The sequence below is a fragment of the Pedobacter sp. PLR genome (assembly GCF_026239675.1).
Lineage (GTDB): Bacteria > Bacteroidota > Bacteroidia > Sphingobacteriales > Sphingobacteriaceae > Pedobacter.
The window spans coordinates 1-115,343 of record NZ_JAPIVQ010000002.1 but is presented as its reverse complement, the minus strand read 5'-3'; the positions used below and the strand labels follow the sequence as shown (position 1 = coordinate 115,343).

Genomic DNA, 115,343 nt, shown 5'->3' with positions numbered 1-115,343 from the left:
GGCCGCTGTAGAAGCATCCTTCAAAACGGAGATATTTTCCACATCATTCGGGTCAATATCATCAAATGAATTTACAGGAATTCCATCCACAAGAATCAAAGCTGATGCACTCGCACCGAAAGAGCCTACTCCCCTTACCTGAATGGCCGTACTGGTTAAACCAGGTTGCCCGCTGCGTTGAATGATACTCACCCCCGGCAACATACCCGTCAGCGCATTCGACAAAGAACTCACCGGACGGTCATTGATCTCTTTTGCAGAAACCTGAGCAACAGATCCGATTAAATTCGCTTTCTTTTGGGTACCGAAACCCACTACCACCAGCTCTCCCAGTTCCGAAGGTTGTGGTACTAGCTTAATCACTAAGTTGGCAGATTTGGAGACTTTCAGCTCCTGGGTTACATAGCCCACATAAGATACTTGTAAAAGATCATCGTCTTTAAGATTCTTTAAAGCGAACATCCCGTTTGCATCGGTAACAGCAGTTTGATTTTGCCCTTTTACCTTTACACTTGCACCTGGAAGTGCCTGTCCGGTTTCATCCAATACCTTTCCCTTAAGGTCAATGGCATTGATATAATCCAGAATCCGATCAATAACTGAAGTTTCTTTAAGACTAAGCAAGACGATTTTATTTTCAATAGAAAAGGTAATTTCCTGTCCTACTAAACAGGCTTTCATTGCCTCCTCTATCGTCGCGCCCTGCAAGTTTACAGTGACCGTTTCTGCCTTCTTCAACAGCTTGCTGTCGATCATAAAGTCATAGCCCGTTTGCACTCTTATTTTCTCGATAACCTTTCCAAGGGATATATTTTTTTCAGAAAGGGTAACTCTTTGTGCAAAACCAGCTGCCGTCACTTGTAGCAAACAAGTGGTAATAATTATCATGGTGAGCTTCATAATTCGCAGGATAGTTTTAGAAGGTCCGGCTAATTTGCCACTTCTAAACAGATGGTAAAATTTCATACATTTGGTTTGGTTTACGCGTAGCTTCCCTCTCCTCCAAAAGATCAGGGAAGCAGAGCAGGTGTTAAATTGATAATTTGTTCAGCAAAGCATTGAAGTAGCCCGGAATACCCCGGGAGTGTCACGAGCACTCCCGATTTTCCAAAACAGGGCAATGCGCATCCTTAAGGAGGTGTGTTTCTATTCATACTTGGTTTGATTTGGTTATAGGTTTATTAATACTATTGTAAAACGGTTACTACTTTTCCTGCTACTTTAAAATGAACTTTTCCTGTTTTATCCAATGCGTTTAACATGGCAGAGATATTTTTAGACCTGGAAACTACGCCGGTAAAAGTCAGGTCGCCGGGGCTCCCCTCATACTTCACTTCCACATCATACCATCGTGCTACTTTTCTCATGATGCTTTCCAGCGGCTCTTCCTGAAAAATGAAGTTCCCGTTCTTCCAGTCGATGATTTCATCGGTGTTCACTTTCAATATTTTTAATCCCTGATTGCTGACAACCGCCTGCTGACCGGGGCTAAGGACGATTGGCTGGCTCCATGATTTAGAGTTGATGCGCACAGCCCCCTCGAGTAAAGTCGTTTTTCTTGCGGCTTCGTCGGTGTAGCTATTGATGTTGAAATGCGTACCCAACACCTGTAATTCCTCAGTCCCGGTTTTAACTTTAAAGGGTCTGGCTGGATCTTTAGCCACCTCAAAATAACCTTCTCCTGTTAATTCTACCAGACGTTGCCTGGCAGAAAACCGGACTGGATATTTCAAAGAAGAGGCGGCATTCAGCCATACCTTCGTACCATCAGGCAGGTTCAGCTGATACTGCCCTCCTCTTGGCGTGGCAATCGTATTCATAGCATCAGCCTCAATGACGTCCTTCTTTCCGGCAACTTCAGTGACTGAATAGACCAGTTGACCATCTGCTGTCTTGCTGATACTTATTCCAGCTTGCTCGGCAATTTTTCCATTCACCACTCCATCCAATACGATCTTCTGACCATTACCAAGGGTAAGTGTGGCTTGCTCTGAACCAGGAAGAATATCGTTGATGATCTCAGTCTTTGGAAACCCAGGGCGCAATTCGTTAGGATTAGGATTAAATGTATAGAATGCCAGCCCTGAAATCAGCAAAATGGAAGCCGCAATGCTGATACTTTTCCATAATTTATAAGGTTTTGCAACCGGTTTTTGATGGATCTCCAGCAGAATTCCTGTTAAAATATCCTGCTCCAGCTGAGCTTTGTTCCCCATCAGCGGCTCCTCCCGGGAAGCACCTTTTTCCTGCACTACAGTAATCCAGAAATTATATTGCATAATCTCCTGATCTGTGGCAGAACCATCAGCAACCCGCTCCAATATTTTTACGTAATCCGCTCTTTCTATCTGTGGCATATATCTATAAGGCACTTGCCAAAGCACCATCCCTTAGTCGCATGAAAAAAAATAATAGCGAAAACAAGATCCTTAACTTAAAAAGAACAGCCAGGCAGAAGTTCTGCCCATTTTCTTCCTTAGCTTGTTTAATGCGGTTGTCAGATGAGTTTCTACGGTCTTTTCAGAGATATTTAACCGGTTTGCAATTTCTTTATTGCTGAGATACTCTGTACGGCTCATCTGAAAAACCGTCCGGCATTTGTCGGGGAGCTCTAAAGTAAAGTCCCGGATAAACGCGATGAGTTCTTTTACTTCTAAAGAAGAATCAACGAAAGCTTCGTCTACATTTTGCAGCTTAATCCTTTCATAGAAAACGTTTCTGGTATGGTCCTTTCTGATATAGTTGGCCACCTTATGTTTTACGGCTACGAACAAATAATTACGAACCGCATATACCTTTAACTCGGCACGGTGTGTCCAGAACCACACAAAAACCTCTTGTAAAACATCTTTCGCAGCATCCTGATCCTGAAGAATCTGAAAGCACAATTTGTACAAACCTTCCCAATAACGCTTATAAAGCTCAACAAAAGCCGCCTCATTATTGGTTTTGATAAAATCAACCAATTCTTCATCAGAAAGTTTGCTGTAGTTCCCCATAAATTAATGTTGAGGGCTAAGGTAATAAATAGTTCAGCCCGAATCACATCCCAAAGAAAACGCAAAAAAAAGGGATAAACAAGCGCATCAGATAGCTCGTGTAGATTATAAATATCCAACAATAAATAATCTTTAACATAATTTAACAAATTTCATGGTTTATTAATGCCTATCACTAAATATTTAGTTATAACTTAGGTTAATCCAAATAACCAAAAATGAAACTTAAAGTATTCCTACTATTTTTAGTCTGCTATTACCCTTTTTTAGTGTTCTCGCAAAGTAATTATGAAGTTAAGGGTGTAATCACTGACACCGCAGCGACTTACAAAATGGTCAACACCACAGTCACCATTTTAAACGCCAAAGACTCAACGCTCGTCAAATATGTCCGCGCAGGCACAGACGGAGCCTTTAAACTCCATCCGCCGAAAGCCGGAAAATTTATCATCCTCGTTACCTACCCCGGCTATGCCGATTATGTGGAGGAATTCAATTTAGACGATGTCAAAAAGGTGCACGATTTTGGCCGCTTAAACCTGATGTTAAAATCAACCCTTTTAGAGGGTGTTATCATCAAAGGAAACATCAGTGCGATCAAAATGAAGGGAGATACCACCGAATTTAATGCCGCAGCTTATGTGATTCAACCCAATTCTAAGGTCGAAGACCTGTTGAAACAACTGCCCGGCATCACCATCGATAAAGATGGAAAAATCACGGCTCAGGGCCAGGCCGTTAATAAAGTACTTGTAGACGGGGAAGAATTTTTCGGTGATGACCCAACCCTGGTCACTAAAAACCTACGTGGCGACATGGTAGATAAAGTACAGCTGTTCGACAAGACCAGCGATCAGGCTGCATTTACCGGTATCGACGACGGACAAAAAGCAAAAACCATCAACATCAAATTGAAAGAAGATAAGAAGCAAGGCTATTTCGGAAAAGTAGATATTGGCGGAGGTACTGATGATTTCTATTCGGGACAAGCCATGATCAATGCCTTCAAAGGAAAGAAGAAATTTGCTGCTTTCGGAAACCTGGCAAATAACGGAAAAACCGGTTTATCCTGGAGTGATAATGACAAATTCGGCAGTAGTAACTTCCAGATGAGTGACGATGGAATGTATATGTATTCTGGTGGTGGTCGTGATGACGGATTAGATTCCTACGACGGTCAGTACAGTGGAGAAGGTATGCCAAAAACTAAAAGTGGCGGTGCTCAGTTCTCCAATAAGTGGAACAAAGACAAAGAAAGCATCAATGCCAATTATAAAATTGGTGAAATTAATGTAGCCGGTGTTAACAGTACCCTGACGCAGAATAACCTGCCTGCAGGATCGGAAACCCCGGTGATTTTTAGTACTTCAGAAGAAAGATCGGACAAGCGATTGTTCCGTCAAAAAGCAAATATCGCCTATACCATTGCGCTGGATAGTTCGGCGACCATCAAGGTAGGTGTAGATGGATTGCTAAAGAACAACAATTCAGATTCAGAAGGTCATTCCAACAGTGAACGTTTAGACGGCACCGCCATCAACAACAGCAGCACCATCAATGACAATAAAGGAGACCAGAGAGACCTGAATGCCAATATCCTGTACACCCAAAAGCTAAAGAAAAAAGGCCGTACCTTATCTTTAGCCCTGGCACAAAACACCAGCGAAAAAAATAATAAAGGGAATATCTACTCCTTAACCCAGTATTTCGAATTAAACGGAGATTTCAAAAGAGACTCCTTACTGAATCAATACAAAACCTCGCATAACAGCACCTCTAAATTCAGCTCCAATGCTACTTATACCGAACCACTTTCTAAATCATGGTCGGTATTGCTGAGTTATGGACTGAGCCTGAGCAGTGGAACTTCCGACAGAAGCTCTTTCAACCAGGATGCCAATGGCGATTATACGATCCTGGATAGGGAATTCAGTAATGACTTTAAACTAGACCAGGTGTCTAATCAGGGGGGAGCCACCTTTAATTACAAGCAAGGGAAGACCGTTTTCAACTTCGGTGGTAAGGTTGCTGATGTGAGCTTCAAACAAATCGACGGGCTTACACAAGCGCGTTTCAACAGAAAATTCACCAACTGGAATCCTCAGGCCTCCTACACGTATAATTTTACGCAGCAGAAATCCCTGAGATTCTATTACTATGGAAACACCACACAGCCAAGCATCACTCAGTTGCAACCGGTAAGAGTGAACAATGACCAGTTAAATATTTATGATGGAAATCCTGATCTGAGACCTTCGTTCAACAATGGCATGAGCATGAATTTTGGCAATTACAAAGTGATGAGTGGTGAGTCCGTTTGGTTTAATGCCAGTGTAAACTTTACATCCAATGCCATCGCCAACTCTACCACCACCAATGCCGAAGGTAAAAACACCTACAAACCGATCAATATTGACGGAAAGATGCCAACCAGTTACCGGGCTAATGTTAATTACGACAGAAAGATTAAGGTGCTGGATTTACGTGCAGGCATCAATGGCGGGATATCCGGAAACACCAGTTACAGCATGGTGAACAATGAGTTCAATACCACCAACAACAATAATTATGAATTTGGCCTGAGACTTTCTCAATACAAAGAGAAAAAGTATAACTTCTATGTTTCCGGAGGGCCTGCCTATACCGTTAGCGGATCATCCTTACAGAAAAACCTGAATGACAACGGCTGGAAAGCCAATGGAAGCATGGGCTTCAACATTTATCTGCCGGGGAAAATTGAAATTGCTTCAGATGGAGAATATGAATACAGGGCGAAAACAAAATCCTTTAACCAGGTATTTGAGCGTTTCATCTGGAATGCCTACATCAGCAAAAAGTTCTTCAAAGCAGAAGACCTGAAACTTTCGCTTTCCGGCAATGACCTCTTAAATCAGAACACTGGTTTTAGCAGAAGTGCCAGCAGCAATTTAATTACCGAAAGAAGATACAATACCATCACAAGATACTTTTTGCTATCACTGATCTGGGATTTCAATAAAATGGGCGGAGGCGCTCCAAAACAATAATCAAATGAAGAAGACACTAATAACCCTGACCATACTGCTCGGATCTATGAGCAGCTACGCACAAAATGTACGCTTTACTACGGATGGTGTGATTGAGTTTGAACGCAAAACAAATATGTATGCGACCCTTAAAAAGCGCATTAACAAGGACAATGAAACCTATTTACAACCCGCTTATGATTCCTACCGGAAAAATCAGCCACAATTCAAAATCCTGAAAAGCACCCTGACATTTTCAAATGACAAGTCGCTCTTCACACCGCTTCCGGATACCGGAAAAGATGCGGGTGGATTTTGGGGATCTGATCCGAACAGCACGCAGAATAACACCATTTTCAGCGACCTGGCGAACAGCAGCTTCATTACACAGAAGAAAGTATTTGAAGAAACATTTTTGATAAGAGACAGTTTGAGAAAGATCAACTGGAAGCTGACTTCGGAGACCAGAGAAATTGCAGGATATGAGTGCAGAAGAGCCAATGCAATCATGATGGACTCGATCTATGTGGTGGCCTTTTACACGGATAAGATCCCTGTTTCGGGCGGACCGGAATCATTTTCCGGCTTACCGGGCATGATCCTGGGTGTAGCCTTACCACATGAAAACGTGAGCTGGTTTGCCACCTCTGTTAAAGACAAACCTGTTACCGCAGCAGAATTGAAAGCGCCGGTAAAAGGGAAAGCGGTCAATACAAAAGGACTAAACGATACCCTGAACGGGGTAATAAAAGATTGGGGCTCTTATGCACAGACTGTGCTAAAAGCCCTGACGATTTAGTTGACTAATAATTTATAGCCTTTTCCATGTACGTTGAGGATTTCTACCTTAGGGTCTTCCCTAAGGTACTTCCTTAACTTACTCAGGAAAACATCCATACTACGACCGTTAAAATAATTGTCGTCATGCCAGATGCTTAACAAAGCCTCTTCTCTGGTCAACACCGCATTCTTCTTTAAGCATAACAACTGCAACAACTCGGCTTCTTTAGTACTGAGCTTTTGTTGCTGTCCTTTATAGTGAATCAGCTGCGTGGTATAATCAAAGGTATAGTCGCCGATCTGGAACTGCGTTTCAACCGGAGCCACTTCTGCGGTCTCTTTTGCAGACACCCGTTTCAACAGTGCATTGATGCGCAGCAATAATTCTTCTATACGAAAAGGTTTGGTGATGTAATCGTCTCCCCCCAGATCGTATGCTGAAGCTTTATCTTCCATCATGGCCTTTGCCGTAGCAAAAATAATGGGCACCTGCTGGTTGATCTTTCTAATCTCTTTCCCCAGGGTGAAACCATCTTTCTTAGGCATCATGACGTCCAGAATGCAAAGGTCAAATTCCTGTTTTGAAAAAGCCTTGATGCCTTCTTCTCCATCCACACAAAGTACCACCTCAAATTTCCCTTTCAATTGCAGGTAATCTTGCAAAAGCAAACCCAGGTTCGGATCATCTTCTACCAATAGAATTTTTTTCATTATTTACGGTTTAGGGGTAAGATTATTTCAAATACAGTGCCTTTATCTTTTTCACTATACACCTTAATTTTCCCTTCCATCTGCTGGACGATGTCCTGGACGTAGTTCAGGCCAAGGCCAAATCCTTTGACATCATGCAAATTTCCGGTGGGTACTCTGTAGAACTGATCAAAAATACGTTTTGTTTCTTCTGTTGTCATGCCAATACCAGCATCCGACACTTCAATCACCAGGTGTTTATTGATATTCCTGGTGCCGATCTTAATTTCCGGCGTTCCGGTACTGTATTTATTGGCGTTATCAATCAGGTTATAAATGACATTGGAAAAATGCAGCTCGTCCGCTAAAATCAGCGGTTGTGTGGCAGCAAGGTCCAGTTTCAATACTGTTCCTTTCTTTTTCAGCTGCAAGTCCATACTGTCTACCACAACGAGGATCAGCTCGTTGACATTCACAATGGTTTCTTCCAGTTTCAATTCTTTCTTTTCCAGTCGGGCGATACTCAAAACCCTTTCAATATGATTTCCCAGACGCACGTTTTCATCATAGATGATCCCTGCCAGTCTTTTCACTCTGCTCTTGTCTTCTGCGATCTCGGGATCCTTCAGCGCCTCACTGGCAATCATAATGGTAGCCACCGGAGTTTTAAACTCATGGGTCATGTTGTTGATGAAATCAGTTTTCATCTCCGAGATTTTCTTCTGCTTTAAAATCGTATATATCGTATAGGAAAAAATAAAGACGAGCACGAGCAATAAGGCGGCCGAAGAGGCCATCGTGACGCTCAGGTTGCTAAATATCAAAGAATCTTCTTTAGGGAACGTGACGTATAACAACCCTGGATCTCTAAAGATATCGTCGCTAAACAAGGTTACCGTATGTAAATTTGCCTGGGTAGGTATCACGCTTTCCTTAGACACCTTACGGTAAACCACAGAGTCTTTACTTGCCAGTTTCACCCAGAAATCATAGTCGAGCTTGATATTCCTGTTCAGGAGTTCCGTTTTGATCAGTGTATCCAGCACATCTCTGGGCACCCGTTCATCCATCGGCACACTTTCCTGACGCATCTCCTTGGCGACATCCTCCAGGTAACTCAGGCTATTGGTTTTAATGATTACCGTATCCTTTAACAAGTCTTTAAAAGCCCTTGAAAATTTCTGATTTTCGATCTCATCTTCACTTTTAAACTTCGACACCATATCCGGAGAAACACGTGGCAGCGTAATCAGCAGAGGTTTTTTAGTAAAAGGATTAAAAGCCAGATATCGGATACTATCCGGAAGCTTGTCGGTAGAGACGCTAAAAGTTTGCGATTTCTCAGGGATATAGACCTGATTGACATTGGCGGTGACCACATTCCCGGCCTTATCGACTCCAAAATTCATATCTACCTGTAAAGGAGATTTCTTGTCATCCTCCCCATTCGACATTGACAGGTATTCTGTCTCGGGAATGATCGTTGGGTTCAGATAGTTGCTGCGGATCACACTGTCCTGCATATTCAGATCCGCAATAATTTTCTTTTGCTGTTCCAGTTTCCGGCGTTCCTCTTTTGCCTTATGCTGTTCCTTAAATTCTACCAGAATCTGCGCTTTATCCCTCAGCTCTGCTTCTCTTTCTTCTTTCAGCTGATCTTCTTTTTTGTACAGATGCGTAGCCGCATATCTCTTCTGCACTTTGTTGACTACAGCATTTAAAGCCTGGCTCACATCCTGTTCAAAAAGTTGAGATTTTAGGGCATACGCCTCCCTGATGTAATACAATTGCATTACAAAGACACCAAGCAAAGCTATGGTCATTAGAGCGGTGATTAACCAAAGACTTCTTTTTTTCATTATGTGATAGCTCAAAAATAGCTAAGGTCGGGCACAAACCCGCTTATTTAACACTTTTTAACACGCTGATTGCGCCTAAATTACGATGCCTAAAGTCTGTTTATTGCTTTTAATGTGGAATATGATTTTGAGACTAAATAACGTAATCAGAGAAACAGGAGGAAACCCGGAGAAAATGTACGGGAATAGTATCGTGTAGCAGGTTGCCGAAGGATTGTCGGAGAATTACTCAGGAGTAAGGGAGGCTTGCCGGAGGCAAACCCTTCTTCAGGTCTTCAGCACCTCTCCGACAATCCTTCGGCAACCTGCTACTGCATAGCAGACTGAGGGATTCCGAAGATAGATTAAAGAAAACCTGAGGGCCATTGAAAGGGAACCGGGAGTCCGCTAAAAAAACGGCAAAAAAATAAAGCCTGTCCGAATGATCGGACAGGCTCGTGGTCAATTTGTCTATCGTTTAAAAAAGATCTTTAGAAAGGAAGATCGTCTTCCTCACCTGGAGCATTGTTCAAATCTGCTGGCGGAGCGTAAGCTGGTGTTGCTGCTGCTGCTCCCGGAGTCAAGGCATTGATACGCCATACGACCAGACTATTGAAATATGATGTTTTCCCTGTTTTATCAGTCCATGGACGACCGCGTAAGTTAAAAGAAACTTCCACATCATCACCAGTTTTCAGGCTATCGAATAAAGCTGTTTTATCTTGTAAAGCTTCAAATCTGATGTACTCTGGATAAGTAGGATTTTCTGCGTATTCTATAATCAGGTCACGTTTCTTAAAAGTCTCACTCACCTGTTGTAATGCACCAATTTCATGCACTTTTCCTTTTATTTCCATAACAATTACTATTTTATTCTCGTACAAAGTTCAAATCTCTATATTTTTATTGATAACTTCGCACAATATATTATGCAAGTTTTCCACACAAAAAGCAAGGTTATCTTAACCTGCAACAAGCGATTATCGCCATATCTACAGGAAGAGGTTAAAGCCCTGGGCTACACTATTGTTAGGGATTTCCCTACAGGGGTGGAGTTAAATATAACCCTTACTGAATGCATCAAGTTGAATTTAAACCTGAGGTGTGCCAGTCAGATTTTATATTGCTTAAAAAGCTTCAAAGCCAATAACCCGGAAGAATTGTACCGGGAGCTGGTGGATATGGAGTGGGAATCGCTGATTGATTTCTCGGGATACTTCTCGGTGACCTCAAATGTGGATAACCCAACCATTACGACGCCACTTTTTGCCAATCTAAAAGTAAAAGATGCGATTGTAGACAGAATTAAAGACAAAAAAGGAATTCGTCCGAATTCAGGATCAGATGCCAATAAAGCAGTGGTGCACCTTTACTGGAAAGACAGTGAGGCGGACATCTTTATGGACACTTCCGGAGAAACGCTGGCCAAACACGGTTACCGTAAAATCCCTGGAAAAGCACCGATGTTAGAAGCATTGGCCGCGGGTGTGATCATGAGTACGCAATGGGATCAAAAATCACCATTCGTTAACCCGATGTGTGGTTCCGGAACCCTGGCTATTGAGGCAGCTTTGCTGGCCACAAACCGCCGCCCTGGATTGTTCCGCATGAACTACGGTTTTATGCACATCCTTGGTTATGATGAAGAAGTGTTCTTCGCGGAACGCCGTATTCTGAAAGAACAGGTGATTAAAAATGTAGACCTGACGATTATTGCAACAGATCTTTCCGAAGATGCCGTTGACATCAGTCGCAAGAATGCACAAACTGCCGGTGTTGATACCCTGATTACTTTTGAAGTTTGCGATTTCGCAGAAACAAAAGTCCCTGAAGGCGGAAAAGGTGTGGTAGTTTTCAATCCGGAATACGGAGAACGCTTAGGTGTACACTCGGTTTTAGAAGCGACCTATAAAAGAGTAGGTGATTTTATGAAACAGGAATGTAAAGGTTATTTCGGATACATTTTTACCGGAAATCCTGACCTTGCGAAGAAAATCGGCCTTAAAGCCACCAAGAAAATAGAATTTTACAATGGGAAGCTAGATTGTCGTATGCTCGAATATGAGTTGTATGATGGAACAAGAAGACCAGATCCTAAGGAGATAGTGGAATAGTTTAGAGAAAATACGATTTATTTTCTTTTTTTAAATCTATTCCTGTTTAGTTTACGTTTATACATTTATATATTAGCTTATATATTAGAATAAATGTAAACTAAACTTCCCAAATTATGAATGACCAAATCGAAATTAACGTTAGAGAGATTCCCTCTACCATCAAAAAAATCAGGAAAATCAAATCCCTGACTCAGGAGTATCTTGCCGCAAAACTCCACATCTCTCAAAATGCGTACAGCAAAATCGAACTCGGCCACAGTAAACTAACTGTAGAGCGCTTATGCCAGATCGCAAGCATCCTTGATGTCAAGCCTAATCAATTACTTTATTTTAAACCCGCAGAATTTGTTGAAGCCTTAAGAGCTTCCGGATAATTCTCCACATCATTTTTTTTCCGGTTGATTTCAGATACTTTTGCTGCAAAGCAAGATTATTATGGAAGCGTTACTGGAAAAGACCATCGCATTTGTTAAAAAAACTTTAGCAGGAGCGGAAGCCGGGCATGATTGGTTTCACATTGAGCGTGTGTACAAGAATGCCCTGCACATTAACCTGACTGAAAAAGGCGACGAGCTGATTGTGGCCATGGCCGCGCTGTTGCATGACATCGCCGACCCGAAGTTTAATGATGGCGATGAAGAAATCGGTCCCCAAATGGCCGGAGATTTCTTAACCGAACTGGGACTAGCCCCGGAACAAATCGACCATGTCCAAAAAATCATCAGAAATTTAAGTTATAAAGCAAGTCTGGGTACGGTAACTTTCCAGTCCGAAGAACTGGACATTGTGCAGGATGCTGACCGCCTGGATGCCATTGGCGCTATTGGCATCGCCCGTGCTTTTACTTATGGCGGGTATAAGAACAGGGTATTATACGACCCTGAAATTGCACCGGATATGAACATGAGCAAGGAAGTCTATAAAAATTCTACTGCCCCAACGATCAATCATTTTTATGAGAAACTTCTGAGACTAAAAGACCTTATGAAAACAAATACCGGAAAAGAAATTGCCACTCAGCGTCATGATTTTATGCTCATTTATCTGGATCATTTCTATAAAGAGTGGGAAGGAAAGATTTAACGTGTAATTTAAATCTAAATTGTAAATTGCCTGCATGAAGTTAAGCGTCCTTGTTCTCATTGCTGCCTTTGCAGTAGGCCTATCGATAGGTTTGGTCAATTTCTATTTTCAAAAAGACTGGTATTTTATGGCAGTTTCTTTTGGAGCGGCCTTTATCACCAGTTTCATTGTATTCTACTACCTGCTGGAAAAATACATCTATTCTAAAATCGTGCTGATTTATAAGATGATTCACAATTTAAAATTGGGAAAAGACTTAAAAGATGCATTGGGAGAATATGTGAGTAGCGACCCCATCAATGATGTGGAGCAGGAAGTAAAGGAATGGGCAGGTGCAAAAAAACGTGAAATCGATATCCTGAAAAAACAGGAACAGTTCAGAAGAGAGTTTTTATCGAACGTATCTCATGAATTTAAAACGCCTTTATTTGCCGTACAAGGTTATATAGAGACTTTGCAGGACTGCCTGATTGATGATCCGGAGATGGCGCAGAAGTTTCTAAAAAAAGCGGAAAACAATGTAGAACGCTTAAGTTACCTGATTAACGACCTGGATTCTATCTCTAAATTAGAAACCGGAGAAATTCCGATCAATTATACCAAGTTCGACTTTGTGCTCCTGGCTAAAGAGGTGATGGAAGGCCTGGAAGACAAGGCAAAGAAAAAGAACATTACGATATCCTTCAAGGATAAATACACGCACCCTGCGTATGTAAATGCCGATAGGGAGAAGATTCGTCAGGTGATGATCAATCTGATTCAGAATTCTATCAAGTATGGCAGGGAAAATGGCTCTACTGCCATCAAGATTTTCGAACTTCATGACCAGTATCTGATCGAAGTGACCGACGATGGGATCGGAATTGAAGAAAAACACCTCCCTCGCCTGTTCGAACGTTTCTATAGAATAGATTCTCACAGATCCAGACAGGAAGGTGGTACCGGACTCGGCCTTGCCATCGTTAAACATATTTTGGAGGCACACCAACAGATTATTTCGGTAAGAAGCACTTTACAAATCGGGACCACTTTTGCCTTTACCCTGCAAAAGATTGGTTAACAATGACAAAGCTTTTTCAAAATATCTTAACACTTAACATTAACTTAACATTACACTCATACTTTTGTACCATATTTTATAAGTAGGATGGTCAAGGCATTATGCGGGTTTTCATCTGACAATTAAAACAAAATATAATATAACAGATGAATAGCATTTTTAAGTTCTTCACGCCAAAAGACAAAAAATTCCAGCCATTATTCGAGCAGGCAGGTAGCAATGTATTGAAAATTTCTGAGGCACTATTACTAGCGTTAAGTTCAACAGATCTTGAAAAAAGAAAAGAATACATTAAAGAGGTAGAACGTTTAGAGCATGTTGGAGACGACATTACCCATTCGATCTTCTTAGAATTAAGCAAAAACTTCATTACGCCATTCGACAGGGAAGATATCCATGCATTGGCTAGTGCTGTGGATGATATTGCGGATTATATTCATGCTTCTGCAAGTAATATTGAGCTTTATAATATTGTTCATATTGGTGATGCGATGATCAAACTAGCAGAATTGTTAGTAGAAATGTGTACTGATTTGAACAATGCGATTAAAGAATTGAGAAGTTTCAAAAACATTCGCGTGATTGCTGATGCTTGTGTGAGAATCAATAGTGGAGAGAATCAAGCTGACTATGTGACGAACCTTGCGATTGCACGTTTATTCGAATTTGAAACCAATGCAATAGAGCTGATCAAACAAAAAGAGGTATTACAGACCTTAGAAATGGCTACAGATAAATGTGAGGATGCAGCAAATGTGTTGGAATCTATTTTGGTAAAGAACGCTTAAACCTTCAATAAAATGGTAACTACCTTATTGGTCGTTGTAATTGTCCTGGCAATTGCCTTCGATTATATCAATGGCTTTCATGATGCAGCAAATTCTATTGCAACCATTGTATCCACGAAAGTATTAACACCTTTTCAGGCAGTAGCCTGGGCTGCGATATTTAATTTCGCTGCCTATTTTTATTTCACCGACCATAAAGTAGCCAATACAATTGCGAAAACGGTAGTGGAAAACTTCATTACCCTGGAGGTAATCCTGGCCGGCCTTCTGGCAGCCATCACCTGGAATCTTTTTACCTGGTGGTTCGGAATTCCTTCCAGCTCTTCACACACCCTGATTGGTGGTTTTGCTGGTGCCGGTATGGCGAAAGCATTTACCTTAGGTGTGGGTGTTATGGAAGCAATTAACCTTGCTCCTATCCTGAAAGTAGTGGCCTTTATTGTGCTTGCTCCGGTAATCGGGATGGTGATCTCCGTGATTATATCTATTATCATCCTTCATATTTCCAAGAATGCACGCCCTTCGGTTGCAGAAAAATGGTTCAAAAGATTACAATTGATCTCTTCTGCTGCCCTGAGTTTTACGCATGGTGGTAATGATGCTCAAAAGGTAATGGGTATCATTTATGTAGCGATGGTGGCGGCAAATGTCCTTAAGACCGGTGACACTATGCCGGAATGGATTCCAATCTCTTGTTACGCGGCAATCGCTTTAGGAACAATGAGTGGTGGCTGGAAAATTGTGAAAACAATGGGTTCTAAAATCACTAAAGTGAATGCTTTTGAAGGCGTAGCCGCAGAAACTGCCGGTGCCGTAACCTTAGGTATCACAGAACATTTTGGTATCCCGGTATCTACAACGCATACGATCACAGGATCAATTGTTGGGGTAGGTTTACTGAAAAGAGTATCCGCAGTACGCTGGGGTGTTACCGTAAGTTTGCTATGGGCATGGGTATTAACCATTCCGGTATCAGCTACGCTTGCAGCTCTTGTTTACAGTGTGATTCACCTTTTCTTTTAGTACATCGGATTTGTATTGGTGCTGATCAGCAGCATCGCAAAAATCATATCGGGAGTTTATCCCATAAAAAAAACCGAAACGCTTGTTTCGGTTTTTTTTATGCCTGTTATTTTTCAGGTCTCATTAGAACTTAACCCCTACCTGCACTCTTCCTTCCGGATTAACAGGCTGCTCCCATCCAGGTCCTGCTGAAATCAGTCTGATGGCTTCTTTATCATACTTCTCTCCAGGAGTTCTCAGGATTTTGAAATCATAAGGCTTGCCGTCTTTTCCAATCAGAAAACTGACCTGTACTGTGGCACCAAGCGTATGCTCTTTGGTCAGGCGATTATTTTCCTCAAGATACTGGTTGTACTTCTGCCAGCCACCAACCGGGATAAAAGCCGATCCGATCATCATTTGCTTATTTAACAGCACTTCTACCGGGGCATTTAAACGGGCAACAAGCCTATTGGGGGCAAAGCCCGGATGACTAACCGCAATGGTGTAATCTTTCATTAAGCTATCTGCGGGAATTTTAAATTGACCATTACTATCAGTGACGGCCACAATTCCAGGGCTTGCCTGAACAATTCTTACTTCCGCACCAGCTAAAGGCTGCCCATCAGTCCTGGAAACTACTTTCCCCGTTATTGCCGGAACCTGTACTCCCCTTAAACGGACAGATTTTGCCATCGGACTGGCATAAGCGTTTTGCTCAGCTGTCATTACCGCTGCTGCTGCGGGACTTTGCGTTGGGCCTATGACCACAACGCTATTTGTCACTGCTCTTTTCCTGGCATTTGTAGCATAGCTGTTGGTCTTTGCTGCCTCCAATGCTTTTTCTACAGTCGCATCCTTAGCGACCACATCTGCTGCTATAACCGATGATGACGCTAATACCGGCCCTGCTAAAGCTACTGCAGCTGCTGATGCAGGGGATTCAGGACTTACTGCTTTTTTGGCCTTAGCTGAAGGTTTAGCCTGATTATGCCTGTTCTTCGCCAGCGCAGCGCCTGCAACCGCTGCATCAGCGACTGATCCTTTGACTGCCGTTGATCCTGCCGCTGTTGGAGCTGAAGGTCCTGCAAGCACCGGATTTTCAGGCTTAATACTGATATCAATTTCTTTTCCTTGTTTTGCCAGTTGATTTTCCCTTGCCACTTCTTTCATCCAGAAAATGATACTCACCGAGATAAACAATACTGCTGCTGTTGCCGCAATACTTAGCCGTTGCCAGGTAATTACCTTTGTTTTCTTAGCCACATGATGTTCTGCAACGCGCTCCTTCAACTGCTTTTGCAGTAAGGAAATCGACGCCAAAGAGCGCTTAGGCGAGGCACTTAGTCCGGCCAAAGCTTCGGCCACGAAGGGATCTTCCAGTGCTTCCCGCTCCACCTTGTTCATGGTTTTTGCGTCGAGCTTACCGTCAAGATAATCTTCTAAAACTCCTATATCTAACCAATCGTTATTCACCACTATTTTTTTCTATACAAATTTTCAAGTTCCGCTTTCCATTTTGGATATAGCTCTTTACCTTCAACATTTCATATCCGGTAAGATCTGCAACTTCTTTATAACACTTCTCTTCCAGATAGAACAATTGCACACTGATGCGCTGCTCTTCCGGCAATTTCTCCATACACCGTTCCATCACTGTCAGCGATTCTTCTTTTGTATCATCAATATCAAGATGCACAAATTCCGTGTTTTCCACAAAACTCTCTTCCATAGAGACGGTTGTATGCCTGGAATTTTTACGGATGGCCATTAAACAGTAGTTCCTGGATAGCACATGAAGCCAGCTTTTGAAGTTTTGTACTTCATGGATCTTCAGTTTCACTACCAGTTCTTCGAAGATCTGCATGACGGCATCCTTACTCTGCTCTTCATCTTTCAGGTAATTGAGGCAAACCCCAAAAACCAGGTGCATGTATTTACTGTAAAGCAGCCCCAATGACTCCAGATCGCCGCTGATTTTATATCGGGCAATCAAAGCAGCATCGTCCTGCTCCTGAATTCTGGTATTATTTTTAATAAACTTCAATTGCGGTCTGGAACATAATTCGATCAAGTATAAAAATATTTTCTGATAAAGGTGTGGAAATTCGTCAAAGCTTACATCATTCTGTAAACCAACGAAATTATGAAAAAGTTTTTCTTCCCCCTTTTCCTTGTTCTTGTGCTACTAGGATTTAATGCCTCCGCAATAAAAAAAATACAGGGTACGGTAACCGAATCTGGCCTTAAAAGGCCTATTTCCGGCGTACAGGTTAGCAACCTATCCGGAAGCAAACAAGCATGGACGGATAAAAATGGTCATTATGTGATCCTTTTAGAAAACGGCGATCAGGAGCTAAGCTTCAGGAAGTCTGGTTATATATCTCAACGACTTAATATTGTTAAAAAAACGATTTTGAATGTTCAGATGACCATTGGAATTGAAAAACCGGAACCCATCATGAACGAAGTCAGCGTGATCACCTCAGATAAAGCAATGAGTCAGAGTCAAAAGGCGATGAGCCAGGCAGTGGTGATGACAAAAGGCAAACAACAGGCCATCAGAATCCGCGGCATTGCCAGTCCTAACCGGGCACAGAAAACATATAGTGGTGATCCATCCATGAGCATGAATGTAGCAGCCCCGATTGGAAAAGCACAGCCTGCCCCGGGTATCACTGGCATACTCTATAGTAGCACTACCATTGGCCCGTACGGAAATACTGAAAGCTATGCGCCTATTGTGGAGAACACTTTTCTGGCGCCCGATAAAAACCCACTTTCTACTTTTTCAATTGATGTAGATGCTGCTGGTTACAGCAATGTACGCCGTTACCTGAACAATGGTGGTTTACCTCCAAAAGATGCGGTCAGGATTGAGGAAATGGTCAATTATTTTGATTACAACTATCCGCAGCCTACGGGAAATGACCCGGTAAATATCCTGACGGAAATCGCCACAGCACCATGGAACCCACAACATAAACTCGTAAAAATAGCCTTGCAGGCCAGGAAAATAAAAACAGCACATTTGCCGGCTGCCAATCTGGTATTCCTGATCGATGTGTCCGGATCTATGAATCAACCAAATAAATTGCCTTTACTGATTTCTTCTTTCAAATTATTAACGGATCAATTACGTCCTGAGGACCGCGTGGCGATTGTGGTCTATGCCGGAAGATCGGCTTTGGTACTCCCTTCTACCCCAGGTTCTGCGACCACTACCATTAAAGATGCGCTGAATAAATTAGAGGCTGGCGGCTCAACTGCCGGCGGACAAGGTTTAGAAATGGCCTATAAAGTAGCGGCAGAAAATTTTATCAAAAAGGGCAATAACAGGGTGATTCTTGCCACAGACGGGGATTTCAATGTGGGTCTTTCCAGTGATAAGGAAATGGAAACACTGATTGAAGAAAAAAGAAAAAGCGGCATCTTCTTAACCGTACTTGGTTATGGTATGGGTAACACCAAGGACAGTAAAATGGAGACACTTGCTGATAAAGGCAATGGCAACTATGCTTATATCGACAATATCACGGAGGCCAGAAAGGTCTTGATCAATGAGTTTGGAGGCACTTTATTTACGGTTGCAAAAGATGTGAAACTACAGGTAGAATTCAATCCTTCGAAAGTTCAGGCTTACCGTTTAATTGGTTATGAAAACCGTTTGCTGGAAGATAAAGACTTTAATGACGACCGTAAAGATGCGGGTGAAATGGGTGCAGGACATACAGTAACCGCTTTTTATGAAATCATTCCTTATGGCGTTAACAGCAGCTTTACCCCTTCCGTTGATCCTTTAAAATATCAGGAAAACAAGGTTTTGGGCAATAAAAGCAATAGTCCGGAAATGCTGACGGTTAAGCTTCGTTACAAACAACCTGATGGTGATAAAAGCAAGTTGTTGCAGAAAGCGGTACTGGATACGACCTTCCCCTTTAGCGGTGCCAGTGAGAATTTCCGCTTTGCTGCCGCTGTGGCAGAGTTTGGTCTGCTATTGCGCCAGTCGGACTTTAAACAAGGAGCTAACTTTGCACAGGTAATCAGCCTTGCAGAAGCCGCACAGGGTAAAGATACAGAGGGTTACCGCTCCGAGTTTTTAAAATTAGTAAAGTCGACCGCTTTATTGGCCAAAGATTTGCTTAGTATTGAAAACACAAACAAAGTCAATGAAAAAAACTAGCATTTATTTGATCGCCACCTGCTTGATTAGTCTGAGCAGTATTGAAGCGCAAAGTCAAACAAAACTCGGTAATATTTTAAAAAAAGTAAGCGCTGCTACAAAACCAGCAACCAGCAACACCAGCAATAGCGTGACCGGTGCAACGGGCACACCAAGTACTTCCGAAATCGGATTTGGGATAAAAGAAGCTTTAGAATTAGGTATCGGCAGAGGCGCAGATTTACTGTCTGCAAAAGACGGGTTTATGGGCAATGCAGCCGTAAAAATACTTTTCCCACCGGAAGCACAGAAGGTAGAAAAAACCTTACGTAGCGTTGGTTTAGGTTCTTTAGCCGACAATGTGGTATTGAGCTTAAACAGAGCCGCAGAAGATGCAGCAAAAGAGGCCAAACCAATCTTTGTTTCGGCGATTAAGCAGATGACAATTGCTGATGCAACAAATATTTTATTGGGTCAGCAGGATGCAGCAACCAACTATTTCAAAAGAGTAACTACTTCGCAGCTGATGGAGAAATTCCAGCCGGTGATCACGAGTAGCTTAAGTAAAGTTGGCGCAGCAAAATACTGGGGTGATGCCACCAAACAATACAATAAAATTCCTATGGTGAAGCCGGTAAACACTGACTTGTCCAACTATGTAGCTCAAAAAGCGATCGAAGGAATGTTTATACAGGTGGCTCAGGAAGAGCTTAAAATCAGAGACAATCTGGGTGCAAGGTCTACCCCGCTTTTACAAAAAGTATTTGGCTACGCCGACCAGAAAAAATAATCAGCATGGGCTTATAAATTAATAATCAAGCCCATGCAAGTACTAAACGGGAGAAAAAACATTAGACATCTTATAAATAAAAGGTTACTTTTATAGGATAATACTAACAACATAGAAGTATATTGGATTTCAAAGATTTTAATTTTAACCCTGATTTATTAGAGGGTTTATTAGCCATGGGTTTTCGCAATGCGACACCTATTCAAACAGCCGCTATTCCGCTAATTCTAGATAAAAAAGATTTAATTGCCTGCGCACAAACGGGTACCGGGAAGACTGGTGCTTACCTCTTGCCGATCATGAATATGATCAGCATGACGGAAAACCGCCATAACAATACCTTAATATTGGCCCCGACACGTGAGCTTGCACAGCAAATAGATTTACAGGTAGAAGCACTTTCCTATTTCACCAACATCAGCTCTTTAACCGTTTATGGTGGTGGAGATGGTATCGCTTATGAGCAACAAAAACGCTCTATGCGCGAAGGTGTTGATATCATTATTGCCACTCCGGGACGTTTAATCTCCCATCTTTCTTCTGGATTGCTGAAACTGGATCAGTTGCAGCACCTGGTATTAGATGAGGCAGACAGGATGCTCGACATGGGCTTTTATGATGACATCATGCGCATCGTAAGCTTCCTTCCAAAGAAAAGACAAACGGTATTGTTCTCCGCAACGATGCCTCCAAAAATAAGAACCCTTGCCGGCAGATTACTTCATGAGCCTGAACAAATCAGTATCGCGATTTCAAAACCAGCAGCAGGAATTAACCAGCAGGCTTACCTTGTTCATGACTCGCAGAAAGTTAAATTACTGACCGAGCTGATGAAAAATGTAGACTTCCCAAGCATTCTGATTTTCGCTTCTACGAAGGAAAAAGTGAAGAACCTGGGTAAGGTATTCCGTGGATTAGGATTTAAAGCAGAAGCTTTCCATTCGGATCTTGGGCAAAAAGAACGTGAGGCGATCTTGTCAGAGTTCAAGAATAAACGTGTTCCGGTATTGATTGGAACAGATGTTTTATCTAGAGGAATTGATGTGGAAGGGATCAGTCTGGTGATCAATTTTGATGTGCCTCATGATCCGGAAGATTATATCCACAGGATCGGAAGAACGGCCAGAGCCGCAACTACCGGTACTGCAATCACCCTGGTGAATGAAAAAGACAAGCGTAAATTTGCGAATATTGAAAAGCTGATTGACAAGACGATTGACAGAATGCCACTTCCTGAACATTTTGGAGAAGTTCCGGCTGATGCACCAGATGGTTTTGCAGGAGAAAAGAAATATGACCGCAAAAAGCCACAGCAACGTAAAGTATGGGGCAAAAAACCTAAAGGAAAAAGTTCAGGTACAGGTGCTGCAAGAGGTTCAGAAAGTGCTGCTGCAACTCCAGGTACTGCTACTACAGGAGGTTCAGAAACTTCAGGTACTGCTAACAGCGCTACTACTACTGCAAGCAATGGTACAGCGACTGCTGGTTCAAGCATTCCTTCCAGCGCAAACACTTCTGCTGCAAATAACCCTGTTAAGGAAACTTCAGCTAAAACAAATACAAGAGTAAAAACTAAATCAACTAGTGCGGCCGGTACTGCAAGTCCTGATTCAGGTACTGCAAGTCCGACAAAAGAATAGGAATAAAATTTACTGATTATGCAAAACCTACCTCCTTTAGCAGAGCGTATGCGCCCTCAAAATCTGGATGAATATGTGGGTCAGCAGCACTTAGTAGGTCCTGATGCCGTATTGCGTAAAGCCATTCAAAGCGGGCAACTCCCATCAATGATTTTTTGGGGCCCGCCGGGTGTTGGGAAAACTACACTTGCTTACATTATATCTCAAACCTTAGACCGTCCCTTTTTTAACCTTAGCGCCATCAATTCCGGCGTAAAAGACATCAGGGACGTGATCGACCGGGCCGCAGCGCTCCAAAACAGTTTCATGGGTCTTCCGATTCTTTTTATCGATGAGATCCACCGTTTCAGCAAATCACAACAAGATAGTTTACTGGGTGCCGTAGAAAGGGGGCTGGTCACTTTAATCGGTGCAACCACCGAAAACCCTTCTTTTGAGGTGATCTCCGCTTTACTTTCCCGCTCACAGGTGTATATTTTAAAATCCCTGGACGAGGAAGAGCTTTCCGGTTTATTGCAAACTGCAATCAAACAGGATAAGGTGCTGAAACAGAAAAACATTACGATCAAAGAACATGAGGCCCTGATCCGCTTATCCGGTGGTGATGCCCGTAAATTATTGAACGTGCTGGAAATCGCCATCAATGGCATCGGTGGAGATAAGATTGTGCTGACCAATGAGAATGTTTTAAAACATGCGCAGCAGAACCTGGCTTTATACGATAAAGCAGGTGAACAGCATTATGACATCATATCTGCTTTTATAAAAAGTATCCGGGGCAGTGATCCCAATGCCGCCGTGTATTGGCTGGCCAGAATGATTGAAGGTGGTGAAGATCCTTCTTTTATTGCCAGAAGGTTATTGATCCTCGCTTCCGAAGATATCGGCAATGCCAATCCCAATGCACTTTTAATGGCCAACAACTGTTTTCAGGCGGTCAATGTAATTGGCTTTCCGGAATCGAGAATCATTCTTTCTCAGGCAGTGACCTATATGGCTTCTTCGGCAAAAAGCAATGCAGCTTATATGGCCATAAATAAAGCCCAGGCTTTGGTGAAACAAACCGGAAATTTGCCAGTCCCATTACATATCCGCAACGCGCCAACCAAGCTGATGAAAAATATTGGATATGGTAAAGATTACGAATATGCACACGGCTTTGAAGGGAATTTTTCGGAACAGGAGTATTTCCCTGATACCTTAAGCGGCACAAAATTATATGACCCTGGAAAGAATCCTGCGGAAGATAAGCTGAGGGAGAAATTACGACAAAACTGGAAAAATAAATACAATTATTAACTATGCTTTCAACCTTTCTGGACCATCAATGGAAAGCCTTCTGGCGCTCAAAAAATAAAGGTGGAACAATTGCTACGCAGTTGCTCATCGGATTTATAGTCTTATATCTGCTGGGGGTCGCGTTTTTCCTTGGCATAGGTTTAGAAGGATTTATTGCGCAGGTTTTCCCAAAAAAGGATGTCTTTGAAGTTTACAATGGCTTCATTCTTTACTATTTCGCAATTGATTTCATGATGCGGATACAGTTGCAGGACTTGCCAACCCTGGCCATTGTTCCCTATTTACACTTGAAAATCCCAAAAAGGAAGATCGTTAACTTTTTAAATGTAAGCGCGTTGTTTTCTGCATTTAATGTATTGCCGTTATTTTTATTGCTACCATTTTGCGCAACTGCAATATCAGAGATATCTGGCCCATTAGCCTCAGTGATGTATGTGATCGCCATCTTTTCGCTGATGATCTTTAACAATTATGCCGCTTTATATATCAAACGACTGAGCATCCAAAACCTGAAACTGGTACCGATTGTATTGTTGATTATCGTTGGATTCGGATTACTCGAGTACTTCAAAGTGTTTTCTATTGCCGCGATTTCAAACACGGTCTTTAGCTTTGTTGCCGACCATCCTTTCAGCGCCTTAGGATTTACCATTATAGCGGTGCTGATGTTTATTGCAAATTCCAGGTATTTGCGAAGTAACCTATATGTAGAGGAACTGAGTAGTAATAAAGTGGAAAAAGCCAGTACAGACTATCCTTTCCTGGATCGTTTTGGTAAGGTGGGTACCCTGGTCGCGCTCGAAATTAAGCTCATCCTGAGGAATAAAAGAAGTCGCTCTGCCGTAACCATGAGTTCCCTCTTATTATTTTATGGCTTCCTTTTTTATAAAAAAGAGGCCTTAGATAAAGACCAGTTCAACCTCATGGTTTTTGCCGCGGTGTTCATGACGGGTAATACCATTAGTATCTACGGACAGTTCATGTTTGGCTGGCAGGCAGCACATTTTGATGGCCTGATGGCTAATAAAATTGATATCAAAGACTTTATCAGGGCGAAATTTCTGTTATTCACATTATTTTCCACATTGATTACGCTGTTGACCTGTTTATATGGATTCATCAGCTGGAAAATATTATTGATTCAGTTTGCCGCATACTTTTATAATATCGGGATAGGAACAATTATCGTGTTGTTCTTTGCCACACGAAATTGTAAAGCCATTGACGTTAGTAAAAGTGCCACTTTCAATTACCAGGGTGTAGGTGCCAGTCAGTGGATACTGGGTATCCCTTATTTTTTATGCCCATTCCTGATTTTCCTACCCTTTTCTCTGAGCGGCCACCCTTACCCGGGACTGCTGGCCTTAGGATTGTGTGGCCTTGCCGCCTTCCTGACCCGTGGGTTCTGGGTAGATTTTTTAGTTAAAGAGTTTTATAAGAGAAAATACAAAATTGCAGCAGGCTTTAGAGAAAAATCATGATTTTAGAAATTTCGAACTTAAAAAAGATTTACGGCGATAGAACCGTTGTCCATATTGAATCCCTGGAGATCAATTCCGGGGAAACTGTGGGAATTGTGGGTAACAATGGTGCAGGAAAAACCACGATGTTTAGAATGGTACTGGACCTGATCCGCCCTAGCGAAGGAGAAATCCGCTCTAAAGGGGAATTGGTGGACCGTCATGACGGATGGAAAGATTATACCGCTTCTTACCTTGATGAAGGTTTTCTGATTGATTACCTCACCGCAGAAGAATATTTTATGTTTATCGCGGGTCTTCATCAGATGACCGCAGCCGATGTAACCGATTTCCTGCTACAATTCGAGGATTTCTTTAACGGGGAAATTATGAAGAAAGGCAAGTATATCAGGGACTTCTCTAAAGGAAATCAAAATAAGATAGGTATTGCCGCTGCCTTGATGCAAAATCCGGAGTTGTTAATTCTAGATGAGCCTTTTGCCAATCTTGACCCGACTACACAGATCCGCTTGAAAACGCTGATCCGTTCCCTGAAAGCAGAACGCAAGATGTCTACTCTGATTTCCAGTCATGATTTAAACCATGTCACTGACGTATGTGACAGGATAATTTTAATGGAAAAAGGTCTGGTTATTAAAGATATACGAAAAACAGAAAATACATTAAGCGAATTGGAAGCTTATTTTGCAGAGTAATACCTGCCATTGTACAGAATTATAGTCAGTAGTCATCCCCTTTTTAACCAGAATCAACTCCTTCGCTTCGGTTTTTGATGACATTTAGCTGTTAAATTATTCCTATGACACAATAATTTTACAAAACACGAAAGTTGGCATTCCGTTTGATTAACGCTCTGAGTAAAATAAATTATAAAACTATGGTTACTTCAAAATTTAAAATAGCAGCATTTAGTATCGCGTTAGCAATGGGTGCAATGACATTCCAGGGCTGTGATAGCTTAACTAAAACACAAAAAGGCGCAGGTATTGGTGCTACCGCAGGTGGTGTTCTAGGTGCTCTTATCGGAAAAAAAGCGGGTAATACTGCTGTTGGGGCTATCATTGGTGCTGCTGTTGGTGGTACTGCAGGTGGATTTATTGGAAAAAGAATGGACAAACAAGCGGCAGAGATTCAAAATGCAATCCCTAATGCTGAAGTAATCCGTGAAGGTGAAGGTATTATTGTGAAGTTTGATAGTGGTATCCTTTTTGGATTCGACAAATCTGACTTAACTCCTGCTGCTAAAACTAACGTACAATCATTAGCGGCTTCTCTTACTAAATATCCTGGAACGGACATTAAAGTAATTGGCCATACTGATAACATCGGAAAAGAAGCTTATAACATGAGTCTTTCTGAGAGAAGAGCCGCAGCTGTTAAAGCTTATGCAGTGTCTCAAGGTGTTCCGTCATCACGTTTAATCACTATCGGAAAAGGTATGTCTGAGCCAATTGCTGACAACAGCACTGAGGCTGGAAGAGCTGCTAACCGTAGAGTTGAAGTGGTAATTGTTGCCAATGATCAATTGAAACAACAAGCTACACAACAAGGCAAATAAGAACATCTACATCTACCTATAAATAAAAAACCCGTCGTACTATGTACTTCGGGTTTTTTTATGTGATCAGATTTTTTTATTCAGCTTCTTGTTGTTCCGGAGTACCGTAGATATCTTCAAAATAAGATACCGTCAGGGACTTTAGTAACAACTCCTGCTCCATCATTGCAAATGAAGGAACGGGTTTCAGGAGTTTCCAATGCGGCCATCCATCCTGGTCTAATCCTTCCAGTTCATAAAAGCCCATTTCACTCAACAAACGGCAGGTTGCAATATGCATTAACTCTTCCTTTTGTCTTTTACTGTACTTGCCAGGTCCTTTGCCTAACTCCTGCACACCGATTAAAAACAGCATTACCTTTAAATCGGGTACATCAGAATCAAACTCCTGAGCTATCTTTTGTTGCAAAACTTTCCATTTCGCGTGTATTTCTGCAGGTTTCATATGCCAAAGATACAAATTAAGCAGTTGTGCTTTATTACAATAAAATTAAGGGTTTAGCTCTTGGTTTTACTATTTTAGCCTATATCAGCTGATTAGTTTAAAAAGAGATTATATACCTATGGAACCATCATGAGCATACCGCTTAAAAACAGCAATAAATTTGTTGATGATAGCTCCATAACCATTGAAAAACAATTACATATCTATGGAAAAAAAAATAATTACAGGTCTGATGGCCTATGGAATGTCTGGCAAAGTATTTCATGCCCCTTTTGTGGAGGCACACCCCGGCTTTACGCTACGTGCAGTAACCGAGCGAAATCAGAAAAATGCGGCAACAGATTATCCGGAAATCATCAGCTATAATACGATTGAAGATTTACTGGCCGATGATCAGATTGAACTGATCATCATCAATACGCCAAACAATACCCACTATGATTATGCTAAAAAAGCATTACAGGCAGGGAAACATATTCTGGTAGAAAAGCCTTTTACAGCTACTGTTGAAGAAGCGAAAGAAATCCTTGCGCTGGCAGCAACGCTAAACAGGAAGGTTCTTTTCTATCAAAACAGAAGATGGGACAGTGATTTCAGAGCAGTTCGTGAGGTCATCGAAAGTGGCAAATTAGGAAAATTGAGTGAAGTGCATTTCCGCTACGACCGGTATCGTTCTACGATTGGCGTAAAAAGCTTTAAAGAAGACCCGATTGCCGCCGCCGGTCTGATGTATGATCTTGGTCCTCATTTACTGGATCAGGCTTTAAGTATTTTCGGTAAGCCTGATGCTTTTCATAAGATACTGGGTAAAAACCGCGTAAATACCCGGGTAGACGATTATTTCTCTATTCACCTGAGTTATCCAAACAGTGTCAATGTGTTTGTTCATTCTAATATGATGGTGGTAGAATCTTTACCTGCATTCGTGATCAACGGAACAAATGGTTCTCTGCATAAGGTTAGAGCGGATGCACAGGAAGCACAATTACTGGCAGGGATGAAGGTTAATGACATTGCCTATGGTATTGAAGCACCGGGAACGGAAGGAAAACTGTATTTACTGGATGAAGCTGGTGTAAAAACTACGCATAACATTCCTGCTTTACAAGGAAGTTATCTGCCACTTTTTGAATCGGTTTATCAGACGATCGTAAACGACATAGCCTACCCTGTAACAGAAGAACAAGTACTTACACAACTGGAAATATTGGAGGCTTAACCCATGCAGGCATTTTTCATCCTGATCCCGATTTTGCTGCTGGTCATCTATTTTATCTTTAGAAAAGACAGTCACCGCAATTATGTGACTTTAAGCGAAGAAGATAAACAGATGCTTTTCCAGCATGTGGTTTATTACCAACACCTCACTGTAGAAGACCGTTTGCGGTTTGAGCAACGTATTTCTGCGTTTCTGGCGGAGGTAAAAATTGAAGGCGTAGGCACTCCGGTGACTGTACTTGACAAGTTATTGATTGCTTCGAGTGCAGTGATTCCTGTGTTTGGTTTTGAGGACTGGCGTTACCGCAACCTGACCAATGTGCTCTTATATCCGGATACTTTTAACGAGGATTTCCAATATGAAGGCGGTCAGCGGAATATCTTAGGGATGGTCGGTTCTGGTTATATGAACGGGCAAATGATCTTATCCAGAGCTGCGTTGGTCAAAGGATTTTCCAATGCTACGGATAAAGAGAACACGGCCATTCATGAATTTGTACACTTGCTGGACAAGTCAGACGGCGCTACCGATGGTATTCCTGAAAACCTGATGAGGCATGAGTATGTCATGCCATGGGTAAGGATGATCCATGAGGAAATGAAAAGAATTGAAAAAGGAAAATCAGACATTAACCCTTATGCCATCACCAACGAGGCAGAATTTTTTGCGGTAGTATCTGAATATTTCTTTGAAAAGCCAGATCAGTTTAAGTCGAAACACCCGGAGCTTTATGAAAGCTTATCGGAGATATTTTCGCAGGACCTGGCGGGCAAGCCTTTATAGACTGCCCAATATTGCAACATTGAATTCTGTGGGTACTTCTATATGTGGAATGTGCCCACAGCCTTCGAACTCCACGATCTTTGCACCTGGTATTTTAGCAGCAGTCTGCTTGCCTAAAAACCGATATTGTCCATGTAAAGCCTGTTGATCCGGACTTAACAAGCCTTTTCCAACAATAGTTTTGTCCTCTTTTCCAATAAACAAGACCGTAGGAACACGTACGTTAATAAATTCGTGTACTACCGGTTGTTCGTAAATCATGGTATAAGTCATGGCATTAACTCTGGCCAGTCTTGGGAAATCTGCACTTTTTGTCATGCCTCCCGCAATGCGAACCAATTCATCATATTCTGGCTTCCAAACGGTGAAGTAGGAGCTTTGATAATATTTTTTAACACTTTCTGCGGTTGCTTTTAATTCTGACTGGTATTGCTGATCAGTGCTCACATATGGAATGAAACTGCGGTAATCTTCTAAGCCAATCGGGTTTTCCAGTAATAGCTTTTCGGTATTTTCAGGATACATCAATGCAAAACGCGTAGCCAGCATCCCTCCCATCGAGTGACCCAGAATATTTGCTTTTTGGATACCTAAGGTATCCAGCAGTTGTTTAGTCCAGCGTGACAGCTGCTGGAAACTGTAATGAATAAATGGTTTGGAAGATCTGCCAAAGCCGATCTGATCCGGCACGACTACCCTAAACCCGCGGTCGCTCAATGCTTTTATCGTGCTTCCCCAATAGTATCCACCAAAATTTTTACCGTGTAACAATACTACTGTTCTGCCATTGGCTTTGCCCTGGGGAGCCACATCCATATAGGCCATATTTAAATTCTGTCCCTCGGAATGAATGGGGAAATACTTGACCGGATACGGGTATTTAACGTTTTCTAAGGTGATAGAGAGGGTATCTGCCTGTTGGGCCAAACTCGCTGTGGCACTGAAAAGTAAGCAGAAGTAAAGGGCAACTTTCTTATAAAACATAAAATGATTTTAGGAAAAACAATAATAGGAACTGAAAGTTCTAAACTTAAGCATTATTTATATTTTTGGGGAAATATAAAATGTATGAGCAGTCACCAAATAGGTTTGGAGCGGTTAACTATGGATCAGATTTCCGGGATCATCGCCGAAAAAACTTTGCTAGAATTATCCGATGCAGCCATTGCAAAAATAGAAAAATGCAGAAGCTATCTGGACGACAAGTTAGCCCTTCATGAAGGGCCTGTTTATGGGATAAATACCGGCTTTGGCTATTTGCAAAACGTAGAGATTGAATCTGAAAAACTTTCTCAGTTACAACATAACCTTTTGCTATCCCATGCCTGCGGAACTGGTGAGGAGGTAGCTCCGGAGATCGTTAAGTTGATGTTGCTTTTAAAGATCCAGTCTTTAAGCTATGGTCATTCTGCCATAGCCTTAGCTACGGTTTCAAGACTACTCGACTTTTACAATCATGATATTTTACCTGTGATTTACACCCAGGGTTCTTTAGGAGCTTCCGGTGATCTTGCCCCCCTCGCACATCTGGCCTTGCCACTAATCGGCGAAGGCATAGTTTGGTATCAGGGAGAGAAAATAGCGGTTTCGGGGCTCTATGATAAATTAGGCTGGGAACCTTTAAAACTGCAGTCGAAAGAAGGTCTGGCTTTGATCAACGGGACTCAGTTTATGAGTGCTTACGGGGTATTTTGCTTGTTAAAATCCCAAAGTCTGATGAATTGGGCAGATGCCATTGCCGCTATGTCTATCGATGGTTTTGATTGCAGAATCGATCCTTTTGAGACTTTTAGCCACATCATCAGACCTCATGCCGGACAGGTTCATACTGCCGCAAGCATTTCCAAATGGCTTTCCGGAAGCGAACTGATCAGCAGACCAGGTAAACAAACGCAGGATCCTTATTCTTTCCGCTGTGTGCCTCAGGTGCATGGGGCAAGTAAGGATAGTATCAATTATATCCGCTCGGTATTTGAAACGGAGATCAATTCCGTGACTGATAATCCCAATGTTTTCCCTGAGGAGGACCGCATTATTTCTGCGGGAAATTTTCATGGTCAGCCACTGGCTTTAACGCTGGATTTCCTTTGTATTGCCCTTGCTGAGTTGGGCTCTATCTCGGAAAGAAGGACTTTTCAATTGATTTCCGGACAAAGGGGCTTGCCACCATTCCTGGTGAAAAATGCAGGATTGAACTCCGGGTTGATGATTACCCAGTATACCGCAGCTTCGATTGCCAGTGAAAACAAGCAGTTATGTACGCCGGCTTCGGTAGATAGTATTGTTTCCAGTAACGGTCAGGAAGACCATGTGAGCATGGGCGCAAATGCTGCAACGAAGTGTTTACGTGTAGTGAATAATCTGGAAAGGATTTTAGCGATAGAGCTATTGACAGCAGCACAGGCCTTAGACCTGAGGAAGCCATTGCGCTCTTCTGAGGCAATAGAAGACCTGGTTTCGGATTACAGGGGCTTTGTTTCTTTTAATGAAGCAGATCGTTTGCTTGCGGTTGATATCGCCGCTTCGGTGGTATTTTTGCGAACAAAAGAAGGGCTGATGAAAACAGAATTGATTTAATAATCGACAAACAAAAGAGAAGATCATGGAATGATACTTCTCTTTTGTTTTATAGCAATTAACCCTGCTCACAATCTGTTTTCTGGTGGCTTCAGGCATTGATTGCCATATCCATTACGCTTATAAGAAAGGTACACTGATACCGAATGTTACATTACGCCCGGTATTGTAAATCCCTTCCATTTTGTATCTGCTCAGGTGATTAAAATATTTCTTATCCAATAGGTTTTGTCCGGTCACCCAAAGGTTTAATTTGCCCTTTTTGGTATTGATCGTAGTTCCGATTCCAGCATCTAATAGCGTATAGCCATCGGTTTGAGTTTCAAAACTATCAAAACGCGCTTGTTTCAATACATTGGTTAAGCCGACTTTCACATACGTCCCGGCCAATCCTTTTATATTTGGTTCAAAACGCAATTCGTTGTTGATCGATGCTGCCGGTATGAAAGGCAATGGCTGATCATCGGCACGGTTGGTTCCTTTTACATAGGCAAAGGAGTTTTCAAAATGCAGTGATTTGATGAGGTGGAAATCCATTGATGCTTCTCCGCCAATCAGATCGGCATTGGTCTGCACAAAACGGTAAACAGGTAAGGTTTCTGACATACCTGCATCATCGCTGACACCTTTAGTTTCATTGTTAAAGTTTCCGGCATAGATGTAGTTATAGATGCGGTTGGCGTAGGCGTTTAGTCCGAAAGTCACCGAATTAGCCGTGTATTCCAGGCCAAGGTCAAATTGCAAACTGGTTTCCTGTTTTAGGTTTGAGTTTCCGATCTCATACCTGAATGTTCCTTCATGGCGGCCATTGGCAGCCAGTTCAGCAATATTTGGTGCGCGGAATCCTGATCCGGCATTTCCTTTTAACACCAGGTTTTTAGCCACTTCATAAGCAAAACCTACTGATCCGGAAACATTGGAGAACTGATTGTCGAAAGCGGTGAATAGCGGTTCTCCATCTACTGCTAATCCTTTTCCGTTTACCTTTTTGTAATCGTAACGGGCACCAATATTAAAGGCTCCTTTTTCAAAATTACGTTTCAGGTATACAAAAGCACCAATGTTATTGCTGTTATAATCAGGGATCAGGAACTCATCACCTTTATTTACGTTGTTCTGGTACATGCCCTGAACACCAATTGCCGGCTCCCATTTCCCCGCATTCGGGAGATAGTATTTCACATCATAGGTATAAGAATTCAGGTTTAAATTCAGCCCTGGTTCGGTCGTACTTTCTTCAAATTCCTTCCTCATATTGCGTTGAAAAGCAAAAGTTGTTTTCAACTGTCCGGTTCCAAGAATAAAATTACTGTTTAATGCTGCACGATAATGGTTAATGTTCTGAAATGGCAATCCGATTCTGCGTTCCTGTGCTTCGGCTTTAGTGATTACTTCACCTTCTTCATTTACATATTCGCCTTGCTCATTAGGTCCATGTTCTACTAAACCGATATTGGTATGAAAGCGGGAGAAAGTCAGGTGAGAATATCCCCAGCTCTTATTTAAACCTATCATTCCGTTTAAATTGAACTCGTTGAAACCAGAGTTAGGCACTACCGCATCTTTGTATGCAAAGCCATACGCGTTTTTATAGGAAGCGCGACCGCGGTATACAAAGCCATTGTCATTGCCCTGAAGCATTAATGAGGAAGCTGTTAATCCGTTATTTGTGGCATAAGAAGTCGTGAAATTCCCGTTAAAAGAACCCGGAGGAGGTACAAGATCATCGATAATATTGATCACACCACCTAAAGCATCAGAGCCATAAAGTAAACTTGCAGGGCCTTTTAAGATTTCTACTCTTGCGGCAGAGAACTGATCTACTTCAATTCCGTGCTCATCGCCCCATTGTTGCGCTTCTTCCCTTGCACCATCTACCATGGTCAAAACGCGGTTGTAGCCTAGTCCGCGGATAGTCGGTTTAGAAATCGCACCGCCAGTGCTGACCTGAGATATCCCCGGAACCTTAGCAATGGCATCTACCAGGTTAGTCCCGCCAGCCTGTGCCAGTTTGTCTTTCCCTATGGTAACTACCGATAAACTATTGGTTTTGTTGTTTGCACTAAAGGGGGATCCGGTAATTACCACTTCCTCGCTTTCTATAGCAGAAGATGCCATAGCGATGTTTAGCTTGTTAACCGAACTCAGGTCTACGATTTGTGAATAGGTTTTATAGCCCACAAAGCGAACTTCCAACAGGAATCGCCCTTTTGCAGGGATGTTCTTTAAGACAAATTCTCCATTTGCATTGGTGCTGGTAACCGCTTTTAAGTCGCTGATGTAAACCGTTGCACCAACCAGTGGCTCCTGATTGTCGGCATCGGTAACTTTACCTTTAAATTCTGCCAGTCCGGCAGCAAATGCAGGGGCCGAAAAAAAGGTATATAATAAGACCATTAATACCAGATGTATCTTTTTCATGTGTTTTGTGTGTAGGAATGCTTTGCGGTGTTAATTGTATTTTGTTGCGCACAGCATCATATTGGCCGAAGCCAGTTTTATAAATGACAAATTGAGTAATTGAGCCAGGATCAGCCGCCCTAACAGGATCAAAATACGGGTTCCCGCCTATAACCGGCTGCATCCTTATTTACGTTTAGATTTAGCAATTTAAAGGTTAACACAACAGTGACATCAGTCCAAAACACCTATAAAAGGCACCGTTTTAGGAGCGGCATCAGCCATTAGAACCTTTAAAGGATATACATGAATACATCAAGACGCTCAGACGATAATTATGCCGCAGCAGAGCTACAGTTAAAAACAGCAGAAATCCCTGAAAAATCCAGTATAAGCGCATGGCCAATCCTTATAGTTGACAACGTATTTGATATCCCGAAGGAAAATAAAAAGATCAGGTGGCTGGAGGACCCCGAAGTGAGGTACTAATGAGTTCGGTATAGGAACCAGTTAATAAAGCGTAATGCTTGATAACAGGAATAGTTTCCAGGTAAACCTGAAATTGAGTCTGTTCCTGAAGGTAGTTTTTTTCGAAATGTGCGGCACAAACCAGGCAGGTTTCTACATGACTCCCAATGTGTAATTTATGGGTACATATTTTTTCGTTCTGGCAAAGCACTTCTTCCTCATGGTGGTGGAAGGCACTAAACGGCGTCAAAGCTATCGCAAATACCCAAAGCAATGCTATGGATAAAATTCTATGGATATGTTGCCGGCGCTGTTTCAAATTCGACTGCTAAAATACGCAATCTCACATAATTACATACATTTGTTTTATAACATTGCCCTTACATGACCGCATAATGGATTTAAGTTTAGATTTAAGTAAAAGACAAACCCCAACCGGAAATACATTGACTTGTAAAGGATGGGTACAGGAAGCTGCATTACGGATGCTACTGAACAACCTTGACCCTGACGTAGCTGAGCGGCCGGAAGAGCTGATCGTTTATGGAGGACGTGGAAAAGCTGCCAGAAATAAGGAAGCTTTGGCATTAATCATTAAAGCGCTTCAGAATTTAGAAGATACGGAGACTTTATTGATCCAATCGGGGAAACCTGTAGGTATCTTACCTACGCATAAAGATGCCCCAAGGGTCTTGATTTCGAACTCGCAACTGGTCCCAAAATGGGCTACGCAAAAACATTTTGATGAGCTGGAAGATAAAGGCCTCATGATGTATGGACAGATGACCGCAGGGTCCTGGATTTATATCGGCTCGCAGGGAATCGTTCAGGGAACGTATGAAACTTACTCGGCATTGGCCCGAAAACATTTCAACAGCAACCTGAAAGGGACGCTAAACGTTACTGCCGGATTGGGTGGTATGGGTGGCGCGCAACCTTTAGCCATCACCATGAATCAGGGGGTTTGTCTGGCTGCAGATGTAGAAGAATGGCGCATTCAAAAACGTCTTGAAACACGTTACATCGACGAAATTGAACATGATATCGATACGGCTATTGACAAAGCCTTACAATATAAAAAAGACGGAAAAGCATTGTCGATTGGTGTAGTTTGCAATGCTGTAGAATTACTTCAACGCCTGATCGACCGCAACATCACACCGGATACACTGACGGATCAGACTTCTGCACATGATCCTTTGATCGGTTATTTTCCGGAAGGCTTAACCGTAGCAGAAGCGAATGATCTGCGCAAAGCAGATCCGGAGACCTATGTTAAAAAGAGCTATGAGACGATGGCGAAGCATGTTCGTCAGATGTTGATACTCCAGGATCGCGGTGCTATCACTTTTGATTATGGGAATAACCTGCGCGGAAGGGCATTGGAGGCCGGCGTAGAAAATGCATTCGACTTTCCCGGATTTGTTCCTGCCTATATCCGTCCGCTATTTTGCGAAGGAAAAGGTCCTTTCCGATGGGCAGCACTGAGTGGTGATCCACAGGATATTTATGAAACAGATAAAGTAATTCTGGAGCTTTTCCCGGAGAATGAGAGTCTGAAACAATGGATTACCATGGCACAGGAACGTATTGCTTTCCAGGGACTACCGGCAAGAATTTGCTGGCTCGGACAGGGAGAAAGAGAGAAAGCCGGACTGGCATTTAACAAGCTGGTGGCTGAGGGCAGGGTAAAAGCGCCTTTGGTAATTGGCAGAGACCATTTAGACACTGGTTCTGTGGCTTCTCCAAACCGGGAAACGGAAGCAATGCTGGATGGTTCTGATGCTGTTGCCGACTGGCCGATCCTGAATGCGCTGATCAATACTGCGGGTGGTGCCAGTTGGGTATCGTTACACCATGGTGGGGGCGTGGGTATCGGATATTCTATCCATGCCGGTATGGTCATCGTTGCAGATGGAACCGAAGATGCCGCCATCAGAATCAAACGCGTATTACATAATGATCCGGCTATGGGTGTAATCAGACATGCAGATGCAGGTTATGACCTAGCAAAAGATACTTTAAGAAAACACCGCCTTGGTTTATAATCCATATGGCGTTTTCCTGAATTCATTTGCGATTCTTTGAATACTCCGGTATTTCTTTTAATCGCTGTGCATTTTCATCAATCACCTTGCCTTTTGAATAAGCGCCCTGCGTTTTTATTACAAAACCGTGATGGAATAATAAGCTAAATTGAGCGGTCTGCGAAACTAAGCAGACCGCTTTAACGTTTATTAAATAAAAAGAAATGGCAACTGCTCAGCAAATCAAAAACGGGTACATTGATTATGTACTTCTCAACGGTGAACAACCAGCATCAGTATATAGCTTCGTTAAGAAACTAAAAATTGCGGAGACTGATTTTTATGACTTCTACCCCTCTTTTGATAGTATTGAAAAGAACCTCTGGGTAGAACTTACCCTCGAAACGATCCATGCGATTGAAGCGCAGGAAGTTTGGAGCCAGTACTCTTCAAGAGAGAAAATCCTTTCTTTCTTTTACAGCTATGTAGAAGTTTTAAAAAAACACCGGAGTTTCATCATCTATAGCTTAAAAAAACATCAGCATAAGTTCGGTACACCAGAAGTTTTATCTGGCGTAAGGTCGATTTTTGAGAATTTCGCAGAAGGGGTGATCAATGAAGGATTGGAAAGTGGTGAATTGGCCAACCGAAAATTCTTAAGCAAGCGCTATAAAGATGCCGTTTGGGTACAATTTGGTTTTATCGTGAACTTCTGGACCACTGATGACAGTGCCGGGTTTGAAAAAACTGATGAAGTAATTGAAAAAGGCGTAAATGTAACATTCGACCTTTTTGAGCGCTCTCCGCTGGATAACCTCCTGGAATACGGAAAATTCCTTTCCAGAAACGGAAACTTTAAAGAAAAGATGGGACTATAAAATTCATGAAAGCACAAGAGCGTATTCCGGTAACGAAGGGACAGAGATCAGCGAAGTTTGTAAAAACAGGGATCCAGATTGGCGGCAATTATATCAAGCATTATTCCAAGAAACTATTTAACCCTGATCTGAGCAGAGATGAGCTGAATGAGGACAATGCTACCGATATTTATAAATCGCTGAGCGAACTTAAAGGCAGCGCTTTAAAGGTTGCCCAGATGCTGAGTATGGACAAAAATATCCTGCCAAAATCTTATATCGACAAGTTTACACAGTCGCAGTACAACGCACCTCCCCTTTCCGGACCACTCATTGTAAGAACTTTCAGCAAGCATTTCGGAAAAACTCCGGAACAGATTTATGATAAATTTAACCTACATTCGAGCAATGCCGCCTCTATCGGACAAGTGCATCAGGCGGAGCTACAGGGAAAAACCTTAGCCGTTAAAATTCAATATCCCGGTGTAGGCGACAGCATTTCTTCCGACCTGAAACTGGTGAAGCCTTTTGCTTTTCGCCTGTTGGGAATGAACGAAAAGGAGCTCAATATCTACATTAAAGAAGTAGAAGAAAGATTACTGGAAGAGACAGATTATGAGCTTGAAGTTCGCCGCTCTATCGAGTTTTCTGAAGCTTGTAGTCATTTACAAAATGTGGTCTTCCCGAAATATTACCCGGAACTTTCCAGAAAACGGATCATCACCATGGATTGGATTGAGGGCTTGCATCTGAAAGAGTTTTTGAAAACCAAGCCTTCACAGGAGCTGAGAAATAAAATCGGACAGGCATTGTGGGACTTTTACAATTTCCAGCAGCATGAACTAAGAGCGGTACACGCGGACCCACATCCCGGTAATTTCATGATCACGCCGGATGAGAAATTAGGGGTCATTGATTTTGGCTGTATTAAGGAAATGCCGGATGATTTTTACTATCCGTTTTTCTCCCTGATCTCTACAGATGTGCTTCAGGACAAAGCGAAAACCATTGCTGCCTTCAGGCAACTGGAAATGATTCATCCCGAAGACACGGAAAGTCAGATTGAGTTTTATTATAAAGCTTACCGCGAAATGATTGAGCTTTTTGCCAGGCCATATACCAGCAAAACCTTCGATTTCAGTAAGCCTGAATTCTTTGAGCAGCTCTATAAATATGCCGAAAAAGTGGCCACTATGCCTGAGTTCAAACAGGCCCGGGGCGTAAAACACTTCATTTATGTGAACCGGACTAATTTCGGCTTATATACCATACTACAGGAGTTAAAATCTGTCGTGAATACGGATACTTTCCAACCTCATACCTTAAAATGAAAATCCTGCTGACAGGTGCAAATGGTTATATCGGCACCCGATTACTTCCAGTTCTTTTAGCAGCAGGGCATGAAGTGGTCTGTATGGTGAGAGATAAAAGGCGTTTTGCTGAGGCCTCAGATTTTGGAGATCAGGTGCAAATCATCAGCGGAGACCTACTCAAACCCGAAACCCTTGTAGAAATCCCAATCGATATTACTGCAGCTTATTATCTGGTCCATTCTATGTCTGCCAGTGAACATGGCTTTTCCGGGTTGGAAAACAGCGCTGCAAAAAACTTTCTCAAAGGCCTGAAACCTACGCAATGCAAGCAGATGATTTATCTCACTGGTATTGTCAATGATTCCGGATTATCGGAACATTTAAGTTCCAGACTGGCCGTGGAGCAGGTATTGAAACAATCGGGGATTCCCTTTACTATTTTAAGAGCAGCCATCATTATCGGCTCCGGAAGTGCATCATTTGAAATCATCAGAGACCTGACGGAGAAATTACCGGTCATGGTAGCGCCAAAATGGATCAAAACTAAGTGTCAACCGATTGGTATACGGGATGTACTCCGTTATTTAAGCGGAGTACTGTCAAATGACAAAGCACTCTGCCAGACCTTTGACATTGGGGGACCAGACATTCTGAGTTACAAAGAAATGATGCTCCAATATGCAGAAGAAAGGCATTTAAAACGGTTCATTATCACTTTACCACTGCTTACGCCCCGTTTATCATCGTTATGGCTAAACATGGTCACTTCGGTGCCTTATACTTTAGCAAGGAGTCTGGTAGACAGTATGAAAAATGAGGTCATTTGTAAAGAGAATAACATCAACAGCGTTGTTCCGGGCACTTGTTTACCTTACCGAAAAACCCTGCAGCTTGCTTTCGAGAAAATTGAACAAAACTCTATTGTTTCCAGCTGGAAAGATGCCCTGAACAGGGGGTATCTGGATACGAGCTTCATGGATCAGGTGAAAGTTCCACAAAACGGAACATTGAAGTATAAGGTCAAAATGCCTTTTGAGAGAAACCCGCAGGAAGTATTTGAAAACTTATGGAGCATTGGCGGAAACAGGGGTTGGTATTATGCCAACTGGCTATGGAATTTAAGGGGTTTTTTGGATAAGCTGATGGGTGGTGTAGGGACACGCAGAGGAAGAACAAGTAACACCTCTATACATGCTGGCGATGTTTTGGATTTCTGGCGGGTTTTATTAGCCGATCAGCAAAACAAGCGCTTATTATTATTTGCTGAAATGAAAGTTCCCGGAGAAGCCTGGTTAGAATTTAAAGTCATTGAATTCCATGGGCAATATTTTCTGTCTCAGATTGCGACCTTCCGTCCTTCCGGCTTATGGGGAAGGATCTACTGGTATGCCATGTTCCCTTTCCATATTTTCATTTTCGACGGCATGGCCAGGCGGATCATTGAATTTAAGGGGTAATAAAAAAGGCACAATCGCCACAATTGCACCTTCCTTAAAAACCTAAAACTTAGTAGTAAGACACGCGAAAACACAAAAGGTTTGATTGGGAAATGTTTTTTTCTACAATAACGCAACATTTCTATCTTTATTCCAGTCAACACCCCCTATTTGAGCCTATACCCAGTTGGCAAATATTTTTACCAGAATTTGTTGATAAAAACAAGTAAATGTATTAACAAATCAATCCTGTTAAATATATTTGTATTACATCCAACCCCCCTCGATTTTGGCAAATAGCTCTAAAATTTACAAAAACATACTCGTCGTTGAGGACAATCATGCCATACTTGATGTCATTACGCTGATCTTACAAAGCGAAGCGTATAAAGTAACCGGCCTGAATAAGAGCATCAACATGATGAGCCATATTGAACAATGCAGGCCAGATCTTGTTATTATGGACATTATGCTGCCTGATGGAGATGGCAGAGAACTGTTAACGCAGCTCAGATCTGATGTCAACACTGCTGAAATTCCTGTATTGATGATCTCCGCCAGATATACCGAAGCCAATATCCAGCATGGTGCTTTTAAGCCTAACGGATTTCTGGCTAAACCATTTGACATTGACGATTTGCTCGATAGAATCGAGGGCATCCTTGCCGGAAAAGTTTACTAAAACTCAACAAGATGAACGCCAATCAGGAACTGATCACCAAATTCTACACGGCTTTTCAAAATAAAGATATTGCCGGAATGCAAGATTGTTACAGCGACCAGGCGACTTTCAGCGACCCCGTATTTACCAATCTGAATGCCACAGCGCTGCGTGCCATGTGGGCCATGCTGATTCAAAGCGGAAAAGACATGCGTATTGAATTTAGCGAGGTTAAAGCAACAGAAAACGGCGCTACGGCACATTGGGATGCGTATTATACCTTTTCGGCAACGGGAAGAAAAGTTTTGAATCAGATAGATGCGCAGTTTGTCATCGAAAACGGAAAAATCATCCGCCACCGGGACCAGTTCGACTTCTATAAATGGTCGAAACAATCGCTGGGACTTACCGGAATGTTATTGGGTTGGACTTCCTTCCTCAGAAACAAGGTAAGAAAGCAGGCCAGCGCTAAACTGGCCGCTTATAGGTCAAGAAAAAATCCGGAGATTAATCTTTAATTTTTTCAATAATGTCGGTCAGGGATAGTTTCTCCTGTACGCCACTGTGCATATCTTTTAACGTTAACAGACCGCTTTCTAACTCATCACTACCAATCAAAATCACGTAAGGGATGTTTTTATCATCCGCATAACTCATTTGCTTTTTCAGCTTTGCAGCAGTAGGATAGAGTTCCGCAGCAATATCCGCATTTCTCAGTTGTTGTACGATAGGTAATGCATATAATTCTGCTGCCTCATCAAAATTACTGATCAGGACTTTCGTTCCTGCAGCAACAGATTCAGGGAAAAGATTCAGTTCCAGCAACACATCGTAAATACGGTCTGCGCCAAAAGAAATCCCGACACCTGTTAGATTTTTTAAGCCAAACATACCGGTCAGGTCATCATAACGACCACCACCACCAATACTGCCCATTGCAGCTTCATTGGTTTTCACTTCGAAGATACAGCCGGTATAGTAGTTTAAACCACGTGCCAGGGTAATGTCCAGTTCCAGGTCCGGTGTAAGTTCCGGAGCGCTTTGCAACAATCCTTTTAGGTATTTGAACACCGTTTCGATCTCTGCAATCCCGTTCATTCCGGTTGACGAATCTGCCAATACGGTACGCAGGCTTTCCAGTTTCTCTTCGTTACTGCCTTGCAATAAAATAACCGGCTTCAATTTCTCCAGGTCTTCTTCCGTAAAACCGCGCTCCAACAGCTCTTTACTTACGCCATCCAGGCCAATTTTATCCAGTTTATCAATGGCTACCGTCATGTCGATGATCAACTCCGGTTTACCTATAATTTCTGCAATTCCAGAAAGGATTTTGCGGTTATTTAATTTAATCGTGAAGTCTTTAAGACCCAGGTTACTCAGCGCTTCCTGATAGATCAGCACGAATTCTGCTTCATTTAACAAGCTATCCGAACCTACTACGTCCACATCACACTGATAGAACTCTCTATAGCGACCTTTTTGTGGTCGGTCAGCTCTCCACACCGGTTGAATCTGAAAGCGCTTAAAAGGCAGGGAAATATCATTCTGGTGCATGACTACGTAACGGGCAAAAGGGACAGTCAGATCATACCTCAATGCTTTTTCAGAAATCGAGGAGGTGATGGCATTTGAGTTGGCCGTTGCCAGGAGTTCCGGTTTCACTTTAGAAAGGTAATCTCCACTATTTAGCACCTTAAAGATCAGCTTATCGCCCTCATCTCCATATTTACCTGTTAAAGTACTCAGGTTTTCCATCGTTGGGGTTTGTATTTCGGCATAGCCATACTTTTTAAATACCGTCTTAATGGTATCAAAAATATGATTGCGTTTGACCATTTCCTGGGGTGAAAAATCACGGGTTCCTTTAACTAGAGAAGGTTTAATATTCGACATAGCGACAAAAGTACAAAAAGTAACAGGCATAAAAAAAGCTGCCGAAGCAGCTTTTTAGATTATTTAGGATATTAATTAAACCAATAGTCTTACTGGTTCTTCTAACAATGCTTTTAGCGTCTGTAAGAAAGCAGATCCTGTTGCACCATCCACTACGCGGTGATCGCAACTTAAAGTAACTTTCATTACGTTCCCCGGAACTACCGCACCGTTTTTAACCACAGGAACCTGAGAGATTCCTCCGATCGCAAGAATACATGCGTCAGGTGGGTTAATGATGGCAGTAAATTCTTCAATTCCGAACATTCCTAAATTAGAAATGGTGAATGTAGAACCTTCCCAATCCGATGGTTGTAATTTTTTAGCTTTAGCACGTTGTGCAAAGTCTTTCACTTCCGCAGAGATATGCGACAATGATTTACCGTCAGCAAAACGAACTACAGGAACTAGTAAACCATCTTCAACAGCTACAGCCACACCAATGTTCACATGCTCATTGTAACGAATTTTATCGCCTAACCATGAAGAGTTTACATTAGGGTGTTGTTTTAAAGCAATTGCAACTGCTTTTAACACCATATCATTGAAAGAGATTTTTACCGGAGAATATTCATTGATTTTGGTACGTGCAGCAATTGCGCCGTCCATATCAATAGCCATTGTTAAGTAGAAATGCGGTGCAGTGAACAAGCTTTCAGCTAAACGCTTAGCAATCACTTTACGCATTTGCGTAACTGGTTTCTCTGTATATTTCTCTTCACCAACAAACACAGGAATGCTTACCGAAGCTGATTTCTCAGCAGGTGCTGCACTTGCTGCTGCCTGAGGGGCTGCTGCTGCGGCTGGTTTAAAGTTTTCGATGTCTTTTTTGATGATACGTCCGCCATCAGCACTACCTGCAACTTTAGCAAGGTCAATACCTTTGTCTTTCGCAATTCTCTTTGCAAGAGGAGATGCTTTTACGCGGTCAGATCCTTCAGCAGGAGCTGCTGTAGTTTCTTCTGCGGCTACAGGAGCAGCTTCAGCTACCGGAGCATCAGCTTTTTTATCAGCGGCAGGTTTTGCAGGAGCATCACCTTGTTTAAGGAATTCGCTAATGTCAGTTCCTTCCGGGCCAACAATCGCCATAATGCCATTCACTTTCGCGGCAGCACCTTTTTCCACACCAATATGCAATAAAGTTCCGTCTGCATAACCCATTACTTCCATAGTCGCCTTATCGGTTTCTACATCAGCAAGGATATCATCATTTTTAACTTTATCACCAACTTTTTTATGCCATTCAGCGATTACGCCTTCAGTCATTGTATCACTTAGCAAAGGCATTCTGATTACAGTTACACCGATCTTTTCAAGATCAGCATCAGTAATTCCTGCAGTTGCTTCTTTTTTATCTTCAACCGGAGCAGCTGTTTCAGCAGGCGCCGCTTCAGCTTTAGGAGCCGCAGCACCTTCTTCTGCTGCTAATGCCGCTTTATAGTCTTCTCCTTCTTTACCTATTACAGCGATAACTGCATCCACAGGAACAGACTGACCTTCTTCTACACCAATGTATAAAATGGTACCATCCCAGTAAGATTCAAGATCCATGGTTGCCTTATCGGTTTCCACTTCGGCCATTACATCGCCACTTTTAACTTTATCGCCAACTTTCTTATGCCACTTAGCCATCACACCTTCGGTCATGGTATCGCTCATTTTGGGCATTCTAACTATTTCAGCCATTCTATATTATTAAATGAAATGCGTTCTAAATTAATCTTGTACGTATGGATAGTCTGTTTGTACGTATACATCAGTAAACAATTCTGATGCTTCCGGCCATGGAGACTCTTCAGCAAATTTAACAGAATCATCAACGATTTGTTTCACTTTTGCTTCGATCTCTTCGATCCATGCTTGATCAGCATATTTTTCTTTAAGAATAGTTTCTCTTACCTGCTCAATTGGATCTTTCGATTTGTAAGCTTCCAATTCGTCTTTAGAACGATATTTAGCCGGGTCAGACATAGAGTGTCCGCGGTAGCGATAAGTTCTGATTTCCAGGAAGGTTGGTCCGTCACCATTTCTGGCACGTTGTGCAGCTTCATCCATTGCGGTGTGAACTGCTACTGGATCCATACCATCTACAGGAGCACATGGCATATCAAAACCTAAACCTATTTTATATATATCAGTCATGTTTGTAGTACGTTCTACAGAAGTACCCATTGCATAACCATTATTCTCACAAACAAAGATAACCGGCAGTTTCCACAACATCGCCATGTTAAAAGCCTCGTGTAAAGCGCCCTGACGAACAGCTCCATCACCCATGTAACAAACGTTTACATTTTTTGTGCCTTTATATTTCTCAGCAAAAGCGATACCTGCTCCCAATGGAACCTGTCCACCAACGATACCGTGTCCACCGTAAAAGTTAAACTCCTTGCTAAACATGTGCATAGAACCACCTTTACCTTTTGAACATCCTGTTGCTTTACCGTACATCTCAGCCATAATGCTGTTTGCACTTACACCTTTTGCAAGAGCATGTGCATGATCGCGGTATGCGGTGATCATAGAATCTTCTGGTCTTAACGCTGAAATAGCACCTGCTACGACAGCTTCCTGACCAATGTATAGATGACAAAAACCACGGATTTTTTGTTGTCCGTATAGTTGACCTGTTTTTTCTTCGAACTTGCGCATCAGCAACATCGACTCAAACCACTTCAGATAGGTATCTTTATTAATTTCTACTGCACTCATTTTTGGGTATTGGTTTTTATTTACAAGAGCAAATCTACTTTTTTATTGCAACATATTGAACAAAAACATGTAAAATGAACACTAAGGTTACAGAAAATGTGGATAACTTTTACTTTTAAACAGTTTACATTTGGATAACATTTGTAAAATACATAGTTTTGACACCGGACAATAAGCCCCAGTGGTGTACGTTTAAGTGTAAGTGTCTATTACCCAAACTTAAGAGTATGATAAAAAGATTTTTGTTTTCTACCCTAATTGTCGCGTGCAGCCTCTCTGCCGTTCATGCACAGACAAAATCAAAAGAAACCAATAAATTAGAAGATCCTGATAATTTAGCTTCCCAATATTTTTCTCAGGTAATGGGTGTTGCAGTAGATGCGACTTCAAACATCAAACTTTACAAATTCATTTACGAATGGATAGGTACTCCTTACCGATTCGGTGGAAATACCAAAAAAGGCATTGATTGTTCCGCTTTTACAAAAGCGATTTACGATAAAGTTTTCAACACAACGATACTCCGCAATTCACGCGACATTTTTAGCATGGTAGATCCATTGCCAAAAGACGAGCTAAAAGAAGGAGATCTGGTATTTTTCAAGATCAAAAGCCGCAGCATTACGCATATTGGCATTTTTCTTGGTGATAACCGCTTCGCTCATGCCTCTTCCAGTCGCGGAGTAGTAATCAGCAATTTAAACGACCCTTATTATTCGAGGTATTTTTACAAAGGTGGCAGAATTCTGGACCCTGTGAAAAATGACCTGATGGAGGAATAATCCTTCACAAACCAAAAGACATTTAGTCCTCCCATCATACCGGGAGGACTTTTTTTATGAAAAAAATAAACGCTTACTCATGAAACCACTAAATACGCTTGCCTTACTCTGTTTATCCGCTTTATTCTTATTTAGCTGCGAAGGAAACCGCGCGAGTGTACCTACGGCTTCATTCGTTAAAACCGATACTATCCCTAAGGTTAAAAAAGATACCATCAGGATTGCTGCTGTCGGCGATATTATGCTGGGTTCTGCCTATCCGACCAAAGCAAATCTACCTACAGACGATGCGGTAAACAGTTTTCAGGAGGTAACCCCTTATTTAAAAGGAGACCTGATTTTCGGAAACCTCGAAGGTTGCTTCCTGAACAACGGGAAATCTACCAAATGTAAAGACACGCTAAGCAACAGCTGTTTTGCTTTCAGAATGCCGGAACGTTATGCCGGAATTGTTAAAGATGCGAGATTTAATGTCCTAAGTATTGCCAATAACCATGTCGGCGATTTTGGCAGTAAAGGCAGAAAGCGCACCATGGCAATCCTGGATTCTTTACAAATTAATTATGCTGGTTTACAATCTCATCCTTTCCAGATCTTCGAAATAGACAGTGTAAAATACGCGATCTGTGCTTTTGCACCCAACGAAAACACGCTTTCTATCAACAACCTGGTCGCGGCAAAAGAATTGGTCAGCCGCTTAAAGCAACAGGCAAATATTGTCATTGTTTCTTTTCACGGAGGAGCAGAAGGCGCCAGATTTGAGCATGTTCCCCGGGCAAATGAAATCTTTTACAAAGAAAACCGTGGTGATGTATATCGCTTTGCACATGGGGTGATTGATGCCGGTGCAGATATCGTCTTAGGTCATGGCCCCCATGTAACCAGGGCAGTGGAATTGTATAAAAATAAGTTTATCGCTTACAGTCTGGGCAACTTCTGTACCTACGGAATGTTCAGTCTGAAAGGTCCTAATGGCATTGCTCCACTCCTGCAAATAAAGTTAAACGGCGACGGCGATTTCCTGTCTGCTGACGTTATTTCCGTAAAACAAGACAAGATCAACCGCCTGAGACTGGATGATCAGGATGCTGCATTTCATAAAATAAAAACCCTGACCGACACTGATTTCCCTGGCCACCAGCTGGACTTCTCTGAAAATGGAAAAATCGGGCGCAAAAAATTTTAAGCTTCGTCCTTAGTATTTTTCACTAATCCAATACCGGATACAAAGAAGATCAACCCAATGATTCCTGCTACGATCAGTTCTCTGCTTTGCAGACTGTGTTTCACAAAGCCATAACCGGCATAAATAAGCCCTACAATGCCCAGTATGGTTAATATTGTTCCGAAAGTGCGTTTTACGTTCATAAGATTTGTGTTGTTTATGATGACAAGGCAAAATCTATGCCTCAACTCTTTTCAGATGTCTCCAACATTCCGAACACCACTCAGGATCACCTGAAAATCAAAATTCTTTGTATCTTGAAGCCAACATATTTCACCAAAAAACGCTTCATTATGAATCTTACCCTTTACATTATAGTGTTTATCGCACTAGTTATTTTGATCAGCTCCTTCGTTACCGTAAAACAAGGAACGATCGCTGTCGTTACAATTTTTGGAAAATACAGACGATTGTTAAGACCGGGTTTAAGTTTCAAAATCCCTTTATTTGAAGTTGTTCAATCCAGAATCTCGATACAGAACCGCTCTGTAGAGCTCTCTTTCCAGGCGGTTACCCAGGATCAGGCCAATGTGTACTTTAAAGCCATGCTGCTTTATTCTGTGCTGAACCACGACGAAGAAACCATTAAAAACGTAGCCTTTAAATTTGTAGACGCGACTAACCTCATGCAGGCATTGATCCGGACGATTGAAGGATCGATCAGGGCCTATGTTGCTACACAGCGACAAGCTAATGTATTGGCGCAGCGTAATGAGATTGTAGACCATGTAAAGCACCAGATCGACCAGGTTTTGGAAAGCTGGGGCTATCATCTACAGGATCTTCAATTGAACGACATTACTTTCGATGATGAAATTATGCGCTCGATGAGTAGAGTTGTGGCTTCCAATAACTTAAAAGCAGCAGCAGAGAATGAAGGTCAGGCTTTATTGATTACCAAAACCAAAGGTGCAGAAGCAGATGGTAATGCCATCAAAATTGCCGCAGCAGCAGAAAGAGAAGCCGCTCAGTTACGCGGACAGGGTATCGCTTTATTCCGTGCAGAAGTAGCGCATGGGATGACCAAGGCCGCACAGGAAATGGAAGAAGCCAATCTGGATATCTCTGTGATCTTATTCACCATGTGGACAGAATCCATCAAACATTTTGCAGAAAACAGCGATGGCAATGTGATTTTCCTTGATGGCTCAACAGAAGGCATGAATAAAACCATGAAAGAAATGATGGCCATGCAGCTCCAGAAAAACAAAGACGATAAATAAACCAATATCAGTCTATAAAAAAAGGGGATGTCCATTGCTGGCATCCCCTTTTTTTATAAGCTATATTTTCTAATTAAAACCGCCTGCTCTATTTACCAGTTCCGTTTTCTTTGGATCACTCAACTTGATTAAGTCGGCAATGATCTGTAAACTTTCATCTTCAATAAAGTCAATGTTCTCTTCTTTCTTCACCTTATCTCCTTTTTTTACCGGAGGAAGGCCTTTTGAAGCTCTTAACTTATTAATTCTATCCAGAGATTTTGTTTCCAGGCTATCGCGTTCCGCTTTAAGCTTGCTTTCATTTAAAGTGATAGAGATCTCTCCGTCACGCTTTTTCATGTCTGCGATATCTTGTTCCAATGTTTTATAATCCAGAGATTTCGCCATTCTTTCTTCATGTCGTTTTACCAGTTCCGGTTTCAATGGAGCGAGGTTAGCTACAGGTGCAAAGTTCGATTTAGGCACTTCATCCCAGGGCAAAGCTGACGGCTCTGTATCTTCACCTATTTTATTCAATGGGTAAAGAGAAGGGAACTGAATATCCGGCATTACACCTTTATGTTGTGTACTGCTACCATTAACACGGTAAAACTTAGCCATTGTTAAGTTGATTTGTCCCAATTGAATTGGCGCACCGTCTTTAGTCGTAGTCACCGTTGTTTTAGCATCTTTATTTACCAAAGCAGCAATCCTTTGCAATAATGAAGGATTAACCAGTCTGTTCAGGTCAATAGAAGACTGCACCGTACCTTTACCATAAGTTTGTGTACCCATGATCACTCCTCTTCCATAATCCTGGATTGCACCAGCAAAAATCTCAGAAGCAGAAGCACTCAGGCGATCTACCATCACACCCAGCGGGCCGTCCCAGACTACACCCGGATTGGTATCTTCATTCACTTCAATTTCATTCTTGGTGTTTTTCACTTGTACCACCGGACCTTTATCAATAAACAGGCCTGTCAAATCAATCGCTTCCACTAATGAACCACCACCATTGGCACGTAAGTCCATCACAATAGCATCCACTTTATCTTTATTTTTCAGCGTATCAATCAATAGCCTCACATCACGGGTGGTGCTTTTGTAGTTCGGATCACCGGCATTAGCCGCTTTAAAGTCTGCATAGAAAGCAGGAACCCTGATGATCCCGATTTTATACGGTTTACCATCAGACAGTATCGTTTTCACGGTTTTCTTAGCCGATTGATCTTCCATCACAATACGCTCTCTCATTAATTCAATAATGACAGGCTTAGAGGAAAGCTCACGTCCGGCAGGGATAATTTTCAACCTTACTTTAGTGCCTTTAGGGCCTTTTATTTTAGAAACTGAATTGTCGATTCTCCAGCCGATAATGTCTTCAAATTCGCCATTACCTTGCGCAACACCGACAATACGGTCGCCGGCACTTAGTAATTTACTTTTGAAAGCAGGTCCACCCGGGATTACTTCATCAATCTTCAGGATGTCATTTTCCAGTTTAAGTCTTGCACCGATTCCCTCAAAAGAGCGCGCCATATCTTCATTGAACTGTTGCGCATTTGCCGGGTTAAAATAATTGGTGTGCGGATCGATGGTTTCGGTAAAAGCATCCATCACAATTTGAAACACATCCTGATTGTTTACCTTATTGGTCTGAGACTTTAGGTTTTCATATCTTTTAGTTAGTGTTTCTATGTTTTTTGATGGCGGCGTACCTGCGATTTTCAGGTTGACCAGATCGTATTTTACTTTTTTCTTCCAGATCTCCTGTAATCCTGTTATGGTAGTTTCCCATGGCATTTTCTCGCGGTCAAATACATAAGTATCATCTTCCTTGAAATCATATTTACCTTTCACCTGAGTAAGCGTATAGTTCAGCCACTCGTTGTATCTTTTCAAATAAACGTTAAAGATGTAAAAGGGTGCGCTTAGGTCGCCATTTCTGAAATCATCGTCCAGGGTGTTCCTAAACTGTTCAAAATCCTTAATATCTGAAGCCAGAAAATAATATCTATATGGATCCAGATCCTTGATATATTTATCAAGAATCAAAGAAGAGATAGAATCATTGAGCTTTATCTTTTTGTAGTTATAGTTTTCGATCAGGCCCACGACCTCCCTAACTACTAATGCCTGGCGTTCGTCAGGCACAATATTACTTACGCCCTGAACCAGTGGTTGTGGCTTAGGGGAAGCTTGGCATGCCAGTACAGCAGCAGTAAAGATGACCAGTAATGTTCTTTTTAACATTTCTTTGAATAATTTAAAATCCATTTTATAATCCACAACTAATATGATACCAATATCACGATTAAACAGAAAAGAGACAGTATTATTACCGTCTCTTTTCTGTCAACTTATCAAAAGTAATTAAAAAACCTATACAAAAACCCATAGGCTGATGATAATTTCGGAGGTTTAAAAGATTACTTCTTAGCGACTAATTTTGAGGGAATTAGCGATCTTGTTTCTTTAATTCTACTTTTCAACTGTGCATTATTTGCCGATTTCAACAGCAGTTCCGCCCTGTTCAAATCTCTTGAAGCGAGGATATATTCTTTTTTCTTAATTTTCACCTGGGCGATGCCAATAACAGACTCTACATACGCATTATTGTTGTTGAGCTGTTTGGCAAGGATGCCCTGCTGGGTATAAAACCAAAGTGATTGTGTCAGTTTACCGGCAGCTAAATAAATCCTGCCCAATTGGTAGTAAGCTTCCATCTGGCCGTTTTTACTGCCGATTTTGGAATAGTTTTTCAAGGCTACATTCAGGATAACCTGTTCTGCTTCGGTATAATGATTCATCATCAGGTGAACATTTCCTAGTTTCATCAATGCCTCTCCATAACGAACAAAAAGTTTAGAGGAATTGAACTCAAATGCGGCTTTAGTATATAAATTAAGGGCATCATTGAGGTCACCTCTTCTTTCATTCTTCAGTGCTTCTGCAAAATAAGTATTGCCATCAGCCTCTTCCAGACTAGAGGTCACAATATTAATTGCGCCGCTCGTTGCTGGTGGTTCCTGAGGAAGAAAAGTATTGGTTTGTGTCATTGCCTTTCCTGAAAAGAGTAGGAAAAGAATAACTAAACAAAGTTTGTTCATCTTACAAAGATATAACAATTTTAGTTAAACACCTGTAAACTACCGTCAAATGCAGCCCAGACCATATAAGGATGAGAGTCGGTATGATACAATTCTCCGGAGGCACTAATGCCGATTACCCCTGCAAAACCATCAAAGGCTTTCAGTTCTTCAAATGATTTATCACAGGCATTTTTTAGTGTAAAGCCGTCAGTCACACGGGTCACAATTTTAGCTGCCAGTGCTGCACTTACAATATCTTCTCCAACTCCGGTGCAGGAAATCCCTGCATGTTCATTGGCAAAATTTCCGGCTACCGTGGCTGAATCACTTACGCGACAAGGGATTTCAAATCCTTTTCCGCCTGTAGAGGTTGCCGCAGCAAGGTTACCATCCGCGTCTAAGGCGACACATCCTACAGTACCTAATCTGGAAGATTGCTGTAATTTCTCTTCATATTCCTGCCTTCTCTGCGGAATGACCGGATCGAAAAAATCAAAGCCCTGGTCACGGGCAAAATCTAATGCCCCTGCACCGCTCAATACGCGGTCGTCATAGCTGAGCAGCTTTTCGGAAACCTGTATCGGGTTTTTCACATTTTGAATATTGATCACACCTGAAAACTTCTGGCTTTTACCATCCATTAAAGCAGCACTCAGGCGCAGCTCACCATCGCTTTGAATCTGTGACCCCAATCCGGCGTTAAAAAGCGGATCATCTTCTAATAAACTCACGGCATAAACTACGGTTTCCAATGCGGTATGCGTGCTTAAATACTGATGAGATTGGCTTACAATAGCCGCCAGGGCTTTCTGTTTTGCTATTTTGGTTTCCTGGTTGGTTCCAGACTCGCTGAAAAAACCGCCATGAATAATAATTTTCATCCTTTTAATTTAGGGTATGAACTGATGTTAATCTACCGGGATCACTTTGGGGTGATGAATGGTTAATTTGTGTTCGCTAAGGTCATAAATATCACCGTCGCACATCACATGAACCGTCATGTTACTGATGGAAACCGGTTGCCCCATTTCTACATCAGTCAGATTGGTGTCAGTCATGTTTCTTCCGTCTACAAGAATGACCATTCCTGAGCCGATGGCTTCCATGATATTTCCATTGGAAATAAACAGGCCGGTATCTTCCCCTAAGCCGATTCCAAGGATACCAGGGCTACTTGCAGTCGCATATAGCAACCTGCCAATCCTTCCTCTCTGCACAAAATGGGTATCTACAATTACACCATCAATAAAACCAAGACCACCGGTAATTTTAACCTCGCCTTTCAGCAGGGCATCTTTACTACTACCTTGATAAATCATATTTTTAGAGCTTGCTGCAGCACCTGCGGAAGTTCCCGCAATCACCACGGCTTCGTCCTGATATTTGTCCAGCAGAATCTGATGAATGGCGGTACCGCCGAAAATAGAAGACAAACGCAATTGATCACCACCGGTAAAAACAATCACATCTGCGGCTTTGATCCTTGCACAATTTTCTTCTGAATTGGCTTGTTCTCTGGTGATGATATTTAAAACACCAACATCCTGAACATCCAGCTGCGCAAAAGCTTTAATGTACTCCTCTCCCACTTTTTCAGGAATTAAAGAGGCCGTAGTCATGATTTCAAAACGAGATGCAGTGCCCTTTATCGATTCCGTCATAATTTTCTTCAGAATTCCTCTTTCAAAGAAATTCATGTTCTGGGGCAATCCAAAAGTTGTCTCTGTGAAACTTCCGGTGTTTATTGCACCACCTATAATTATTAGTTTACCCTTCGGAGTCATTATAAATCTTTTCGTTGCTAAAAATTTCAAATATATAGGGTAATGCTCAATAACAATGAATTATTTATCAATATTTTCCCCTATCAACATTTCGATTTAGCACAATAATCCGTCCGTTATTTCGCCTAAAATATATTACCAGGATTTAACCGGGTGGATAGCTGTTTTTTCCGAAAAAATTCTTACTTTAATGTCTCCGTTCGACCCTATCCAAGAAACTGATAACTTCCCCGTAATATGGTCACTACCAACACAAAATAACAAATCTATAATGAAAATACTAGGCATACAGGTGCTACGCGGACCAAACATATGGTCTATCAAAAGAAAAAAATTAATTCAAATGCGACTGGATCTTGAGGAAATGGAACAGTATCCTACCAATTTGATTGAAGGATTTGGTGAAAGAATCGAAAAATTAATACCTACCCTGTATACACATCGTTGTTCAAAAGGTGAACCCGGAGGCTTACTCATGAGAATTGAGGAAGGCACCTGGATGGGCCATGTGATTGAACATATCGCCTTAGAAATCCAGACGCTTGCCGGAATGGACACCGGATTTGGCAGAACACGTCAAACTAAAACAGACGGAATTTACAATGTTGTCTTCAGCTATTTAGAAGAAAAAGCAGGCCTTTATGCCGCAGAATCTGCCGTAAGAATTGCGGAAGCACTGATTGCCGGTACAGATTACGATCTGGAACATGACATCCAGAAGATGCGTGAACTCAGGGAGCTGGAACGCCTGGGTCCAAGTACTGGATCTATCGTAGATGAAGCCATTTCAAGAGACATTCCATGGATCAGATTAAATAAAAGCTCATTAGTGCAATTGGGTTACGGAAAAAATCAAGTCCGTTTCCGTGCAACGATGACGGAAAGAACAAACTCTATCGCAGTAGATATTGCCTGCAATAAGGATGAAACCAAGCGGTTACTACAGGATTCAGCGATTCCCGTTGCCAAAGGAGTAACGATCTGGGATCCGGAAGATCTGGACAATGCCATCCTGGCTGTAGGCTACCCGATGGTATTTAAACCATTGGATGGAAACCACGGAAAAGGCGCAACCATTAACGTAAAAACTGATGAAGCCGCGAAAGCCGCTTTTGAATACGCACAGCAATATTCGAAGAAAGTTATCATTGAAAAGTTCATTACGGGTTATGATTTCAGAATCCTTGTGATCGACCATCAAATGGTTGCCGCAGCACTTCGCGTTCCTGCACATGTAACCGGAAACGGCCAGCTGACCATACAGGAACTGATCGACAAAGAAAATCTTGATCCAAGAAGAGGTTACGGACATGAAAATGTACTGACTGAAATCAGTGTGGACAGAGATACGCTGGACTTACTGGATAAAAAGGGCTATACCCTGGAAACCGTTCCTCCACAAGGAGAAATTGTATACCTGAAATCTACTGCCAACTTAAGTACAGGTGGTACTTCAATTGACGTAACTGATCTTGTTCACCCTCAAAATGTCTTCATCTCTGAGCGCATTTCCAGAGTCATCGGACTTGACATTTGCGGCATTGATATCATGGCAGAAAACTTAACACAACCCCTTACAGAAAACGGTGGCGTAGTGCTGGAAGTTAATGCTGCACCAGGATTCAGAATGCACCTTGCCCCAAGCGAAGGCTTGCCAAGGAACGTAGCCGCTCCGGTAATTGATATGTTATACCCTCCGGGGAAATCAACCAGAATCCCAATTATTGCAGTAACCGGTACTAATGGTAAAACGACCACGACCCGGTTAATCGCTCATATTGTAAAAAGCAATGGCACCAGAGTAGGTTTTACGACCTCCGACGGGATCTATGTGCAGAATACCATGTTGATGAAAGGTGATACTACCGGACCGGTAAGTGCGGAGTTTATCCTTAGAGATCCAACCGTAGAATTTGCCGTGCTGGAAACTGCAAGAGGAGGAATCCTCAGAGCAGGTCTGGGCTTCAACCAATGCGATATCGGTGTCATCACCAATATCCAGGAAGATCACCTCGGCATTTCCGACATCCATACCCTGGACGACCTTGCCAGAGTGAAATCAGTGATCATAGGATCTGTTAAAAGAAGTGGCTGGGGCGTATTAAATGCAGACAACAAATACTGCATTAAAATTGCCAATGCTGCCGATTGTAACATCGCCTATTTCAGTATGGACGAGAAAAACCCGGTGATTGTAGAACATTGTAAAGCAGGCGGTATTGCTGCCATCTACGAAAACGGATACATCACTGTCAAAAAAGGCGACTGGAAAATCAGGGTAGAAAAGGTAACGCATGTACCTTTAACTTTTGGTGGCAGTGTCGACTTTATGATTCAGAATGTGCTTGCCGCAACGCTTGCGACCTTCCTTTGGGGATATAAAATTGAAGACATCAGGATGTCATTGGAAACGTTTATTCCTTCTGCTGCACAAACACCAGGCAGGATGAATACTTTCAAATTCAAGGAGTTTAAAATCATGGTAGATTTCGCCCACAATCCGGATGGTTTTAATGGCATCAAGTCTTACCTGAAAACGGTTGACGCGACAGAACATATCGGTGTGATTTCTGCTACAGGCGACAGAAGAGATTCGGATAATTTAGAAATTGCGAAGATCTCTGCTCAGATGTTTGATAAAATCATCATTTGTCAGGAGAAATACCTTCGTGGCAGACCCCCACAAGAACTGATCGATTTATTGATTACAGGGATTCGTGAGGTGAAACCAGATATGGACATTATCATCAATAACAATGGCGATGACTGTCTGAAATATATTATGGCAACCGCGCGTTCTGGTTCCTTCTTCACTATTTTAAGTGATACGATTGACGATGCGATTGTTAAAGTAACAGATTACCTTGATAAAGAATTTGGGGTATAAAAAATCCTGCACGTTTATCGCTTTTTAAAGAGGGGGTTCTGTGCAGGATCTTAAAACGGGAATTTCTCTTTTCAGCCTCGAATCTTTGCTAAAACGCAAATATTCACAGGTCTTCAAAGAAGAATTCCCGTTTTATATTTAACAACATTTGAGGCTTTACTCCGGTTTTCAGACCTTTTCATGTTTCCGGAGTTTTCTCAGATTGCCAGAGTTTACTCAGGTTTCCGGAGTTTAATGTTTTTTAGAGTCTGCTGAGTTTAAAGTAACCCAGATGGATTTCATCAGCCACTAACCCTTCTTCTAAAGTGATTTTCAACTCGTAATTGCTTTTCAGCGATTCAGGAAGCATATCTACCACCTCAAAAGCATCATCTACATCTACACCATACTTATCATCGATATGAGAAGTTGCGCCATTAAATCCGGTATGTTTATAAAACGCGGTTTGTTTTGCCTGTTGAATAGCATTGGCCATATCAGGAGCAACGATAAGCAGCTTATAATGCGGTTCGTCGAACTCATTGGGCTTATAGCCGCCAAGGTTCATAAAAAACAGTTTGTGTTGTTGTTCCTGCTCCTTTAGTTCAGCCTTAGGTACTACTTCAATCTTATACCCATTCACTGTATTTACCTCACGCCAGGCATCCACATGAATTTTTTCTCCTGCTTCCGGCCAGAAATCAAGAATTTCTTGTTTCAAATCCTTTAAAACGGTACCGATAGAGAAAAGCATGTCATGTTGTTCAATCCGACGTGCTGCCGGTTTACAACCCAGCATTAGCATAAACAGTTTAGGTGATTCCATAGGGTTAAATAACGTTACAGGGATTCTTCTTCTTTGATTTCTTCGATAATTTCCCTGCAGCGCGATTCAATTTGCAGAAATACAGGTTCAAACAGTTTATCATCAAAATAAGGATCTGTTACTTCCAGATCGTCTGGTAAAAAGAGCATTACCTTTTCGCGGTGGTGGAGCTGATCTGCCTGCTTCAGGACATCCTTTTCATTCTGTTGATCCATCACCAAAATCTTGTCAAAGATTTCAAAATGATCCGGATTAAAATGCCTGGCTCTTTGTTTAGAGATGTCGTAGCCATACTTTTTCGCAATGGCGATCCCCCTTTTATCGGCAGGCTGATTGATATGCCAGTCGCCGGTGCCGGCTGAAGCAATCTCCCAGTCCAACCCCTGTTCTTCCACTAAATGGCGCATCACCCCCTCCGCTAGCGGAGAACGGCAGATATTGCCCAGACAAACCATTAATATTTTCATATTAGCTATAAATTTCGTTAAGGATATTGGCTAAGCAAATTCCACCTTTCAACAATTGTGTATCCAGCAGACCTGCAAAGTCATAATTGTATCTGTAGCTTAATTTCGCTTCTGGTTTAGTTTCTGCATAAATTTTATTGCAGGCTTCATAAGAACCATAAACGAAATCTTTTAAAGAATTGCTTTTCCATGCGGTCAGTTGATCCTTTGAAGGATGGTTAATCGCATCTGCGTATTCCGTATAGCTTAATTGCTGATAACCGATCAGTGCCTCATCCCAAACCCTGTGCAGGTTAGATTTCTCACCAAACCAGGTTACATATACTTTATTACCCCCAAGATCTTCTTTACGGGCAGTGTGCATTGGCTGATTTAAATCGCCAACCATATGAACCAGCATGCGCATGGCCAACAGTTTTTGACCGGCAGTACTTTCCTGATTTTTCAAAATCGCGGACATTTCAAGCACCTTATTGTAAACATTAGCCTCAGCGTCTGAATCCAGGAAGTTAAACACCCCTTGTTTATCCAGTCCACCAGGAAGGTTTACAAAATGCCAGTTGTACATATAATTATATGCGGTATCAGATTTAATAAAATCTCCCCAGTTGCTAGCCATAGCCAGACTTTCTGAGCCCAATACACCTCTGACACCTTTACGTGCTTTTTTAGACAGGTGGCTTTCTGCAACTTGTCCGACAATACGGTGGCCAAGCATCCCCCATGCATTTGCATTTAAAGGCAGGTAAGCCATAACCGCTACGGTTAAGGCAACTTTCAATGATCTTTTGATAGACTTTGTATTCATTAGAATTAATATTTAAGGAAAATCCGCTTCCGGACCTTAATTTACAATGCTTTAGGCTCGCAAACGATCTTCTCTTTCAAGACCAGGTTACATTCCCTCTGATCACTGGCATTCACCAGAGACAGTTTTTCAGGCTCAAAGGACTTGACAAAAAAGCTCCTTACATATCTTCCGATCTGATAGCAACCGGTCACCTTTTGTTTATAATTGGCTTTGGTATAAGTACCTTCCAGAATCAGGCTGTCATTGCGGACCTCATAAACTCCTTTGGCATATTCTTTCCAAACGCCATTGTTAAAACAAGAATCAGAATAGTAATTCACCTTAGAATGCGTGGTTAAATCTACGTAGAACGAATCACAGGTAAATTTAAACTTATGCTGCGTATAATTCAGTAATTGCTCCTTATTGGGTATACTATCCTGATTCCAAACACCCTGCAAAAAAGCCTCACCTTTTCCTTGTACATTCGGCAGTCTGGTGCAAGCAGCAAACAAGCCTGAAATCAGTAAAAGGGATAACATCAATCTCCACATATCCGGGTATTTTTATAAATTATTTTAAACTGCCAACCATATCTTCCGGGCGCACCCATTCGTCGAATTGCTCGCCGGTTAGTAAAGCCAGCTCAATTGCTGCTGCACGTAAAGTTTTGTTTTCTTTATGGGCTTTCTTAGCGATTTTAGCTGCATTTTCATAACCTACATAAGGGTTTAAAGCAGTAACCAACATTAGAGAATTCTCTAAGTGCTTTTTAATTTCCGGTAAGTTTGGTAAAATACCTTCTGCACATTTATCATTGAATGAAACGCAGGCGTCACCAATCAGGCGACCTGATTGTAATACATTGGCTGCAATCACCGGCTTGAATACATTCAGTTCAAAATGACCGTTGCTACCTCCAATACCTACGGTTACATCATTCCCCATCACCTGTGCACAAACCATGGTTAATGCTTCTGGTTGCGTAGGATTAACTTTCCCTGGCATGATAGAAGATCCCGGCTCATTATCAGGGATGATGATCTCACCGATACCACAACGTGGACCAGAGCTCAGCATTCTGATGTCATTACCAATTTTCATTAAAGCAACCGCAGTACGTTTGTAAGCTGCAGACAGTTCTACCATGGCATCATGTGCTGCCAATGCTTCAAATTTATTCGGAGCCGTTACAAAAGGAAGTCCAGTAAGGTCTGCAATCTTAGCAGCTACCAACACATCATATCCTTTAGGCGTATTTAATCCTGTACCAACTGCAGTACCACCAAGCGCAAGCTCAGCGATCATCACTAAAGCATTTTTGATGGCTCTAACGCTGTTGTCGATTTGTTGTACATATCCTGAGAATTCCTGCCCCAATGTCAATGGCGTTGCATCCATAAAATGGGTACGGCCGGTTTTCACGATATCGCTGAATTCTGCTACCTTCACACTTAAAGTGTGGCGTAATTTTTCTAATCCCGGAATGGTAATTTCTACTGCTTGTTTGTAAGCAGCGATGTGCATTGCCGTTGGATAAGTATCATTTGAAGACTGCGATTTGTTCACATCATCATTCGGGTGCAAAACTTTAGTGGCATCAGCAAGTGTACCGCCGTTAAGCACATGCGCACGATTGGCAATTACCTCATTCGCATTCATGTTACTTTGCGTTCCCGAACCTGTTTGCCAGATTACCAAAGGAAACTGCTCGTCTAAAGTACCTGCGATCACTTCATCACAAGCAGCAGCTATTAATGCTGCTTTTTCTGCTGTCAACACGCCTAACTCTGTGTTTGCTAATGCTGCCGCTTTCTTCAGGTAGCCAAAAGCATGTATGATTTCCTTTGGCATCGAAGCTTCCGGACCTATTTTAAAATTATTACGTGAACGTTCAGTTTGAGCCCCCCAATATTTATCGGCAGGTACCTGCACTTCACCCATGGTATCGTGTTCAGTTCTAAAATTCATAGTGTTTTTTTTGTGATGACAAATTTAGTTTTTTATAATTTAATGGTAGCGCTATTCTCCAGGGACCTGATGCTGTAAAGAAAAATTTACGCAGCAGTAACTTTAAGGAGTGTTCTTTATTTCTAAAACCAGCTTTCGGTTAAGCCTAAGGGATAAAAATTCCGGATACCGAAAGCAAAATCAAGAAAAAATCCCGTATAAAACGCTCATTTGAACAAATGTATACAATTTAGTATGCTAAATAATAGGTGCTGATAATGTTTAAAACTCTTTTACGTTTAAAAGGTTAATATTCCTTATTTTTCGGGCGTTTAAAGCACCATCATTATTCATGACTTATCGTAATATTCTAGCCGTAGCTTCAGTAGCCACTTTATTATTCTTTTCTTGTTCAAATTCCAAAAAACCCGCGGTGCTTTCTGAGCCAGGTAAAGAGCGGACAGTGGAAGATGACAAGGCCGACAGCCTGCTATTGGTGTATAATCCTGCCAAGGGCGATAAATGGATTGCTGACTTTGTACAGAACCTCCATAAAAAATATGGGTTTAATGGCAATATGCTCGTTGCCAAAGATGGCAAGATCCTTTATGAAAAAGCGATTGGATGGGCAGATTACTTACACCGCGATAGCTTAAAGATCAATTCTGAATTCGAACTGGCTTCCATCACCAAAACTTTTACCGGAACTGCCATCATGCAATTGATTGAGCAGGGAAAATTAAAACTGACGGATGACGTGAAGAAATTTTACCCGAACTTCCCTTATGAGGGGATCAATGTTAAATTGCTCCTTACCCACCGTAGCGGTATGATGAACTATGTTTATTTTACGGACGGCATCTGGAAAGACAAGAAAAAACCAATGAGCAACAACGATGTCATGAATATGATTGCCGAGCATAAGCCTAACCGCTATGCCAAACCGGACACTCGTTTTCATTACAACAACTCTAACTATATGGTCTTGGCCGCTATCATTGAAAAGATAACCGGCAAACCTTACTCTGATTATATGATGGAGCATATTTTCAAACCTGCAGGAATGAAGAATACGCACGTTTACTCTACTACTGTTTATCCTAAGATTCCTGTTGATGTGGTGGGTCATGATCGTACCTGGAGGTATTCCGTAGTACAAAATTTCCTTGACGGACCTGTTGGCGATAAAGGAATTTACAGTACCCTACATGATTTAGTACTATACGACAAAGCCTTGAAGAACGGTCGTCTGCTAACAAAACCTAGTTTAGATTCGGCTTATAAAGGCCATAACAAACCAATCAACGGCCATTTCAATTATGGTTACGGATGGAGAATGTTTGATGGCGAGAACGGCAGAAAAGTAGTTTACCATACCGGATGGTGGCATGGTTTCAGACACATCTATGTCCGTGATGTGCAAAAGAACATTGTTGTGATCTTCCTGGGTAACCTAACCAACGGCAGTTTAATGCATTTAGACGAGTTGTATAAACACCTGGGTATGCCGGTTATCAGAAAAGGAGCTTATTCAGGTTCAGGATCGCTACCAGGCAGCGACGAGGACTAATAAAGCAAAACAGAAGATCAGCTTGCTGATTTAGGAAATTTTATCTAAGGCAATACCTCTGCTTCTTTTAGCGAGGTATGTTTTTAAAAGACTATTTTCCGGGAGTTCCAGCTGTGGATCTCCCGCGAGAATATCAATTACAGTTGACCTTGCCTCCTGTAAAATCAATTGATCTGTTGCCAGATTGGCCAGTTTCAATTCCAGCACCCCACTTTGCTGTGTACCGGTAAGGTCTCCGGGACCGCGCAATTGCAGGTCGATCTCCGAAATCTCAAAACCATTATTGGTCTTTACCATCGTATCTAAACGAAGACGTCCATCTGCACCTAACTTATTCCCTGACATCAGGATACAATAAGACTGTTCGGCACCTCTACCCACACGTCCACGCAACTGGTGGAGCTGCGATAGTCCAAAACGTTCCGCATTCTCAATGATCATGATCGAGGCATTCGGCACATTCACCCCTACTTCAATTACCGTAGTGGCCACCATAATCTGGCTTTTACCATCAATAAACTGCTGCATTTCGAACTGCTTCTCTGCATTTTTCATCTGACCATGAACGATACTAATCTGAAAATCCGGTCGGGGAAACTGATAACTCATTTGCTCAATTCCAGCTTCCAGATTCAAAAGATCCAGTTTCTCACTTTCTTTGATCAATGGATAGACTACATACACCTGTCGGCCTTTAGCAATCTCTTCCCGCATAAAACCGAACATACGCAAGCGCTGACCTTCAAAGAAATGACGGGTTTCAATCGGCTTCCTGCCTACCGGCAGCTCATCGATCGAAGAAACATCAAGGTCTCCATATAGAGTCATGGCCAATGTACGCGGAATCGGCGTTGCCGTCATCACCAGAATATGCGGTGGAATGACGTTTTTACGCCATAGTTTAGCCCGTTGTTCCACACCAAAACGGTGTTGTTCATCAATCACTACTAAGGCCAGATTTTTAAAAACTACTTTATCTTCAATCAAGGCATGGGTACCTACCAGAATGTCAATCTCTCCGGCTTCCAGTTCCTCATGCAATTTTGTACGTTGTTTTTTGGTACTGCTTCCGGTAAGGATCCCTATTTTAGCCAGGCGGCCATCTAACAGCGAAGTGATAGATTCATAATGCTGACGCGCCAGAATCTCCGTAGGCGCCATCATACAGGCCTGAAACCCATTGTCCTTTGCCAGCAACATACTCATCAGTGCGACTACGGTCTTCCCACTTCCTACATCCCCCTGCACCAGGCGGTTCATCTGAATACCACGTTGCGTGTCCGTTCTGATTTCTTTAATTACGCGCTTCTGTGCACCGGTGAGTTCAAAAGGCAGGATTTCCTTATAGAAAGTATTTACACTCTCTCCAACCTGGTTAAATGGATGTCCTTTGAACTTCCACTCCCTGATTTGCTTATTGTGTAACAACTGAAGCTGTATATAGAAAAGCTCTTCGAATTTTAACCTGCGTTCTGCACCTTTTAAAGCCTTCACATCCCTTGGAAAATGGATACTCAAAATTGCTTCTTTTTTATTCACCATCTGATACTTATCCAGAATATAAGCCGGCAGACTTTCCTTCACTTCGGCAAGGTTTTGCTCAATCACCAAAGTCTGGAGTTTCTGAATTCCTTTACTGTCGAGGAAGAATTTCTTTAGCTTTTCCGTGGAGTTATAAACCGGCTGTAACCTTAGGTTTCCGGTGATGGTAGCTGGTCTTGGATAGTTTTCCAGTTCCGGGTGAGAGATACTAAATCCGCCGTTAAAAGCAGTTGGCTTCCCAAAAACGATGTATACTTTACCACGCTGCACATTCTCGTCTACATATTTCAAACTTTGAAACCACACCAGTTCAATAGAACCGGTTTCATCAGTAAGACGGGCAACAATCCTTTTCTTATGCTTCTCCCCAATCTGTTCTTTTCCGGTAATCCGACCCAAAACCTGTACATAGGGTAATTCGCTGTTCAGCTCATTTACCTTATAAAACCGGGTACGGTCAATGTAGCGAAAAGGAAAATAATTGAGCAGGTGATCGTAGGTGAAAATACGCAGCTCCTTTTGCAGGAGTTCCGCACGTTTAGGCCCTACGCCTTTAAGATATTCGATGGTGGTATCTAAACTGGAAGCAAACAAGACCTTAAATGTTTTTTTTCCTAAAGGTAAGGATATCTTTAATGATGCTCCAATTAAATACGATAACAGAGACTACCAGCAGAAAATAAGCGATCAGTTTATTGGAATCTACGTGCTCATCAAAGTAAAAGATGGCGACGTTAAAAGCGATAATAGGATTCACATAAATAATGATTCCTAAGGTAGAAGAAGGAATTCCGATCAGCGCATATAAGCTGAGGAAAAGAGGGATGATGGTAAAGAATACTGCTACCACAATAATATTGCCCCAGAACCAGGCAGAATCAGGAATACCGCCATGTTGAAACAGGTAAAAAGGCAACATCAGAACCACGGCAAGGGCGATTTGTGAGGCCAGTACATTTAGCTTATCCAGGTTTTGCATCTTCCGCTGAATGATCAGGTAAAATGCATACAGGGAGGCAATGATCACGGACCACATCACTTCCACAAAGGAACCGCTGGCCAGCAGAATGATACTTCCCAAAGCAATGGCCAGGGAGATCAGTTTTAATTTCGATAAATGTTCTTTGAGGAGGATAAATCCCCCAAACGCAGTAATCAATGGGCAAACCATATAAGCAAAGGCTGCCGATTGAAGACTGACATTATTTACCGCATAAATATAAGTGTACCAGTTTGAAGTGAGCAGGACGGTAGAAGCTGCGATTTGCAGCGCTACGGTATTCTTATCCTTTCTACTTAAACCGGCAAGGTAATCCAGGTCCTTTCTGATTTGCTTTTTCCTGAAAACCAATATCGCGATCCACAGAAACACCAGGGAAGTAAAGATCCTGTAATAAAGGATTTCCTCAGAAGGAAAAGCCTTTAAGTTTCTTAGTGGAATGGAGAAAAAACCCCAGATAGCGAAAGAGAGGATGCCGGCAAAGAAGTACCTGAGATTTGATTTCCCCAAAACTTATCCTTTAGAAGCGATGATAGAAATTTCTACGTTTACACCTTTAGGCAAGCCTTTCACAGCAACGGTTTCACGTGCAGGGAAATTGCTTTTGCTATCGAAATAAGAACCGTATACGGCGTTCACTTCATTAAACAAAGCCATATCAGTTAAAAATATAGTCGTCTTTATGACATCACCGAAGGTATAAGAAGCTTCCAATAGTACGGCTTTAATATTTCTCATCACCTGGTGAGTTTCTTCAGAGATCGAAGTCATGGTTAATTCACCATTTTGTGGATTGATCGCGATCTGTCCTGATAAGAATAAGAAACCATTTGCTTTTACAGCCTGGCTGTAAGGACCAATCGGAGCTGGTGCATCGTCGGTATTGAATATTTGCTTCATAATTATATAGGTTTATATTGTTCTAGAAAATCCAGCTGATCAGCTTATAGAGCAGGCCAGCTACAAAAACAGCAATTGCAACGGCATTAATGACGTGCATGATTTTTAGGTTGATATTGGTTGGTCGGTTCGGATCTTTCTTTCTAAATAGATACATACACCGGCAAATGTAGGCATAAAAAAAAGAGAGCTTCAAAAATGAAGCCCTCTTTTTTTTAATATTTACTTAGAAATAATTAGTTTCTAGCAGATTCAACACGACGGTTTTGGATACGACCTTCTTCAGTATCGTTAGAAGCGATTGGATTAGCTTCACCATGACCTTTAGTGATTACTTGACTAGCGTTAACTCCAGAGTTAACTAAGTAAGTTTTCACAGAGTTAGCTCTGTCTTTAGATAATTTTAAGTTGTAAGCAGCAGTACCTTCGCTTGAAGCATAACCGTTAACAGTTACTTTACCACCACCATCACGCAATACAGAAGATAATTTATCTAAAGTAGGGTATGAATCAGTTTTAAGAACTGAAGAGTTAAATTCAAATTGGATTCTTTCGAAACCAGTTACATTTGAAGCGTCAACAACAGCAACTTCTACTTTAGGTAGAGGACAACCTGAACCGTCAACTGCAACACCTGCTGGAGTACCTGCACATTTATCGAATTGATCAGCAACACCGTCACCATCTGAATCTTTTTTCAAATCTTCAACAGATTTTTCAACGCTAGATACACGAACTTTTAATGCTTCAACTTCTTGACGTAATGAAGGATCTTTCAATTCATCATACATTAAAGCTAAAGGATTAACCCAGTCAAGGTTTGGTTTAGATTTCGAACCCAGAGAGAATTCAAGACCTGCATATCCGTATGAGAATTTATCTTTAGTAGTTGCTTTAGCATATACTCCGTCAAAATTATCACCATCGATGAAGTGCATAGTGTAACCTAAGTTAAATGACACACGGTCAGATACTTTAAATTTAACACCAGCTCCAACAGGGATATAAGCTTCTTTAATGAAGTCTTTATCATTGTCTTCACCAAATTTACCTTTGTTGTCAACACCGTTAACGATTGGGTTGTAAGCAACTAAACCGTAACCAGCAGTTACGAAGAAGTTTACTGAGTTCTCACGACGTAAGAAATCTACAGTAGCTACATTAACAACACCTCTTAAGTCAATAGAGTATTGCATTTCAGTTTCAAAATCTTTGATACCAGCTGGAAGCGAACCTGCAACTTGTTTGTTTGTACCAGAAACTTTTCCGCGGAAAATGTTACCTTCTAAACCGAATGCATGACCTAGTTGTTTTCTTAAAGACAAACCGTAACCTAAGTTCACGTCAGCACGGTTAAAGTCATTAGTACCACCGATAGCAACAAATGGAGATAAAACACCACCGTTAACACCAATAGACCATGATCTGTACTGTGCTCTTCCACCAAATACCTTGGCTGAAGAAGAAGTAGCTGGAGCATCTTGTGCGTTAACAAGAGTCGTTGCTCCCATTAATGCTACGAAAGAGACTGCAACACCCTTTTTTAAAGTAGAATAATTCATAATTTTCTTTTTTAAGGTTAAACAAATTAATTGTATAATTTTTTGCGTAGCAAAACTAAACAATTTTTTAAATTCCCACAATAGATATACAAACTCCGTTCCAAAGTTTCCAGACGTGACTAATCAGGTAAAACTAAGGGTGCCAGAATCGATTATTTTTCCAAATAAGAACATACAAACGAGCGCAGCATTTTGTTTTAAAAAAATAAAACTCACTGAAAAACAAGGCAATAAGCATATTTAAGTCAAAATAAAATGACTTTATCACCAAAACCAGACATAAAGTGTAAAAAACACACAACGTTAAAATTTATGACATGAAACTTTCCTGATTTGACAAAATTGTCCTGTCTCCACCTAACCTGCAAGTCCTTTTTTCCAGACAATTTCCTACATTTGCTCCTAATCCAATAGCATACAGTTCTTTTATCATTCTTCTATGGCAATTCCAAAAATTATACATCAAACCTTTAAAAGCGCTGACTTGCCCTATTTAACCCGCTGGCATATTGCAAGATTTAGAAAGAAGAACCCTGAATATCTTTATGAATTCTATGATGATCAAAGAATAGAATCGTTCCTTTCCACTGAGTTTGGGCCGGATCTACTCAAAAAATACCAAAGATTGAATATAGGTGCTGCTAAAGCAGATTTCTTTAGATATGCTGTCTTATTAAAAAAAGGTGGCGTCTACATTGACATCGACAGCGCGATCAATGGGAAGCTGGATGATTTTATCAAGCCTGATGACTCCGCCATTATTTCACGTGAAAAAAATCCCTCACTATATGTACAATGGGCATTAATATTTGAACCAGGCCATCCTTTCCTGCAAAAAACCCTCGAACTCGTTTGCGAAAATATTGACAATAATACTTATCCCCATGATGTTCATCAGATGACGGGCCCCACTGTATATACAAAAGCCATTAATGAATCATTAAAAGAAAACCCCTCCATAAAGTACAGGACACTTGGGGTAGACTATGATGGTCATCTGAAATTTAAGTACCTGTTTAGTAAGTTCTCCTTATATAAGGATGGAGAACATTGGAAAAAAATGCAGTTAACAAAGCCTGTACTTCGCCCAAAATAGGAGTTAAATCTCAAAAACACCTTCCTGCGAATTATATTACCTTTGCCATATTAGAAGATTCAAAAAGAAACTATGAAAGTTGCCGGTTTTACATTTATTAGAAATGCAGTAATTAATGATTATACTATAGTAGAAGCCATTAATTCAATTCTTCCCATTTGCGATGAATTTGTTGTTGCCGTTGGGAACTGTGAAGACGGTACAAGAAGGCTCATAGAAGAAATGAAATCTCCGAAAATAAAAATCATCGATACCGTCTGGGATGACAGTCTGAGAGAGGGCGGACGTGTTTTCGCCTTAGAAACGGACAAAGCATTCGCAGCCATCTCTAAGGATGTAGATTGGGCATTTTATATTCAGGGTGACGAATGTGTCCATGAAGATGATTTACCACTGATCAGGAAAGAAATGGAAGACAATCTGCAAGATAAACAGATAGAAGGTCTTTTATTTAATTACCGTCACTTTTATGGATCTTATGATTATATCGCGGAATCCCGAAGATGGTACAGAAGAGAAGTTCGGATTGTCAGAAGAAATCTTGCGGTACAATCCTACAGAGACGCACAAGGCTTTCGCATTGATGGAAGAAAGATAAAAGTCAAATTAATCGACGCTTATATCAATCACTATGGCTGGGTAAAACCACCTTTTGGCCTGCTGAGAAAAAAACAGAATTTCAATACATTCTATGATGAAAATGCCACGACAGAAGTGATTCCGGAAACGGCTTCTTTTGATTATGGAAATGCAGATCGCTTAATTCATTTCACCGGCACCCACCCGGCTGTCATGCAGAACCGCATAAATGCCGTCAACTGGAAATTTGATTTTGACCCGACTAAAGCACATAAAAAACTTAGTCTACGCAGGAGAGTCTTAGAGAAGATATACTTGTTAACCGGCGTCCGCCTCATGGAATACAAAAACTACAAAAAGGTTAAATAATCCATGTTAATCGTACTGGCTGACGAACCGATACAAATTAAAGTCATCTGAATTAAAAGCTTTAGCAATTCTTTGCTGAAGCTCAACCTTTCCTACATCCCGCATTCTATGTTCCTGGATCAGCCTGAAAGCCTTTTCTGTATATAGAAATATTTTCCTGGAATGATCTCCCTGCCCGGCCGCGTTTATCCAACTTAAAAGCTCATCTATACCTTCAGCTTTATCTGCTACAGTCTTAAATACAGGAATAACAGGCTTACGCTGACGAAGCATTTTCATTAGATTATTCGCAAAACCTGAAGCCCCTTCCCGATCCGCTTTATTAACCACAAAAGCATCTCCGATTTCCATCAATCCTGATTTGATGTGCTGAATCTCATCTCCGGCCTCTGGCACTAAAACAACAATTGTTAAATCTGCCAATCCAGCTATTTCTATTTCCGACTGCCCAACACCAACTGTTTCCACAATGACATAGTCAAAATCCGAGGCCCTTAAAACATCCACCATCTCAATAATCCGGGCTGACAAGCCACCCACTGAGCCCCTCGTTGCTACCGACCGTATAAAAACACCTGGCTTATTAAAATGAGCAGACATCCTGATCCTATCGCCAAGCAATGACCCTAAATTAAATGGGGAAGTTGGGTCTACCGCCAACACCGCGACTTTCTTACCCTGAAGGACAAGCTTTTCGATTAAAGCATTTACCAGGGTACTTTTTCCAGCACCCGGGGGCCCTGTTATGCCTAAGACAGGCGTATCCGGGTTACTTTGAATGATGCTTAACAATTCCTTGCTTCCCTCAAGATCATTTTCCACCATGGTTAACACCCGGGCTAAAGACAGGAAATCGCCCTTCTTAATCCCGGATAAGAATTGGCTTATGGTTTTCATTGGTTATTTTTTTGATGCAAATAAGCAGAATATAAATTCCTTAACAAAAGAATACATGAAATTAAATCGCCCTTACTGCTGCTGCCCAACAACCGTAAACGAGGAGCATCCCGTCAAATAAAAACTTTATATTAAACAATTAAATCATGTAAATTTGCAGATTAGTTATAGAATCAATATTTGAATGCAAAATAAATCCATATCCGTTGCTTTATTAATTTCTACTTATAACTGGCCGGAAGCGCTGGAACTGGTTTTATCCAGTGTAGTCGGACAAACAAGAATGCCAGATGAAATCATTATCGCTGACGACGGATCTAAAGAAGAGACAAAACAACTCATAGAAAAATTCAAAACCAGTTTCAATCTTCCAATCAAACATATCTGGCATGAAGATAAAGGATTCAGAAAAAGCTTGATTTTAAACAAATCTGTTAAAAACATCGATTCAGAATACATTATAGAAATTGACGGAGATATCATCATCCATCCAAAATTTATTGAAGACCATCTGAAGGCTGCGCAGCCGGGGTATTTTGTTCAGGGCAGCAGGGCGATGATTACAGAAGAAAAATCTAAGGAGATCTTAGCTAACAAAGACATCAATTTTTCTATATTCTCTTCCGGGCTATACAGCAGGTTCAATGCATTAAGGTTCCCCTTGCTAAGCGGCATATTTATACTAGACCCATCGAATCCATTTCATATTAAAGGATGTAATCTAGCCTTCTGGAAAAAAGATTATATTGCCGTTAATGGTTATTATAATAGTTTCGAAGGATGGGGAGGCGAAGACTATGAGTTTGGAGCGCGTTTATTACACGCTGGAATCAAAAGAAAACGTTTGAAAATGGCAGCACTCGCTTTCCATATTTTTCACAAAATAAACTCCAGAGCCAATACAGTTCCCAATGATGTGATCTATCGAAAAACATTAGCTGAAAAATCAACCACTAATAATGACGGCTATGAGCAAGTATAATGCTTATTACACCTTATATTTTAATTTATAAATGAAGACTTACTTTAGATTACTGTCATTTGCGAAACCTATAGAAAAGTTCGCCATCCCATATATCATTGCTACACTACTAGCTATATTTTTTAACACCTTTAATTTTACCCTCTTAGCCCCCCTGCTAGACACGCTTTTTTTTGACAAAAATGCCTCTACAGGAGTCATGAAGGTTGCAGGAGACTGGGATTTACTTGCACAATTTAAAAATTACATCAATCAAACTGTCACCACACTTGGAAAGCCGGAAGCTTTAAAAATCGTATGTGCAGTGATTTTTGTCTCCGTGGTCCTTTCCAACTTCTTCAGGTATCTGTCACAGCGTTTCATGGAAGACCTTAGAGTTCACACCTTACTGAATCTCCGGAAAACGGTATTTAGCAATGTAATGAACCTGCATATCGGTTTTTTCAACAATGAAAAAAAGGGAGATATTATTTCTAAAGTTTCTTCGGATGTACAGGTGGTCCAATTCACGGTTACCAATACCTTGCAAGTTGTTTTTAAAGAACCGGTACAGCTACTTTTCTACGTTTTTGTGTTATTTAGCATATCGGTTAAACTAACCTTATTCTCCTTGCTGGTGATCCCTGTATCAGGCTTTATCATCAGTAGAATTGTAAAACGTCTTAAAGAACAGGCTACAGCTGCGCATGAATCATTCGCAAAAATGATCGGCTTCCTTGATGAGGCTTTAAGCGGAATCAAAATTATAAAGGCTTTTAACTCCACTGAAAGAATTAAAGATAAATTCGATGCTGAAAATCAATTCTATTCTAACCTGAATAGAAAAATGGTTAGAAGACAACAGCTCGCCTCACCAGTCTCCCAAACGCTCGGAATAATGGTGGTGGTCATTATCGTATTATATGGTGGTGGATTGGTCATTAGCGGAAGTAAGGAGTTTACCGCCTCAGACTTCATCATGTATATCGCTGTATTCTCACAGGTGATGCAACCGGTAAAAGCCATCAGTGATTCCTTTAGTGGAATTCATTCCGGAATTTCCGCAGGAGAAAGGGTATTAGCCCTGATTGATACCAAACCAGAAATGGTCAATAAACCAGGTGCTATCGAGCTAAAAGAGTTCAATCATTCGCTATCCTTTGAAAAGGTAAGCTTTAGTTACAAAGAGACGCCGGTATTAAAAGACATTACCTTAGAAATCCCTAAAGGAAAAACTGTTGCCCTTGTAGGACCTTCCGGAGGTGGAAAAAGCACGTTGATGGATCTGATTCCAAGATTTCATGACCCTAAATCCGGTGTAATCAAAATAGACGGTATAAACTATACTGACCTGACTGTGGAGAGCATCCGCGCTAAAATGGGTATAGTAAATCAGGAATCCTTTCTCTTTAATGATACGATATTTAATAACATCGCTTTTGCAAATCCAGAGGCTTCAGAGGCTGAAGTAGTGAATGCGGCTAAAATTGCCAATGCGCATGACTTCATCATCCAGACAGCTGATGGTTACCAGACCTTTGTTGGAGATAGAGGTGGCCGTCTTTCTGGCGGACAGCGACAACGGATCTGTATTGCCAGAGCTGTCTTGGCAAATCCACCCATCATGTTATTAGATGAGGCAACTTCTGCACTGGATACCGAATCAGAAAGACTGGTTCAGGATGCGCTCAACAAACTTCTGCAAAATAGAACGTCTATCGTGATTGCCCACAGATTGAGCACCATACAGAATGCTGATCTTATTGTGGTCATTGATAAAGGCTCAATCGTTGAACGCGGCAGTCATCAGGAATTAATACAACAGAAAGGTCTTTATAACAAACTGATCGAGCTACAAACATTTAATGATTAAGCATAAAAAAATGTCACATTTGAAACCCATCGCCATATATCTTCCACAATACCATACCATTCCAGAAAATGATGAATGGTGGCAAAAAGGATTTACAGAATGGACCAATGTAAAAAAATCTAAGTCCTATTTTCCAGGTCATTACCAACCACATGTTCCTGTAAATAAAGATTATTACGACCTGAGCGATAATAGCGTATTGGAAAAACAAGCAGAGTTAGCCAAGGCCTATGGAATTGAGGGATTTTGCTTTTATCATTACTGGTTTAGCGGGCACCTGTTACTGGAGAAACCTTTACATAATATGCTGGATGCAGGTAAACCTGATATGCCATTCTGCTTATGCTGGGCAAATGAAAACTGGACCCGCACCTGGGATGGGCAGGACAAAGAGGTATTAATTGAACAACATTATTCTATTGAAGACGATAAAAAGCATATAGATTACCTCATGCCTTTCTTCAAAGATGAGCGATATATTAAAATAGACAATAAACCAGTTTTTCTGATGTACCGTACGGAGCTTCATCCGGATATCATGGCCGCAACAGAACTATGGCGCAATGAAGCTAAAAAAGCTGGTTTTGATGACCTCTATCTCATCAGGGTAGAAAACCATTTAAAGAATATGAACCCTGCAGAACATGGATTTGATGCTGCCATGGAATTCGCTCCGGATTCTGGATTTAAAGGTAAAAAAGTTCAAAAAAACAACTACCCTAAATACCTGTTACACAAATTAATGCATAAAACCGGAATCAAAAAATCTGTTCATCATCAGAATGGGATTTATTCCTATGCTTCCATGGTGAACAGTTTGATAAATAAGGCAGAAAGACCATACAAATACTTTAGATGTGCTTTTCCTTCCTGGGATAATTCCGCAAGACGAAAGATCCATGCGACGATCTATCTGGGCTCTGAGCCAAAGATTTTTGAAAAATGGATCAGCCACCTTGCAAAACATACCCGGGAAAAATTCCCTGAGCAGGAACAATTACTATTTATCAATGCCTGGAATGAATGGGGAGAAGGTTGTCACCTGGAACCCGACGAAGAATGGGGAACCCAATACCTCGAAGCACTAAAAAGAGGAATAGAAGCGTAAACCAGCTTAAGCTGGTTTCTTAAACCGATGATATATATATATCCTGAACGCCAGGATAGCCAGACTAACCTGGAAGCGCTTAAAAAATCGTTTCCAGGTTTTTTTTAGCTCTTTTGTTCTGGACGCCAGGTTCTCGTCAAACAGCTTTTCCCGAAAATAATATACAATATTTAACCATTTCTCTCTGTTAAAAACAGCGTCCGGAACAACTGAACTCATCCCTCCGCTGTTAAAATAAGAGACGGTCTCAGGTACGTACTGAATTGGGTATCTGGAGGCACAGAAAAGATTAAGATCGTAATCTGCACAAACCTTGTAATTCAGATTATAACCTACCTTTCTGTCTACAAAAATCTTTCTGGCATAAAAAATAGCCTGATGACAAATATTAGCATCAAACAGACCCGACACCGTGGTTTCTCCTTTATACAAAGTTCCATCTTTTGCCCATGGCGTATCCCCGACCATTTTCACATCCCCATATACGAAAGCAGCCTCAGTGAGCGCTAAATGATTTTTTACATTTTCAAGAACATCATCATTGAACAACAGATCGTCGCTGCCCAGGAACAATAACCAATCTCCATTTGCTCTTGTTATGGACTTATTCATCGCATCGTAGATACCCGCATCCGGCGCTGTATAGATCTTTATCCGCTCATCATTAAAACCCCGCGCAATAGCTAGTGTCGAATCCGTTGAAACACCATCACTAATAATAATTTCAAAATCGGAACACTTCTGATTCATAATGCTGACTAAACACGCGCTAAGTGTTTTCTCGGAATTATAGGTAGGCACAATAATACTATAGGTCATTGCTATAAATTTACTTTAAAATTTTCCTGAACCAGGTTTTACACTGACGGAATAAAGAAGGATTCTGCATTTTATCCCAGGCTTTAATTTCTTTCCAATCCTCCCCAAAAGGAACCTCATTTTCGTCTATTCTTTCACCCACGAACCGATAACCTACCCGCCTGGAAGGAAAAGGTTTTTCATCAAAAAATTCATCGTGAACGGTCATTGAATGCTTAAATTTTTTATAAAGACCTTCTAAGAAAGACTGATCAATACCATATTGATCCGGCCTTTCCTTACAGAACTCCCGGATTGCCTTTGTCATTTCCATAACTCCCCCTTTTATCCCCCACATGCCGCCCAGAATAGATAATTTTTCAGCGCCAAATGGAACATCATGAACCGGGTGATCTCTCATCACATGAATGATATCGTTATTGCTGATCCATTCCTCCACTGCCAGCTTTTCGCGCCAGGATAAACGGGAATCCGTATCCCTGAATATAACGTGTCCGCTATCTGATAAATCTGCAGCCAAAAATCTCCAGAATAATCCATAAATACCGGAATGAGTCATATCAACCAGCATTACCCCCAGATCATTCAGCTCCTGAATAATCGTTGCAGGTACCGTATCATCATAATAGATAATAACCTTCCAATCTGGATAAATTTCCCTGGCTAATGCTGCATTTCTTACCGCTCCTACAGTATAAATTTCCTTATCGCCCCATAAGCTAAAGGAGATATAATTATATTTCATGATAAAAATGTTGCACTGGTAAACTAAAATCCAGATCCAGGTTGCCCTATTTGTTGGTAGCTGGAAATGAATGCTGTAAAATTAGGAAAATTGTTAGGTAGTTAAGCGATTTATATCCATCCCGGGCTTTAAGAACGATAAAAAACCGACATTAAATAATGTAACTGTATATTTGATTCAAAATGTATCTGGTATAATTAGTAATACAATATCATGTCTCCTAAGATAACTGTTTTCATGGCCGCCTTTAATGCAGCCGACTATATAAGCGATTCCATACAAAGTATTCTTGATCAAACATTTCATGATTTCGAGTTATTAATTGTGAATGACGGATCTACGGACCGAACCGTTGAGGTCGTAGAAACATTCCATGATGATCGGATCAGACTGGTTCACAACGATAAAAACAGGGGCTTGACCTATACACGAAATGTGGCCATGACGGCAGCTCGTACCGAATTCATTGCCATATTAGACAGTGATGATATTGCAGCAAAGAACCGTCTGGAGCTTCAATATGACTTTTTTCAACAGAACCCTACCTACGCCTTATGTGGAGGTCATGGCACCATCATCAACAAGAAAGGTCAGGCAATCGAAAATGATGCACTAACGGTCCCTGTTGGAGCCGACAATATCAAAATGACTTTGTTATTCGAAAATACGTTCATCAATTCTTCCGTTATGTATAAAACATCCGTATTAAAAGAACTGGGTGGCTATCAGGATTACGCTCCTGCAGAAGATTATGAACTTTTTGTACGAATGGCGGAGAAATACCCGATTGGGAATCTGGACGAGATTCTTGTTAAGTATAGAATACATGAAAACAACATTTCAGGACTTAAAGCAGAAACTGCCAAATTAAAACTGAAAGAAATTAAAAGAAATCAATTATCCTACCTGAATATCCCTGATCATCAGCACATGGGAGACCTTCTTTTTAGCATTTTAATGTGCGAATTCCAACTTTACGAAATAGCTGAGTATCGAAAATTTTTCCAGCTCTTAAAGTTTACGAATCGTAAACTTGAAAAATATCCCCTGATCGATTTTGAAAAAATGTTGTTCGAAAAATGGTTCGATGTCCTTTATTTAAAGAAAGCTAAAATGAATGCTTTTCCCTTGCTATTCGACAAAAACCTTTTCAAATGGTCTTATGTCAATGGCCGGCAACTTCGAAAAATATTCAAACTCACAATCAAAGGCATTGGTAGGTTCTCAGCGTAAAACTACGCTCCTCTCAATTTATCCCATTACAAATAAACCATACGATCATAAATGAAAATCATTCGTTTCTTAGGAGGCCTCGGTAACCAAATGTTTCAATACGCATTTTACAAGGCAATAGAAAAAAGGTTTCCGGATGTTAAAGCTGATCTGACGGGCTTTAAAGATTATCCCCTGCACAATGGACTGGAGCTGGAACGTATTTTTGATATCCAACTGACTAAGGTTACCCCACTTATAAATGACCTTTATAATACTGACAATAGAAATTGGATACTGAGAAAACTCCGGAGACTATTGAACTTGAAAAATGCCTATAAAAGAGATGACCATCCATTTACATTTGATCCCGGGGTCTTTCAAAATTCAGAATTCTTATATTATTGGGGCTATTGGCAAAACCAGGGCTACTTCATAGATATTGCAGAAGAAATAAAAGCAGCCTTTACTTTTAAGTTGCCGCTAAACGAAGAAAATCAACAGATACTCCAACAAATAAAGGAGGCAAATAGTATTGCGGTACACATCAGAAGAGGAGATTACCTGAAAGACCCCCTTCTTGGAGGATGCTGTGGAAAGGACTATTATCAACAAGCCATTGATGTGATCCAAAAAACAACTGCCAACCCTCAGTTTTTCATCTTTTCAGATGACATCAGCTGGTGTAAAGAGAGTTTAAGTCTTACAGGAGCGACCTTTATTTCCTGGAATAAAGGACAAGATAGCTACATAGATATGCAGCTGATGAGTCAGTGTAAACATAATATTATTGCAAACAGCAGTTTCAGCTGGTGGGCTGCCTGGCTTAACCAGCACCCAAACAAGATCGTTATAGGGCCGAATAAATGGGTAAATGATCCGCTATACGCCGGGAACAACATAATTCCTCCCGACTGGATTCAGCTATAAAACCGATTAGTTTAACTGCTCGGATTTTAAAATTTCTTTCAATTCTTCCTTTACACAGGCCGGTGAAAAATTTTCAATCGCATAGTTTTTCACTTGCCTGCTCAGTTCAGCAAATTCGGAGTCCTCCAGTTCCAACACCCGGTTGATGGCTTCCTCCAAAGCCATGGCTGATAAATCCTCCATTTCAAAAATGAATTTTTCAGGAGCAAAACCACAATGCTTACTTACAATTGGAATCAATCCTGCGGACATAGGCTCAATAGTCCCTCCCGGAAGCCCATCTACATAACTCGGAGCAATCGAATAACTACAAACACCTACAATCTCCCTAATCTGCTCAGAATCCATCCTAAGGCTTTCAAACAAGCAGACATTGGAGCCTTCCAGCAAAAGATCCTGATAATGATCACGCAAGGCTGAATCGATTGAAGGAACCACCAGATAAAATTTTAAATCTTTGCGTTTACGTGCTACTTCCATCAAAAGATGAAGCCCTTTCGTAATTTGCCTTCCCCCACTTAAAAACAAAAAATTAGCCGTTCTGGAGTCGGTTGTCTTAAGCGGCAGGTTACTAAATACGCCAAGTATATTATTATTCAGCGGATACAGTTTATTCACAAACCGTGCATTACAATCTTCAAAAACAGATCCCCTTGCCAGAATGATAGCTGCATCAGCGTTGAACATCGCATAGTAATTACAAGTTGGCTGAACATTTGCCTCCCTGGTTAACCATAAGCCAGATAGCTCATAAAAATCTTTCACACTCTTTAAGCTCATCGCATTATGAAAATCATCATGGGCTCCCGTAATTAAATGAATTCTGGGAATAGTCCTTGCCGGATGGTAAAATGAACGCTCAAAATTATCGCCCATCCCAAAGATCACCGCATAGTTCTCATAAACGATGTTCAGTCCTTTAGCGGAATAGTCCACAATATCCACGTCATAGCCAAGCTCTGAAAAACTTTCGGCTACAATATGTGAAGTGATGTAGTTTTGATGCATGAATCCATTTGCGCCCAAAAATGGCCCGGTGATGTAGGAAATCAACACACGCCTTTCATAATTAGTTTGATAAAGGTTAACCAGGTATCCATTATCTCCGGCAGAACGCTTTCTGAAGAGTTTTTTTAAGCTTCTTTTGATATTCATGATGAATTGTTTGCCACTAAAATTTCAGCCTAAGGTAAGACTAAAATCCATTTTCCTGCAAACAAAAAAAGGTGCTATCCATAAGCGGACAGCACCTTTTTAATATTTATTTTTCAGGATTATAATTTCCTTTTTACTTCAACTTGTTCGTAAGCTTCAACGATGTCACCTACCTCGATGTTGTTAAAGTTCTGGATGTTCAATCCACACTCGTAACCTCTTGATACTTCTTTCACGTCATCTTTATAACGTTTCAATGAAGCCAGCTCACCTGTGTAAACTACCACACCATCTCTAACGATACGGATCTTACTGTTACGTGTAATCGTACCATCCAATACCATACATCCGGCAATTGTACCCACTTTAGTAATTTTGAAGGTTTCTCTGATCTCCACGTTAGCAGTGATCTTCTCTTCAAATTCCGGAGCCAACATACCTTCCATCGCCGCTTTAATCTCATTGATTGCATCGTAGATGATCGAGTAAAGTCTGATGTCAATTTGTTCCGCCTCAGCAAGCTTACGTGCTCCTGGTGAAGGACGAACCTGGAAACCGATGATGATCGCATCAGAAGCAGAAGCTAACAATACATCAGATTCAGAAATCTGACCTACCGCTTTACTAATGATATTGATTTGAATCTCTTCCGTAGACAGTTTCAATAATGAGTCAGATAATGCCTCAATTGAACCATCCACATCACCTTTAACAATCAGGTTCAGTTCTTTAAAGTTACCGATAGCCAAACGACGACCGATCTCATCCAGCGTAATGTGTTTCTGAGTACGAAGACCCTGCTCACGCATTAACTGCAGACGTTTGTTGGCGATTTCTCTTGCCTCAACTTCACTTTCTAATGCATTGAATTTATCACCTGCAGTAGGTGCACCCTGCATACCCAATACCTGTACTGGTACTGATGGGCCTGCTTTATCAACTTTCTGACCACGCTCGTTAAACAACGCTTTAACACGTCCGCTATAACTACCCGCTAAGATCGGATCACCGATTTTTAAAGTACCTGCCTGAACAAGAACCGTAGTAACGATACCACGACCTTTATCTAGTGTTGCTTCAATTACACTACCTGTAGCACGTTTGTTAGGGTTGGCTTTAAGGTCAAGCATTTCTGCTTCTAATAATACCTTCTCTAATAACAAGTCTACGTTTAGTCCGCTCTTACCTGAAATCTCCTGAGACTGGAAAGTACCTCCCCAATCCTCTACAAGGATATTCATTGTTGATAATTGCTCGCGTATTTTCTCTGAGTTTGCACCCGGTTTATCAATTTTGGTAAAGGCGAAGACCAATGGTACGCCTGCTGCCTGTGCATGTTGGATTGCTTCTTTAGTCTGAGGCATTACTGCATCATCCGCTGCAACCACAATGATGGCAATATCGGCAACTTTCGCACCACGTGCACGCATCGCCGTAAAGGCTTCGTGACCTGGAGTATCTAAGAAAGTTACTTGTTTACCTGTAGGTGTGGTTACCATATAAGCACCAATGTGCTGTGTAATACCACCGGCTTCACCAGCCACTACGTTTGCTTTACGAATATAATCCAGCAATGAAGTCTTACCGTGATCGACGTGACCCATAATAGTCACAACCGGTGCTCTTGATACTAAATCTTCTTCGCTATCTTCTTCTTCGATCAGAATATCGCTTTCATCATCCGGTTTCACGAATTGAATTTCGTAACCGAACTCATCCGCAACAATCGTTAATGTTTCTGCATCCAAACGTTGGTTGATGGATACGAACATTCCCAGACTCATACAAGTACCGATAATTTTTGTTACCGGCTCATCCATCATCGTAGCTAACTCATTTGCCGTAACAAATTCCGTCACCCTTAACACTTTGGATTGTGATTCCAGTTCCATTGCTGCTTCGTCTGCAGAAAGTGCTACATCATCACGTTTTTGACGACGTAATTTTGCACGTTGTGCGAACTTACCAGATTTACCTGCTCCACTTAAACGTGCAAGTGTTGCTTTAATCTGATCCTGGATTTCTTTTTCCGTAGGTTCTTCTTTAGGGCCGTTACCAGGAGATCCCGGTTTGTTGTTCCTGAAGTTTGGCCTGTTGGCAGTGTTATTCGTATTGTTCCTGAAATCAGGTCTGTTGGTAAATGTAGGTGCTGGCTTTGGCGCTGTTGTGCCTGTTCCTGCAGCTCCACCTGCCGTTGTCTGATTTCCACCGGAAGTATGACCTCCCTGGCCAGGATGGCCCGGAGTCTTTTTACGCTTACGCTTTCTCTTTGCATCATTGCTGTCTGCCGATGAGGCTACAGGTGATGATTTACGATCAGGTGTTACCGGTAATACAATTTTACCGATGATGTTTGGTCCTGATAGTTTTACAGAACGTGCCTTGATTACTTCAACACCATCCGTTTTTTCAACTTTTGGGGTTTCCGCTACTTTCGGCGTTTCACTTATTTTTGGTGCTTCCACTGGTTTTGGAGTTTCTTTTACTTCTGGCTCTATTTTAGCAACAGGTTGCTCAACAGGCTTTGGAGTCTCTTCCACCTTAGGTTGTTCCACAGGTTTAACCACTTCCGCTTTTGGAGCTTCTACTGGTTTCTCAACTGCTTTCTCTTCTACAAGTGCTTTCTCCGCTGGAGCAGGTGCTGGTGCTGGTTCCGCAACTTTAGGTACTTCAGCAACTGGCTGAGGCACTTCTGGTGCTTCGTCTTTCTTTACCGGACGGGTTTTAGTGTTCAAATCATCTAAATTGATTTTCCCTACTATTTTCACACCCGGCAATGCTCCCTCTTCAGGTTTCTCTTCTGTTTTTTCCGCTACAGGAGCCACCGGTGTTGCCGGAGTTTCTTCTTTAGCTTTCTCTACAGGAGGAGTATACGAATGAAGGTTCTTAATTAAGATGCCTTCATTTTCGAATTCTACATTTTTTCTAGGTGCTTCCGCAACTTTTTCAGTTGCTTCCGGCTCATCACGACGAATTTTACCAATAACAATCTGATTGGCTTCTTCTTTTACGATCTTATCGCCCTGAAACTCTTTCAACAGCGCATTATACATGTCGCGGGAGAGCTTAGTAGTGGGTTTATTCTCAACAGAAAAGCCTTTCTTTTCTAAAAACTCAACGGCCGTAGCTATGCCTACGTTAAGTTCCTTAACTGCTTTAAATAAAATTATTGGTTTGTCGTCTGACATTGATATCCTATTTTTTCTTTAATTCTTATACAAAAGTAACGTTTATTCTTGTTTATTTCATGGGTATGTGATTTGTTTTTAATGGCCACATAATTTTCACCTATTCAAGTTAACGTTTTATTCAAACTCTGATTTTAATATACTCATCACTTCTTTGACGGTTTCTTCTTCAAGGTCGGTACGTTTTACCAACTCGTCAATTGAAAGTGAAAGTACACTTTTTGCGGTATCACAACCGATTGATTTCAATTCATCAATGATCCAGCTGTCGATTTCGTCTGAGAATTCTTCAATATCCACATCCTCATCTTCTTCGCCTGCTTCACGATAAACATCGATCTCATAACCGGTTAATTTACCAGCTAATTTAATATTATGACCACCTCTACCGATTGCCAGTGAAACCTGATCTGGTTTCAAGTATACCGAAGCGTGTTTCGTTTCATCATCTAACTTAATAGAAGTGATTTTTGCCGGGCTCAATGCTCTGGTAATATATAATGAAACGTTGTTCGTGAAGTTAATCACATCAATGTTCTCATTTTTAAGTTCTCTTACGATACCATGTATCCTTGAACCTTTCATACCCACACAAGCACCAACAGGATCAATTCTGTCGTCATATGACTCTACAGCCACTTTAGCTCTTTCTCCCGGCTCACGCACGATTTTCTTAATCGTGATCAGTCCGTCGAAAATTTCAGGAACCTCGATTTCAAACAAACGTTGTAAGAACTCAGGGGCAATCCTTGAAATGATAATTTTTGGAGTTGCATTGATCATATCCACTTTAAGGATTACCGCGCGAACAGTATCACCTTTCTTGAAATAATCAGCCGGGATTTGTTCCGTTTTTGGCATCATCAACTCGTTGCCTTCATCATCCAGCACCAATGTTTCTTTCTTCCAAACCTGATAAACTTCTCCGGTTACAATCTCACCAACTCTATCTTTATATTTTTTGAAGATCTCGTCTTTCTCTAGTTCTAATACTTTAGATACCAGCGTCTGACGTGCAGCTAAAATTGCTCTACGTCCAAAGCTCTCTAAAGTGATCTGCTCAATGTAATCGTCGCCAACTTCCATATCAGGATCTAAGCGCTTTACTTCAGACAGTTCGATCTCCAGGTCATCATCTTCAGAAAAACCATCCTCCATCACCTTTCTAGTACGCCAGATTTCCAAATCCCCGTTGTCCGGGTTAACGATGACGTCACAATTCTCATCTGTACCGTATTTTTTACGCAACATACTGCGAAATACCTCTTCCAGCACACTAATCACTGTAGGACGGTCGATGTTCTTGAACTCTTTGAATTCCTGAAATGAATCGATTAAATTAATATTGCTCATTTTTATTTAAATGAAATTAAAACCTTTGTTTCTGTTATACTACTAAAGTCGATACTGGTTGTTTCCAGCGTCGCCTTTTTACCTTTTTCTTTAACCTTCGCTTCGATGGTTATGCCGTTATCTTCAACAGAAAGCAACTTGCCTTCTTTAATTTCTCCACCGCTTAGTTTCACACTCAACTCTCTGCCAATGTTTTTCACATATTGTCTTTTAAGTCTCAATGGTTCACCAACACCCGGTGAGGATACTTCTAAATTATAAGCTTTATCGATGGTATTTTCTTCTTCCAGATGAAAACCTACATGTCTGCTGATCGCTGCACAATCCTGGATACTAATCCCTTCATCGCCATCAACATGAATAATAAGCTTATTGTTTGGAAGCATTTTAACTTCTACCAAAAACAACTCCGGCCTATCCGAAATCTTCTCTTCAACTAACTCTGTTACTCTTTTTTCTGCTTGCATAACCAATTTGCTAATAAAAGAAAAGAGGGGACTCCTGTCCCCTCTTGCCCTATATTACACGGCAAAGGTATGAAATATTTTTACATTATAAAAATGGAAACGACTATATATGTAAGGTATGTACAACTTTTTCAGCAAGATACGGGATAGAATGCAGGCCCGACAAAGCGCTCTGTTACCTGTTCAACACCTTTTGTTGCGGCTTAATGGTATAGCTTAATTTTCCTTTGATAATTTCTTCCGGCTTAGCGAATTGAATATTCAAATGAGTAATGACCAGATACTGTCTGCCCTTTACAAAAGGTTGTATCGGACTGAACACAAGGGAGCTGTCGCCCAGCCTGATCTCTCCAGCCACCGCCGCCTCCCTGATCAGCGAATCCTTTTCCGAAGGCGTTTGTAAGACCGAAATTAAATCCTTCAAAACAGAATCCCTGTTTTTGAGCCCCTGTAACTCCACGAAACCCCTCGGATCAATGTGCTTAAACACAATCGCCGAACTGTCTGCAGAGAAATCTATAGAAAGTGGCTTATTATTTGCATCGGAACAGCCGGCAAGGAAAAGAGGCACAGCAGCCAACAAAACCAGCCTGAAAACAGATCTAAACATCTCACTAAATTAAACATTATGAAGGTTATTGTAGAAATTTTATTATTGGGACTCGCAGTATTTCTAGGCGCAAAAATTATTCCCGGCGTACATGTAGACAGCTTTTGGACTGCCGTACTCGCCGCAGTGCTGATTTCACTGGCCAACGCTACCATTGGAACCATATTGAGGATCTTCACCTTTCCGATTAATTTTTTAACCCTCGGACTGGTTTCCTTCATCATAACCGTACTTATGATTTTATTGGTAGACAACATGATGGCCACCTTTAATACCAGTGGTTTTTGGGCGGCAGCTTTGCTGGCCATTGTAGTCGCGGTAATCAAAGGACTCCTGGGCACTGTACTTGGCACAGACGAGGACTAATTCCGGAAAAAAAATGCTTAAATAACAAAAGAAGTACTCTGATTGTGGTCGGAAAGAGCCCCACCTTGCCGTATGGTTGAATTAAGGTTCAGAAACCCTTCAGTAGGGGTTGCTGTATCTTTAGTTACAGCAACCTATGAGCAACCCATACTGTGCCCTTATCGAAACTGGGACTCTTCCCGACCACAACCCGACCACTACCCGCGCCGTACAAAAAAACCAGTTCCAATAAAAAAGGGCGTCCCAGAATGGACGCCCTTTTTTAATTATAATGTAATAATTTTATCTTAATATTTCTCTGGAGATCACCATTTTCTGAATTTCCGAAGTCCCTTCATAAATCTGGGTGATTTTAGCATCCCTCATCATGCGCTCGACATGGTATTCTTTCACAAAACCATAACCACCATGAATCTGAACCGCCTCAACGGTTACATCCATTGCTACTTTAGAAGCATATAATTTAGCCATAGAACCGGCCAGCGTATAAGATTGTCCCTGATCTTTCAACCATGCAGCTTTATACACCAACATCCTTGCGGCTTCAATACTGGTCGCCATATCTGCGAGTTTAAAGGAAATCGCCTGATGATCTGCAATCGCTTTACCAAAGGATTTACGTTCTTTGGAATAGGCTAAAGCCAGCTCATAAGCACCTGCGGCAATCCCTAAGGCTTGTGCAGCGATGCCTATACGTCCGCCTTCCAGAGTTTTCATCGCGAAGGTAAAACCAAATCCATCTTCGCCAATCCTGTTTTCTTTAGGGACTTTAACATCATTAAACATTAGGGAATGGGTATCAGAACCACGAATTCCCATTTTATTTTCTTTCGGACCAACAGTAAAGCCTTCCATCCCTTTTTCCACAATAAAGGCATTGATACCTTTATGCTTTAAAGCGCGGTCAGTTTGCGCAATCACCAGATAGGTGGAAGCTGTATTTCCGTTGGTGATCCAGTTTTTCGTACCGTTTAGCAAATAATAATCGCCCATATCAACAGCTGTGGTTTGCTGTGAGGTGGCATCTGATCCGGCCTCAGGCTCTGATAAACAGAAAGCACCGATTTTTTCGCCGGCAGCCAATGGCTTCAGATATTTCTCTTTCTGAAACTCAGAACCATAAGATTCCAGTCCATAACAAACCAGGGAATTATTTACGGAAACCACCACGGAGGCGGAAGCATCAACTTTCGACAATTCTTCCATCACCAGGACATAAGATAGCGCGTCTAGCCCGCTGCCATTATATTTCTCTGAAACCATCATTCCCAGAAACCCAAGTTCGCCCAGTTTTTTTACCTGCTCAGCAGGGAATTTCTGGTGCTCATCTCTTTCGATAACTCCGGGCTTAAGTTCAGTCTGTGCGAAATCCCTTGCGGCCTGTTGAATCATCAATTGTTCTTCACTTAATTGAAATAGCATAATTATATAGATAAAAATATACGTACTGCCAAATTTAGTATTTCCAGGTCAGATTACTATGGCTGCATAGTATTATTTTACACGATATGCTTTCCTGCTATTTTAAAAGGCGGTTGTTATCGTCAGGGAACACAAGAACAGGGTGATATTTCCTGGCTTCTTCGATTGGCAAAGAGCCAAAAGACATGATGATCAGAATATCGCCGACCTGCACTTTTCTGGCCACGGCTCCATTTAAGCAAACAATACCGGTTCCGCGTTCGCCCTTAATCACATAAGTTTCAAAACGTTCACCATTGTTGTTGTTTACAATCTGCACCTTTTCATTGGCAATAATCTGGGCGGCATCCATCAGATCCTGATCGATGGTGATGCTACCAACATAGTTCAATTCTGCCTGTGTTACTTTAACACGGTGTATTTTCGATTTTAATATCTCGATAATCATAATACAAAGTTACGAAAAAATTCGTGGTTAGGGTGTTTAATGGATTGTCAATTGAGCAGCATATTATCTATAAGTCGGGTCTGACCAACCTTTGCGGCCACTAATGCCACTAAATCCGGTTGATTTTTATCGGCTGCCGGAAGCAGTGTTTTACCGTTTGCAATGGTAAAATAGTCGAGCTCCACCCCAGGAATCGCTGAAATCATACTTTTCGCATTTTCCAGCAATACCGGAATACTCTGCTCCTTAAAATGAGCTTTTACATAGTTCAATGCAGCGCTCAATACCAAAGCATGCTTACGGTCATCTGCGGTTAAATGTATGTTTCTGGAGCTCATCGCCAAACCGTCATCTTCCCTGATAATCGGGCAGGAAACAATCTGAACGGGAAGCTCAAAATAAGCCACCATATTTTCAATCATCAGCACCTGCTGGAAATCTTTTTGTCCGAAGAAAGCGATGTCAGGATTTACAGCATTAAACAGTTTGTTCACAATTTGAGTGACGCCCTGGTAGTGCCCCCTTCTGAATTCCCCTTCGAGTAAAAACTCTGCCGGGCCCAGATCAATGTGCCATTCCTCCTGCTCAGGGTACATTTCCTTCACAGAAGGCATAAATACCACATCGCATCCTGCCGCTAAAAGCATTTGCATATCGTGTTCTAAAGGGCGGGGATATTTCTCCAGATCCTTTGGATCTGTGAATTGTGTCGGGTTTACAAATATGCTGCAAACCACTACATCAGCATGCTGCTGAGCAACCTCAATCAGGGACACATGTCCTTTGTGCAAAGCACCCATAGTAGGCACTAAAGCAATTTTCTGTTGACCCAATTTTATTGGTTCAAGCAACGACTTTAACGCTGCGATGGTGTTTATAACTTTCAAACTAGCCTATAAAATTTCAAAGGGCAAAGTTGGTTAATAATCCATTCCAAACAAAACATCTCGCCTATATAATTGATAAATGTTATTATTTTGCTTATCTTTGCCCCTTGATAATCTTTTCTTTAACATAATTATTTATTTACAGAATATGGAGATGGCCAAAACGAAGCTACTGATTGTTACACACGAGATGTCGCCTTTCCTTGAACTCACTAAAATTTCAGAAATAACCCGTCAACTACCACAGGCGATGCAGGATAAAGGATTTGAAATCCGTATTCTGATGCCTAGATTCGGGAATATTAATGAAAGAAGGAACAGATTGCACGAAGTGATACGTCTTTCAGGAATGAACATTATCATTGATGATAATGACAACCCTTTAATTATTAAAGTTGCCTCTATTCCAGCTGCTCGTATGCAGGTGTATTTCCTGGATAACGAAGATTATTTCCAACGAAAATACGTTTTCAGAGACAAAGAAGAAAAATTCTATGCGGACAATGATGAAAGAACAATCTTCTTTTGCAAAGGCGCATTGGAAACTGTTAAGAAACTTGGCTGGGCTCCGGACATCGTTCACTGCCATGGCTGGATGACTTCTTTAGTTCCTGCTTACATTAAAACTTCTTATAAGAATGATCCTACTTTCAAAAATGCTAAAGTAGTCTACTCTATCTATGAGAACTGCTTTACGGAAAAGCTACATGTAGATCTTCATAAGAAAGCGGTAATGAATGCGATGACGCTTGAGGACACGAAAATGTTCGAAAATGCAGATTGTAACACCTTACATATTGGTGCCATTACTTACTCAGACGCAGTAGTATTAGCGCATGATAAGATTGATGCAAATGTGTTAAAATTTGTTAAAGATTCTAATAAACCAACTTTAGCCTTTAATTTAACCGAGGATTTCGAAAACTTCTATTCTTTATATGAAGAGATTTCGGATGAAGAATTGGTTTCTATAGCATAAACTCAGGTATTATTAATTTAAATATGAAATTTACAAAACAAGACTTATTAACCATGTTGATAGGTCTTTTTCTTTTTTCTTCGTGTAAAGACGACAACACGATCGGCCTGCCTGCGGATGGCTCAACCATCACAGGAGACTTATACGATAATACAACCCTGACTTCCCGAACCATGCTGGAAGAGCCGGCTTCCGGTAGTTTATTAAGCAGATATCCTATTGGGTTGATGAACGATCCGATTTTTGGAAAAAGCGAAGCAGGTACTGCAATGACAGTAAACATCCCGGCGGCAGATTACCGCTTTGGAAAAGGTGTAATTGTGGATTCGGCGGTATTGGTACTCCCTTATGCAGCTAATTTTTACGGAGACTCTACACAGAAATATACTTTTTCAGTAAGACAACTGAATGTAAACCTAAGTTTGCAAACCAACTTTTTAAGCTCCATAAACTGGGGAGAAAAAACGGTTACCGGTACTGACGGCGATTTAGGTAAAAGCATTGATGTTCAGCAACGCCCGAACAGTCGCTTTAAAGTGATCAATATCGTAACCGGAAAACCTGACACAGCATTCTCAGTAGCCCCTCAGCTGAGAATCAGATTGGATGCTCAGAAAATTCTGGACAGGATTGCCAAAATGGACACTCTGAAATATGGCAGAAACGATTTGTTCGTCAATACGTTTAATGGATTATATGTAAATGTCACCAGCGCAAGCGGCTCTGGAGCGATGTCATTTTTCAACCTGGCAGCAGCAGCAGACAATAATGTCGACAACGGAGCAAAACTGCAGATTTATTACAGAAAAGACGGATTAGTCGCTTTAACCAAAGATACGGTTTCTGCAATTTTCCCGATTAATAATACTTTAAATCCTATTGCCGCTTATGTAAAACATGATTACACAACTGCAACAGCGATTAATACACAAATAGCAGATGCCTCGAACACGCAATACCCTAAAACATATGTGCAAGGCTTAACCGGTTTAAAAAACAAAATCTCTTTTGATTTTAGTGGTTTCAAAACCTTATTGGCCGGTTCTAAAGTTTCTATCAATAAAGCAGAGCTGGTAATTGATGTTGATCCGGAAGATGATACTTATTTTAAACCTGCACCAAGATTAAGGTTAGTGAGGTTTAATGCCGCAGGATTAGTTACCAATATTCCCGACAATGACCGAAATACCCAGACTTATTCCGGGGGTGATCCAAGAGCACTTTCAGATCCCTTACAATTCGGCGGATACTTTGACTCTGTCAACAGAAGATACATATTTAGTGTAACCACCTATATTCAGGATTTAATAAATGGAAAAACTAAGGATTATGGTACCTTCCTTGCACCAACCTCAGTTACAGATGCAGAATTTTCTTTGTATCCTTTCGCTACCCATGCAGAACGTTCTATCCTGGTCGGACCGGTAAAAGATGCACCTGCAGGAACAAAGCGAATGAAGCTTAACATCTTCTATACCAAATTGAAATAATTTAACCACAACCATATTCATATATCCCCCGAGATTCATTAATTTCGGGGGATTTATTTTTTAAAACATAATTATTATGTGCGGAATTGTTGGTTATATTGGTCATCGGGAAGCCTGGCCAATTGTCCTTAAAGGACTGAAAAGATTAGAATATCGCGGTTATGATAGTGCAGGAATTGCGCTGATCAATGAAACGGGGTTAAATATTTATAAAAAAGCAGGGAAGGTCCAGGAACTGGAGAACTTTTCAAAAGGAAAAGACCTTTCAGGTACGATCGGTATCGGACATACCAGGTGGGCAACACATGGTGCTCCTTCCGACCGGAATTCTCACCCTCATACTTCTAACAGCGGAAAATTAACCATTATTCACAACGGGATCATAGAAAACTATGCCACCCTAAAAGAAGAATTGATCCATAGAGGGCATGAATTTAAAAGTGATACCGATACAGAAGTATTGGTACACCTGATCGAAGAGATCTACAAAAATGAAAACACAGATCTTTTTGAAGCGGTTAGACTGGCCTTAAATGAGGTATCGGGTGCTTATGCCATTGTATTGATGGACGAAGATCAGCCGGATCAGTTGATTACAGCAAGAAAAGGTAGTCCACTGGTAATTGGTGTGGGGCTGGAAGAGTATTTCATCGCTTCCGATGCAACGCCTATCATTGAGTATACTAAAAACGTGATTTACCTGAACGACAATGAGGTTGCATTGGTAAAACGCGATGAGTTGTTGATCAAACGACTGGACAATGTGATTCAGACACCATATATCCAGGCCCTGGAACTGAAACTGGAAATGCTGGAAAAAGGTGGCTATGAGCATTTTATGCTGAAGGAAATCTTTGAGCAATCCCGTTCTATCCGTGATTGTATGCGTGGCAGGATTTATCCGAATGAAGGTATTGTACAACTGGGTGGAATTAAAGAATATGCCGATAAACTGAAAAATATCGATCGTATCATCATCGTAGCTTGTGGTACTTCATGGCATGCCGGTCTGGTTGCAGAATACCTGATTGAGGAGTATGCAAGGATTCCTGTGGAAGTAGAATATGCTTCTGAGTTCCGCTATAGAAATCCAATCATCACCGAGAAAGATATTGTCATCGCAATTTCTCAATCCGGCGAAACTGCAGATACCATGGCTGCTATCGAAATGGCCAAAGAAAAAGGCGCTACCATTTTTGGCGTTTGTAATGTAGTGGGCTCTTCTATTCCAAGATTAACACATGCAGGGGTATATACCCATGCAGGACCGGAAATCGGGGTGGCTTCTACCAAAGCCTTTACCGCGCAGGTAACCGTGCTTACGTTGATGGCCTTCTATATGGCTCAACAAAAAGGCACCATCACCCATTCTAAATTAGTAGAACTATTGACAGAACTGGATTGTATTCCTGATAAGATTCAAAAAGCACTAGAATCTAATGATTTAATCAAGGAAATTGCTGCAAAATTCAAGGATTCGAGAAACTGTCTATTCCTTGGAAGAGGTAGCGGCTTCCCTGTGGCGCTAGAGGGCGCTTTAAAGCTTAAGGAGATCTCTTACATCCACGCGGAAGGTTATCCTGCTGCCGAGATGAAACACGGCCCTATCGCCTTAATTGATGAAGAAATGCCGGTTGTTGTTATTGCGACTAAAAATTCATCTTACGAGAAGGTAATCAGCAATATTCAGGAAGTAAAAGCAAGAAAAGGTATTGTTCTGGCGATTGTAACTGAAGGAGATACAGAGGTGAGGAAAATGGCAGATTATTGCATTGAGATTCCGGATTCAAGTGAGGCTTTCCTGCCTTTACTGGCCACAATTCCATTGCAGTTACTATCCTACCACATCGCTTTAATGCGCGGTTGTAACGTAGATCAGCCAAGAAATCTGGCGAAATCAGTAACCGTAGAATAAATTAAAGCTCCTAAAACAGCAAATGGCTGGAAGGTTTTCCTTTTTTTGAGGAAATCTTCCAGCCATTATAATTTTTTATTGCCATCACCAGGCTAAACCAGGTATTTAAAATGGCAGGTCTCCTGATACCTCATTCGGATCAAGATATTCCGTTTCACTTTTTGGCGTCGTGTTTTCAGTCGTCACCGGCGTATGCTCAAAATCGCTTTTTCTGCCCAGAATGGTAAAGTTTTCCGCCACAACTTCCGTCACGTACTTCTTTACTTTTTCACGGTCTTCAAAAGAGCGCGTACGCAGTTTTCCTTCAATATAGACCAATTTCCCTTTTTGTAAATACTTTGAGGCTACTTCTGCCAGCCCTCTCCATAAAACAATGTTATGCCATTCCGTTTGCTCTATGCGCTTACCATCTTTGTTATAGGTCTCTGATGTTGCCAATGGAAAACTAGCGACAGTTACCCCTCCTTCTAAATGTCTAACTTCAGGATCTTTGCCTAAATGTCCGACTAAAATAACTTTGTTAATACCTGACATGGAATCTATTTTTACTGTTTAATTGAATTGGAATTCATAAAATTTGTAATGACTTTAGGTTGAGGCAGCTCCTCAAATTCTGCCAGGGAAACCCATTTTATTTCTGCATTCTTATTAAAGTTAATGATATAATTGTCTAAACCAAAAAATTGAACATATATAGTTTGGTGGGTCAGTAAATGTTTTTGCGCTGATATTGGTGTAATCAGACAGTCGGGTCCAAAGTTATTTTTTAAATCCGGCAGAAAACTGCCCTGGGTTTCAAGGTAATTTTTTTCCGTTTCTATTAAAGGGAAGTCATATAACTCCTGCCATACATCTCCTGCAATCCGCTTTTTCACCAGTAGATTTTCCCCCTCCCGGCATACAAAATAATTGAAATAACGGGTTCTCTTTTTTAACGTTTTTAATTTTAGCGGCAATACATTTACACGCTCATTTGCCCTGGCATAACAGCCGGATTGTACCGGGCAACTGCTACAATCCGGAGATTTTGGCTTGCATTGCAGCGCACCAAATTCCATGATAGCCTGGTTGTAAACGGAAGGATTCTGATCTTCAATCAAGACATTGGCCAGGGCCGTAAATTCCTTCTTCCCTTCCGTACTATTAATGGCTGTTTCAACGCCAAAATATCTCGACAATACCCGGAAAACATTGCCATCCAGGACAGCCCTGGATTCATTGGCGGAAAAGGAAGAAATTGCGGCTGCAGTATACTCTCCTACCCCTTTTAAGAGAATCAGTTCCTCATATTTTGTGGGGAAAACAGCGGCATGTTTTTCCTGAATCAGCCTTGCGGTAAAGAGCATATTTCTGCCCCTGGAATAGTAGCCTAACCCTTGCCATAATTTAAGTACCTGAGCCTCTGTAGCATTGGCAAAATCATTGACCGTTGGGTAGTTTTGCAAAAACCGCTGGAAATAAGGCAGGCCCTGTTCCACACGCGTTTGCTGCAAAATAATTTCAGACAACCAAATCACATAGGCGTCGGTGGTGTCTCTCCAGGGAAGCTCCCTTTTATTGACGGAATACCATTTAACGATTTCTCTCTGAAAACTCATAACCACAAAAATACACCCTAATTATTTATTTTTACTAAAACTTGCAATTCAGTGATACTTCCGGCTGCAAATAAATCATCTTTTATTTTCCTATCTCATTAAAAAGCAATACTTTTGCAACCCCAAAACACTTATAAAGTATATAACACACTATAAATTAATAACAGAGAATATGACTAAGGCAGATATTATTTCAGAAATATCAACGAAAACAGGAATTGAAAAGGTAGATGTACAAGAAACCGTTGAGGCATTTTTCAAGGTCATCAAAAACAGCATGATTGGTGGAGAAAATGTATATGTTAGGGGTTTTGGTAGTTTTGTTGTTAAAAAAAGAGCACAAAAAACTGCAAGGAATATTTCTAAAAACACTGCAATTATTATCCCGGAACACTTCGTTCCAAGCTTTAAACCAGCAAAAGTATTTGTTGATAAGGTGAAAAATAATTCAAAAATAGTTAGCGTAGAAGCTTAATTCATTATGATAAAAAATATCCGCACTAAACAAGCCATTTTGATAGGAGCAGTTGTACTGCTTGTAGCGTTTTTGTTTACACGGGATATTAAAGGGTTAGTAAAGCCAAAGGAACAAACCAGCAGTACTCCTGCCGGCGGACCAATGACAGCACAAGCCCCTGCAACAGCAGAAATCAACCTTAAGGAGGTTTCAACTGTCGCTAAAAACACAATCAATGCGAGTTTAGCCGCTGAAATCGTTACCCTTGAAAATGCATACAACAGCGCTTCTGAAGACAAAAAAACAACAGAGGCAAAATTGTTAGCAAAGAAATGGGATGATTTAGAGCAAACGGTTCCAAGTGCCTTATATTTGGAAATTGTGGCCAGCAAAGAACCCACATTAAACAATTGGTTGACTGCCGGTGATACTTTTATGAAGGCATTTGACAACACCCGTGACAGTGTATTACTCCCTGCATTATTGCAAAAAGCGAATCTCGCTTATACAAATGCGGTGAAAATAGACTCCAACAGTAATGATGCTAAAACAGGCCTTGGAATTACCATTGTTAACGGAATGGGTGCTCCAATGGCAGGGATAGCGATGTTAATGGACGTTGTAAAGAAAGATCCAAAGAACTTAAAAGCAAATATGAGCTTAGGTACTTTCGCTATGAAGTCGGGACAATTTGATAAAGCAATAACAAGATTCCAAAATATCATTGCCATGAAGCCTTCTCCGGATGCTTATTTCTATTTGGGAACGGCGTATGAAAACCTTGGAAAAAACCCGGAAGCTATTGAAGCCTACGAAAAGAGTAAAAAATTAGCTGCAAACGCGACGTTGTCGAAGTTTATCGATGATAAAGTGAATGCGTTAAAGAATAAAAAATAATAAACAGATTTACGAAAATATTTAAAACCCAAAAATTATGCCAAGCGGTAAGAAAAGAAAGAGACATAAAATGGCTACCCACAAACGCAAAAAACGTTTAAGAAAAAACAGACATAAGAAAAAATAGGTTTTCTTAATGTTTTGCTCAACAACTAAGGCTAGGATTTGATCGTAGCCTTAATTGTTGGTAGCAATATTTTTTTTATTGTCCATGTGTTAATAAGGCTAATAGCCTTAAAATCTGTAGCTTTTGGTAAAGGAACTCATTATAGATTCATCTCCCTCGGGAGTAACCATAGCTTTAGTTGAAGACAAACAGCTTGTAGAACTTCATAAGGAACACATCAATAACAACTACGCCGTAGGTGATATTTATTTGGGCCGCATAAAGAAAATTATGCCAGGTCTGAATGCTGCGTTCGTTGATGTGGGTTACGAAAAAGATGCTTTTTTGCATTATTTCGACCTGGGTCCACAAGTACAATCTTTAATTAAGCTTACTAAAATCAAGCGTAATGGCTCTGTTAGCGGAACTTTATTAGATAATTTCAAGCTAGAAGGAGACATTAACAAAGCTGGGAAGATCTCTGAAGTGGTCAGCAAGAATCTTGTCTTACCAGTTCAAATCGCCAAAGAACCTATTTCAACAAAGGGGCCACGTCTAAGTTCAGACTTATCTATAGCAGGACGCTATATTGTGCTGGTTCCCTTCTCTAATGTCATCTCGATTTCCAAAAAGATTAAAAGCAATACGGAACGTAATCGTCTTAAAAAGATTATCGAAAGTATCAAGCCGAAGAACTTTGGAGTGATCATTAGAACGGTTTCTGAAGGTAAAGGCGTTGCCGAACTTCAAAAAGACCTTTTGGACTCTGTTACAAAATGGGAAAACTTCATTAAAAAGTTGCCCGATGCAGAGCCTTCAAAACGTGTTTGGGGAGAGATGGACCGTACTTCCACGCTTATCCGTGACATTTTAAGTACCGACTTCACTAACGTTTATGTGAACGATAGTAACTTGTTTGAAGACATTCGTTCTTATGTGCATGAAATCTCTCCTGAGATGGAGAAGATCGTTAAGATCTACAAGCATAAAGAACCGATATTTGAACATTTCGGTATTGAAAAGCAAATTAAAAATGCTTTCGGAAAAACAGTAAACCTGGCCGGTGGTGCCTACTTAGTCGTAGAACATACCGAAGCATTGCATGTTGTTGACGTGAATAGCGGTAACAGAACAGCAAGCAAAGAAAATCAGGAAGAAAATGCCCTTCAGGTAAATAAAGAAGCGGCGAAAGAAATTGCGAGACAATTACGCTTACGTGATATGGGTGGTATTGTAGTAATCGATTTTATCGATATGCACAAGCCTGCTAACCGTAAGATGTTGTTTGACTACCTTAAGGAACTAATGCTCCTGGATCGTGCGAAACATACCATTCTTCCTCCAAGTAAGTTTGGCCTTGTTCAAATCACACGTCAGCGCGTTAGGCCGGAAATGAACATCGTAACCAGTGAAAAATGCCCAACCTGTGACGGTACGGGTGAAATTAAGGCAAGTATTGTATTGATGGATGACATCGAGAACAATCTGACCTATATTTTGCAGGAGCAAAACGAAAAAAATATTACACTTTGTGTACACCCTTATATTGAGGCTTACATCAAAAAAGGGCTTATATCTTTACAATGGAAGTGGTTCTTTAAATTCGGACAAAGAATCAAAATCAGAGCGGTTCCTTCTTATAACCTCACTGAATTCCATTTTATCTCGTCTAAAGACGAAGAGATTAAATTATAATCTCGGTTATATTTCTTTAAACAGGCCTGCTCCTCTTGGAACAGGCCTGTTTGCTTTAAGGGGATTTTTAAACCCGCTTTTATTCCGAATTATCTTAAATTCGTACTTCATTAAAACTCCAATAAATTGGCTAAAACTAAATCAGCATATTTCTGTCAGAGTTGCGGGCATGAAACCGCCAAATGGCTCGGTAAATGCCCTTCCTGTAACGAATGGAATACTTTTGTAGAAGAGGTAATCGAAAAAGCCGGTTCTAAAGTGCCTGCCTGGAAAACTTCTACCACAACTACAAGAGTCAATAAACCGAATAAAGTAGACCATATTATCTCCATTACCGAGGAACGGATTCTGACCGGTGATCAGGAGCTGGATCGCGTGTTAGGTGGCGGTCTGGTGGCAGGTTCTGTCATCTTAATCGGCGGTGAACCTGGCATCGGAAAGTCAACACTAATGCTCCAGCTGGCTTTAAATATCCCCGGAAAAAAGATTTTATACATATCCGGTGAAGAAAGTGAACAACAAATCAAAATGAGGGCGGAAAGGATTACCTCCAACCCGACCTCTGATTGCTATATCCTGACGGAAACTTCTACTCAGAATATTTTCAAACAAATTGAAGAACTGAACCCGGACCTGCTGATTGTCGATTCCATCCAAACTTTGCATTCCTCACATATAGATGCCACGCCAGGCAGTGTCTCCCAGGTCCGTGAATGTACCTCAGAACTGCTAAGGTTTGCCAAAGAAACGGATACGCCGGTATTTTTAATTGGCCACATCACCAAAGATGGTGCGATTGCGGGGCCTAAGGTACTGGAACATATGGTAGATACGGTCCTGCAATTTGAAGGCGACCGCAACCATGTTTACCGGATTTTACGCTCAATTAAAAACCGTTTCGGCGCAGCAGCAGAACTGGGCATTTATGCCATGCACAGCACCGGTTTAAGGCAGGTTTCCAATCCTTCTGAGATTTTATTATCGCAAAGGGATGAAGAGCTGAGTGGAATTGCAATTTCTGCTACTTTAGAAGGCGCCAGACCGATGTTAATCGAGACACAGGCTTTGGTCAGTGCGGCAGCTTACGGAACACCTCAGCGCTCTTCTAATGGTTTCGATACCAAAAGAATGAATATGCTGCTTGCGGTACTGGAAAAAAGATGCGGATTCAGGTTGAGCACCAGGGATGTATTTTTAAATATTGCAGGTGGAATTAAGGTAGAAGATCCTGCGATTGACCTCGCAATTTTAGTCGCAATCATCTCTTCACATGAAGATATTTTTATCTCTTCAAAGATTTGTTTTGCCGCTGAGGTTGGTCTTTCCGGAGAAATCAGAGCCGTCAACCGGATTGAACAACGAATATCAGAGGCAGAAAAACTGGGCTTTGAAAGGATTTTTATCTCTAATTATAACATGAAAGGTCTGATCACGGAACGGTATAAAATAGAATTGAGTCCGGTAAGTAAGATAGAAGACGTGTTTTCTTTGCTGTTCGGATAAAAGCACCTTCGTTTTAGGGCTGGTTTTCCAGAGATCCGCTCTGCTAAATAGGGAGAGATTTCCCCAAAACGAGGAAATCATCAGTACTTTTTCTACATATTGGGGATATTATTACCCATTAATATTTAGGGCTCAAAACAAAAATAATCTCAATAACGTTGATTATCAGCACATTAACAAAAACGGACTACATTTTCAAAAACCGGCCTGTAAGTTGTCTAATATATAGTGTTGATCATTTATGATTTAACAACAATAGGGATGATTATCCTCGTTATCGATAGATAACGAGGATTTTTTTTGTTTTGAACCTTTCCCCTTATTTCCAATACAGGAAAAATTTGATACTTTTACTGCTAACCAATAGAATTTCAACATTTTAATCCTACCTCTCATGAAAAAAATAATTTTAAGTCTGGGCTTTTTGGCATTGTCTTTTTATGCAGTGGCACAGGGTACCACAGGAATTCCAGGCAAGTCCTTCGGAAATGGCGTATCCGCCGGTAATTTACTTCCGGTTTCAAAAATAGAAGCGGCCATGGGTAATCAGCAAACTGCCGAAATGAAAATTACCGGTGAAGTAGTAGAAGTTTGCAAGAAGAAAGGTTGCTGGATGACGCTGAAAACCACTTCCGGTGAATCAATGCGTATCACATTTAAAGATTACGCCTTTTTTATGCCAATGGACATCGTAGGTAAAAAAGTAGCCCTTGATGGTATCGCTAAAAAACAAACGATTTCCGTTGAAACTTTACGCCACTATGCAGAAGATGCCCATAAACCAGCCGCAGAGATAGCGAAAATTAACGCCCCGAAGAAAGAATTGGCTTTTGAAGCTAAAGGCGTAGTGATCCTGGAGTAATTTCTCCTCACCCGGCTTTTCCTTAGTCCAGAACCTGCTCCCATAGTGCAGGTTTTTTTTTGATAAAAATTTTATATCTTCCATTCTAATTTAACCTCTTAACTTCATTTTATGATCATTGCTCTTATCATTATTATTGTCATCGCAGTCATTTGTATCTCGATCTACAATTCGCTTATCGCTAAAAAGAACCAAACAGATAATGCTTTTGCAGCAATCGATGTGATGCTAAAAAAGCGTTTTGACCTGCTCCCTAACCTCGTTGAAACTGTAAAAAAATATATGCAATACGAGGGTGATTTATTGACCAAAATTGTGTCCCTACGGAGTCGTGCCAGCAATCCTGGCTTAAGTAATGAAGAAAAGTTAAGCATAGATCAGGAACTTAGCCGTGAAGTAAAAGGGCTAATGGTTAATGTTGAAAATTACCCCAATTTGAAAGCAGACCAGAGCTTTTTAAACCTACAAAACACCTGGACAGAGAGTGAGGAGCAAATTGCGGCTGCCAGAAGGAATTACAATGCAGCGATTACAGATTACAACAATGCAATTATGATGTTTCCAGGTAGCATCATTGCAGGCATGATGAATTACACCCCTAAAACTGTCCTCTCTATTCCAGAAACAGAACGCAATAATATTAGCGCAAAAGATCTTTTTAATAGTTAATGGACAGTATATCTCATCTGGATCCGGCTACAATGGAGGTACTGACCGCTTTAGAAGCGAGCAGAATAAGCTTACGTAAGAAAAGAGTAATCCATCTCGCAATTTGTTTTACCGGCATACCGATCGCTATAATCGGCTTTACGTTTACGACACTCCCCGTCATCGCTATTGGCATCATTTGTTTTTTTGCCGGTTTGATATCAATATCGGTAAATTTGGGAGCAGTAGATCAATATCGCCTGGATTTTAAACAAAAATTAATCGCACAGGCGATAAAAATGATAGACCAGAGTCTGGAAATAGATCCCAAAAGAGGATTGTCTCAAGATGAATTTTTCGGTTCTTTATTGTTTAAGAAAAAGCCCGATAAGTATATGAGCGAAGACCGGGTATCTGGCAATGCCGGAAAAACGAAATTTAGCTTTTCAGAAGTACAAGCGCAGTACAAAGAACTCACCATCACTAAAAAAGGTACGCAGGAAACCTGGCATGAACTTTTTTGTGGCGTGATATTTAAAGCCGATTTTAACAAGAACTTTAAAGAACTAACAGTAGTTCAACCCAAAGCCTTTGGAAGTGATGTTGCTGAATGGTTTGGGAGCAATACTCCATTTTTTTCAGGCGCAAAAGAACGTGTTAGATTAGAAAATCCTGAATTTGAAAAGAATTTTGCTACCTATTCTTCGGATCAGATAGAATCAAGGTACATTCTGACGCCATTGATGATGGAATCAATATGCAGGCTAAACGACAGATGTAAGGATAGCATCAGTCTTTCCTTTGTCGGAAATATAATCACTATCGCCTTTCCTTTAACCCGGAATTATTTCGAAGCTCCATTATTTGAAAGCTTGATGACCGATGACCTGATGAAGGAAGATCTGAATTTGGTACGCCATATCTACCAGGTGATTGAGACTTTAGATTTAAACACCCGAATCTGGGGAAAAGATTAACATGATTTTTAATGTAAGGCAATAAAAGTATCCCTACCTTAAAAATCATGTAAAATAAAAAAGTCCCTTTCGGGACTTTCATTTCTATTTCGATAAGTACATCGATTTGTCTTTAACTAACTTTCTGAAGTAAGGATCTTCCAGGTCTTTGATAAACCTGATTGCTTCTCCTGTTGATTTCATCTCCGGACCTAATTCCTTAACTACCTCAGGGAACTTGTCAAAAGAGAATACAGGTTCTTTGATCGCATAACCTTGCAGTTTTCTTTCAATCGTAAAGTCTTTCAGTTTGTTTACACCTAGCATCACTTTAGCAGCAATATTGATATAAGGAACGTCGTAAGCTTTAGCAATGAAAGGAACGGTTCTTGAAGCTCTTGGATTCGCTTCGATCACATAAACTTTCTCGTCTTTTACTGCAAACTGAATGTTTAGTAAACCGATTACATTTAATGCTCTCGCGATTTTCTTAGAGTAAGTCTCCATATCGTTCATTACCTTTTCAGATAAACTGAATGGTGGCAATACTGCACTAGAGTCGCCAGAGTGAATACCTGCAGGCTCAATGTGCTCCATTAAACCGATGATATGCACATCTTCGCCGTCACAGATAGAATCCGACTCGGTTTCTTCTGCTCTGTCTAAGAAGTGGTCAATCAAGACACGGTTTCCAGGAAGATCACCTAGTAATTTAACTACTGCTTTCTCCAGGTCTTCGTCATTGATCACGATGCTCATTCCTTGTCCACCCAATACATAACTTGGTCTTACCAATACCGGGTATCCTACTTCCTGTGCAACGATAATCGCCTCTTCAGCGTTCTCAGCAACACCATATCTTGGATAAGGAATCTCCAATTCTTTCAATAAGTCTGAGAAACGACCTCTATCTTCCGCTACATCCATGTCATTGTAAGATGTACCGATGATTTTAATGCCGTTTTCTTCTAACTTCTCAGCCATTTTCAAGGCTGTTTGTCCACCCAACTGAACGATCACACCTACTGGTTTTTCCAGTTCAATGATTTCACGAACATGTTCCCAGAATACCGGCTCAAAGTATAACTTATCAGCCATATTGAAATCTGTAGAAACTGTCTCAGGGTTACAGTTGATCATGATTGCCTCAAAACCGCTTTCTTTAGCAGCAAGCAAACCATGTACGCAGGAGTAGTCAAATTCAATACCCTGACCGATACGGTTAGGACCTGAACCCAATACAATTATTTTTTTGTTATCTGTTGGGATCGATTCGTTTTCCTCTTCAAATGTAGAGTAGTAATATGGTGTCTGAGCCGCAAATTCCGCTGCACAAGTATCAACCATTTTATACACACGTTTGATGCCCAGAGATTTTCTGCGGTCATAAACCTCATCTTCCGTTACATTACCCAATAGGTAAGCAATCTGGATATCAGAGAATCCTTTTTGTTTCAACGTGAAGAAGAAATCTTTAGGAATGTTATTCAGAGAATATCTTTTTAGCTCAACTTCCAGGTGTACTAATTCCTGAATTTGAGAAAGGAACCATTTATCGATTTTCGTTACCTTACGGATAGACTCCAAAGGAACGCCCATAGTCATGGCATCTTTGATTAAGAACAGGCGATTCCAGCTTGGATGCTCCAAACCGTGCATGATCTCTTCGATGCTTCTGTTATGTTTACCATCTGCACCTAATCCGGCTCTGCCAATTTCTAAACTCTGACAAGCTTTTTGTAGTGCTTCGATGAAGGTACGTCCGATCGACATTACCTCTCCTACTGATTTCATTTGTAATCCCAGCTCCATGTTAGCTCCTTTGAATTTATCAAAGTTCCAGCGAGGTATTTTCACGATTACATAATCCAGTGTAGGCTCGAAATATGCAGAAGTTGTTTTTGTAATTTGATTTTCGATCTCGTCTAAGTTGTAACCAATGGCTAGTTTAGAAGCGATTTTTGCGATCGGATACCCTGTTGCTTTACTCGCCAATGCCGAAGAGCGTGATACCCTTGGATTGATTTCGATAGCAATAATATCATCATTATCAGGATTTACAGAGAACTGAACGTTACAGCCTCCAGCGAAAGTACCAATGGCACGCATCATTTTGATGGCCTGGTTACGCATATCCTGGTAGCAACGATCAGATAAAGTCATTGCCGGTGCTACTGTGATCGAGTCTCCGGTATGGATTCCCATTGGATCAAAGTTTTCAATAGAACAAATGATGATCACATTGTCATTGCTATCTCTAAGCAACTCCAATTCATATTCTTTCCATCCGATTACCGCTTTCTCTACCAATACTTCATGCGTTGGAGAAGCTTCTAACCCGCGTTGTAAAGCGTGGTCGAACTCTTCTTTCTTGTGCACGAAACCACCACCTGAACCGCCTAATGTATAAGAAGGACGGATTACCAGTGGATAACCGATTTCCTGAGCTGCTTCTTTACCTTCTAAGAAGGAGTTTGCAATTTTGGATGGCGCAACACCTACACCTATGTCAATCATTAACTGACGGAAGGCTTCTCTGTTTTCAGTTTTCTCAATCGCGGCAACATCTACCCCGATTACTCTAACACCATATTTTTCCCAGACACCACGCTCTTCTGCTTCTTTACAAAGGTTCAAAGCGGTTTGTCCGCCCATGGTAGGCAAAACTGCATCGATTTTTCTTTCGATCAGGATCTGCTCAATGGAGTCTACCGTTAAAGGCCAAAGGTACACATGGTCCCCAATCACCTTGTCGGTCATGATGGTTGCAGGATTAGAGTTGATGATGGAAACTTCAATCCCCTCTTCCTTTAAGGATAAGGCAGCTTGAGATCCTGAATAATCAAATTCACAGGCTTGACCAATGATAATAGGTCCCGATCCGATAATTAATACTGAGCGTATGGAGGTGTCTTTAGGCATAAGGCTTTAAAAAGTCTAAAGTTAGTATAAGTGAAATTGGTAAAAATTGCATTCTAAAAGACCAGAATAGTCTAGAGATTTTCTCTGCTGTGCGAGGGGAATATCCCGACTCTTCCGTCGGGATGCAAAGTTACGTTTTTACTCCTTAAAAATATGCTGTTTTTTAAAAAACAGTTCAAATAAAAAAGGGCGTCAGAAATTAACCTAAAGCCCTTCTAATCATTTACTATAAATTACTGCAGCAATTTAATCTCTCCAACATCTGTTGTAGCACTATCTACCACCGCAACATTCTCTACAGAACTGTCTTTATATGGCGGGTTTGCCTTTACCATGATGGTGTAAGTCTGAGGCTTAACCTTGCTAAAAATGAAAACCCCATTGTTAACGGTTGCCCGTAAAGTATCCTTGCCGGCAATGGCCAATACCTGAGATGCGCCTTCCGCAGGACTAATTCTCCCCTGGATGCCCCCCTCTCTGATGGCACTGAATGCCAATAAGCCAAATGAAAGTCCTGCGACTATGATAAAATTCAATTTAAGCCTTTTCATTATGATCAATTTTAGATTTAAATTATATAGATTTTACTTTTCAATTGATAATTATAAGTATTTCCTGCTAATCACAAGTTTACTTTGATAATTACACGTTTTGCCCTGGTAATCCCAGGTATGCTTTGATAACTACAAGCGGCACAGAATTATGTTTTAATCTGGTATGTAAACGTTAGTTCATGGTTTAAATTTATCATTTAAACGTACGATGCGAACTTCTGATGTAAACGTATCATTTGAACGCGCATCTTTTTAAACGCTATATCCGTGATTTAGTATAATCTACCCTGAATTAAACATTTTATTGTACTGGATACTGCTGATTTTGATTTTTGGGTTTAAATCCCTGAATGATTTAATCTTTCCAGGTTGAAGGAAACAGTGATCAGTAATCAACAAAATGTTGCATTAATGATCAATAATGTGTTATTATTATTCGACAAAATCTTACATCATTATTCAGCAACTGCATCATTTTTTTGTTTTTGTTGATCCTTATTTGGAAAAACAGAACAGGTTTGGAGCTGGTAAAGCTGCATGCAAAATGCCCCTGTCAGACAATTTGGAACAACATTTGCCGTTCCTATCTGAAATATACCATATCAAATGAGAACAATGTACAACCCAATGAAAAAATTATTCCCTGTAGTCGTAGCCGCAATCGTCATGCTTTCCAGCTGTGCTACAGTACAATCCCTGATAAAATCTTCATTTCCTTATAATGCAACGGTAGTCATTCCAGCAGGTTCAAAAAGTAATACGACGATCTCTGCTAGCTCTGCCGCAACGAGTTTCGATCAGGTTTTTGGAAATCAAAACGGTACAGATTATGTAAAAGAGATCAGAATCGCTTCTGCCAAAATGGAAGCCAGTAATCCTGTCAGCAAAAGTTTAGGCATGTTCAAATCTGTGAAATTATTTGTAGCCAATGAAAAAGGCGAAGAGGTAATGGTCGCTTCCAGAACCGACGTACAACAAAATATCGGTACAGGTTTAGTATTGGATATCGATAACTCCCGTTTCCTGGACAATTACGTTAAAGGAACCAACCTGAGTATCAGAATGGAATATGTGTTAAGAGAAAAAACTGCTACCGATGTAAGCGTTCGCGTATCATTGAGTTTTAGCACTTCTCCAAAAACAAACAATTAACCGCATTCCTGCAAAGCTTTTATGTTGCGAATAATTTTAGGATAACTACTTTTGGCTCATGTTACTTCTTGAGTCCTCGTTTTTTCAGTTAATTGCTGATCAATTTATTCATACCACCTGGCTGGAATGGCTGGGTGTGTTATCCGGATTTATCTGCATTTATCTGGCTACAAAAGAAAATGTACTGAGCTGGCCGATTTCGATCATCAGCGTCATCGCATATGCCTGGGTATTTTTAGAGGCGAAGATGTATGGAGATATGGCATTGCAGTTCTATTTCCTTTTTACCGCTTTCTATGGCTGGTATTTTTGGATCAGAAAAAAGAAAGTTGACGACAAGCCGGTAACCAACCTGGCTGGAAAAGGTTGGTGGCTGGCCATTGGATCAGTGATCATATTATCTATAGTATTAGGCCTGTTCCTCGATCATTTCACAGATACCAATGTGCCTTATGAAGATGGCTTTTGTACCGCGCTAAGTTTTGTTGCACAACTCATGCTGACCAGAAAAATTCTGCAAAACTGGATCCTGTGGATTGTCGTTGATCTTTGCTATATCCCATTATATATTTACAAAAATCTAAACTTAAGTGCCATATTTTATGCTTTCCTGGTCGCCATTGCCATCAAAGGATATATAGACTGGAGGAGAACGTACCGTGAACAAACAAATTAAGAAAATCGCCATCGTTGGCCCGGAAAGCACAGGAAAATCAACTATTGCACAACAATTAGCTAAGCATTATCTGACGCTTTGGGTACCTGAGTATGCGCGTTATTATTGTGCCGCTTTAACAGAACCCTGCAATTTACAGGATGAAATAAATATGTACCATGGACAAGTCGCCCTCGAAGAGTCCATCCTCTCCATAGCTGAAAAAGATCTGATATTTTGTGATACTACTTTTATTACGGTAAAGGTCTGGAGTGATGAGGTTTTTGGAAACACGCCTGAAGTGGTGCTAAACGCGCTTCCGCTTCACACCTATGATTTATACCTGCTCATGGACATCGATCTGCCCTGGCAGGAAGATCCACTTCGTGATTTCCCACATAAACGGGAACATTTTATGCAGGTATGGCATCAGGAATTGCAAAACTTAAATGCAAAGTATGTCGTGATCAATGGAACAGAAGAAAGATTAACTAACGCCATCGCCGCAGTAGAATCGTTCCTTAAGAAAACTTAATACTTATAATAACAGGGTCTCTTCCATTCAGGTATTTGCCTTTCGAAGATCCTCCCATAGGAGATCCAATTTTTATCAATACCTTTGTCCCATCAAAAAGGGGTGCCTTGTTTTGTAAAAAACACAAAAACAGGCTGAGAGCATACCCATTATATCTACAAACAGATATATGCACCTGATCCGGATAATGCCGGCGGAGGGATTGGAGTTATGGAGTTTAACTAGGCTGTAAGTGCCCCTTACTTACAGTGGTTTAACTAAAAAAAGCAAAGAATTGAAAAAGTTATTGACCATAGCGCTAGCTATGTTGTTGTTGCCTGTATTAACAAAGGCGCAGTTTACGATTTCGGGAGTTGTGTCCGAAACAAGCCGTCAGGCATTACCTGGTGCAACCATCCGTTTAAAAGGAAAATCTTTTGGTGTTACTGCAGATGGTCAGGGAAAATTCCAGCTTAAGAATCTTAAAGCAGGGAATTACACCTTGGTGGTGAGCTTTATCGGCTACCAAACGACAGAGAAAAACCTGGAACTGAAATCCGATTTGGTGGAAAACATTAGCCTTAAGCCTGCCGCTTTTCTTGCAGATGAGGTGATCGTTAATGCCACACGTGCTAACGATAAATCCGCTACTACCTATAAAAACATCAGCAAAGCTGAAATTCAGGAGAACAACTTCGGGCAAGATCTGCCATTTATCTTAAACAACACACCTGGAGTAGTCGTAACTTCCGATGCAGGTGCCGGTGTTGGTTATACAGGCATTAGAATCAGAGGTAGTGATGCCAGCAGAATCAATGTTACAATTAATGGAATTCCTTACAATGACGGTGAAAGTCAGGGGATATTCTGGGTAAATATGCCGGATTTTGCTTCTTCCATAGAAAATGTGCAAATCCAACGTGGTGTAGGTACCTCTACCAATGGTGCTGGTGCTTTCGGTGGAAGCTTAAATATCCAGACCAGCGCGCCTTCAGAAAGTGCTTACGCAGAACTAAACAATACTTACGGCTCATTCAATACCCTTAAAAACACCGTTAAATTAGGAACAGGTCTGATTGACAACAAATGGAGTTTCGATGGCCGCCTTTCCAGAATTACCTCTGATGGTTTTATCGACCGTGCAGCCTCAAATTTGAAGTCGTACTACCTTTCCGGTGCCTACCATGGTAAAAATGAATTGCTTCGCCTGAATGTTTTCTCTGGCACAGAAAAAACTTACCAGGCCTGGGACGGCATTCCAGAAGCAAGATTAAAAGGTGATGTACAGGGAATGCTGGATTTCAGCAAACGTCAGGAATTTAATGACGCGCAAACACAGAATCTTTTGAATTCAGGGAACAGAACTTACAATTCGTTCACCTATAAAGACCAAACCGACAACTACGCACAAAACCATTATCAGGCGCTTTATGCCAAACAGATTAACGAGCAATTCTCTTTCAATGCCGCCTTACATTATACCGATGGGAAGGGTTATTTTGAAGAGTTTAAATTCGATCAAAAACTTAGTAAATATGGTTTACCACCGATGAATGCGGATGGAGCACTTCAAACAAGAACGGATTTGATTCGTCGCCGCTGGCTGGATAATGATTTCTATGGCGCAACCTATGCGTTCAGCTATCAGCCACAATCTAACTTGAATTTCACGCTTGGCGGTGCCTATAATGAATACAGGGGGAAACATTTCGGAGAGGTTATCTGGGCGAAATATCCTTCCACCAGCAACATCAGCGACCATTATTATGATGGGAAAGGAAATAAAAATGATTTCAACACTTTTGGTAAAGTAAGCTATAGCCCGATAGATCAATTGAGTCTTTTTGCCGACCTTCAATACCGGACTGTTGATTATAAAATCTCCGGAAAAGACAAGAATCTAAGAAACCTTGATTTCAACAATACCTACCATTTTTTCAATCCTAAAGTTGGCGCAACCTATTTCTTAAATGAGCAAAGTAATGTTTATACATCCTTTAGTGTAGCCAACAAAGAGCCAAATCGTGATGATTTCACCAACTTAAAAGTCGGATTACCTTCCCCAAAAGCAGAACGTCTGCATGATTTAGAAGCAGGTTACCGTTATAAAGAAGATAAACTGAACCTTGGTCTGAATGTATATGGGATGTTCTATAAAGATCAATTGATCTTCACTGGAGAAATCAATGAATTCGCGGATGCTTACCGTCAGAATGTAGATAAAAGTTACCGTTTAGGAGTTGAATTGGATGCTTCTTACATCCTGAGCCCGCAATTTGCCATAAATGCCAATGCCGCTTTTAGCAGGAATAAAATCCAGAACTATATTAACTATGTAACCCAATATGAAGATGATGGTTCAGAAACCTTAATCACTTCCAGCTACAAAGACACGGACATCTCCTTTTCTCCAAAATCTGTCATTGCAGGAGAGCTGGTTTACAAACCATTTAAAGGTTTTGCTGCAGCTATACAAAGCAAATTTGTAGGTAAACAATATCTGGACAACACCCAGAATGACAGCAGAAAGCTAGATGCATATTGGGTAAATAATGCGAGAATAGGCTACGATTTCCAACTTAAAGGCATCAAAAACATAAATCTTGGCCTATTGGTTAATAACATCTTTAATGAAAAATATGAGAGCAACGGTTATACCTATAGCACTGCATATAAAGGGAATATCACTACAGAGAACTTTTATTACGCCCAGGCCGGAACTAATTTTTTACTTTCGCTAAATTTCAAATTTTAACAACTTATGAAGAAGTTCATCGAAAAGCTACATTTTATAACACACGATATCCATCAGCATAGCCATATTGAACAGGCAAAAATTGCCTGTAGTGCAGGTGCAAAATGGATTCAGTACCGTTGTCTGACTAAAAATGATGAGGAACTTTTGGAAGATATCAATGCGATTGCAGCAATCTGTGACGATTGGGGAGCTACCCTGATCGTTACAGATCATATTCACCTAAACGGAGAAGCTGATATCCAGGGTTTTCATATAGAAGATATGGATGCTGATTTTGTGAAACTTCGTGAGCAACTCGGAGAAGCAGTCACTATTGGTGGTTCTTCAAACACTTTAGAAGGCTTAATCAGATTAGCTAAAGAAGGTGCCGATTATGCCGGTTTCGGCCCGTTTTATACGACTACAACCAAGCCTAACAACGCCCCCTTATTAGGTGTAGAAGGATACGAACAAGCGATGAAAGCACTAAAAGCGCAGGAAATCAATTTACCTGTGCTTGCTGTTGGCGGGATCACCTTAAGTGATATAGATCCATTAATGCTGACAGGAATTTTCGGAATTGCCGTTTCTGCGGCCATCAATCAGGCTGAAGATATGCGCACTGCTTACAGCGAATTTTATGACAAAATCATGTAATATTTTCTTTGGCAAGTGTATGTTATTGAAACACCATAACATACATTTGTTAAAAAAATAACCTTCTTGGAAGCCAATATATCCCCAGAAAAACCAGATCCTTACGCTGCACTCCGATATCGGGAGTTTCGATCTTACCTCGGAATGCGTTTCTTTTTTACGTTTGCTTATCAAATGCAAGCGGTTATCATTGGATTTCATGTTTACCACCTTACCAAAGACCCCCTGGCCCTTGGACTTGTTGGACTTTGCGAAGCAATTCCCGCAATCAGCATAGCCCTATACGGTGGTTATGTCGCTGATAAATCTGAAAAAAGAGGATTACTACTGAAAATATTTAGCGGCGTATTTCTGTGTTCACTGATCATGTTGGTCGTGACCACCCAACAAATGCATCCTTATGTACCCGTAGATTATATTGTGCCCATTATGTATTTGATGGTCTTTGGAATTGGAATTGCCAGAGGCTTTTTCAGTCCGGCGACCTTCTCATTGATGGCGCAGATCGTCCCTAAAAAACTTTACCCTAATTCCAGTACATGGAACAGCTCCAGCTGGCAGGCCGCTTCTATCTTAGGCCCTGCAATTGGAGGATTGATTTATGGCTTCTATGGCATTACCGCAACTTACTGTGTCATCCTTTCTTTTATCGGCATTGCCCTCATCTGTATCTTTTTTTTAAAACCACATCCCCCTACTTATATCCCTAAAGAGAGTATTGTAAAAAGTCTGACTGAAGGTGTTCACTTTGTCTTTAAAAACAAAATGATGTTGGGTGCGATGAGCTTAGACCTCTTCTCCGTTTTCTTCGGTGGAGCGGTGGCTTTACTCCCGGTATTTGCCAATGACATTTTGAAAGTCGGTTCTGAAGGACTCGGTTTCATGCGGGCTGCTGCTTCCAGTGGTGCCGTAATTACCATGTTGGCGATGACCCGTTTCTCCCCAATGAATAAACCCTGGAGAAATTTACTGATTGCAGTAACCGGATTTGGAACCAGCATTATCTGCTATGGCTTATCAAAAAACTTCTACCTCACCCTCATGTTTTTATTCATGGAAGGCGCTTTCGATAGCATCAGTGTGATTATCAGATCTACAATTATGCAATTGCTCACCCCTGATGAAATGCGTGGTAGAGTCTCCGCTGTAAACAGTATGTTTATTGGCTCTTCTAATGAGATTGGTGCGTTTGAATCAGGCCTCACTGCAAAGCTTATGAGAACGGTCCCTGCGGTGGTATTTGGAGGAAGTATGACAATCCTGGTCGCTGGAATTACCTACCTGAAGACCAAAGGAATGATGAAGTTAACTCTGCAGGAAATCAATGACCAACAAAACTAACCCCATCTTTTTGAAGCCTATACATCTATAGCAGCTAAGACTAGTATTCTATTCTTTCACCAACCTGTTGTCTCCACATGGCATAATACAACCCTGTTTCGGCCAATAAGTCCTCGTGTTTACCCTGCTCAATAATATGTCCGCGTTCTAAAACGAAAATGCGGTCAGCATGACGAATCGTAGAAAGTCTGTGGGCAATTAAAATCGTAATGTGGTTTGTTAATACAGAAATATCACGGATCGTTGCGGTAATCTCTTCCTCTGTTAAAGAGTCTAGAGAAGAAGTCGCCTCATCAAAAACCAGGATATCGGGTCTGCGTAGTAATGCTCTGGCAATGGATAAACGTTGTTTTTCTCCCCCGGAAACCTTCACCCCGCCTTCACCAATCACGGTATCCAAACCTTTATCCGCACGCGCCAACAGGTTTTCACAAGCTGCCTGTTTCATCACCCTAAAGCAATCTTCATCTGTAGCATCAGGCCTGACAAACTGGAGATTCTCCCGGATTGTCCCAGAAAACAACTGTGTATCCTGGGTTACAAACCCAATCTTTTCCCTCAACATATCCAGATCAATCGCTTTGCTGGAAGTATCATTATACAGCACATCGCCACCTATTGGCTGATAAAGACCAACCAACAACTTAACTAAGGTCGTTTTTCCAGATCCGGAAGGCCCCACAAATGCGATCGTCTCCCCACTATGGGTACGGAAATTAATATCGTTCAAGGCATTGTGCTTACCGGTCAGGTGTCTAAAATTCACATCTTTAAACTCAAGGCTGTTGATTTTACCTAGCTTAACAGGGTTTACCGGTTTTTCATCTAGTGGCGTACTTAGAATCTTCTTGAAGTTCCCCAGAGAAACCTCGGCTTCCCTCCAGGAAAGAATCACATTCCCGAGTTCCTGTAAAGGTCCAAAGAGAAAGAATGAATAAAACAGGAAAGAGAAATATTGTCCTGCCGAAATCGTGTTTTCAAAAATCAGGATCAATAAAACGACCACCATCGTACTACGAACAAAATTAACTGTTGTTCCTTGCACAAAGCTCATGCTCCTTACATATTTAACCTTTCTTAATTCCAGTCCTAAAATCTTATAAGTCGTTTTATTTAACCTTTCGATCTCCTGATTGGCAAGGCCGAGACTTTTCACCAGTTCTATATTCCTCAAAGACTCTGTGGTTGAACCGGCTAATGCAGTTGTTTCAGCAACGATAGTTTTTTGAATAGTTTTAATCTTTCTACTCAGGTACCAACTCACAAAACTGATGATTGGAATTGCAGAAAAATAGACCAGCGTAACCTTATAACTTACCGTAACGGAGTACACGATTACGAATACCATCCCAATCAAACTCACGAAGAGAATACTGATAAAAGCGGTAATAAACTTTTCAGAATCCAGCCTTACTTTTTGCAAAATCCCCAACGTTTCTCCACTTCGCTGATCTTCGAATACCTGATAAGGCAATTCAAGAGAATGTTTAAGTCCGTCAGCATACATGCTTGCCCCAACTTTTTGAACGATGATACTGGTAAAGTAATCCTGAAAATTTTTGGCAATTCTGGAAACCATAGCTGCACCTACACTCAGGCCAACTAATCCAAGTACACCCCACACAAATTCGCCTCTGTTCAGCACATCCTTCTTCTGAATGAACTCATCCACTATTCTTCCGGTAATGTAGGGGTCCAATAGGGAGAAACCAATATTGATTGCAGCCAGCAAAAGTGCTAATGCAACCACCCATTTATGAGCACGTAAATATTCTAGTAGTAATTTCATTTAATTAAATCTAGCCAAAAATAAATAAAGGGAATGAAGCATCAGCCCCATTCCCTTTAAATTACAAGTAAATTATAAATCAGGTCTAAACCGTCATGACATCTTTTTCTTTTGCTTCTGCATGTTTATCTACTTTGATAATATATGCATCAGTTATTTTTTGAACTTCGGCTTCTCCTGTTTTGATTTCATCATCAGAAACGCTTTCACCTTTTAACTTTTTGATTTTTTCGTTGGCATCTTTACGGATATTACGAATGGTAATTTTTCCGCGTTCGGCTTCTTCTTTTACCTTTTTAACAAGATCTCTTCTACGTTCTTCAGTTAGGGGAGGAACTACCAAACGAATCACTATACCATCATTCTGAGGGTTAATCCCAATATTCGCTTCCATGATAGCGCGTTCAATAGGAACTAACATATTTTTTTCCCAAGGCTGAACGAGAATAGTACGTGCGTCCGGCGTGTTGATACTTGCCACCTGAGATAAGCCAGTAGCACTACCGTAGTAATCTACAAATATGCCGTCCAACATCCCTGCAGAAGCTTTTCCCGCACGAATTTTTGTCAATTCAGCTTCACAATGGTCAATAGCCTTGTCCATGTTTGCCTGAGCATCTTGTAGTTGTTTCTTTATGAGGTCATTCATGTTTTGTAAAATTTAACCAAAAATATAAAATTTATTAGAATCAGACCTTAACAAGTGTCCCAATCTCTTCTCCTTTGGCAATTTTCATGAAATTACCTGTTTTATTCATATCAAAAACGATGATCGGAAGTTCATTTTCTTCACACAGGGTAAAGGCAGTCATATCCATTACGTTTAATCCTTTATCGTAAACTTCTTTGAAAGAAATTTTTTCATATTTAGTAGCTGTAGGATCCTTTTCAGGGTCTGCAGTATAAATACCATCTACACGTGTTCCTTTTAGCACCACATCAGCTTTGATTTCGATTGCTCTTAAAGCAGCCGCAGAATCTGTTGTGAAATAAGGGTTACCTGTTCCGGCACCAAAAATCACCACACGACCTTTTTCAAGGTGACGTACTGCTCTTCTACGAATGAATGGTTCACAGATTTGCTCCATTTTGATTGCGGTAAGTAAGCGGGTTTTAAGACCCACTTTTTCTAGTGCATCCTGCAAGGCCATACTGTTGATTACTGTTGCTAACATTCCCATATAATCAGCTTGTGCACGGTCCATGCCTGACTTTTCGGCGCTTAAACCTCTAAAAATATTACCACCTCCAATAACTATTGCTATTTCAAGGCCTTCATCATGTACCGCTTTAATGTCTTCAGCGTACTGTTTAACACGCTCATTGTCAATACCATATTGTTTATCGCCCATCAGCGACTCGCCACTTAATTTCAGCAGAATCCGTTTATACTTCATGAGTCCAAAAATAACTATTTGTTTTAATTAATCAGGGTTCAAATGTGCAAACCCTTTACAAAAACTTTCTTTAGTTGTAACCCGGGAGATAAAAACAGTAAATCAGCATCACTACCAGCATTTAAAGCGCCCTTCGTTGATAAAATACCCATTAATAGTGCCGGGTTTTCTGAAGCTAGTTTTAAGGCTTCGTCTGTTGGAATATCACAATGTGATACACAATTCTGAACCGCTTGTAAAAGGGTAATATTAGAACCTGAAAGTGTACCATCGGCAGTCACAAATTTATCGCCTCTAAGCTCATGCTGATAAGGCCCGATTGCACATGCGGTTACTGCATCTGTAATTAGAAACAGACGGTCTTTCATTGTTTTATAAGTCATCTTTACCACTTCAAGATCCACATGGCAGCCATCAGCAATGATACTGGCCATAGCAGTTGGGTGATTCATGACTGCTACAGGCAAATTAGGGGCTCTGTGGTGAATCGAAGGCATTGCATTGAACAAATGCGTGGTTGTCTTAAATCCATTGTTGTAGGCCACTGTAGCCTGCTTAAAATCAGCATCACTATGCCCTAATGACAATACGATTCCCTGATCCACTAAATAACGGATCACCTCTTCATCTTGTAACTCTGCTGCTATGGTCATCATTTTAACAGTACCATCTGCATAATCCAGCAAGTGCTTTACCTCTTCCAAAGTAGCTTTATAAATATACTTCTCTATATGTGCTCCTCTCCGCTTTGGATTAATATATGGTCCTTCCAGATGAAGTCCTAAAAAGCCTTTAGCTTCGCTACGATAAGCTTTCGCAGCATCCAGACATTGATAAACTACTTCCGGACTATTCGTTGCCACACAAGCTAAGAAACTGGTAGTCCCTTTAGCCAACAAGTCTTCGTCCATCTGTTTTAAAGTTTCGGCCGTAGGATAAGCAGAAAAGAGATTCCCCCCACTGCCATAAATCTGAAGGTCAATAAAACCAGGGCTTATATAAGCACCTTCGGCATCAATAATTTGATAACCTTCGGTAACCTCTTCGCTAGAGATCCGATTGATCTTTCCATCCTCAATAAAAATCGTTTGACCCTTTAAGAGCAGGTCTTCATTAAAAAACTGGCTATTGGTTATCGCAATCATAATTAGATGTATTTAAGAAGCCCAAATATAAGCCAGTATTTAAGATATCAATGGATAATTACAACAAGAAATAAAGGGCTGTTAAAGCTAAACAAAGCTGTAAAAGGAGATTATCGGAGATAAAAATTCTACAAGTCATTTAAGCTGGATCCTGAATAGCGAACAAAGTACTTAGATACAAAGCTAATGGAGTTACAATCCTGCGG

The 115,343-nt window shown here is 41.1% G+C and carries 102 protein-coding genes and 1 pseudogene (1 of these 103 running past the window's edge); 55 read left to right on the top strand and 48 right to left on the bottom strand.

From position 1 onward, the window contains the following. From OQX61_RS04120 to OQX61_RS04110, 3 genes are all read right to left on the bottom strand, one after another. Positions 1-966 carry the 5' portion of a TonB-dependent receptor gene (locus tag OQX61_RS04120; protein ID WP_265840411.1) on the bottom strand. 2,442 nt of this gene lie to the left of the window's left edge, so only the first 966 of its 3,408 coding nucleotides appear in the window; its start codon is at positions 964-966; its stop codon lies off the left edge, out of view. A 221-nt stretch (positions 967-1,187) separates the two neighbouring features. Next, a complete protein-coding gene (locus tag OQX61_RS04115; protein ID WP_265840410.1) occupies positions 1,188-2,357 on the bottom strand; it encodes a FecR domain-containing protein in 1,170 nt (389 codons plus the stop codon). Between the two features lie 72 nt (positions 2,358-2,429). Beyond that, a complete protein-coding gene (locus OQX61_RS04110) occupies positions 2,430-2,999 on the bottom strand; it encodes an RNA polymerase sigma-70 factor (protein ID WP_265840409.1) in 570 nt (189 codons plus the stop codon). 218 nt (positions 3,000-3,217) lie between these two features. On the opposite strand from OQX61_RS04110, the gene OQX61_RS04105 reads away from it, so the two are divergent. Both OQX61_RS04105 and OQX61_RS04100 read left to right on the top strand, forming a co-directional pair. Continuing rightward, entirely contained in the window at positions 3,218-6,025 is a 2,808-nt protein-coding gene (locus OQX61_RS04105; protein ID WP_265840408.1) for an outer membrane beta-barrel protein, read from the top strand. A gap of 4 nt (positions 6,026-6,029) precedes the next feature. After that, positions 6,030-6,803 (top strand): GLPGLI family protein, encoded by a 774-nt coding sequence (locus OQX61_RS04100; protein ID WP_265840407.1) that lies wholly within the window; start codon positions 6,030-6,032, stop codon positions 6,801-6,803. On the opposite strand, the gene OQX61_RS04095 is transcribed toward OQX61_RS04100, so the two are convergent. From OQX61_RS04095 to OQX61_RS04085, 3 genes are all read right to left on the bottom strand, one after another. After that, a complete protein-coding gene (locus OQX61_RS04095; RefSeq protein ID WP_265840406.1) occupies positions 6,800-7,495 on the bottom strand; it encodes a response regulator transcription factor in 696 nt (231 codons plus the stop codon). The genes OQX61_RS04100 and OQX61_RS04095 overlap by 4 nt on opposite strands. Next, entirely contained in the window at positions 7,495-9,333 is a 1,839-nt protein-coding gene (locus OQX61_RS04090) for an ATP-binding protein (protein WP_265840405.1), read from the bottom strand. The genes OQX61_RS04095 and OQX61_RS04090 overlap by 1 nt, the downstream gene beginning before the upstream one ends. Positions 9,334-9,803: 470 nt before the next feature. Next, positions 9,804-10,169 (bottom strand): DUF3127 domain-containing protein, encoded by a 366-nt coding sequence (locus OQX61_RS04085; protein WP_062550689.1) that lies wholly within the window; start codon positions 10,167-10,169, stop codon positions 9,804-9,806. 72 nt (positions 10,170-10,241) lie between these two features. Here OQX61_RS04085 and OQX61_RS04080 point away from each other — a divergent pair, with 72 nt between their 5' ends. From OQX61_RS04080 to OQX61_RS04055, 6 genes are all read left to right on the top strand, one after another. Next, on the top strand, positions 10,242-11,426 hold the full coding sequence (locus OQX61_RS04080; RefSeq protein ID WP_265840404.1) for a class I SAM-dependent RNA methyltransferase: 1,185 nt from the start codon (positions 10,242-10,244) through the stop codon (positions 11,424-11,426). A 116-nt stretch (positions 11,427-11,542) separates the two neighbouring features. After that, positions 11,543-11,803: a helix-turn-helix transcriptional regulator gene (locus OQX61_RS04075; RefSeq protein WP_265840403.1), complete on the top strand. Its 261-nt coding sequence runs from the start codon at positions 11,543-11,545 to the stop codon at positions 11,801-11,803. Positions 11,804-11,864: 61 nt separating this feature from the next. Further along, positions 11,865-12,512 (top strand): HD domain-containing protein, encoded by a 648-nt coding sequence (locus OQX61_RS04070; RefSeq protein ID WP_265840402.1) that lies wholly within the window; start codon positions 11,865-11,867, stop codon positions 12,510-12,512. A gap of 34 nt (positions 12,513-12,546) precedes the next feature. Beyond that, entirely contained in the window at positions 12,547-13,572 is a 1,026-nt protein-coding gene (locus OQX61_RS04065) for an ATP-binding protein (RefSeq protein WP_265840401.1), read from the top strand. 146 nt (positions 13,573-13,718) lie between these two features. Beyond that, positions 13,719-14,360: a DUF47 family protein gene (locus OQX61_RS04060; RefSeq protein ID WP_265840400.1), complete on the top strand. Its 642-nt coding sequence runs from the start codon at positions 13,719-13,721 to the stop codon at positions 14,358-14,360. Between the two features lie 12 nt (positions 14,361-14,372). Continuing rightward, a complete protein-coding gene (locus OQX61_RS04055) occupies positions 14,373-15,383 on the top strand; it encodes an inorganic phosphate transporter (RefSeq protein ID WP_265840399.1) in 1,011 nt (336 codons plus the stop codon). A gap of 123 nt (positions 15,384-15,506) precedes the next feature. On the opposite strand, the gene OQX61_RS04050 is transcribed toward OQX61_RS04055, so the two are convergent. Together OQX61_RS04050 and OQX61_RS04045 are read right to left on the bottom strand one after the other, a co-directional pair. Continuing rightward, entirely contained in the window at positions 15,507-16,838 is a 1,332-nt protein-coding gene (locus tag OQX61_RS04050; RefSeq protein ID WP_265840398.1) for a carboxypeptidase-like regulatory domain-containing protein, read from the bottom strand. Then, positions 16,831-17,409, bottom strand: coding sequence for a sigma-70 family RNA polymerase sigma factor (locus OQX61_RS04045; protein WP_265840952.1), 579 nt, complete (start codon positions 17,407-17,409; stop codon positions 16,831-16,833). Before OQX61_RS04045 ends, OQX61_RS04050 begins: the two co-directional genes overlap by 8 nt. Positions 17,410-17,508: 99 nt before the next feature. Between OQX61_RS04045 and OQX61_RS04040 the strand changes: the two genes are divergently transcribed. From OQX61_RS04040 to OQX61_RS04010, 7 genes and pseudogenes are all read left to right on the top strand, one after another. Beyond that, positions 17,509-19,545 (top strand): von Willebrand factor type A domain-containing protein, encoded by a 2,037-nt coding sequence (locus OQX61_RS04040; RefSeq protein WP_265840397.1) that lies wholly within the window; start codon positions 17,509-17,511, stop codon positions 19,543-19,545. Next, on the top strand, positions 19,532-20,314 hold the full coding sequence (locus OQX61_RS04035) for a DUF4197 domain-containing protein (protein WP_265840396.1): 783 nt from the start codon (positions 19,532-19,534) through the stop codon (positions 20,312-20,314). Before OQX61_RS04040 ends, OQX61_RS04035 begins: the two co-directional genes overlap by 14 nt. Positions 20,315-20,436: 122 nt before the next feature. Next, positions 20,437-21,555: pseudogene (locus tag OQX61_RS04030) on the top strand (DEAD/DEAH box helicase); the annotation flags it as partial. Positions 21,556-21,972: 417 nt separating this feature from the next. Then, positions 21,973-23,253 (top strand): replication-associated recombination protein A, encoded by a 1,281-nt coding sequence (locus tag OQX61_RS04025; RefSeq protein ID WP_265840395.1) that lies wholly within the window; start codon positions 21,973-21,975, stop codon positions 23,251-23,253. A gap of 2 nt (positions 23,254-23,255) precedes the next feature. Next, entirely contained in the window at positions 23,256-24,734 is a 1,479-nt protein-coding gene (locus tag OQX61_RS04020) for a DUF5687 family protein (protein ID WP_265840394.1), read from the top strand. Next, positions 24,731-25,429: an ABC transporter ATP-binding protein gene (locus OQX61_RS04015; RefSeq protein ID WP_265840393.1), complete on the top strand. Its 699-nt coding sequence runs from the start codon at positions 24,731-24,733 to the stop codon at positions 25,427-25,429. Before OQX61_RS04020 ends, OQX61_RS04015 begins: the two co-directional genes overlap by 4 nt. 182 nt (positions 25,430-25,611) lie before the next feature. After that, positions 25,612-26,292 (top strand): OmpA family protein, encoded by a 681-nt coding sequence (locus tag OQX61_RS04010; protein WP_265840392.1) that lies wholly within the window; start codon positions 25,612-25,614, stop codon positions 26,290-26,292. A 76-nt stretch (positions 26,293-26,368) separates the two neighbouring features. Here OQX61_RS04010 and OQX61_RS04005 read toward each other — a convergent pair whose 3' ends face one another. Further along, positions 26,369-26,737 carry a hypothetical protein gene (locus OQX61_RS04005; protein WP_265840391.1) on the bottom strand — a complete coding sequence of 123 codons (369 nt, stop codon included), beginning with the start codon at positions 26,735-26,737 and terminating at the stop codon, positions 26,369-26,371. Between the two features lie 205 nt (positions 26,738-26,942). Between OQX61_RS04005 and OQX61_RS04000 the strand changes: the two genes are divergently transcribed. Together OQX61_RS04000 and OQX61_RS03995 are read left to right on the top strand one after the other, a co-directional pair. Next, positions 26,943-27,956: a Gfo/Idh/MocA family oxidoreductase gene (locus OQX61_RS04000; protein WP_265840390.1), complete on the top strand. Its 1,014-nt coding sequence runs from the start codon at positions 26,943-26,945 to the stop codon at positions 27,954-27,956. Positions 27,957-27,959: 3 nt separating this feature from the next. Beyond that, on the top strand, positions 27,960-28,739 hold the full coding sequence (locus tag OQX61_RS03995; RefSeq protein WP_265840389.1) for a M90 family metallopeptidase: 780 nt from the start codon (positions 27,960-27,962) through the stop codon (positions 28,737-28,739). On the opposite strand, the gene OQX61_RS03990 is transcribed toward OQX61_RS03995, so the two are convergent. Then, the gene (locus tag OQX61_RS03990; protein WP_265840388.1) at positions 28,734-29,723 is read right to left on the bottom strand and encodes an alpha/beta hydrolase; all 990 of its coding nucleotides are present in this window, start codon (positions 29,721-29,723) and stop codon (positions 28,734-28,736) included. The two genes, OQX61_RS03995 and OQX61_RS03990, sit on opposite strands and share 6 nt — an antisense overlap. Before the next feature lie 84 nt (positions 29,724-29,807). On the opposite strand from OQX61_RS03990, the gene hutH reads away from it, so the two are divergent. Next, positions 29,808-31,316 (top strand): histidine ammonia-lyase, encoded by a 1,509-nt coding sequence (hutH, locus tag OQX61_RS03985; protein ID WP_265840387.1) that lies wholly within the window; start codon positions 29,808-29,810, stop codon positions 31,314-31,316. Positions 31,317-31,436: 120 nt separating this feature from the next. Here the strand turns inward: hutH and OQX61_RS03980 are convergent, their stop codons facing one another. Next, positions 31,437-33,737, bottom strand: coding sequence for a TonB-dependent receptor (locus OQX61_RS03980; protein ID WP_265840386.1), 2,301 nt, complete (start codon positions 33,735-33,737; stop codon positions 31,437-31,439). A 285-nt stretch (positions 33,738-34,022) separates the two neighbouring features. On the opposite strand from OQX61_RS03980, the gene OQX61_RS03975 reads away from it, so the two are divergent. From OQX61_RS03975 to OQX61_RS03945, 7 genes are all read left to right on the top strand, one after another. Continuing rightward, positions 34,023-34,205 carry a hypothetical protein gene (locus tag OQX61_RS03975; RefSeq protein WP_265840385.1) on the top strand — a complete coding sequence of 61 codons (183 nt, stop codon included), beginning with the start codon at positions 34,023-34,025 and terminating at the stop codon, positions 34,203-34,205. A 374-nt stretch (positions 34,206-34,579) separates the two neighbouring features. Next, entirely contained in the window at positions 34,580-36,232 is a 1,653-nt protein-coding gene (gene hutU / locus OQX61_RS03970) for a urocanate hydratase (protein WP_265840384.1), read from the top strand. 203 nt (positions 36,233-36,435) lie between these two features. Next, positions 36,436-37,089, top strand: coding sequence for a TetR family transcriptional regulator C-terminal domain-containing protein (locus tag OQX61_RS03965; protein ID WP_265840383.1), 654 nt, complete (start codon positions 36,436-36,438; stop codon positions 37,087-37,089). A gap of 5 nt (positions 37,090-37,094) precedes the next feature. Continuing rightward, entirely contained in the window at positions 37,095-38,399 is a 1,305-nt protein-coding gene (locus tag OQX61_RS03960) for an AarF/ABC1/UbiB kinase family protein (RefSeq protein WP_265840382.1), read from the top strand. Next, the gene (locus tag OQX61_RS03955; RefSeq protein ID WP_265840381.1) at positions 38,396-39,838 is read left to right on the top strand and encodes an SDR family oxidoreductase; all 1,443 of its coding nucleotides are present in this window, start codon (positions 38,396-38,398) and stop codon (positions 39,836-39,838) included. Before OQX61_RS03960 ends, OQX61_RS03955 begins: the two co-directional genes overlap by 4 nt. A gap of 268 nt (positions 39,839-40,106) precedes the next feature. Then, positions 40,107-40,499, top strand: coding sequence for a response regulator (locus OQX61_RS03950; protein ID WP_265840380.1), 393 nt, complete (start codon positions 40,107-40,109; stop codon positions 40,497-40,499). An 11-nt stretch (positions 40,500-40,510) separates the two neighbouring features. Beyond that, positions 40,511-40,996, top strand: a complete 486-nt coding sequence (locus OQX61_RS03945) for a nuclear transport factor 2 family protein (protein ID WP_265840379.1) — start codon at positions 40,511-40,513, stop codon at positions 40,994-40,996. On the opposite strand, the gene hisS is transcribed toward OQX61_RS03945, so the two are convergent. The 3 genes from hisS to pdhA form a co-directional block, all read right to left on the bottom strand. Further along, positions 40,986-42,371 carry a histidine--tRNA ligase gene (gene hisS / locus OQX61_RS03940; RefSeq protein ID WP_265840378.1) on the bottom strand — a complete coding sequence of 462 codons (1,386 nt, stop codon included), beginning with the start codon at positions 42,369-42,371 and terminating at the stop codon, positions 40,986-40,988. The genes OQX61_RS03945 and hisS overlap by 11 nt on opposite strands. A gap of 75 nt (positions 42,372-42,446) precedes the next feature. Continuing rightward, positions 42,447-44,096, bottom strand: a complete 1,650-nt coding sequence (locus OQX61_RS03935) for a pyruvate dehydrogenase complex dihydrolipoamide acetyltransferase (protein WP_265840377.1) — start codon at positions 44,094-44,096, stop codon at positions 42,447-42,449. Positions 44,097-44,126: 30 nt separating this feature from the next. After that, a complete protein-coding gene (gene pdhA, locus OQX61_RS03930) occupies positions 44,127-45,122 on the bottom strand; it encodes a pyruvate dehydrogenase (acetyl-transferring) E1 component subunit alpha (protein ID WP_265840376.1) in 996 nt (331 codons plus the stop codon). 227 nt (positions 45,123-45,349) lie between these two features. Between pdhA and OQX61_RS03925 the strand changes: the two genes are divergently transcribed. Next, a complete protein-coding gene (locus tag OQX61_RS03925) occupies positions 45,350-45,904 on the top strand; it encodes an NlpC/P60 family protein (RefSeq protein WP_265840375.1) in 555 nt (184 codons plus the stop codon). Between the two features lie 79 nt (positions 45,905-45,983). Then, positions 45,984-47,090, top strand: a complete 1,107-nt coding sequence (locus OQX61_RS03920; protein WP_265840374.1) for a CapA family protein — start codon at positions 45,984-45,986, stop codon at positions 47,088-47,090. Here OQX61_RS03920 and OQX61_RS03915 read toward each other — a convergent pair. Next, positions 47,087-47,272, bottom strand: coding sequence for a hypothetical protein (locus OQX61_RS03915; RefSeq protein WP_265840373.1), 186 nt, complete (start codon positions 47,270-47,272; stop codon positions 47,087-47,089). The genes OQX61_RS03920 and OQX61_RS03915 overlap by 4 nt on opposite strands. A 150-nt stretch (positions 47,273-47,422) precedes the next feature. Between OQX61_RS03915 and OQX61_RS03910 the strand changes: the two genes are divergently transcribed. Continuing rightward, complete coding sequence (locus tag OQX61_RS03910; RefSeq protein ID WP_265840372.1) at positions 47,423-48,352, top strand: SPFH domain-containing protein; 930 nt, start codon at positions 47,423-47,425, stop codon at positions 48,350-48,352. Positions 48,353-48,421: 69 nt separating this feature from the next. Here the strand turns inward: OQX61_RS03910 and OQX61_RS03905 are convergent, their stop codons facing one another. The 4 genes from OQX61_RS03905 to OQX61_RS03890 all read right to left on the bottom strand — a co-directional run bounded on the left by OQX61_RS03905 (position 48,422) and on the right by OQX61_RS03890 (position 53,210). Beyond that, the gene (locus OQX61_RS03905) at positions 48,422-50,587 is read right to left on the bottom strand and encodes a carboxy terminal-processing peptidase (protein WP_322973524.1); all 2,166 of its coding nucleotides are present in this window, start codon (positions 50,585-50,587) and stop codon (positions 48,422-48,424) included. A 176-nt stretch (positions 50,588-50,763) separates the two neighbouring features. Beyond that, on the bottom strand, positions 50,764-51,444 hold the full coding sequence (locus tag OQX61_RS03900; RefSeq protein WP_265840370.1) for a hypothetical protein: 681 nt from the start codon (positions 51,442-51,444) through the stop codon (positions 50,764-50,766). 20 nt (positions 51,445-51,464) lie between these two features. Further along, a complete protein-coding gene (locus OQX61_RS03895; protein WP_265840369.1) occupies positions 51,465-52,307 on the bottom strand; it encodes an isoaspartyl peptidase/L-asparaginase in 843 nt (280 codons plus the stop codon). A gap of 27 nt (positions 52,308-52,334) precedes the next feature. Continuing rightward, positions 52,335-53,210: a cyanophycinase gene (locus OQX61_RS03890; protein ID WP_265840368.1), complete on the bottom strand. Its 876-nt coding sequence runs from the start codon at positions 53,208-53,210 to the stop codon at positions 52,335-52,337. 271 nt (positions 53,211-53,481) lie between these two features. Here OQX61_RS03890 and cphA point away from each other — a divergent pair, with 271 nt between their 5' ends. Beyond that, a complete protein-coding gene (gene cphA / locus OQX61_RS03885) occupies positions 53,482-56,097 on the top strand; it encodes a cyanophycin synthetase (RefSeq protein WP_265840367.1) in 2,616 nt (871 codons plus the stop codon). Between the two features lie 241 nt (positions 56,098-56,338). Here cphA and OQX61_RS03880 read toward each other — a convergent pair whose 3' ends face one another. The 5 genes from OQX61_RS03880 to fumC are packed head-to-tail and all read right to left on the bottom strand — an operon-like array spanning position 56,339 to position 60,130. After that, positions 56,339-56,902: a DUF1543 domain-containing protein gene (locus OQX61_RS03880; RefSeq protein ID WP_265840366.1), complete on the bottom strand. Its 564-nt coding sequence runs from the start codon at positions 56,900-56,902 to the stop codon at positions 56,339-56,341. Positions 56,903-56,916: 14 nt separating this feature from the next. After that, positions 56,917-57,369, bottom strand: a complete 453-nt coding sequence (locus tag OQX61_RS03875; protein ID WP_265840365.1) for a low molecular weight protein-tyrosine-phosphatase — start codon at positions 57,367-57,369, stop codon at positions 56,917-56,919. Between the two features lies 1 nt (position 57,370). After that, positions 57,371-58,177 (bottom strand): S1/P1 nuclease, encoded by an 807-nt coding sequence (locus OQX61_RS03870; RefSeq protein WP_265840364.1) that lies wholly within the window; start codon positions 58,175-58,177, stop codon positions 57,371-57,373. Between the two features lie 41 nt (positions 58,178-58,218). Beyond that, a complete protein-coding gene (locus OQX61_RS03865; RefSeq protein WP_265840363.1) occupies positions 58,219-58,713 on the bottom strand; it encodes a fumarate hydratase in 495 nt (164 codons plus the stop codon). Between the two features lie 19 nt (positions 58,714-58,732). Continuing rightward, entirely contained in the window at positions 58,733-60,130 is a 1,398-nt protein-coding gene (fumC, locus tag OQX61_RS03860) for a class II fumarate hydratase (RefSeq protein ID WP_265840362.1), read from the bottom strand. 331 nt (positions 60,131-60,461) lie between these two features. Here fumC and OQX61_RS03855 point away from each other — a divergent pair, with 331 nt between their 5' ends. Further along, positions 60,462-61,679: a serine hydrolase domain-containing protein gene (locus OQX61_RS03855; RefSeq protein ID WP_265840361.1), complete on the top strand. Its 1,218-nt coding sequence runs from the start codon at positions 60,462-60,464 to the stop codon at positions 61,677-61,679. A 30-nt stretch (positions 61,680-61,709) separates the two neighbouring features. On the opposite strand, the gene recG is transcribed toward OQX61_RS03855, so the two are convergent. The 5 genes from recG to OQX61_RS03835 all read right to left on the bottom strand — a co-directional run bounded on the left by recG (position 61,710) and on the right by OQX61_RS03835 (position 66,683). Next, complete coding sequence (recG, locus tag OQX61_RS03850; protein ID WP_265840360.1) at positions 61,710-63,815, bottom strand: ATP-dependent DNA helicase RecG; 2,106 nt, start codon at positions 63,813-63,815, stop codon at positions 61,710-61,712. 4 nt (positions 63,816-63,819) lie between these two features. Then, positions 63,820-64,731, bottom strand: a complete 912-nt coding sequence (locus OQX61_RS03845) for an EamA family transporter (RefSeq protein WP_265840359.1) — start codon at positions 64,729-64,731, stop codon at positions 63,820-63,822. Positions 64,732-64,734: 3 nt separating this feature from the next. Continuing rightward, the gene (locus OQX61_RS03840) at positions 64,735-65,121 is read right to left on the bottom strand and encodes a RidA family protein (protein ID WP_265840358.1); all 387 of its coding nucleotides are present in this window, start codon (positions 65,119-65,121) and stop codon (positions 64,735-64,737) included. 22 nt (positions 65,122-65,143) lie between these two features. Next, positions 65,144-65,278 (bottom strand): DUF6728 family protein, encoded by a 135-nt coding sequence (locus OQX61_RS24310; protein WP_323670630.1) that lies wholly within the window; start codon positions 65,276-65,278, stop codon positions 65,144-65,146. Between the two features lie 79 nt (positions 65,279-65,357). Further along, a complete protein-coding gene (locus OQX61_RS03835) occupies positions 65,358-66,683 on the bottom strand; it encodes an OmpA family protein (protein WP_265840357.1) in 1,326 nt (441 codons plus the stop codon). 439 nt (positions 66,684-67,122) lie between these two features. Between OQX61_RS03835 and OQX61_RS03830 the strand changes: the two genes are divergently transcribed. After that, positions 67,123-67,779, top strand: coding sequence for a glycosyltransferase (locus OQX61_RS03830; RefSeq protein ID WP_265840356.1), 657 nt, complete (start codon positions 67,123-67,125; stop codon positions 67,777-67,779). 72 nt (positions 67,780-67,851) lie between these two features. Then, entirely contained in the window at positions 67,852-68,727 is an 876-nt protein-coding gene (locus OQX61_RS03825) for a glycosyltransferase family 2 protein (protein ID WP_265840355.1), read from the top strand. Between the two features lie 6 nt (positions 68,728-68,733). On the opposite strand, the gene meaB is transcribed toward OQX61_RS03825, so the two are convergent. After that, positions 68,734-69,624, bottom strand: coding sequence for a methylmalonyl Co-A mutase-associated GTPase MeaB (meaB, locus tag OQX61_RS03820; RefSeq protein ID WP_265840354.1), 891 nt, complete (start codon positions 69,622-69,624; stop codon positions 68,734-68,736). A 184-nt stretch (positions 69,625-69,808) separates the two neighbouring features. On the opposite strand from meaB, the gene OQX61_RS03815 reads away from it, so the two are divergent. From OQX61_RS03815 to OQX61_RS03805, 3 genes are read left to right on the top strand one after another with little or no spacing between them, the layout of a single operon-like run. Next, positions 69,809-70,606, top strand: coding sequence for a glycosyltransferase family 2 protein (locus tag OQX61_RS03815; RefSeq protein WP_265840353.1), 798 nt, complete (start codon positions 69,809-69,811; stop codon positions 70,604-70,606). Between the two features lie 31 nt (positions 70,607-70,637). Then, positions 70,638-72,458 (top strand): ABC transporter ATP-binding protein, encoded by a 1,821-nt coding sequence (locus tag OQX61_RS03810; RefSeq protein ID WP_265840352.1) that lies wholly within the window; start codon positions 70,638-70,640, stop codon positions 72,456-72,458. A gap of 10 nt (positions 72,459-72,468) precedes the next feature. Continuing rightward, positions 72,469-73,566, top strand: a complete 1,098-nt coding sequence (locus tag OQX61_RS03805; RefSeq protein ID WP_265840351.1) for a glycoside hydrolase family 99-like domain-containing protein — start codon at positions 72,469-72,471, stop codon at positions 73,564-73,566. A gap of 6 nt (positions 73,567-73,572) precedes the next feature. Here the strand turns inward: OQX61_RS03805 and OQX61_RS03800 are convergent, their stop codons facing one another. Together OQX61_RS03800 and OQX61_RS03795 are read right to left on the bottom strand one after the other, a co-directional pair. After that, the gene (locus OQX61_RS03800; RefSeq protein ID WP_265840350.1) at positions 73,573-74,385 is read right to left on the bottom strand and encodes a glycosyltransferase family 2 protein; all 813 of its coding nucleotides are present in this window, start codon (positions 74,383-74,385) and stop codon (positions 73,573-73,575) included. 10 nt (positions 74,386-74,395) lie between these two features. After that, positions 74,396-75,130, bottom strand: a complete 735-nt coding sequence (locus tag OQX61_RS03795) for a hypothetical protein (protein WP_265840349.1) — start codon at positions 75,128-75,130, stop codon at positions 74,396-74,398. Positions 75,131-75,343: 213 nt separating this feature from the next. Here OQX61_RS03795 and OQX61_RS03790 point away from each other — a divergent pair, with 213 nt between their 5' ends. Next, positions 75,344-76,363 carry a glycosyltransferase family A protein gene (locus OQX61_RS03790; RefSeq protein WP_265840348.1) on the top strand — a complete coding sequence of 340 codons (1,020 nt, stop codon included), beginning with the start codon at positions 75,344-75,346 and terminating at the stop codon, positions 76,361-76,363. A 51-nt stretch (positions 76,364-76,414) separates the two neighbouring features. After that, positions 76,415-77,272 (top strand): alpha-1,2-fucosyltransferase, encoded by an 858-nt coding sequence (locus OQX61_RS03785; protein WP_265840347.1) that lies wholly within the window; start codon positions 76,415-76,417, stop codon positions 77,270-77,272. A gap of 6 nt (positions 77,273-77,278) precedes the next feature. Here OQX61_RS03785 and OQX61_RS03780 read toward each other — a convergent pair whose 3' ends face one another. The 5 genes from OQX61_RS03780 to OQX61_RS03760 form a co-directional block, all read right to left on the bottom strand. Further along, positions 77,279-78,427 (bottom strand): glycosyltransferase, encoded by a 1,149-nt coding sequence (locus OQX61_RS03780; protein ID WP_265840346.1) that lies wholly within the window; start codon positions 78,425-78,427, stop codon positions 77,279-77,281. A gap of 119 nt (positions 78,428-78,546) precedes the next feature. Continuing rightward, positions 78,547-81,615 (bottom strand): translation initiation factor IF-2, encoded by a 3,069-nt coding sequence (gene infB, locus OQX61_RS03775; RefSeq protein WP_265840345.1) that lies wholly within the window; start codon positions 81,613-81,615, stop codon positions 78,547-78,549. 117 nt (positions 81,616-81,732) lie between these two features. Beyond that, positions 81,733-82,968 (bottom strand): transcription termination factor NusA, encoded by a 1,236-nt coding sequence (nusA, locus tag OQX61_RS03770; protein ID WP_062550746.1) that lies wholly within the window; start codon positions 82,966-82,968, stop codon positions 81,733-81,735. Positions 82,969-82,970: 2 nt separating this feature from the next. Continuing rightward, the gene (gene rimP / locus OQX61_RS03765) at positions 82,971-83,435 is read right to left on the bottom strand and encodes a ribosome assembly cofactor RimP (RefSeq protein WP_265840344.1); all 465 of its coding nucleotides are present in this window, start codon (positions 83,433-83,435) and stop codon (positions 82,971-82,973) included. 175 nt (positions 83,436-83,610) lie between these two features. After that, positions 83,611-84,045: a hypothetical protein gene (locus tag OQX61_RS03760; protein ID WP_265840343.1), complete on the bottom strand. Its 435-nt coding sequence runs from the start codon at positions 84,043-84,045 to the stop codon at positions 83,611-83,613. Positions 84,046-84,063: 18 nt separating this feature from the next. On the opposite strand from OQX61_RS03760, the gene OQX61_RS03755 reads away from it, so the two are divergent. After that, positions 84,064-84,411 (top strand): phage holin family protein, encoded by a 348-nt coding sequence (locus tag OQX61_RS03755; RefSeq protein ID WP_265840342.1) that lies wholly within the window; start codon positions 84,064-84,066, stop codon positions 84,409-84,411. Positions 84,412-84,693: 282 nt separating this feature from the next. On the opposite strand, the gene OQX61_RS03750 is transcribed toward OQX61_RS03755, so the two are convergent. The 3 genes from OQX61_RS03750 to panC all read right to left on the bottom strand — a co-directional run bounded on the left by OQX61_RS03750 (position 84,694) and on the right by panC (position 87,168). Then, complete coding sequence (locus OQX61_RS03750) at positions 84,694-85,833, bottom strand: acyl-CoA dehydrogenase (RefSeq protein ID WP_265840341.1); 1,140 nt, start codon at positions 85,831-85,833, stop codon at positions 84,694-84,696. Between the two features lie 97 nt (positions 85,834-85,930). Further along, positions 85,931-86,281 carry an aspartate 1-decarboxylase gene (gene panD / locus OQX61_RS03745; RefSeq protein WP_265840340.1) on the bottom strand — a complete coding sequence of 117 codons (351 nt, stop codon included), beginning with the start codon at positions 86,279-86,281 and terminating at the stop codon, positions 85,931-85,933. A gap of 47 nt (positions 86,282-86,328) precedes the next feature. Further along, positions 86,329-87,168: a pantoate--beta-alanine ligase gene (panC, locus tag OQX61_RS03740; RefSeq protein WP_265840339.1), complete on the bottom strand. Its 840-nt coding sequence runs from the start codon at positions 87,166-87,168 to the stop codon at positions 86,329-86,331. A gap of 154 nt (positions 87,169-87,322) precedes the next feature. On the opposite strand from panC, the gene OQX61_RS03735 reads away from it, so the two are divergent. The 3 genes from OQX61_RS03735 (at position 87,323) to glmS (ending at position 91,552) form a co-directional block, all read left to right on the top strand. After that, positions 87,323-88,147, top strand: coding sequence for a glycogen/starch synthase (locus tag OQX61_RS03735; protein ID WP_265840338.1), 825 nt, complete (start codon positions 87,323-87,325; stop codon positions 88,145-88,147). 23 nt (positions 88,148-88,170) lie between these two features. After that, a complete protein-coding gene (locus tag OQX61_RS03730; protein ID WP_265840337.1) occupies positions 88,171-89,637 on the top strand; it encodes a DUF4270 domain-containing protein in 1,467 nt (488 codons plus the stop codon). A gap of 76 nt (positions 89,638-89,713) precedes the next feature. Beyond that, positions 89,714-91,552, top strand: a complete 1,839-nt coding sequence (gene glmS, locus OQX61_RS03725) for a glutamine--fructose-6-phosphate transaminase (isomerizing) (RefSeq protein WP_265840336.1) — start codon at positions 89,714-89,716, stop codon at positions 91,550-91,552. Positions 91,553-91,657: 105 nt separating this feature from the next. Here the strand turns inward: glmS and OQX61_RS03720 are convergent, their stop codons facing one another. Both OQX61_RS03720 and mutY read right to left on the bottom strand, forming a co-directional pair. Beyond that, positions 91,658-92,086 (bottom strand): single-stranded DNA-binding protein, encoded by a 429-nt coding sequence (locus OQX61_RS03720; protein WP_182960387.1) that lies wholly within the window; start codon positions 92,084-92,086, stop codon positions 91,658-91,660. A gap of 11 nt (positions 92,087-92,097) precedes the next feature. Beyond that, positions 92,098-93,150, bottom strand: coding sequence for an A/G-specific adenine glycosylase (gene mutY, locus OQX61_RS03715; protein WP_265840335.1), 1,053 nt, complete (start codon positions 93,148-93,150; stop codon positions 92,098-92,100). Between the two features lie 172 nt (positions 93,151-93,322). On the opposite strand from mutY, the gene OQX61_RS03710 reads away from it, so the two are divergent. From OQX61_RS03710 to OQX61_RS03675, 8 genes are all read left to right on the top strand, one after another. Beyond that, on the top strand, positions 93,323-93,625 hold the full coding sequence (locus OQX61_RS03710; protein WP_062550757.1) for an HU family DNA-binding protein: 303 nt from the start codon (positions 93,323-93,325) through the stop codon (positions 93,623-93,625). Between the two features lie 6 nt (positions 93,626-93,631). Next, positions 93,632-94,504 carry a tetratricopeptide repeat protein gene (locus OQX61_RS03705; RefSeq protein WP_265840334.1) on the top strand — a complete coding sequence of 291 codons (873 nt, stop codon included), beginning with the start codon at positions 93,632-93,634 and terminating at the stop codon, positions 94,502-94,504. Between the two features lie 37 nt (positions 94,505-94,541). Continuing rightward, the gene (locus OQX61_RS24375) at positions 94,542-94,631 is read left to right on the top strand and encodes a hypothetical protein (RefSeq protein WP_008506795.1); all 90 of its coding nucleotides are present in this window, start codon (positions 94,542-94,544) and stop codon (positions 94,629-94,631) included. A 123-nt stretch (positions 94,632-94,754) separates the two neighbouring features. Continuing rightward, entirely contained in the window at positions 94,755-96,305 is a 1,551-nt protein-coding gene (locus OQX61_RS03695; protein ID WP_265840333.1) for an Rne/Rng family ribonuclease, read from the top strand. A gap of 126 nt (positions 96,306-96,431) precedes the next feature. Beyond that, entirely contained in the window at positions 96,432-97,808 is a 1,377-nt protein-coding gene (gene radA, locus OQX61_RS03690; RefSeq protein ID WP_265840332.1) for a DNA repair protein RadA, read from the top strand. Positions 97,809-98,202: 394 nt separating this feature from the next. Further along, positions 98,203-98,670 carry a DUF4920 domain-containing protein gene (locus OQX61_RS03685; protein ID WP_265840331.1) on the top strand — a complete coding sequence of 156 codons (468 nt, stop codon included), beginning with the start codon at positions 98,203-98,205 and terminating at the stop codon, positions 98,668-98,670. Between the two features lie 111 nt (positions 98,671-98,781). Next, the gene (locus OQX61_RS03680) at positions 98,782-99,339 is read left to right on the top strand and encodes a LemA family protein (protein WP_265840330.1); all 558 of its coding nucleotides are present in this window, start codon (positions 98,782-98,784) and stop codon (positions 99,337-99,339) included. Further along, entirely contained in the window at positions 99,339-100,295 is a 957-nt protein-coding gene (locus OQX61_RS03675) for a DUF3137 domain-containing protein (RefSeq protein WP_265840329.1), read from the top strand. The genes OQX61_RS03680 and OQX61_RS03675 overlap by 1 nt, the downstream gene beginning before the upstream one ends. 84 nt (positions 100,296-100,379) lie before the next feature. Here the strand turns inward: OQX61_RS03675 and carB are convergent, their stop codons facing one another. Next, a complete protein-coding gene (carB, locus tag OQX61_RS03670) occupies positions 100,380-103,196 on the bottom strand; it encodes a carbamoyl-phosphate synthase large subunit (protein WP_265840328.1) in 2,817 nt (938 codons plus the stop codon). A 233-nt stretch (positions 103,197-103,429) separates the two neighbouring features. Then, the gene (locus OQX61_RS03665; protein WP_265840327.1) at positions 103,430-103,747 is read right to left on the bottom strand and encodes a carboxypeptidase-like regulatory domain-containing protein; all 318 of its coding nucleotides are present in this window, start codon (positions 103,745-103,747) and stop codon (positions 103,430-103,432) included. A gap of 630 nt (positions 103,748-104,377) precedes the next feature. On the opposite strand from OQX61_RS03665, the gene OQX61_RS03660 reads away from it, so the two are divergent. The 6 genes from OQX61_RS03660 (at position 104,378) to OQX61_RS03635 (ending at position 110,806) form a co-directional block, all read left to right on the top strand. Continuing rightward, on the top strand, positions 104,378-104,902 hold the full coding sequence (locus OQX61_RS03660; protein WP_265840326.1) for a hypothetical protein: 525 nt from the start codon (positions 104,378-104,380) through the stop codon (positions 104,900-104,902). A gap of 58 nt (positions 104,903-104,960) precedes the next feature. Then, positions 104,961-105,578, top strand: a complete 618-nt coding sequence (gene pnuC / locus OQX61_RS03655; protein ID WP_265840325.1) for a nicotinamide riboside transporter PnuC — start codon at positions 104,961-104,963, stop codon at positions 105,576-105,578. Next, positions 105,562-106,092 (top strand): ATP-binding protein, encoded by a 531-nt coding sequence (locus tag OQX61_RS03650; RefSeq protein ID WP_265840324.1) that lies wholly within the window; start codon positions 105,562-105,564, stop codon positions 106,090-106,092. Before pnuC ends, OQX61_RS03650 begins: the two co-directional genes overlap by 17 nt. Before the next feature lie 274 nt (positions 106,093-106,366). Continuing rightward, the gene (locus tag OQX61_RS03645) at positions 106,367-108,826 is read left to right on the top strand and encodes a TonB-dependent receptor (protein WP_322973523.1); all 2,460 of its coding nucleotides are present in this window, start codon (positions 106,367-106,369) and stop codon (positions 108,824-108,826) included. A gap of 6 nt (positions 108,827-108,832) precedes the next feature. Then, the gene (locus tag OQX61_RS03640; RefSeq protein WP_265840323.1) at positions 108,833-109,465 is read left to right on the top strand and encodes a thiamine phosphate synthase; all 633 of its coding nucleotides are present in this window, start codon (positions 108,833-108,835) and stop codon (positions 109,463-109,465) included. A 66-nt stretch (positions 109,466-109,531) separates the two neighbouring features. Next, entirely contained in the window at positions 109,532-110,806 is a 1,275-nt protein-coding gene (locus tag OQX61_RS03635) for an MFS transporter (RefSeq protein ID WP_265840322.1), read from the top strand. 40 nt (positions 110,807-110,846) lie between these two features. Here the strand turns inward: OQX61_RS03635 and OQX61_RS03630 are convergent, their stop codons facing one another. The 4 genes from OQX61_RS03630 to nagA form a co-directional block, all read right to left on the bottom strand. Then, the gene (locus OQX61_RS03630; protein WP_265840321.1) at positions 110,847-112,595 is read right to left on the bottom strand and encodes an ABC transporter ATP-binding protein; all 1,749 of its coding nucleotides are present in this window, start codon (positions 112,593-112,595) and stop codon (positions 110,847-110,849) included. 85 nt (positions 112,596-112,680) lie between these two features. Beyond that, complete coding sequence (gene frr / locus OQX61_RS03625; RefSeq protein ID WP_265840320.1) at positions 112,681-113,244, bottom strand: ribosome recycling factor; 564 nt, start codon at positions 113,242-113,244, stop codon at positions 112,681-112,683. Positions 113,245-113,284: 40 nt separating this feature from the next. Continuing rightward, on the bottom strand, positions 113,285-113,992 hold the full coding sequence (gene pyrH, locus OQX61_RS03620) for a UMP kinase (RefSeq protein WP_265840319.1): 708 nt from the start codon (positions 113,990-113,992) through the stop codon (positions 113,285-113,287). Positions 113,993-114,030: 38 nt separating this feature from the next. Continuing rightward, the gene (gene nagA / locus OQX61_RS03615) at positions 114,031-115,137 is read right to left on the bottom strand and encodes an N-acetylglucosamine-6-phosphate deacetylase (RefSeq protein WP_265840318.1); all 1,107 of its coding nucleotides are present in this window, start codon (positions 115,135-115,137) and stop codon (positions 114,031-114,033) included. Positions 115,138-115,343: the final 206 nt, after the last annotated feature.

Excerpts from the sequence above, each read along its gene's own strand:
- OQX61_RS03800 (WP_265840350.1), bottom strand. The coding sequence starts at position 74,385 with ATGACCTATAGTATTATTGTGCCTACCTATAATTCCGAGAAAACACTT.
- OQX61_RS03925 (WP_265840375.1), top strand. The coding sequence starts at position 45,350 with ATGATAAAAAGATTTTTGTTTTCTACCCTAATTGTCGCGTGCAGCCTC.
- glmS (WP_265840336.1), top strand. The coding sequence starts at position 89,714 with ATGTGCGGAATTGTTGGTTATATTGGTCATCGGGAAGCCTGGCCAATT.
- OQX61_RS03895 (WP_265840369.1), bottom strand. The coding sequence starts at position 52,307 with ATGAAAATTATTATTCATGGCGGTTTTTTCAGCGAGTCTGGAACCAAC.
- hutH (WP_265840387.1), top strand. The coding sequence starts at position 29,808 with ATGAGCAGTCACCAAATAGGTTTGGAGCGGTTAACTATGGATCAGATT.
- mutY (WP_265840335.1), bottom strand. The coding sequence starts at position 93,150 with ATGAGTTTTCAGAGAGAAATCGTTAAATGGTATTCCGTCAATAAAAGG.
- OQX61_RS24375 (WP_008506795.1), top strand. The coding sequence starts at position 94,542 with ATGCCAAGCGGTAAGAAAAGAAAGAGACATAAAATGGCTACCCACAAA.
- OQX61_RS03665 (WP_265840327.1), bottom strand. The coding sequence starts at position 103,747 with ATGAAAAGGCTTAAATTGAATTTTATCATAGTCGCAGGACTTTCATTT.
- OQX61_RS03835 (WP_265840357.1), bottom strand. The coding sequence starts at position 66,683 with ATGAATTATTCTACTTTAAAAAAGGGTGTTGCAGTCTCTTTCGTAGCA.
- OQX61_RS03790 (WP_265840348.1), top strand. The coding sequence starts at position 75,344 with ATGTCTCCTAAGATAACTGTTTTCATGGCCGCCTTTAATGCAGCCGAC.
- OQX61_RS03945 (WP_265840379.1), top strand. The coding sequence starts at position 40,511 with ATGAACGCCAATCAGGAACTGATCACCAAATTCTACACGGCTTTTCAA.
- OQX61_RS03705 (WP_265840334.1), top strand. The coding sequence starts at position 93,632 with ATGATAAAAAATATCCGCACTAAACAAGCCATTTTGATAGGAGCAGTT.
- pdhA (WP_265840376.1), bottom strand. The coding sequence starts at position 45,122 with ATGAGTGCAGTAGAAATTAATAAAGATACCTATCTGAAGTGGTTTGAG.
- OQX61_RS03735 (WP_265840338.1), top strand. The coding sequence starts at position 87,323 with ATGGCCAAAACGAAGCTACTGATTGTTACACACGAGATGTCGCCTTTC.
- OQX61_RS03880 (WP_265840366.1), bottom strand. The coding sequence starts at position 56,902 with ATGGAATCACCTAAACTGTTTATGCTAATGCTGGGTTGTAAACCGGCA.
- nusA (WP_062550746.1), bottom strand. The coding sequence starts at position 82,968 with ATGAGCAATATTAATTTAATCGATTCATTTCAGGAATTCAAAGAGTTC.
- OQX61_RS03955 (WP_265840381.1), top strand. The coding sequence starts at position 38,396 with ATGAAAATCCTGCTGACAGGTGCAAATGGTTATATCGGCACCCGATTA.
- OQX61_RS04070 (WP_265840402.1), top strand. The coding sequence starts at position 11,865 with ATGGAAGCGTTACTGGAAAAGACCATCGCATTTGTTAAAAAAACTTTA.
- panD (WP_265840340.1), bottom strand. The coding sequence starts at position 86,281 with ATGATTATCGAGATATTAAAATCGAAAATACACCGTGTTAAAGTAACA.
- hutU (WP_265840384.1), top strand. The coding sequence starts at position 34,580 with ATGGATTTAAGTTTAGATTTAAGTAAAAGACAAACCCCAACCGGAAAT.
- OQX61_RS03755 (WP_265840342.1), top strand. The coding sequence starts at position 84,064 with ATGAAGGTTATTGTAGAAATTTTATTATTGGGACTCGCAGTATTTCTA.
- OQX61_RS03855 (WP_265840361.1), top strand. The coding sequence starts at position 60,462 with ATGACTTATCGTAATATTCTAGCCGTAGCTTCAGTAGCCACTTTATTA.
- OQX61_RS04085 (WP_062550689.1), bottom strand. The coding sequence starts at position 10,169 with ATGGAAATAAAAGGAAAAGTGCATGAAATTGGTGCATTACAACAGGTG.
- pnuC (WP_265840325.1), top strand. The coding sequence starts at position 104,961 with ATGTTACTTCTTGAGTCCTCGTTTTTTCAGTTAATTGCTGATCAATTT.
- OQX61_RS04060 (WP_265840400.1), top strand. The coding sequence starts at position 13,719 with ATGAATAGCATTTTTAAGTTCTTCACGCCAAAAGACAAAAAATTCCAG.
- OQX61_RS03660 (WP_265840326.1), top strand. The coding sequence starts at position 104,378 with ATGAAAAAATTATTCCCTGTAGTCGTAGCCGCAATCGTCATGCTTTCC.
- carB (WP_265840328.1), bottom strand. The coding sequence starts at position 103,196 with ATGCCTAAAGACACCTCCATACGCTCAGTATTAATTATCGGATCGGGA.
- OQX61_RS04075 (WP_265840403.1), top strand. The coding sequence starts at position 11,543 with ATGAATGACCAAATCGAAATTAACGTTAGAGAGATTCCCTCTACCATC.
- OQX61_RS04025 (WP_265840395.1), top strand. The coding sequence starts at position 21,973 with ATGCAAAACCTACCTCCTTTAGCAGAGCGTATGCGCCCTCAAAATCTG.
- OQX61_RS04080 (WP_265840404.1), top strand. The coding sequence starts at position 10,242 with ATGCAAGTTTTCCACACAAAAAGCAAGGTTATCTTAACCTGCAACAAG.
- OQX61_RS04065 (WP_265840401.1), top strand. The coding sequence starts at position 12,547 with ATGAAGTTAAGCGTCCTTGTTCTCATTGCTGCCTTTGCAGTAGGCCTA.
- OQX61_RS04115 (WP_265840410.1), bottom strand. The coding sequence starts at position 2,357 with ATGCCACAGATAGAAAGAGCGGATTACGTAAAAATATTGGAGCGGGTT.
- OQX61_RS03920 (WP_265840374.1), top strand. The coding sequence starts at position 45,984 with ATGAAACCACTAAATACGCTTGCCTTACTCTGTTTATCCGCTTTATTC.
- infB (WP_265840345.1), bottom strand. The coding sequence starts at position 81,615 with ATGTCAGACGACAAACCAATAATTTTATTTAAAGCAGTTAAGGAACTT.
- OQX61_RS03840 (WP_265840358.1), bottom strand. The coding sequence starts at position 65,121 with ATGAAGCAAATATTCAATACCGACGATGCACCAGCTCCGATTGGTCCT.
- fumC (WP_265840362.1), bottom strand. The coding sequence starts at position 60,130 with ATGAATTTTAGAACTGAACACGATACCATGGGTGAAGTGCAGGTACCT.
- OQX61_RS03630 (WP_265840321.1), bottom strand. The coding sequence starts at position 112,595 with ATGAAATTACTACTAGAATATTTACGTGCTCATAAATGGGTGGTTGCA.
- OQX61_RS04020 (WP_265840394.1), top strand. The coding sequence starts at position 23,256 with ATGCTTTCAACCTTTCTGGACCATCAATGGAAAGCCTTCTGGCGCTCA.
- OQX61_RS03830 (WP_265840356.1), top strand. The coding sequence starts at position 67,123 with ATGGCAATTCCAAAAATTATACATCAAACCTTTAAAAGCGCTGACTTG.
- OQX61_RS03640 (WP_265840323.1), top strand. The coding sequence starts at position 108,833 with ATGAAGAAGTTCATCGAAAAGCTACATTTTATAACACACGATATCCAT.
- OQX61_RS03900 (WP_265840370.1), bottom strand. The coding sequence starts at position 51,444 with ATGAACAAACTTTGTTTAGTTATTCTTTTCCTACTCTTTTCAGGAAAG.
- OQX61_RS04000 (WP_265840390.1), top strand. The coding sequence starts at position 26,943 with ATGGAAAAAAAAATAATTACAGGTCTGATGGCCTATGGAATGTCTGGC.
- OQX61_RS03780 (WP_265840346.1), bottom strand. The coding sequence starts at position 78,427 with ATGAATATCAAAAGAAGCTTAAAAAAACTCTTCAGAAAGCGTTCTGCC.
- OQX61_RS03710 (WP_062550757.1), top strand. The coding sequence starts at position 93,323 with ATGACTAAGGCAGATATTATTTCAGAAATATCAACGAAAACAGGAATT.
- OQX61_RS03870 (WP_265840364.1), bottom strand. The coding sequence starts at position 58,177 with ATGAATACAAAGTCTATCAAAAGATCATTGAAAGTTGCCTTAACCGTA.
- OQX61_RS03675 (WP_265840329.1), top strand. The coding sequence starts at position 99,339 with ATGGACAGTATATCTCATCTGGATCCGGCTACAATGGAGGTACTGACC.
- OQX61_RS04015 (WP_265840393.1), top strand. The coding sequence starts at position 24,731 with ATGATTTTAGAAATTTCGAACTTAAAAAAGATTTACGGCGATAGAACC.
- OQX61_RS04110 (WP_265840409.1), bottom strand. The coding sequence starts at position 2,999 with ATGGGGAACTACAGCAAACTTTCTGATGAAGAATTGGTTGATTTTATC.
- OQX61_RS04040 (WP_265840397.1), top strand. The coding sequence starts at position 17,509 with ATGAAAAAGTTTTTCTTCCCCCTTTTCCTTGTTCTTGTGCTACTAGGA.
- OQX61_RS03890 (WP_265840368.1), bottom strand. The coding sequence starts at position 53,210 with ATGACTCCGAAGGGTAAACTAATAATTATAGGTGGTGCAATAAACACC.
- OQX61_RS03805 (WP_265840351.1), top strand. The coding sequence starts at position 72,469 with ATGTCACATTTGAAACCCATCGCCATATATCTTCCACAATACCATACC.
- cphA (WP_265840367.1), top strand. The coding sequence starts at position 53,482 with ATGAAAATACTAGGCATACAGGTGCTACGCGGACCAAACATATGGTCT.
- OQX61_RS04010 (WP_265840392.1), top strand. The coding sequence starts at position 25,612 with ATGGTTACTTCAAAATTTAAAATAGCAGCATTTAGTATCGCGTTAGCA.
- OQX61_RS03685 (WP_265840331.1), top strand. The coding sequence starts at position 98,203 with ATGAAAAAAATAATTTTAAGTCTGGGCTTTTTGGCATTGTCTTTTTAT.
- OQX61_RS03730 (WP_265840337.1), top strand. The coding sequence starts at position 88,171 with ATGAAATTTACAAAACAAGACTTATTAACCATGTTGATAGGTCTTTTT.
- OQX61_RS04090 (WP_265840405.1), bottom strand. The coding sequence starts at position 9,333 with ATGAAAAAAAGAAGTCTTTGGTTAATCACCGCTCTAATGACCATAGCT.
- OQX61_RS04035 (WP_265840396.1), top strand. The coding sequence starts at position 19,532 with ATGAAAAAAACTAGCATTTATTTGATCGCCACCTGCTTGATTAGTCTG.
- OQX61_RS03760 (WP_265840343.1), bottom strand. The coding sequence starts at position 84,045 with ATGTTTAGATCTGTTTTCAGGCTGGTTTTGTTGGCTGCTGTGCCTCTT.
- OQX61_RS03935 (WP_265840377.1), bottom strand. The coding sequence starts at position 44,096 with ATGGCTGAAATAGTTAGAATGCCCAAAATGAGCGATACCATGACCGAA.
- OQX61_RS04005 (WP_265840391.1), bottom strand. The coding sequence starts at position 26,737 with ATGAAACCTGCAGAAATACACGCGAAATGGAAAGTTTTGCAACAAAAG.
- OQX61_RS03975 (WP_265840385.1), top strand. The coding sequence starts at position 34,023 with ATGAATACATCAAGACGCTCAGACGATAATTATGCCGCAGCAGAGCTA.
- OQX61_RS04055 (WP_265840399.1), top strand. The coding sequence starts at position 14,373 with ATGGTAACTACCTTATTGGTCGTTGTAATTGTCCTGGCAATTGCCTTC.
- OQX61_RS04095 (WP_265840406.1), bottom strand. The coding sequence starts at position 7,495 with ATGAAAAAAATTCTATTGGTAGAAGATGATCCGAACCTGGGTTTGCTT.
- OQX61_RS03865 (WP_265840363.1), bottom strand. The coding sequence starts at position 58,713 with ATGTGGAGATTGATGTTATCCCTTTTACTGATTTCAGGCTTGTTTGCT.
- OQX61_RS03810 (WP_265840352.1), top strand. The coding sequence starts at position 70,638 with ATGAAGACTTACTTTAGATTACTGTCATTTGCGAAACCTATAGAAAAG.
- OQX61_RS24310 (WP_323670630.1), bottom strand. The coding sequence starts at position 65,278 with ATGTATCTATTTAGAAAGAAAGATCCGAACCGACCAACCAATATCAAC.
- frr (WP_265840320.1), bottom strand. The coding sequence starts at position 113,244 with ATGAATGACCTCATAAAGAAACAACTACAAGATGCTCAGGCAAACATG.
- OQX61_RS03680 (WP_265840330.1), top strand. The coding sequence starts at position 98,782 with ATGATCATTGCTCTTATCATTATTATTGTCATCGCAGTCATTTGTATC.
- pyrH (WP_265840319.1), bottom strand. The coding sequence starts at position 113,992 with ATGAAGTATAAACGGATTCTGCTGAAATTAAGTGGCGAGTCGCTGATG.
- OQX61_RS03795 (WP_265840349.1), bottom strand. The coding sequence starts at position 75,130 with ATGAAATATAATTATATCTCCTTTAGCTTATGGGGCGATAAGGAAATT.
- OQX61_RS03905 (WP_322973524.1), bottom strand. The coding sequence starts at position 50,587 with ATGTTAAAAAGAACATTACTGGTCATCTTTACTGCTGCTGTACTGGCA.
- OQX61_RS03915 (WP_265840373.1), bottom strand. The coding sequence starts at position 47,272 with ATGAACGTAAAACGCACTTTCGGAACAATATTAACCATACTGGGCATT.
- nagA (WP_265840318.1), bottom strand. The coding sequence starts at position 115,137 with ATGATTGCGATAACCAATAGCCAGTTTTTTAATGAAGACCTGCTCTTA.
- OQX61_RS03825 (WP_265840355.1), top strand. The coding sequence starts at position 67,852 with ATGAAAGTTGCCGGTTTTACATTTATTAGAAATGCAGTAATTAATGAT.
- OQX61_RS03990 (WP_265840388.1), bottom strand. The coding sequence starts at position 29,723 with ATGTTTTATAAGAAAGTTGCCCTTTACTTCTGCTTACTTTTCAGTGCC.
- meaB (WP_265840354.1), bottom strand. The coding sequence starts at position 69,624 with ATGAAAACCATAAGCCAATTCTTATCCGGGATTAAGAAGGGCGATTTC.
- OQX61_RS04100 (WP_265840407.1), top strand. The coding sequence starts at position 6,030 with ATGAAGAAGACACTAATAACCCTGACCATACTGCTCGGATCTATGAGC.
- hisS (WP_265840378.1), bottom strand. The coding sequence starts at position 42,371 with ATGTCGAATATTAAACCTTCTCTAGTTAAAGGAACCCGTGATTTTTCA.
- OQX61_RS03965 (WP_265840383.1), top strand. The coding sequence starts at position 36,436 with ATGGCAACTGCTCAGCAAATCAAAAACGGGTACATTGATTATGTACTT.
- OQX61_RS03815 (WP_265840353.1), top strand. The coding sequence starts at position 69,809 with ATGCAAAATAAATCCATATCCGTTGCTTTATTAATTTCTACTTATAAC.
- OQX61_RS03960 (WP_265840382.1), top strand. The coding sequence starts at position 37,095 with ATGAAAGCACAAGAGCGTATTCCGGTAACGAAGGGACAGAGATCAGCG.
- OQX61_RS04105 (WP_265840408.1), top strand. The coding sequence starts at position 3,218 with ATGAAACTTAAAGTATTCCTACTATTTTTAGTCTGCTATTACCCTTTT.
- OQX61_RS03910 (WP_265840372.1), top strand. The coding sequence starts at position 47,423 with ATGAATCTTACCCTTTACATTATAGTGTTTATCGCACTAGTTATTTTG.
- rimP (WP_265840344.1), bottom strand. The coding sequence starts at position 83,435 with ATGCAAGCAGAAAAAAGAGTAACAGAGTTAGTTGAAGAGAAGATTTCG.
- OQX61_RS03750 (WP_265840341.1), bottom strand. The coding sequence starts at position 85,833 with ATGCTATTTCAATTAAGTGAAGAACAATTGATGATTCAACAGGCCGCA.
- OQX61_RS03720 (WP_182960387.1), bottom strand. The coding sequence starts at position 92,086 with ATGTCAGGTATTAACAAAGTTATTTTAGTCGGACATTTAGGCAAAGAT.
- OQX61_RS03785 (WP_265840347.1), top strand. The coding sequence starts at position 76,415 with ATGAAAATCATTCGTTTCTTAGGAGGCCTCGGTAACCAAATGTTTCAA.
- OQX61_RS03980 (WP_265840386.1), bottom strand. The coding sequence starts at position 33,737 with ATGAAAAAGATACATCTGGTATTAATGGTCTTATTATATACCTTTTTT.
- OQX61_RS03875 (WP_265840365.1), bottom strand. The coding sequence starts at position 57,369 with ATGAAAATATTAATGGTTTGTCTGGGCAATATCTGCCGTTCTCCGCTA.
- OQX61_RS03995 (WP_265840389.1), top strand. The coding sequence starts at position 27,960 with ATGCAGGCATTTTTCATCCTGATCCCGATTTTGCTGCTGGTCATCTAT.